Consider the following 114651-nt stretch of genomic DNA (forward strand, 5'->3'; position numbering starts at 1 on the left):
CGCCGTCCTGCTCTACGTCGCGGCGGGTGCCGCCGGCCTCCCGATCTTCTCCGGCGGCGCGGCCGGCCTCGCGGTGCTCACCGGCCCGACCGCCGGCTACCTCGTGGGGTTCCCGCTCGCAGCCGGGCTGTGCGGTGCGATCGTCGAGCGCCTCCCCCGCCGTTCGCTCGTGAGCGCCGTCGCGATCTTCTGCGCCGGGCTGGCCAGCTCGGCGATCTTCATCCACACCTGCGGCATGGCCGGCCTGGTGCTGCGCGCCGACCTCACCTGGGGGCAGGCGTGGGACGTCGACAAGATCTTCTGGCTCGGCGACGTGCTCAAGAACGTCGCGATGGCACTCGTCGCCACGGCCGTGCACCGTGCGTTCCCCGACATGCTCGCGCGGCCCGTGGCCGCGGGTGCCGCACGGCAGCGCGAGGGCACGCCCGCCGCGTGAGCGACATCCGCCTGGAGCAGGTCACCGTCTCGGTCCCCACGCACGACGGCGACCGGCAGATCCTCGGCGAGACCTCGCTGCACCTGACCGAACGACGCGTCGCGCTCGTCGGGCCGAACGGCTCCGGCAAGTCGACCCTCGCGCGCCTGCTGAACGGCCTCGTCCCGGCGACGACCGGACGGGTCGTGGTGGACGGGCTCGACGTCGCCCGCCAGGGCCGCGAGGTACGCCGTCGCGTCGGCTTCGTCTTCACCGACCCGGCCGCGCAGCTCGTCATGCCGACGGCTCGCGAGGACGTCGCGCTGTCGCTGCGGCGTACGCACCGGGACAGGGCGCAGCGCCTCGCGGCGGCCGACCGGGTGCTGGCCGACTTCGGGCTCGACGGCTTCGGCGACCGCAGCGTGCACGGGCTGTCCGGCGGGGAGGGACAGCTCCTCGCGCTCGCCGGCGTGCTCGCGACCGAGCCGTCGGTCGTGGTGGCCGACGAGCCGACGACGCTCCTCGACCTCGCCAACAGCCGCCGGATCGGCGACCTGCTGCTCTCGCTGCCGCAGCAGGTCGTCGTCGTCACCCACGACCTCGAGCTCGCCGCACGCTGCGACCGCGTCCTGCTGGTGCGCGCAGGCCGGGTCGAGCGCGACGGCGAGCCCGCCGAGGTGGTCGAGCACTACCGGGCCCACGCGTGAGCGCGCAGCTGCTCGGTCTCCACCAGCCGGGCACCACGCTGCTGCACCGGCTGGCCGCCGGCGCCAAGCTGGTCGGGCTGGTGGTGGCGAGCCTGGTGGTGGTCGCGGTCCGCGGGCCGGTCTCGGCGCTCGGGTTCCTCGCCCTCGCCGTGGCCCTGCTCGTCTGGTCGGGCGCCCGCCTGGGCCTGACCCTGCGGGCGATGCGCTGGCTGCTGCTGACCGCCGCGATCCTCGGCGCCTGGACGGTGTGGCAGGACGGGTGGCCGCGCGCCGTCGAGGTCGTGGGCGACCTGGTCGCGCTCATCCTGCTCGCGACGACGCTGACGGTGACCACGCCGGTCGACGAGGTGATGGACGCCGTCGCACGCGGGCTGCGGCCGCTGCGACGGGTCGGGGTCGACCCCGAGGCCGTCGCGCTCGCGTTCTCGCTCATGCTGCGCGCGATCCCGTCGACGATCACGCTGGCCGAGGAGTCGCGCGACGCCGCCGTCGCCCGGGGGCTCGAGCGGTCGCCGCGGGCCCGGCTGATCCCCTTCGTGGTGCGCGTCGTCGCGCGGGCCCGGGACACCGGCGACGCGCTGCATGCGCGGGGGATCGGCGACTGAGCGTGTTGTGTCGCTGGAGTCACCGGATATCCGGTGACCGCCCTGCTTCGAGGTAGAGATCTCTACCTCGAAGCACGGATCTCGGGTGCGCAGCCGCCACCCGGAAGGGCGCGCGGACCGCCCTCGGGACCGCGGCCGACACCTCACCAGCCGGGTGGGCGCCTGTCCGCCCACGGGGACGCCTGCTCGACCTGCGCGGCGAGACCCAGCAGGAGCTCCTCCTCCGCCGGCCGGGCGGCGAGCATGACGCCCACCGGCAGCCCGTCGTCGGTCCAGTGGAGCGGCAGCGACACGGCCGGCATGCCGGTGACGTTCCACGCGCTGGTCCAGGGGGTGAACGCCTTCTGCGCGGCGAAGTCGCGGGCTGGGTCCGCGTCGTCGCGCAGCGCGCCGACCGGGGCAGGCGGGGCGGCCAGTGTCGGGGTCAGCACGATGTCGTACGCCGCAAGTGCCGTGAGCGCGGCGGCTGCGTGCTGGCGCAGCCGTCCGATCGCCAGCCCGAGCTCCGGTCCGCTGACGGCGTGGCCGAGCCCGCCGAGCCACCGGGTCAGCGGCCGCAGGCGGTCCTCACGACCGGGCGGTGCGGGCGACAGCGCGGTGGGGACGGCCCAGCAGGTCTCGAAGTCCGCGACGGCCTCCGGCGGGATCGGGACGGGGACGTCCTCGACGTCGTGGCCGAGGGAGGCGAGCAGGACCGAGGCGTCCTCCCACGCAGCGACGCTCGCCGGGTGCACCTCGACGTCGGCGATGACCGGGGTGACGAAGCGCGCGACGCGGAGCCGGCCGGGCTCGCGGTCGCAGGCGTCGAGGAAGGTGCCGGACGGAGGGGGTGCCCAGTACGGGTCGCCGACCCGGCGCCCGGCGAGGACGTCGAGGAGCGCGGCGGCGTCGCGGACCGTACGAGCGAGGGTGCCCGCCGTCGCGAGGCCGACGGGGTCGCCGTACGTCGGTGCTCCGCTGACGCGCCCCCGGGTCGGCTTGAGGCCCACGAGCCCGCAGCAGGAGGCGGGGATCCGGATCGAGCCGCCCCCGTCGGAGCCGGGCGCGACCGGGAGCAGGCCCGCGGCCACTGCGGCACCGGCTCCGCCCGACGACCCGCCGGCCGTACGGCTGCGGTCCCACGGCGTCACGGCGGGCGGCGCCACGTCGGGCTCGGTGTAGCAGGGCGAGCCGAACTCCGGGGTGTTGGTCTTGCCCAGGCTCGGCATGCCGGCGGCCTCGACCGACAGCACGAGCGCGTCGGACTGCTCGGGGACGAAGTCGTCGTAGGCCGCGGAGCCGAAGGTGGTCCGTACGCCCGCGGTGGGGTGCAGGTCCTTGATGCCGGTCGGGACGCCCCACAGCGGACCTGCGTCCGTGGGGCGTCCCGACTCGGTGAGGGCACGCGCGTGCTCGCGCGCCCGGTCGTGCGTGGTGGTGATGAAGGCGCCGACGTCGTCGGCACGGCCGGCGTAGTGCTCGACCAGGTCGAGCGGCGACACCTCGCCGCGGCGTACGGCGTCGCCCTGCTCGAGCGCGGTCAGGTCGTGGAGCACGTCACCGACCGTAGCCCCACCGCCGGTCGAGCGTGCTGCGGATCAGGCCGCGACCTCGACCTGGTGCGCGACGAGGGCGTCGAGGGCACCGAGGAACCGGCGCACGGCGGCCTCGTCCTCCAGCGGGTCGCCGTCCACGGCGGGCTCGTCGACCACGATGTCCTCGACCACGACGGCCCCCGCGATGGTGGCCGAGTGGCGGGCGTGCTCGTGGGACCACTTGCCGCCGTACGGCGTGGGCGTGGCGCCGATGGCTGCGAAGGGCTTGCCGACGATGGCGCCCTGTCCGTAGGGCCGCGAGAGCCAGTCGATCGCGTTGTTGAGCACGGCCGGCATGGTGCCGTTGTACTCGGGCGTCACGGCGAGGACACGGTCAGCCTGCGCGACGGCCTCGCGCAGCGCGACGGCGCTGGCGGGCGCCTCGGGGCCGTCGATCTCCTCGTTGTAGAACGGGACCTCGGTGAGGCCGGGGACGACGTCGACGACGACGCCCTCGGGGGCGTTGTCGCGGAGGTGCTCGGCGATGCGGCGGTTGAGGGAGCCCTCGCGGAACGAGCCGAGGAGGACAGCGACGCGGGTGTGGTGAGTGGTCATGACGGTCGAAACGGACCGCGGTCCGCTTCTATTCCGGTGGATCGGAACTTTCTTCCGCCTACTCTTGGCCGCGTGACCCACCTGCTGCCGCTCGCGGACGATCCCGCGCCGGAGCGGGCCGACGCGGCGCGCAACAGACAGGCGATCCTCGCAGCGGCCCTGCACCTCGTGGAGACCCGGGGGGTCGCGTGCGTGACGATGGACACGGTCGCGTCCGAGGCGGGCGTCGGCAAGGGCACGCTCTTCCGCCGCTTCGAGAGCCGCGAGGGCCTGATGGCCGCCGTGCTCAACGAGTCCGAGACCGCGTGGCAGGCGAGCGTGATCTCCGGTCCCCCGCCGCTCGGGCCCGGCGCCCCCGCGATGGAGCGCCTGCACGCCTTCGGCCACTCACGGCTGCGCGCCAACCTCGTCCACGCCGACCTCATCGCCGCGGCCGGGGCGCCCGGCACCCGGTCGGTCGCGGCACTGTCGTTCGCCAACATGCACGTGCGCTACCTGCTCGGCGAGCTCGGCGTGACCGGCGACCTGCTGATGCTCGCGACGGCAGTGCTGGCGCCGCTGGAGATGATCGTGCTCGAGCAGCAGGTCAACCGCGAGCAGATCTCGCTCGAGCGCATCGAGGCGGGCTGGGACGACCTCGTGCGCCGCATCGTCGGCTGCTAGCGCGCCCCGGCGACCGCCACGAAGCCGCCGATCGCCCAGAGGGCGGCTCCCACCACGAGCGCCGCGAGCGGGACCCACCACGTGCTGCGCCGGCGTACCCACCGCACGACGACCACCACCAGCGCCGCCACGTAGACCACCCAGGGCGACACGGCCGCGATGCCGAGGCCGACGGTGATCTGCTCGCTGCTGCACTGCACGCTGCCGATGCAGCCGTCGGACGCCATGCCGAAGAACAGGCCGAAGATGGACGCGAACGGCACCAGCAGCGCGAGCGCGAGCATCTCGACCACGGTGACCGTGCGGTCCGCGGTGCGGGAGCGGTCGTACGCCTCGGGCTGGCTCACCGGCACAACCTAGACGAGTCAGCGCTGGTGGCGCCGCAGGCCGAACGTCAGGCCGTCGACGAGGGCGCCCCACGACGCCTCGATCACGTTGGCGCCGACCCCGACCGTCACCCACGACGACTCGCCGTCGGTGGTCTCGATCAGCACGCGCGTGATCGCGTCGGTCCCGTGGCCCTGGTCGAGGATGCGGACCTTGTAGTCGATCAGCTCGAACTTCGCGACCTCCGGGAACGCCTGCCCGATCGCCTCGCGCAGCGCCGCGTCGAGGGCGTTGACCGGGCCGTTGCCCTCGCCGGTGACGACGTAGCGCACCCCCTCCGCGCGCAGCTTGACCGTGGCCTCGGAGATCGCCTCGCCGTCCGGACGGGTCTCGGTGATGACGCGCCACGACTCGACGTCGAAGTACGCCGGGCGCGCGCCCTCGACCTCCTCGGCGAGCAGCAGCTCGAAGGACGCGTCCGCCGCCTCGAAGGTGTGCCCCCGCTGCTCCATCGCCTTGACGCGGTCGGTCACCCGGGTGACGAGCTCGCGGTCGGCGCTCAGGTCGTAGCCGAGCTCCCTGCCCTTGAGCTCGATCGACGCGCGCCCGGCCATGTCGGAGACCAGCAGGCGCATGTCGTTGCCGACACCGACGGGGTCCATGTGCTGGTAGAGGTCGGGGTCGACCTTGATGGCGCTGGCGTGCAGCCCCGCCTTGTGCGCGAAGGCCGACGTGCCGACGTACGGCTGGCGCGAGGCCGGCGGGACGTTGGTGACCTCGGCGACGGCGTGGGCGATCCGGGTGGCCTCCCGCAGCAGCCCCTGCGGCAGGACGGTGCGGTCCAGCTTGAGCTCGAGGTTGGCGACCACCGTGACGAGGTCGGCGTTGCCGGTCCGCTCGCCGTAGCCGTTGATGCAGCCCTGCACGTGCGTCGCGCCGGCCGCGACCGCGGCCAGCGAGTTCGCGACGGCGCACCCGCTGTCGTTGTGGGCGTGGATGCCGACGCGGGCGCCGGTCGTGTCGATGACGTCGAGGACGACCTCGGAGACCCAGTCGGGGAGCATGCCGCCGTTGGTGTCACAGAGCGCGACGACCTCGGCGCCGGCCTCCGCGGCGGTGCGCAGGACCTCCAGGGCGTACGCCCGGTTGGCCCGGTAGCCGTCGAAGAAGTGCTCCGCGTCGAGGAAGACGGTCTGCCCCTCCTCGCGCAGGTGCGTGACGGTGTCGCGGACCATCGCGAGGTTCTCCTCGAGCGTGGTCCGCAGCGCGAGCTCGACGTGCCGGTCGTGCGACTTCGCGACGAGCGTGACGACCCCGGCGCCGGAGTCGCGGAGCGCGCCGACCAGCGGGTCGTCCGCGGCGCGTACGCCCGCGCGCCGCGTGCTGCCGAAGGCCGCGAGCCTCGCGTGCCGGAGCTCGAGCTCCTGCGACGCGCGGCGGAAGAACTCGGTGTCCTTGGGGTTCGAGCCCGGCCAGCCGCCCTCGATGTAGCCCACGCCCAGGCCGTCCAGCTGCCGCGCGATGGTCAGCTTGTCGGCGACCGAGAGGTTCAGCCCTTCCTGCTGGGCGCCGTCGCGAAGGGTGGTGTCGTAGACGTGGAACGAGCCGTGCAGGTCCATCGGAGCGGTCCCTCGGTCGGTGCGGACATGAAAAAACCTCCTGGGGTGCAGGAGGTCGGCGCGGCGGGGAGTCCCGTCGCGCTAGGCAATGATGATCGTGACGATCGTGCTGGTGCTCACGGGAGCATCGTGCCACCGGTCCCCGCGGCGTGAGACGTACGTCTCGGGATCTGGTCCCTCCGGCCGATGAGCGCTCGCCGCCCGCCCCCTAGGCTCGCCTCCCATGCGGTGGTGGCAGCGGGAGTCGGCACGTCAGGGACTGGCGGGGATCGGGGTCGTGGTCGGGCTCTTCCTCCCCGGTGAGCCCCTCCTGGTCTACCTCGGCGCGTGGGGGCTCTACGGGCTCATCTACCTCGCGCTGACCTGGCTCAGCGTGCGGGTGGGCGGCCGGTCGGGGTTAGTCGCGATGTCGCGGCAGTCGAGGCGGCTCAGCCGCGCCGAGCGGTGGGTGGCGACCTCGCCGGAGAAGTTCGCGCAGACCGCGGCGGTGATCGCGCTGGTCGCTGTGATCCTGGTGATGCCCCGGGCCGACGAGCAGGGCGCCGCCGAGGCGTACGTCCTCGCCGTGTGCCTCGTCGGGGTCGTGGCCTCCTGGCTGATGCTGCAGGTCGGGTTCCTGATGACCTACGTCGGCATCGACAGCGAGGTGCGCGGGCTGGCGTTCCCTGCGCAGCCGGACCCCGGGGTCGTCGACTACCTCTACTTCACGGTGTCCGTGGGGACGACCTTCGGCACGACGGACGTCGAGGTCCGCAGCACCGAGATCCGGCGGCAGGTGCTCGCGCACGGCGTGCTCGCGTTCGTGTTCAACACGCTCGTGCTGACCGTGGCGATCACGTTCACGACGAACTACCTGGGCTGAGCACCCGCCTGCCGGGTCCGGCGGTGTCCTAGGCGGTGCCGTCGGGCTCCTCGTCGAGCACCTCGGAGTCGAGCAGGACGGTGTCGTCGGCGTCGGGGTCCTCGACGACGTGGACGGCCGCCTCCTCGGCTCCGGCGGCGGCACCGTCGATGCCGACGTCCTGGGCGACGAGGTCCTTCTCGGTGTCGGTCCGTACGCCCTCGTCCTCGGCGACGAGGCGACCGGCGCGGTCACCGTCGGCCTCGGTCTGGTCGAGCTCGGCCTGCACGGCCTCGCCGTCGGAGGAGTCCTCGGCGACCAGCGGGGCGAGGTCGCCGCGCTCGGCCTCGGCCTCGGCGACGTCGTACGGGTCGGGCTCTGGGACCTCCTGCTCGACCCGCTGGTCGAGCGACTCCCCCATGCTCTCCTCGAGCGGCGTGTTGCCGTATCCCTGCGCGGCCGACCACTTCTCCGGCGGCGAGTAGCCCTCGTCGAGCGGCTCCGCGAGCCCGCGGTCGTCGACGAGGCTGTCGCCCTCGCCCTGCGGCTGGTTCTCGTCGTCGACGCTGTAGCCGTGGTAGCTCTCGTTGTCGGTCGGGTCACCCGTGATGTCGACGGCGGGGTCCGTCCCGATCTCGGTCTCGACGTCCGGCTGCTCGGAAGTCATGGTGCCTCCTCGTGGTGTGCGTGAGCCCCTGTTGTACCCACTCATGCGCCCGGCACGCCGTGACGTACGCCGCGGCTAAATACGGCTCAGAGCCAGCCCGGCAGCCGCACGTCGGAGAAGGGGGCGTTCTCGTACGGCGCCCAGTCCGTCCCCTGCGCCGACGCGGCTGCGCCGAGGCCGGTGCCCGTCGCGGCGACCAGGAGGGTGACGAGCAGCCACGGGACGCCGCGCCGGGCGAGCGGATCGGCGACGCGGCGGATCGGCGAGCGCAGGCGTTCGGAGCCCGGTCCCCACCAGAGACCGAGGGCGAAGAAGGCGCCGACCAGCCCGAGCGAGGTGACCATCGAGACCGAGGCGGCGAAGCAGAGCAGGGCGATCGCGGCACCGATGCCGAGGCTCCACATCAGGAGCAGGAGCGTGCCGCCGAGCCCCGCGACGACGTGCCAGGGGGCGGCCAGCAGCAGCTGGACGCCGTCGTACCACTTGGCCCCGCGCCGCTGACGTCGGCTGCCGGCCGACGCCGCGGCCAGGGACCCGCTGCGCAGCAGCCACACGGCGATGAACACCACGGCGAGCGTCAGGTAGGGCGCGAACGCGACCCCGCCGGCCACCACGCCGCCCAGCGCGAGGAGCGAGACGCCACGGCGCAGGCGCTCCCCTGCGGGCACGTTCTCGCGGGCGGGCGCGCCGTACTCGGGCGAGACCCACTCGGTCGAGCCGTCGGGCAGGACGCGCGTCTGCCGGTGCGGGACGGTGGTCGCCCCGTCCTCACCGAAGCGGTCGTCGACGAAGCGGTCCTCGACGAAGCGGTCGTCGTGGAGGTCCTGCGTCTCGGACGCCCAGTCCGACGACCAGTGGACGGGCTCGTGGAACGGTTCCTCGAGCAGGCCGGCCCCGGTGACGGGCTGCGCCTCGACCTCGGTCGGAGCGTGCAGTGCCTGCTGGGCGACCGCGACGTAGGGCAGGGTCACGGGCGCGGCGGTCGTACGCGCCGCGCGTGCGGTCAGCGGCTGGCCCGGGACGTGGTCCACGGAGGCCAGCGCGTCGATCCAGTCGCGGACCTCGTCCAGAGAGGGCCGGTCGGCGGCGGCCGGCGCGAGCGCCTCCTCGACCAGGTCCCGCAGCATCGGGTCGAGCCCGGTCAGGTCGTGCTCGCCGCGCCGGACGCGGTCCATGATCGCCACCGACGGGCCGCGCCCGAACGGCGCGCGGCCGGTGCCGGCGTACGCCACCGTGGCCGCCCACGCGTGCACGTCGGAGGCCGCCGTGGCGTCCTCGCCGTGGAGGATCTCGGGGGCGAGGTAGCCCGGCGTGCCGAGCAGCCAGCCGTTCATCGTGATCCGCGAATCATCAGCGACCCGTGCCAGCCCGAAGTCGATGAGGATCGGCGTACGTCCCTCCATGATGACGTTCGACGGCTTGATGTCGCGGTGCAGGACGCCGACCGCGTGGACGGCGTCGAGCGCCTCGGCGAGGCAGTCGGCGAACCACAGCAGGTCGTCGCCCTCCAGCGCGCCCTCCTCCTGGACGTGGTCGTGCAGCGACAGGCCGGGGACGTAGCGCGTGGCGACGTAGGGGATCTCGCCCCAGGGGTCCGCGTCGACGATCTCGGCGATGCGGCGGCTGCGGACGCGGGTGAGCGAGCCGACCTCGCGCGCGAGGCGGCGGCGGGCCTCGTCGTCGCCGACGACGTGGGGACGCAGCACCTTGATCGCGACGGGCCGCTCCCCCGGCTTCTGGCCGAGGTGCACGACACCCATGCCGCCCTCGCCCAGCCGCGCGCGGAGGGCGTAGCCGCCGACGGTCAGGCCGGGCGGCGGCGCTTGCGGGGACGTCGTCACGTCCTGAGGATACGGGCGGGCGGGACCGATCGGCCCGATCCACGAGCGTGCCGCGGTGTCGGACCCGTGCGTCACGATGGGCTCGTGGACGACGTACGGCGGCGGCTGGCGACCGAGCGCGAGGTGGCGCGCGAGCGGCTGGCGAGCCTGACCGGCGACCACGAGTCGATCGTCGCGGCGTCGCTCGACACCAACGCCGACGACGAGCACGACCCCGAGGGCGCCACGATCGCGTTCGAGCGCTCGCAGATCGGCGCACTCGTGCGCCAGGTGCAGCACCACCTCGCCGAGATCGACGCCGCGGAGGCGAGGGTCGGCGCGGGCACCTATGGCACGTGCGAGCGCTGTGGCGCGCCCGTCGGCACAGCTCGGCTCGACGCGCTGCCGGCAGCGCGGTGGTGCATCTCGTGCGCGTCGCGCCGGGATTGCGGCGCGTGAGCTGGGCGCTCAGCGCCCACGCCGAAACCCAGGCCGATCTTGACGCTCCACCACGGGCGGCTGTCGAATCCCTCGCGTATAATCGAACACATGATCGAGACGCTGGAACGGGACGCAGCGGAGGTCGACGACGACCTCTCCGCTGCCGGCCTGCTCGCGCTCGCTCGGTCCCGCAAAGCTGCCGAGGATCGTGCGGCGGCTGACCTGCTGGACGTTGCCGCCCGGTGGGCGGACCTCCACCCGCCGGAGTCGATCCACTCCGCCGCGTCGTTCGCCGTGCCGGGCTGTGAGCACGAGGAACCCATCGCCGGTCCGGGCACGCCTTTGGTCGCGGAGTTCTGCATCGCTGAGCTCGGTGCGGTGCTGGGCATCTCGACGACCGCGGCGAAGCGGCTCGTCGGACACGCCCTCGAGCTGCGCCACCGACTCCCACGGCTGTGGACTGGGGTGCAGTCGGGTGCCGTGCCGGCGTGGCGGGCCCGGTCGGTCGCCGAGACGACGATCCACTCCTCACCTCCGTTGACGGTCGAGGCCGCAGCCTTCGTCGACTCACAGGTCGCCGCGGCCGCCGGCCGGATCGGTCCCGCGCAGCTGGACCGCTTGGTTGCGGAGGCGATCAAGCGGTACGACCTCGCCGACGCTGATCCCGCCGACGACCCGGAGGACGGGTGGCAGCACGTGGACCCCCGCCACGCCACCCTCCACGGCGAGGACGTCCACTACGCCGGCACGATGAGGTTCGAGGCCGAGCTCGACATCGCAGACGCCCTCGACCTCGACCGCGCACTGGCCCATGGCGCCGCGACGATGAAGGCATTGGGCTCGGAGGCGTCTCTTGACGTCCGCCGCTCCGCTGCACTCGGAGACCTCGCCCGCACCCAGACCGCCCTCGACCTGTTCACGCAAAGTGGTCGAGCAGCCCGCGCCACAGATGAAGGTGGTCGAGTAGCCCGCGAGGCGGTACACGAAGGCGGTCGGGTAGCCCGCGAGGCGGTACACGAAGGCGGTCGAGTAGCCCGCGAGGAACGAGCGGGCGTATCGAGACCCCACCTTCCACCAGAAGGCGGTCGAGTAGCCCGTGAGGAACGAGCAGGCGTATCGAGACCCCACCTCCCGCACTCCCGCGAGGTCGTCCTGCACGCCCACTTCAACGTGGGCGACACCGTGCTGGACGCGACCGGTCGCCTCGAGGAAGGCCAGCGCCTGATCCTGCTAGACCACGTCAAGGATTGGTGCACCGACACCCATAACAAGGTCACCATCCGTCCCGTCATCGACCTGAACGCCGAGCTCTCGACGCCGGCCTACGAACCCACCACCCGGATCCGCGAGGCCTTGATCCTCCGCAACAAGACGTGCGTGTTCCCGTGGTGCACGAGATCCGCCCGCCGCTGCGACCTCGACCACGTCATCCCCCACGACGCCGGCGGACCCACCTCCACGTCCAACCTCGCACCGCTGTGCCGCACCCACCACCGGCTCAAGACCCACAGCTCCTGGCACTACGAGACCACCGCGCCCGGGACGTACGAGTGGACCTCACCCCACGGCCACCGCTTCCGCCGCGACCCCACCGGCACCCAACCGATCGGCGACGACCCACCCGACGTCCCGCGACCCCGCCGACGATGACCACGCCCCACACCCCGCCCGTCACCACGAGGGCGGGGCCACAGGCACGCTCAGCGGCCGAGCCGACCACCCGCCCCGAAGGACCTCCGGATCCCCGGGTCGCGCACCAGGTCGGCCGCGGCGCTCGGGAAGAGCGGGAGTCGTTCCCGCCGATCGTCCACGGGCCGCCAGACGACAGGGACCTCGCTCCCATCGCTCTCGATGAGCGACGCGCCCTCCAGCGCCGGGGCGGGGTCGAGCCGGCCGAGGTGGACGAAGACGACCTCGTGGCCCAGTGTGCCGTCGATGTGGAAGATGTTCTCGACGGCCGCCACGAAGGACAGGTGCCGGATGGCGGCACCGAGCTCTTCGTGCACCTCCCGCACGATCGCGTCGCGGTGGGTCTCCCCCAGCTCCACACCACCTCCGATGAGGCGGTGGTAGCCGGTCGGGTGCTCCTGCGTCGGGGGGTTCACGCTGACGGCATGCGTGGTGAAGTCCTCGTTGGGCGCGATCAGCATCGCCTTGACCCGGATCACGGATCGGTCGATCGGGGCCATGGGTGCATGCTGGCAGAACGGCGTGCCGCCGGGGCAGGGTCGGCGGCCACCACCTGACCCCCTCGGCCATCCGGCCGATCCACGGCGGCGCCCGTGCGCACTACCGTGCACGCGTGCTCACCTATGCCCGGTCGCTGGTCCGGTCCGTGTGGCGCCTGCCCGCGCCCGCGGACGCACGGCCGCCGGGGAGCCTCGACCTGGCGCTCGTCGCGGCCGCGGGAGTGCTGGGCGTGGTCGAGGCGACCGTGCTGCGCCCGGAGATGGACCACCGCGTGCTCACGCTGGTGAGCTTCCTGTTCTGGTTGCCGTCGCTGCTCGTGCGCCGCACCATCCCCGTGGCGACGGTGGTCGTGTTCGCCGTGGTGATGTGCGTGGCGACGGTCCTCGCCGGTGGCGCGACGGACGACCTCAACACGGCGGTGGTCGCGCTGCTCATCCCCTACTCGCTGACCCGGTGGGCGCGGGGTGACGCGATGGTCGGCGGCCTCTCCCTCTTCCTGCTGGTGGCGGGGATCTCGCTGGTGTCCCAGCCCCTCGCGACGGCCGACCGCGTCGGAGGCACGGCGGTCGTTGTAGCCGCGGCGGCCGTGGGCGCCGTGCTGCGCACCCGGTCGATGCTGCGCTCGCGCCAGCTCGACGACGTACGCCGAGCGGAGCGCGAGAGCCTGGCCCGCGACCTCCACGACACGGTCGCCCACCACCTGACGGCCATCGCGATCACGGCCCAGGCCGGCCTGGCCGTCGCGGACTCCCGGCCGGGCGCGGCGAGGGACGCCCTGCGACGCATCGACGAGGAGGCCACCCGCACCCTGGCCGAGACCCGCACGGTGGTGCGGATGCTGCGTGCGGAGGACGACGTCCCGGACCGCCCGCTGGCCGACCTCGCCGACCTCGCGGAGCCGCAGGCCGGCGGACCCGTCGTGGACCTCGCCCTCGACGCCGACCTCGCGACACTGGCACCCACCACGGCCGCGGCGATCCACCGCATCGCCCAGGAGGCCGTCGCCAACGCCCGACGACACGCGGCCGACGCCACCGAGGTGCGCGTGCACGTGACGGCGACGGGCGAGGAGGTCGAGCTCACCGTGACCGACGACGGCGCCCCCGGCGTCCAGTCCCCAAGCGGCTTCGGCATCCTCGGCATGACCGAACGCGCAGCCCTGCTCGGTGGCACCCTCGAGGCAGGGCCCCGCGCGGACCGTGGCTGGCGCGTGCGCGCCGTGCTGCCGAGGGAGGAGTCGCGATGACCCTGCGGGTGCTGGTGGCTGACGACCAGGAGATCGTGCGCACCGGCCTCGCGATGATCCTCGGAGCGCAGGACGGGATCGAGGTCGTGGCGACCGCCGTGGACGGGCAGGACGCGGTCGAGCAGGCCCGGGCGATCCGTCCTGACGTGTGCCTCCTCGACATCCGCATGCCCCGTCTCAACGGCATCGAGGCGACCAGGATCCTCGCCGGCCCCGAGGTGCCGGACCCGATGGCCGTCGTCGTGGTGACGACCTTCGACCTCGACGAGTACGTCTACGGTGCTCTCCTCGCGGGCGCGAAGGGCTTCCTGCTGAAGGACTGCGGACCCGAGCTCCTTGCCCACGCCGTACGCGCCGCTGCGGACGGCGGGTCGCTCATCGCACCGAGCGTGACCACCCGCCTGCTGCAGGGGTTCGCCGGTCGCGACCGGCCGGCCGAGCCGCTGTCGCCCCTGACCGAGCGCGAGGAGCAGGTCCTCCTCGCCGTGGCCCGTGGGCTCACCAACCACGAGGTCGCCGCCGAGCTCTACATCTCGCTGAGCACGGTCAAGACGCACCTCGGCGCGCTGATGACCAAGCTCGCCGTCCGCAACCGCGTCGAGCTCGCCCTGTGGGCCTATCAGACCCGACGCCTGGACTGACCGCGTCGCACCAGCCACTCCGCGACGACGAGGTTGAGCACCCACGCGAAGCCCATCCCCGCGGCCTTGAGGCCGCCGCCCGGCTGGTCGACGACCACCACCATCGGGCCGAGCACCAGGGCCTGCGTGCCGGCGCCCTGCGCGACGGCGTACGCCCGCGCCATCCAGCGCTGGTGGGCGCGTACGTCGCCGCGCCGGATAGCGACGACCCCGCGCACCAGGCCGAGGACCATCAGCCCGCCGAAGAGCAGCCGCAGCACCATCAGCGCCGCGTTGTCGTGCTCAGGCAACGGGTACGCCACCGTCATCCAGAGCCCGCTCGTCGCGGCCGCGAGCCCGGCGGGCACGAGGACGCGACCGCTCCGGCGGTGCCAGCCCGGGCGGCGACGGCGGAACGACGGCATGAGCTGGAAGGCGCCGAGGATGCAGTACGTCGTGGCACCGACCACGTGCACGACGACGGGCAGCGGCGAGTCGAAGAAGCGCTGGCTGGCGGCGTCGGGCTCACCGGCGGCCAGGTCCGCGACCCGGAGCGCGCCGGCGAGGACCGGGACGAAGGTGAGGGCGAGCAGGCTCGCGGGGATCCACCACTCCCGGCGCGAACGGGTGCCGGTGGTCGGTCGGAGGGCCGTCGTCGTCATGACCACGAGCCTCGTGGTCGGCGACGTGCCACGGATCGGCCCGCGGGCCGGACCGGGTCAGCCGATCGGCCGACCCGAGGCGCGGGCGGCGTCGCGCCCAGCCGCCTCCAGGGCGGCGATGAGGGTGCGTGCGTCGTGCGGGCCGACGTGCCGCGTCTCGCCGACGAAGAAGGTCGGCGTGCCGCGTACGCCGCTCTCCTCCGCGGACGCCACGTCGTGCTGGATGTGGCGCGAGAGGTCCTCGTCCTCGAGGTCGCGCAGGAACTGCTCGACGTCGAGGTCGAGCTCCGCGGCGTAGCCGACGAGGTCCTCCAGCTCCAGCTCGTCCTGGTGGGCGAAGAGGGTCGCGTGCATCTCCCAGAAGCGGTCCTGCTTGCCGGCGGCCTCCGCCGCGACCGCCGCGAGCTCGGCGTGCGGGTGGACGGTGAGCGGCAGGTGGCGGGTGACGTAGCGCAAGCGGTCGCCGAAGTAGGCGCGCAGCTCGTCGCCGACGCCGCTGACGCGCGCGCAGAACGGGCACTCGTAGTCGAGGTACTCGACGAGGGTCAGCGGTGCGTCGACGGGGCCGACGACGTGGTCGCGGGCGGGATCCACCGGCGGGGTGAGCAGGGTGGGCAGGGCGGCGTCGCGCTGGCCGAGGAAGCGTGCGGCGAACCGGAACGCCAGCCAGCCGGCGAGGCTGGCGAGGACGGCGGAGACGAGGACGCCGACCCTGGCCTCGTCCTGGAGTCGCGAGGACTCGAAGGCGAGGCTGATGATGAGCAGCGAGACGGTGAAGCCGATGCCGGACAGGGCGCCGCCCGCGAGCGTGTGGCCCATGCCGACGCCCTGCGGGAGCCGGCCCCAGCCCAGCCGTACGCTCGCGAACGCGCCGAGGAAGATGCCCAGCGCCTTGCCGACGACGAGGCCCAGGACGATGCCCCACATCAGTGCGGAGCCGAACGCGTCGGCCAGGACGCCGTCGCGCAGGTCGACCCCGGCGTTGGCGAGCGCGAAGACCGGCACGACGACGCTGCTGGTCGGGGTGTGCAGGGCCTCCTGGAGGCGCTCGTTGACGGAGATCGCGCGCGTCAGGGACCGGCGCGCAGCGCGCTGGACGCCGGGCATCGGCGACTGGCGGAACGCCCGGAACTGGGTGGCAGCGGCCTCGACGTCCGCGCGACGGGGGTCGAGCGCCGGCACCAGCAGGCCGCTCACCATGCCGGCGATGGAGGCGTGCACGCCCGACTCCAGCGTCGCGATCCACAGCACGAGGACGACCAGGACGTAGGGCGCCGCCTGCCAGACCCCGGCCCGGTCGAGCACCACCAGCACGACGAGGCACAGCGCAGCGACGGCGAGGGCCCCGAGCGAGAGGCCGTCGGAGTAGACGATGCCGATGACGCTCACCGCGACGATGTCGTCGATGACGGTGAGGGTCAGCAGGAAGATCCGCAGCTGGGTGGACACCGCGGGGCCGACGAGCGCCATCACGCCGAGCAGGAAGGCGGTGTCGGTCCCGATCACCGCACCCCAGCCGGCCGCCTCCGGCCCCGACGGGTTCAGCGCGAGGAAGATCGCAGCCGGCACCAGCATCCCGGTGATGCCGGCCACCAGCGGCACGACCACCCGGCTGCGGTCGGTGAGCTCGCCGATCGCGAACTCCTTGCGGACCTCGAGCCCGATCACGAAGAAGAACACGACCATCAGGCCGTCGTTGATCCAGTGGTGCAGGTCCATGGTGAGCCCACCGCTGCCGAAGCGGATCGAGAGCTCGGTGTGCCACAGGTCGACGTAGGACTGCGACCACGGCGAGTTCGCCCAGACGAGCGCGACCAGGGCCGCCACGACGAGCATCCCGGCCGACATCGACTCGGTGCGCATGAAGTCGCGCAGGGAGCGCGAGTGCTGCGCCTCGAACGCCTGCGACCCGTCGCAGGAGGACTGCTCGCTCACACGACCCGGTGCATCCAGCCGAAGGTGTCCTCGGCACGGCCGAACTGCATGCCGACGAGGGCCTCGCGGATCCGCATGGTCAGCTCGGTGCTGGCGGGGGCCGGGGTGACGCCGCTCGGCGAGCGCAGCTCCCCGACTGGCGTGACGACTGCGGCCGTGCCGCACGCGAAGACCTCGGTGATGTCGCCGGACGCGACCCCGTCGCGCCACTCGTCGATGGAGAACTTGCGCTCCTCCACGGCGTGACCGAGCTTGCCGGCCAGCTCGATGATCGAGGCGCGGGTGATGCCCTCGAGGATCGTGCCGGTCTCCGGCGTGACGATGCTGCCGTCGCGGCGCACGAAGAAGAGGTTCATGCCGCCGAGCTCCTCGATGTAGCGGAACTCCTGGTCGTCGAGGAAGACGACCTGGTCGCAGCCCTTCTCGATGGCCTCGCGCTGGGCGGCGAGCGACGCGGCGTAGTTGCCGCCGGTCTTCGCCGCGCCCATCCCCCCGCGCCCGGCGCGGGTGAAGGACTCCGAGAGCCACAGGTTCACCGGCTTCACGCCGCCCTTGAAGTACGCCCCGGCGGGGGACGCGATGACCATGAAGGTCACGTGCTGGGCCGGCCGGACGCCGAGGAAGGTCTCCGAGGCGAACATGAACGGTCGCAGGTAGAGCGACTTCTCGCCCTCACCCTGCCCGGCAGCGTTGTCGGGGACCCACCGCTGGTCGGCCTCGACGAGCGCGTCGACGCAGGCCACGAAGTCCTCGACCGGCAGCTCCGGGAACGCCAGACGCTGCGACGACCGCACCATCCGCGCCGCGTTCTGCTCGGGGCGGAAGGTCCACACCGAGCCGTCCTCGTGGCGGTAGGCCTTCATGCCCTCGAAGGTCTCCTGCGCGTAGTGCAGCACCGCCGTCGCGGGGTCGAGGGTGAGCGGCCCGTAGGGCGTGATGCGGGCCGCGTGCCAGCCCGCGTCGGGCGTCCACTCCACCGTCAGCATGTGGTCGGTGAAGTGGGAGCCGAAGCCGGGGTTCGCGAGGATCTCGGCGAGGCGGGCGTCGTCGACGGGCGTGGGGTTGGCGGTCGTGCTGATCTGCATGGGGTCAACCTATTCCAGCGGCCCACCGGCGGGGTGGGGGCGCTCAGAGACGGGCGGCGATGGCGTCCCCGACCTCGCTCGTACGACGGGTCGTGCCCGGCGCGCGCTCCGCGAGGTCGGCCAGCACGGCCGCCTCGATCGCGGCAGCCGCGTCGGCGTGGCCCAGGTGGTCGAGCAGGAGCGCGCCGGAGAGGATCGCGGCGGTGGGGTCGGCCTTCTGCTGGCCGGCGATGTCGGGGGCCGAGCCGTGGACGGGCTCGAACATGGAGGGGGCCGTCCGGTCCGGGTTCACGTTGCCGGAGGCGGCCAGCCCGATGCCGCCGGTGACGGCGGCGGCGAGGTCGGTGACGATGTCGCCGAAGAGGTTGTCGGTGACGATCACGTCGAAGCGGGCGGGGTCGGTCGCCATGAAGATCATGGCGGCGTCGATGTGCATGTAGTCGCAGGTGACGTCGGGGTGCTCGGCGCCGACGGACTCGAACAGGCGCCACCACAGGGACCCGGCGTTGACGAGCACGTTGGTCTTGTGGACCAGCGTGAGCTTCTTGCGCGGACGCTTCTCGGCGCGCGCGAAGGCGTCGCGGATCACCCGCTCGACGCCGTACGCGGTGTTCACCGACACCTCGGTCGCGATCTCCGCCGGAGTGCCGACCCGCAGGGCGCCGCCGTTGCCCGTGTAGGGGCCCTCGGTGCCCTCGCGGACCACCACGAAGTCGATCTCACCGGGCTCCGCGAGGGGTGAGGCGGAGCCGGGGAAGAGACGCGAGGGGCGCAGGTTGACGTAGTGGTCGAGCTCGAAGCGCAGGCGCAGGAGCAGGCCGCGCTCCAGGATGCCCGGGGGCAGGTTCGGGTCGTTGGGCTTGCCGCCGACGGCCCCCAGCAGGATGGCGTCGTGCCCGCGGACCTCCGCGAGCACGGAGTCGGGCAGCACCTCGCCGGTCGCGAGGTAGCGCTCGGCGCCGAGGTCGTAGCGCGTCGACTCGAACGTCACCGGCGACGCGACCTCGAGGACCTTGAGGGCCTCGGCGGTCACCTCGGGCCCGATGCCGTCGCCGGGGATGACGGCGAGGGTCGGGCTGCCCGTGGGCGCGGCGGCGGTCTGCTGGGTGTCAGGCATGCGGCGAACGTTAGTTGTCGTCCGGCCACTGACCGCCGTTGTCTCGCAGGTCAAGCGCCGTCTGGACGGCCACCGCGACGTTCTCGGCGCTGCGCGGGTTCTCGGGGTCGTGGGCGGCAGGGCCCCAGCTGTCCGGGTAGAGGTCGTACATCGTTCTCACTCCTGGTGGGTCGTGCGTCGGGTGGAGGTGAGTCCGAAGCCACCGACACCGCGGCGGGTGGGGAAGCGAGGGGTACGGGGATCGCCCGGCCCGGCTGCCGGCCGACGAGCGTGCGGATCGCGCAGGAGCTGCGTGGGACCCGCCACGGAGGCGGCGACTTCGGACTCAGAGCCGAGCTCTGAGGGGCGAAAGGCCGGGGGGCGGAACCTCGTCAACGCCGAACACCGCGACGAGGTGGCCTCTCTGTCAGGCCTCGCCGCGGCGATCGATAAGTACGAAGACGCTCCGCATGGTGGTGCGACTGTACGACCGCGCCGCAGGCGTGGGCACCCGGATTCCGAAACGTGTCAGATGGTGAGATGTCGGCCCGCCCACTGGGAATCCCCGTGACGAGTGACAGACTCGGCTGCCTCATGTCTGCTCCCCCGGATCTCCCCGACATCGTCCAGCGCGCGTTCGACGTGTGCCGGCAGGCCGGCTACGTGGCGTTCTGCCGCAACGAGACCGGGCGGCTCCTCGCGACCCTCGCGGCCACGCGCGGCGGCACCATGGCGGAGTTCGGCACCGGGTGCGGCGTCGGGACCGCGTGGCTGCGCTCCGGCGTGCGCAACGGTGCGCGGATCCTGACCGCCGAGCTGGACGAGTCACTCGCGGGCGCCGCGGCGAAGATCTTCACCGACGACGAGAAGGTCGAGGTGCTCGCCGCCGACTGGAGCGTGCTGCGCGAGCACGGGCCGTTCTCGCTGCTCTTCCTCGACTCCGGCAGCCCCTCCGAGGTCGGCGTGGACTCCGTCATCGACCTCGTCGAGCCCGGCGGGATCGTCGTCCTCGACGACTTCGCCCCCTGCGAGTCCTGGCCGCCGATCGCCTACGGGCGCGTCGACACGCTGCGCGAGCAGTGGCTCACCGACGAGCGGTTCACCGCCGTCGAGGTGATGGTGGCCGCGGACGCGTCCACCGTCATCGCCACGCGCCGCTAGGCCCCGCGTGACCAGGCTCGCCGTCGCCGCGCCCAGCCGCGCCGCCGCCGACGCCGCGGGGGACGTCGCCCGCGCCGGCGGCTCCGCGGTCGACGCCGCCATCGCGGCTGCCCTCGTCGCGATGGTCAACGAGGTCGGGCTGGTCTCCCTCAGCTCGGGCGGCTTCGTGGCCGTCCAGCCCGCCTCCGGGCCGGCGTACACCGTCGACGGCTGGATGGACCGCCCCGGCCGCGGGCGTGACGAGGGTGCGCCCCCGGCGCGGACGTGGGACGTCACGACCGAGTACGGCGGCGGCGTCACGATCACGATCGGCCCCGGGTCGGTGGCCACGCACGGCTCGCTGGCGGCCTTCGGCGAGGCGCACGCGCGGGACGGACGACTGCCCTGGCGCGAGCTGCTGGCACCGGCGGTCGACGTGGCGCGTGGTGGCTTCGCCCTGGGGTCGGCCTCGCGGTTCTACCTGCGCTACGTGCACGAGACGGTCTTCGGCTGGGACGACGTCAGCCGGGCAGCGCTCCACGACGCGGAGGGACGGCTGACCGAGGACCGCGTCGTCGTGCCCGACCTCGCCGCGACCCTCGAGCACATCGCCGCGGAGGGCCCGCGCGCGCTCCACCGGGGCGACCTCGCCGAGCTGGTCGTGGGCGACCTGCAGGCGCGCGGGGGGCTGCTGTCCGCCGCCGACCTCGCGGCGTACGAGCCAGTGGTGCGGGCGCCGCTGACCACGCGGGTCGGCCCGTGGAGCCTGGCCACGACGCCGCCGCCGTCCGTGGGCGGGGTCGTCGTCGCCTCGATGCTGCGCCTGCTCGACGACCACCCCCGCGCCAGGTGGGACGCCGACGACGTCGCGCACCTCGTCCGGGTCCAGCGCGCCGTGCTCGGCCACCGGCGCGAGGAGCTCGAGGTCGCGGGCGACCTGGACGAGGCGTCCCGCGCGTGGCTCGACCGGGTCGACGCCGACCACCGCGCGGTCCTCGAGTCGGGCTCGACGGCCCAGGTGTCGGTCACCGACGCGGACGGTGCCGCCTGCTCGATCACCGTGTCCTCGGGCTACGGCGCCGGCATGGTGGCGGCGGGCACCGGGATCTGGCTCAACAACTGCCTCGGCGAGCAGGAGCTCAACCCGCCCGGCCGCCCATCCGCGCCCGGTAGCCGCCTGCTCTCCAACATGGCACCGACGGTGGGCCGCCACGCCGACGGCGCCACCCTCGCGATCGGCTCTCCCGGCGCGGACCGGATCACCACGGCCGTCGTCTCGGCGCTGGCCGGGTTCGTCAGCGGCGGTCTCGACCTGGCGTCCGCCGTGGCGCACCGGCGCGTCCACGTCCACCGCGCCGGGCTACCGGACGAGGACGTCCGCGTGGAGGACGAGCCGTCGATGTACTTCGGTGGGGTCGGCGCCGCCCTCACCGGCGCCGACGGCCACCTCGAGGCGGTCGCCGACCCCCGGCGTGCGGGTGTCGCCGAGGTGGTCTCGTGACGGCTACTCGTAGTAGTTGACGTCGCCGATGAGCACGCCCTCGAACGCCGGGTTCGGCTTGCCGCTCGGGTCGTGCTGGATGCCGATGACCTCGCGCTTGCGGGTGCCGTCGGCGTACGTCATCTCGACGATGCCGGTCGAGACGACCTTGTAGGTGCCGCGCTGGTCGGCGGGGGCGCTGCTCCAGCTCTGGCCCAGCCCGGGCCAGCTGCCGACCGAGAAGCCGCCCTCCACGAACTTCCCCGCGGTGTCCATCGTCAGGTAGTCGGTGTAGGAGGTGCAGCTGATCGCGCAGTAGCCGGACCAGTTCTGGTGGTAGAGGTCGACCCCCAGCCGGGCCCCCTTCTTCGGCAGCGTGAGCGGCTCGAGCTCCAGCTTCTCGTCCTTGTAGGCGGGGTGCTTGAAGGCGAACCCCGCCGAGGTGACCTTGGCCTTCTGCCTACCGATCCTCACCGTGCCGGTGCGGGCGTTGTAGGAGTAGCGCTGGCACTCATTGACCTTCGCGGAGCAACGGGGCTTCTTCCCCTCGGCCCAGCCGGTGTAGGCCCACTTCTTGTCGACGAACCACACGGAGTGGTTGATCCACCCGGCCGAGGACTGGAGGTCGGTGCTCTCCCACCCCCACCAGTACGTGCCGGTGAGCTTCTTGAGGACGGTGGGCTTCGGGGTGACGACGACCTGGGCCTGCGCCGTGGCGGTCGCGGCTGCGGGGTCGGTGACGGTCAGGGTGAGGGTCCGCGCCTTCAGCGGCTTGGGCTTCTTGCCCTTCTTGGTCTTGGGCTGCGTGAGCCGCACCTGGAGGTCGAGGTACTCGGTCGAGCGCTCGCCGACGGGGCCGACGTCGATCGTCGACGTCCGGATGTCGATGCCCTTGCCGCTCGCGGTGAGGCGTACGGCAGACGCGGCGCCGCGCGAGGTGTTGCGGACCTCGAGGCTGAGCCTGGCCCACTTCCCCTTCCGGGCACCCACCACCTTGTCGTCGGCCTCGACCTCGAGGACGGGCTGGAAGGTCTCGACCAGGTCCTCCGGAGGGGCCACGCTCCACACCGTGGACGGGCTGCCACCCGCCACGTTGGCGTAGGCGCACTCGAAGGCGGTGTTGCGCAGCCGTGGGTGGGGCGCCGTCGTGGCACCGACCTGGTTGCCCTGGCCCGATGCGGTGGCCGCCAGTGCCTCACCGTCCGGGAGGAACAACCCGTTGGCCTCGCCCGGGGCGATGCCGATGCCGAAGACCGGCGTGCACGTGCTGCCGCTCCAGGTGCCGAGCACAACCGACACCGTGCCCGCCGGAGTGCCGTTGAGCGTGGCCGTCGTGCTGACCGTCTGCGCGACGACGTCGACCACGACGTCGACGGCCGCGAGCTGCTGGCCCGGCGTCGTGCCCGTCGCGTGCTGGACGTCCGTGAGGCGCACCGTGCGACGGATCACCCCCTCATCGGCGGTGGCCGCCTTGTGCAGCTGGGCTCCGGACGCAGCCCGCTTGCCGCGTACGTCGACGGCGAGGTCGGGCTCGTCGGCGGCGACGGCGGGCGACCCACCCGCCACCATGGCCATCGAGGCCAGCAGGGCCGGCACGGACACGAGCATGCGACGAGCACGCATGGATCTCCCCCCAGTTCTCCACGACACAGGAGCCACGTTTCTACCGCGGCGGCGCCCCACCGGGCATCCGTCGAAAGACTGACCGGGCGGCTGGTTGGATGACCGCCATGGCGCAGACGAAGGCGGACCCGCTCCTGGTGGTCCGTGGCATCACCCGCCGCTTCGGTGACCGCACGATCCTCGACCAGGTCGACCTCGACGTCGCAGCCGGGGAGGCCGTCGGCGTGGTCGGGCCCAACGGCAGCGGCAAGTCGACCCTGCTGCGCTGCATCGTCGGCGCGGACGAGGCCGACGGCGGCGAGGCCACGCTCGACGGCCGGGTGCTGGACGAGCGCCGGCCCGACGTGCGCCGCGACCTCGCCGTCGTGATGGACGACATCGACTTCTTCCCCGACCTCTCCGTCGTCGAGCACCTCGACCTCGTCGCCCGCGCGCACGCCCAGCCCGACGCCGAGGAGGTCGTCAACGACGTCCTCGACGAGGTCGGCCTGATGGAGGTGTCGGGCCAGCTGCCGTCGACGCTCTCGTCGGGCCAGCGGCGGCGGCTCGCGCTCGCCAGCGCCTTCGTACGCCCGCGCACGCTGCTCGTCCTCGACGAGCCGGAGGCGCGGCTCGACGTCGACGGCGTGCGCTGGCTGGGCGAGAAGCTCCTGTCCGAGAAGGCCGCCGGGCGCGCCGTGCTGCTCGTCAGCCACGACCCCGGGCTCGTCGAGCAGGTCTGCGACCGGGTCGTGCGCCTCGGCGGTGGTGACGGCGCCGATGCAGGCTGAGGTCCCGTCCGCCCGCGAGGTGCGGGGCGAGATCCGTGACTGGCGCCGGGGCCGGGCCGAGCTGAGGTGGGGCGAGGCGATCTCCGACGCCTACGTCGCGCTCTTCTGCGTCGTCATGGTCGGCGCGATGGGTGGCAACGTCGTGCTGAGCCTGCGCCGCCTCGCCGACGACACCTGTCTGGCCACCTGCTCCGAGGTGCGCTCGGCGGCGCCGTGGCTGGCCGCCCTCGCCGTCGCGCTGCTGGCGCTCGGCGTGGCCCGGCTGCTGGGTCCGGTCTTCAGCCCGCCGGCCGCCAACGCCTGGCTGCTCAGCACCCCCGTCGACCGCGGCGGGCTGCTGCGACCCGGCTGGGTCCGTACGTCGGCGGTCGCGGTCGTCGGGACCGCCGTCCTGCTGCTCGCGCCCGCGGTCCTCGGCGGCTTCTCGTGGCACGAGGCGGCGGTGTTCCTGGCCGTGGGCAGCGCCACCGCGCTGGCCTGCGTCGGCGTCGCGGCACTGTCACAGGTGCGCGAGCACCCGGCCGGACGCTGGCTCACCTGGCTCGTCACCCTCGCCCTGTGGCTCGGACTCGGCCTGGCGGCCACGCACCGGCTCGGGACCGTGCCCGGCGTGCCGCCCGCGGCAGGCCTCGCGGTCACGGCGCTGGTCGTCGCGGCCGCGGCGGTCCTCGTGTGGCGCACGTCGGTCGCCGTCGGCGACGTGCCGCGGCGGGTGCTGGCCTACACCGAGCACCTCTCCCCCAGCCTGTCCGGTGCCCTGTCGTCGGTGGACCTGGGCCTGATGTACGACGTGCTGCTGGCCCGGCGCTGGGGCCGCGGGGCGCGCGTGCGCAGCCGCACCGGCGGCCCGCTCGGCTGGTCGGCGCTCGTCCACCGCGACCTGCGCCGCGCCCTGCGCGCACCCCAGCCGTACGTCCTGCTCGCCGGCCTCGTGCTCGTGCCGTACGCCGCGGCGGAGGCCGACGCCGGCCGGGCGGTCGTGCTCGCGACCACCCTCACCGGGCTGCTGGGCGGCCCGGCCCTCTGCGCCGGGCTGCGGGTCGTCGTCCGCAGCCGGAGCCTGGCGCGGATGATGCCGCTGCGCCGGCGGTCGCTGCTGCTGGCGCACCTCGTCGTGCCGGGGACGGCGCTGATGGCGTTCGCGCTCGCCACGACGCCGACGCTGGTCGCGTCCGTCCCCGGCAGCGCCGTCAACCTCGCCATCGCGTGCGGGCTGTCGTCGATCGCCGCGACCGTGCGCTGGGTGACCGGGAAGCCGCCGAACTACGCCGCGCCGATGGTCAGCACCCCGGCCGGGGGCGTGCCGACGGGCGTGTTCTCCAGCGCGGCGCGTGGCTTCGACGTGTGGGCGTTCACGGCGCTGCCGCTGATGTTCGGCACGGGTGGGATGTACGTCTCGACGCTCGTCAGCATCGGGGTGATCGCCTACCTCGTGTCGGACGAGGCCGGGTAGCCCAGCCGCTGGCTCACCGCTGGTCGGGGCGCAGCACGTCGACGGTGAACCACGGCAGCATGAGCTGCGTGAGCGGACCGATCGCGAGGGCGTACGCCACGGTGCCGATGCCGAGCACGCCACCGAGCAGCAGGCCGATGACGACGACCGCGACCTCGAGGCCGGTGCGGACCAGCCGCAGCGACAGGCCGGTGCGACGCGCCAGGCCGGTCATCAGCCCGTCGCGGGGGCCGCGGCCGAGCTGCGCGCCGATGTAGAGCGCGCTCGCGAGCCCGCAGAGGACGACGCCGCCGACCATGAGGCCGACGCGGGCGGCGATCGCGTCCGGGCGCCCGAGCACGGCGAGGGTGGCGTCGGCGGAGAGGCCGACCACGAGTGCGTTGCTGATCGTCCCGAGGCCGGGCATCTCCCGCAGCGGGATCCACAGCACCAGCACGACGAAGCTGAAGAGCACGACCGCCTGCCCCAGCGTCATCGGCACGTGCCGGATGAAACCGGAGTGCAGCACGTCCCACGGCGCGAGGCCGAGCGCGCCGCGCACCATCATCGCGAGCGAGACGCCGTAGAGGAACAGGCCGACGTAGAGCTGCGGCAGGCGGCGGGCGAGCCGGCCCGCGCGCAGCTGGGCGATGGGACCGAGCTCGACGAGGACGCCGCGCGGGGCCGTGTGGTCCAGGGAGTGCTGTGGAGAGGTGGTGCTCATGACCTCAGCATGGCGCTGATTGGCCTTGTCCGACATAGCCAATCGTGGAACAGTGGCCTGCATGAGCCGCGTGATCAGTGCCAGCCGCATAGCCAGTCTGGTCGGCGACTTCCCCCGCTCCCCCGCCTACCTCGGCCTGGCCGAGAGCCTGCGCGTGCTCATCGGGGACGGCCGGGTCGGCATCGACGTGCGACTGCCGAGCGAGCGCGACCTGACCGGCGCGCTCGACGTGTCCCGCACCACGGTCACACGGGCGTACGAGGTGCTGCGGGAGTCGGGCTACGCCGAGGCGCGGCGCGGGTCGGGCACGTTCACCACGGTCCCCGGGGGGGAGCGCCGCGCGCACGACCGCGCGGTCATGCCCAGCGCAGGCGGCCAGGACGTCATCGACCTCAACTGCGCCGCACACTCCGCGCCGCCCGGGCTCGTCGAGTCCTACCAGCGCGCGACCGAGCAGCTGCCCGCCTACCTCAGCGGTCCGGGCTACTTCCCCCTCGGCGTCCCCGCCCTGCAGGCGCGCATCGCCGCGGCGTACGAGGCGCGGGGCCTGCCCACCGTCCCCGAGCAGGTGATGGTCACCGCCGGCGCGCTCGCGGCCGCATCGGTGGTGGCGCAGGCGTTCACGGCGCCGGGCGAGCGCGTCGTCGTCGAGTCGCCGACCTACCCCAACGCCACCCAGGCCGTCCGCCACGCGGGCGCCCGGCTGGTCGCGGCGGCGGTCGACCCCGAGGGCTGGGACCTCGACGCGCTGGCGGCGACGCTGCGGCAGACGTCGCCGCGGCTGGCGTACCTCATCCCCGATTTCCAGAACCCGACCGGGCACCTCATGTCCGACGCCCAGCGCGAGGAGCTGGCCTCGTCCCTGGCCCGCACCCGGACGACCGTGGTCGCGGACGAGGCGCACCAGGCGCTGGCCCTGCGGCCCGGGCTCGCCGGCGCCATGCCGCGACCGCTGGCGGCGTACGCCCCGGACGCGATCACCATCGGCAGCGCGAGCAAGTCCTTCTGGGGCGGTCTGCGGCTCGGGTGGGTACGCGCGCCCCTCGCGGACATGGACCGCCTCGTCCACGCGCGCATCGGCCTCGACCTCGGCGCCCCCGTCTTCGAGCAGATCGTCCTCGCCGACCTCCTGGACCGTGCCGACGACGTGCTCGCCGTCCACCGCGAGCGGCTGGTGACCGGCCGGGACGCGCTCGTCGCGGCGATGCGCGAGCACCTCCCGTCGTGGCGGTTCCGCGTGCCCGACGGCGGCCTCGCGCTGTGGTGCGAGCTCCCCGAGGCACTGGGCACCGCGACGACCGTCGAGGCCGAGCGACGCGGCGTCGTGGTCGCGCCCGGCCCGCTCTTCGCGGTCGAGGGCGGGCTGGACCGCCACGTCCGGATCCCCTGGACGGCGTCGGTCGACGACCTCACCGAGGCCGTGCGCCGGCTCGCGGCCGCCTGGGAGCACGTGAGCGCCACCCAGCGGCCGACGACCCGTCGCCCCGGGGCGGGCCGGGGCGCCGCCGGCCGGGTGATGGTGGCCTGAGCTACGGTCGGCGTACGGCTCCCGTCAGCTGGAGCGTTCGGCGATCGTCCTCGACGACCACCCGCTTGGCGGGGACCTTCACCGGCTTCGTCCGGACCTTCACCGGCGCCCTGCCGGGCGCCGTGGCCGTCACCAGGACCGAGAGCTTCGCGCCTGCCATGCGTCGGGTGATGCGGATCGCCCGCTTGGTCTGGCCCTTCAGCTTCTTCGACCCGGCGAACCACTGATAGGTGACCTTCACCTGTGTGCTCCACGTGCCCGGGCTGACGCTCAGCGTGGCACCGACCTGTGCCTTGCCCGTGACGCGAGGTGCGTCGACCACCCGCACGGGAGCGGGCGTGGGAGTCGGGGTCGGCGTGGGAGTCGGCGTCGGGGTCGGCGTCGGGGTCGGCGTCGGGGTCGGCGTCGGGGTCGGGGTCGGCGTCGGGGTCGGGGTCGGCGTCGGGGTCGGCGTGGTGCCCACGTCCGCCAGCACGGCGTCCTTCCCGGCGACGACCGACCCGGCGGACACGACCACGTCGGTGGCCGCCGCGAGCGTCGCGACGTCGTCCCAGAACTCCGCCACGTAGGCGTCGTCGTCCTGTGGCGCGAGCTCGATCCGGTAGGTGCCCGACGGCAGGGGGCCGACCCGGTAGGTGCCCGAGCCCCACGCCGTCCGCACCAGGTCGAAGCCGCCGGACGGGGTCCGACGCCAGACCCGGGCGTAGGTGCCCACGTCCTTTCCCCGGACGTCGGTGACCCGGCCGGTGATGGCGGCCCCGACCTCGAGCGTGGCGTCCACACCGAGCCGTTCGGTGCCGGCGGCGAGGGTCACGGAAGCAGCGGAGGAGATCGTCGGGGCGCCCGGGTGGTACTGGTCGGCGTGGTCGCCCTCCTCGTCGAAGAACCCGATGCGGTACGTACCGGCCTTCAGGCCACCGAGGCGGTACCGGCCCTGGGAGTCGGTCGAGGCCCATCGGGTCTCGTTCCACTCCTCGTTCTCGGGATCGAAGGTGAACGCCGCCACCGACACGTCCACCATCGAGGCGCCCGACGACGACACGACGCGACCGCTGATGCCCGCGGAGCGGGACAGCCGGGCGTCCGCCACGATCGGCTCGCCCGTGGATCCGACGACCAGGTCCTCCGCTTCCTCGAGCTCGGCGACGTCGTCGTAGTACTCCGGAGCGACGAGTCCCCGCTCCCGGTCCTCGAACCCCACGCGGTAGGTGCCCTGCGCGAGCCCCCTCACGGCGTACCGACCGGTCGCGTCGGTCTGCACGGTGCGGACCGTGTCCCAGTAGCCCCAGTACGGGTCCTTCCGGTGAACGGTGACCCTGATGCCGGAGAGCCCGGTCCCGTCATCACCGGTCACCCGCCCCGTGAGCGACGGAGAGCGCCGATCCACCACGGTGCCGTCGATCCCGGCGACCGCGCCTCCGGCCAGCAGCACGACGTCGGTCGCGGACTCGACAGTGGCAGCGTCCTTGTAGAAGGCAGGCGAGTAGGCGTCGGTGTCGTCCCACGACCAGTCGTCGAAGCCGACGCGGTAGGTGCCGGGCGGGAGCCCCTCGATCTCGTAGCGCCCACCGCTGTAGGTGCTGTCGGAGGCCGCCTTCTCCCATGATCCCCCGACGTTGCGGTACGCGGTGACCTCGACGTCAGCCGAGGCCCCCTCGCTGTCCAGCACGGTCCCGGCGATCGATCCGGTCCCGACGAGGGAGGCGTCGATGCCCGTGCGCTGCTGACCTTCAGCGAGGTCGATCACCCGCGCACCCGATGCGGAGTAGGCGCCTTCCCAGAACTCCGAGGCCAGGTCAGGCCAGGAGCCCTGCGGGTCGAACTTCACCCGGTAGCGGCCCGCGGGAAGACCCGGGACGCTGTACCCGCCAGCAGCGTTGGTGCGGGCCCAGGCCTGCTCGGACCACGAGCCTGCTGTCGGGTCCAGCAGCTGCACCCTCACGGTCACGCCGCTCTCGGGCGCGCCGGTCGGGCCGGTGACGGTGCCGCGCACCGCGGCACCCATTCCCAGCTGCGCGTCCTTGCCCGAAACGGTCTGTCCAGTCGTCACGACGACGAGCGTCGCCTGCGACTGGTGGACCCGGTCGTCCCAGTACTCCGCGGCGTGGACGCCGGACGGGTCCGAGAACGCCAGCCGGTACGTCCCCGGGGCCAGGCCCGCCACGTCGTAGCGACCCGAGGCATCGGTCGAACCGGTGAAGCTCGGGCCGTACTCATCCGGGTCCTGCGCGACGAACGTCGCAGCCACCCGGATGTCGCGCAGGGCGGCACCGCTGGGCCCTGTCACGGTGCCCGTGATGTGCGCGCGGTCGGTCAGGACGGCGTCGATGCCGCTCACGTCCGCCGCCCCGAGCACGACGTCCTGCGCCGCCTGCACGCTCGCTGCGTCGTCGTAGAACTCCGGTTCGTAGCGCTCGGAGTGGAACCCGATCCGGTAGGTGCCAGCGGCCAGGTCGGGCAGGCTGTAGGCGCCAGACGCACGGGTCCGTGCCGACCCCGCCCATGACCACGCTCCGTCGCGCATCCGGTAGGCGGTGACCGTCACATCGTCCGCGGGGGCGCCACCTTCGCCTGTCACGACTCCCCGGATGGCCGGCGCGGCCGTCCGCGCCCAGTCGACTCCTGGACTCGTCTGCTCCTTGGCAAGCACGATGTCCGTTGCGTCCTCGACCGTCGTCGCCTGGGGCCAGTAGCGCGTGGTGCTGGACGACCGGTCGTAGAAGCGCACGCGGTAGGTCCCGGCGCGCAGCTGGTCGAGACGGTAGCCGCCCGTGGCATCGGTCCCGACGCTCGACACGTCGCGCCACTCCCCCTGGGCGTTGCGGCGCATCGCCGCCACGGACACCCCGGCCAGGCCGGCCTCGCCCTGCGAGACCCGTCCCGTGATGACCGAGGGCCGGTGCAGCTCGGCGTCCTTGCCGGTGACCACCGCACCGGCCGAGACCTCGAACGTCGAGGCGGAGTCGAGCGACTCCTTGTCGTCCCAGTACTCCTGGAGCAGCCCGCTGTCCCAGGCCGGGTAGAACTGCAACGTGTAGGTGCCCGCGGGGAGGCCGACCAGCTCGTACCTCCCGTCGCTGGTCGACCTGGAGCCCAGGCTCGACCAGGTGTTCCGTGCTGTACGTCGGTACGGCGTCACCGTGCCCTCGACCGGCTGCCCGTCCGCGGAGCGGATGGAGCCTCTGATGGTGGAGCCGGCCGCGAGGGCGGCGTCGATCCCGGTGCGCGTGCTGTTGGGCGCGAGCACGATGTCGGTGGCGTCCTCGACGTCGAGCGCGTCGTCCCAGTACTCCTCGACCATGGTGCCGAGCGGGTTCATGAAGCGCACACGGTAGGTGCCGGAGGTCAGCCCCTTGAGGTCATAGGTGCCGTCGGGCCCCGTCCAGGCGGACGCAGCCTGCAGCCAGTTGCCCGACGCCGGGTTGCGGACAGTGGCCCAGACCAGGATCCCGGAGCGTGGCACGCCCGCATGCGTGACGGTGCCACGGATGTGCGACCCGGGGGCCACCGTCATGTCTCGTCCCGAGACGGTGACCCCAGCACTGACGGGGACGTCGTCGGCGAGCTCGACGAGCGGCTGGTCGCGGAAGAACTCAGGGGCGTTGACCCCGTTCAGGTCCTGCACACCGATCCTGTAGATGCCGACCGGCAACCCGGTCACGGCATAGGTGCCGCCGGCCTGGGTGGTCGTCGCCTTCGCGTAGTACCAGGCCGATCCGTCCCCGCTGCGCCGGTAGACGGTCACCTGCGCGTTGGCCACGCCCGCCTGGGCCGTCGTCACCACCTTGCCCGTGATGCTCGACCCCTTGGCCAGCGTCGCCCCGATGCCCGAGAGCGTCGTCCCGGCTTGCACCGTCACGACCTCGGCGTCGTCGGAGGTGGTCGCGTCCTCCCAGTACTCCTCGAGGTGCTCCGAGCTGTCGCTGGGGCTGAAACGGACCTTGTACTCCCCTGCCGGGACGTCCTCGACGGCGTACGCGCCCGTGGAGTCCGTGGACGCATAGAGGTAGGGGCCGCCGTTGTCGGCACCGAAGACCGACACGGACGTGCCCGGGGCCGGAGCGCCGTTCGCGAGGGTGACGATCCCAGTGACCCGACCGGTGGTCGGCGTCGGCTCAGCCGCCGCCGGTGCGCCTGCCAGGAGCAGCAGCCCCACGGCCCCTGCCGACCATCTGACGGCACGCGACTCTTCGTGCATGGCGCGGCTCCTTCACCCCACAACGCCGGCGCTCTGCACGGACTGGCAGCAGGCTAGGGATCCGCACGCTCCCGCGGCACCGTTTTCACAGACCGGTGTCGGCGAAAGAAGCCGCGCCCCGTGATGGTGGCCTGGGCGAGCCCCTCATCCTTTCGTCACCACGTCATCCCTTGGGACCCCCGGCGCACCGTTCGCCGTCCGTCGCGTCAGGGGAACCCTTACGTTCCACGGCGTGGGGTTGCCGTTCGGGCGGCCCGCAACACCCGAGGAGAACCATGAAGAAGCGTCACATCGCAGGAGCGGTCGCCGCAGCCGCGCTGTTCACGACGGTCGGTGGCGTGGGGGCCACCGCCGCCGACCTGATCGGTGGCAAGGACATCGCCGGCGACGCGATCGCCAGCCGCCACATCGCCGACGGCACGATCAGGATGAAGGACATCTCCGACGGCGCCCAGGGCAAGCTCCAGGGGACCGCCGGCCCGCAGGGACCTGCCGGCGCCAAGGGCGAGAAGGGCGACAAGGGTGCCCAGGGCCCCCAGGGCGAGCAGGGCGAGAGCGGCGTGCTCGGCGCCTACTACGCCGTCGCGTTCTACAACGCCGGCGACACCAACGCGGGCGCGATCGCCACCGTCGCCTGCAAGGCGACCACCGACGTCGCGATCTCCGGCGGCGTGCAGGTGCTGGGCATCGAGCCGGGCGCCAACACCCGCAACACGCCCGTCTCGTCGTCGTTCCCCGGCCGCATGGACTGGACGACCTCGGCCCCGCGGCCGGACCGCCTCGACGGCTGGATCGTGCAGTTCGGCGGCAACGCCGGCGAGGTGCAGGACAGGTCCCCGCTGAAGACGAAGATCTGGGCGCTCTGCGTGCCCGGCGCGTCGATCCCGGTCGAGCAGACCTACGCGCAGGTCAGCTGACGCCTGCAGCGAGCGCACGACGGCCCCGGAGCATCGCTCCGGGGCCGCCGTCGTGTCCGGCCGAGATCAGGACAGGTCGACCGCGCGCACGGCCACGGCCTGCATCGCGACCTCGATCTCGCCGAGGGTGTCGGCGGGGATCGCCGAGTCGACGCTGAGTGCGACGAGCGCGGCACCGCCCTTGTCCTGGCGCGAGACCTGCATCCCGGCGATGTTCACCTCGGCGTCGCCGAGGATCCCGCCGATGGTGCCGACCATGCCCGGACGGTCCTCGTAGGTGAGGAACGCGAGGTGGGTGGTGGGCTCGATGTCGACGTCGAAGCCGTTGACCTCGACGAGCCGCTCCTTCTGCCCGATGCCGATCAACGTCCCGCTGGCCGACACCTGGGTGCCGTCCGCGAGCGTCCCGCGCAGGGTGATCAGGTTGCGGTGGTCGGGGCTCTCGGCCTCGGTCACGAGGCGTACCTCGGTGCCGCGCTCGGCCGCGAGGAGCGGCGCGTTGACGTAGGAGACCTGCTCCTCGACGATGTCGGCGAACACGCCCTTGAGCGCGGCCAGCTCGAGCACCTTGACGTCGTGCTCGGTGATCTCGCCGCGGACCTCGACGTCGAGCTGCTGGGCGACCTCGCCGGCGAGGGCGGTGAAGACCCGGCCGAGCTTCTCCGTCAGCGGGATGCCGGGGCGTACGTCCTCGGCGATGACGCCGCCCTGGACGTTGACCGCGTCGGGGACGAGCTCGCCGCTGAGGGCGAGGCGGACCGAGCGGGCGACGGCGATGCCCGCCTTCTCCTGCGCCTCGTCGGTGGAGGCGCCGAGGTGCGGGGTGGCGACGACGTTCTCGAGCTCGAAGAGCGGGCTGTCGGTGCAGGGCTCGCTGGCGAAGACGTCGAGGCCGGCCGCGGCGATCTGACCGGTCTTGAGCGCGTCGTAGAGGGCGGCCTCGTCGACGATGCCGCCGCGCGCGGCGTTGACCAGGACCAGGCTCTGCTTGGCGGCGGCGAGCTGGTCGGCGCCGATGAGCCCGACCGTCTCGGGCGTCTTGGGCAGGTGCACGCTCATGAAGTCGGACTCCGCGAGCAGGGTGTCGAGGTCGACGAGGCGTACGCCCATCTGCGCGGCGCGCCCGGCCTGGACGTAGGGGTCGTAGGCGATGACCTTCATGCCGAACGCGCTGAGGCGCTGGGCGACGAGGACGCCGATGCGGCCGAGGCCGACGATGCCGACGGTCTTCTCGTAGAGCTCGATGCCGGTGTACTTCGAGCGCTTCCACTCGCCGTTGCGCAGTGCGGCGTGGGCGGGGCTGATGTGGCGCGCCGCGGCGAGCATCAGCGCGACGGCGAGCTCGGCGGCGCTGACGATGTTGGAGGTCGGCGCGTTGACGACCATCACGCCGGCCTGGGTGGCGGCCTTGACGTCGACGTTGTCCAGGCCGACCCCGGCGCGGGCGACGACCTTGAGGCGATCGGCGGCTGCGAGCGCCTCCGCGTCGACCTTGGTCGCGGAGCGGACCAGGATCGCGTCCACGCCGACGATCGCGGGGAGCAGCTCGGCGCGGTCGGCGCCGTTGGAGTGCCGAATCTCGAAGTCCGGCCCGAGCGCCTCGATCGTGGCGGGGCTGAGCTCTTCGGCGATGAGTACGACAGGCTTCGACGGTGCGTTCACAGCGGGGTCCTCGGGTGATCATGGGATGTGCGGGGACTGCACGACGCTGTGCTCCGCCCACACTACCCGCGACGCGGGCGGGCGTCCCAGCGCCCCAGCATCCGGACGGCAGCCGGGCGTCGTACCCCACCCCTACGATCCACATATGGGCGCGATGGACGACGCGGAGCAGCTCGAGCCGGCCACGGTCGAGGACTGGAGCCGGTGGCTGCGCGAGCACCAGGACCAGCCGGGCGGCGTGTGGCTGGTGAGCCCGCGCAGGGCCGCGGAGCGGGCGTTCTCCTACGAGGACGCCGTGGTCGAGGCGCTGCGCTTCGGCTGGGTCGACTCGACGGTCAGGCCGGTCGACGACCGGCGCTCGATGCAGTGGTTCGCCCCGCGTCGCCGCGGCAGCATGTGGACCCGCATCAACAAGGGCCGGGTGGCCCGGCTCGAGGAGGCGGGGCTGATGGAGCCGGCCGGTCTCGCCGCCGTGGCCGTCGCCAAGGAGACGGGCATGTGGACGCTGATGGACGACGTCGAGGACTGCGTCGTGCCCGACGACCTCGCCGCCGCGTTCGACCGCTTCCCCGGCGCCCGCGAGCACTGGGACTCCTGGTCCGCGTCGGCGCAGAAGCTGATCCTCACCTGGATCGTGCTCGCCAAGCGTCCCGAGACCCGCGCGACCCGGGTGGGGACGACGGCCGAGATGGCAGCGCGGGGCGAGAAGTCCCGCTAGACCCGGGCCGCCAGGACCGCCGTGCCGCTCTGGCTGTCAGATGGCGCAGCCGTCGGGTCCGCAGGCCTCGCCCGTGTCCCCGGTCGCGAGGACCTGGATCGCCGGGCGCGACTCCGACCACGCCCGCTCGAACACCTGCGTGAACACCTCGGTGGGCTGGGCGCCGGAGACGCCGTACTTCTCGTCGACGACGAAGAACGGCACGCCGCTCGCGCCGTAGGCCTGCGCCTGCGCGACGTCGGCGTGGACGTCCTCGGTGAACTCGGTCCCGGCCAGCACCTCGTCGAGGCGGGTCGCGTCGAGCCCCTCGGCGAGACCGACCTCGCGCAGCACCTCGGGGTCGGCGACGTTGCGGGCGTCGGTGAAGTACGCCCGGAGCAGCGCCTCCTTCACCCGGCCCTGCAGCGCGTTCCCGCCCTGCTCGTGGGCGAGGTGGATGACGCGGTGCGCGTCGACGGTGTTGAGGTGGAGCGTCTCGGCGAGGCGGTAGACCAGCCCCTCCTCGGCCGCCACGGCCTCGACCCGGTCCTGCATCTGCTGCGCGCCCGCGGGCGACTGGCCGTACTTGCGGGCGAGCATCGCCGCGGTCCCCTCCGTGGGCACGGCGGGGGCGCCGGGGTCGAGCTGGTAGGAGCGCCAGTGCACCTCCACCTCGTCGGCGTGCTCGAACGCGGCCAGCGCGTTCTCGATGCGACGCTTGCCGATGTAGCACCAGGGGCAGACGACGTCGGACCAGATCTCGATCTTCACGACCGGCCCAACACCGGTCCCGACCCGCCTGTTCCCGGCCTCAGGACTCCTGGCGCCGGACGGTGCCGCGGCGCAGGGCGTACCCCAGGACGAGACCGATGAGCAGGGCGACCAGGACGCCGAGGTTGGCGAAGGCCCAGGCGCCGTCGCGGCCGCCGAGGCCGAGCGGGCCGAGGAGGTAGCCCTGCCAGTTGTTCCACGAGGCGTCGTCGGAGAACGAGTTGATCACCAGCCCCCAGCCGACGAGCGAGGCGAGCACCATGGTGCCGATGGCGGCCCAGTCCCACGCGCCGTAGCGGCCGCGGCCGTCGAACAGGGCGTCCTCGTCGTAGTCGCGCCTGCGCAGCGCGAGGTCCGCGATCATGATCCCGGCCCACGCGGCCAGCGGCACGCCGAGCGTGATCAGGAAGCTCTGGAACGGGTTGATGAAGTTCTCGGCGACGAAGACGACGTAGATGGTGCCGAGGGTCAGCAGCACGCCGTCGACCGCGGCCGCCTGCGGGCGCTTCAGCCTCACCCCGAGCGAGAGCAGCGTGAGGCCCGAGGAGTAGATGCCGAGCACCGCGCCGCTGACCAGTGACAGGATCGCGGCCAGCAGGAACGGGACGAGGAACCACGTCGGCAGCAGCGTGGCGAGGGTGCCGATCGGGTCGGCCGCCACCCCGTCGAGGATCTCGGTGGACGAGCCGGCCAGCGCGAGGCCGAAGAGCACCAGGACGACGGGGGCCAGGGCGCCGCCGAAGGTGTTCCACGCGACGATGGAGGGCCCGGGCGCGGTGCGCTTCTGGTAGCGCGACCAGTCCGCGGCGATGTTGATCCAGCCGAGGCCGAACCCGGTCATCACCATCACCAGCGCGCCGATCACCGACTGCGTCGAGCCGGCCGGGATGGCCTGCACCGCCGTCCAGTCGACGTCGTCGAGGGTGAGGGCCATGTAGAGCACCGTGACGATGCCGGTGACCCACGTCAGCAACGACTGCATCCGCATGATGATGTGGTAGCCCGCGACGCTGGCGGACACGATCAGCGCGGCCACCACGACGGCGGCGACGACCTTGGTGCCGGTGCCGCCACCCCATCCGAGACGGGTGAAGACCGTCGACGTCGCGAGCACGGCCAGGATGGCGAGGAACGTCTCCCAGCCGATCGACACCAGCCACGAGATCACGCCGGGCACCTTCTGGCCCTGCACGCCGAACGCCGCGCGGCTGAGGATCATCGTCGGTGCGGACCCGCGCTTGCCGGCGATGGCGATGATCCCGCAGAGCAGGAACGACACCACGATGCCGACGACCGAGACGAGCACGGCCTGCCAGAACGAGATCCCGAAGTAGAGGACGAACGAGGCGTAGCTCAGCCCGAAGACCGACACGTTGGCCGCGAACCACGGCCAGAACAGGTCGCGCGGACGGGCGGTGCGCTCGGACTCCTCGATGATCTCGATGCCGGTGGTCTCGACGCCGAGGCGGCGCGTCTGCTCGAGGCCCGGGGCGGGGGCCGCAGTGTCACTCATGTCCGCATCGTCGCGCACCGGTGCCGTCCGGGCCAGCACCGCCCCGTCCGGAGGAGGGCGTCAGGTGAACAGCGCCTGGCCGACGTGCTCGCCCGGCCCGACGCCGGGAGGGACGGCGAAGAGCGCCGAGCCGGTGAACTTGAGGTACTCCACAAGGGCGTCGCTCTTCGACATCGCCAGCTGCACCGGCACGAAGTGCGTCGCGGGGTCGCGGACGTACGCGATGAAGAACAGGCCGGCGTCGAGGCCGCCCAGCGCGTCGGACCCGTCGACGAAGTTGTAGCCGCGGCGCAGCATCCGGACGCCGCCGTGCTGGCCGGGGTGCACGACGCGGACGTGCGCGTCCACCGGGATCACCGGCTGGTCGTTGCTGCCGGGCATGTCGAAGTCGGGCGCCGTGTGCTCCTCGCCGCCCGACAGCGGCGCGCCCGCGCCCTTCGTGCGTCCGACGAACATCTCCTGGTCGCCCAGCGGCTGGCGGTCCCAGACCTCGATGGTCATGTTGATCCGCCGGGCGACGAGGTAGGAGCCGCCCGCGAGCCAGTCGGCCCGCGGGTCGTCGCCGCTGCCGACCCACACGTGCTCGTCGAGGGCGGCGGACTCCTCCGCCTTGACGTTGGCCGTGCCGTCCTTGAAGCCGAACAGGTTGCGCGGGGTGGACTGGGACGTCGAGGTGGTCGAGGTGCGCCCGAAGCCGAGCTGGGACCACCGCACCGCCACCGTCCCGAAGCCGATGCGCGCGAGGTTGCGGATGGCGTGGACGGCGACCTGCGGGTCGTCGGCGCACGCCTGCACGCACAGGTCGCCACCGGACCGCGCCGGGTCAAGGACGTCGCCCGGGAAGTGCGGCAGGTCGCGCAGCGCCTCCGGCTGGCGGTCCGCGATGGCGAACCGGTCCCGGCCGTCGGCGTCGCGGAACAGCGACGGGCCGAAGCCGAACGTGACGGTCAGCCCGCTGGCGGGCAGGTCGAGCGCCTCCCCCGTGTCGTCGGGCGGCAGGCGTACGTCGCCACCGACCGCGCCGTCGCCGGCCGGCTCCCCCGCGGTCATCTGCTCCGAGGCGAGCGTCCAGCGCTGCAGCAGGGAGACCAGCTCCTCGCGGTCGTCGGTCAGGACGTCGAACGCGGCGAAGTGGAGCCGGTCCTGGGCCGGCGTGACGATGCCGGCCTGGTGCGCACCGCGGAAGGCGTACGCCGCCTGCCGCACGTCGCCCGCGGTCGCGGCGCCGTCCGGCCCGGCGTGCGCGGTCCCCCGGCCGACGGCGAAGGCGCCGGCCACGCCGGCGGCCGCGACCCCCCCGCCCAGCAGGCCGCGCCTGCTGAACCGGGAGGTCGGCGCCGGGGCGGGCTGCTCGCTCAGGACAGCACCGCCGCGGTCAGCCGCGACAGCGGCTCGGAGAGGGCGTTCACGGCGTTGGAGAGCTCCTTGACCTGCGCGGGCGTCAGCTGGTCGTAGGTGACGAAGCCGTCGCCCTCGCGCTGCGCGTCGAGCAGGTCCTGCAGCTCCTCGAACCGGGAGGTCAGCTGGTCGGCGAGGTCGGCGTCCTTCTCCTCCACGATCGGCTGCACGCCCTCCCAGGCGACCTTCGCCCCGTCGACGTTGGCCTGGAAGTCCCACAGGTCGGTGCGCGACCAGTACTCCTCCTCGCCGGTGACCTTGCCCGTCGCGACCTCCTCGAGGAGCCCGCGCGAGCCGTTGGCGATGGCGTCGACGGTGTAGGTGAGGTCCTGCACGCGGGAGTCGAGCTCCTCGGTGTTGGCGAGCAGGTCGTCGGCGTAGGTCGCGCGCTCGTCGTCGCCGAGCGGCGTGTAGTCCTGGGCGCGCTGCGGCCAGAGGTCCTTCTCGATGCGGTGCCAGCCGGTCCACTCCTGGCCGGGCTCGAGGTCGGCCTCCCGCGCGTCCATCATCGGGTCGAGGTCTCCGAACGACTCCGCGACGGTCTCGATGCGCTCCCAGTGGGTGCGGGCGACCGGGTAGAGCGCGCGAGCCGCGTCGTCCTCGCCGGCCTTGTAGCGCTCGACGAAGTCCCGGGTCTTCTCCAGCAGCTGGGCCGACTGGTCCTCGACGTAGGCCGCGTAGTTGGCCTCCGCCTGGTCGACCAGCTCCTGCTCGTCGGCGGAGACGTCGCCGCCCTCGTCGGACTCCGTCACGGTGAAGTCGCCCCGGATGCCCTCACCGGTCATGCCGGGCTTGCAGGCCGTGACGTACGTGCCCGCGGGGGCGTTGACGGTGAGGGCACGGGAGATGCTGGGTCCGATGTTCTCGACCTCGGCCACGATCCGCAGGCCGTCCTCACCGAGCAGGTAGAACTCGGTGACCTGGTCGCCGGAGTTGGTCACGTCGAAGGTCAGCGTGCCGGCGGGGGCCTCGGTCGCCGACAGCGTGCAGGCGTCGGCGGACGAGTCGACGGTCAGGGCGCGCGGGTCGGCCGCGTCGCCGGAGCCGCCGGACGGGGCGGTGTCGGCGTTCTGCGTGCAGGCCGCGAGCAGCGGCAGGGCGACCGCGACGGCCACGAGGGTCTTGCGCATGGGGCGTGTGTGCTTCCTTCTCAGGCGGCCGCACGCGACGGTGCGGCCGGGGTGGTGGTGCGTCGGCGGGCGCCGCGCAGGAAGAGGGCCATGACCGGCACCACGTAGAGCAGCCAGGCGGCGGCCTCCAGCGTGGTGGTGGCGGGCGAGAAGTTGAAGACGCCCTTGAGCAGGGCGCCGTACCAGGTGTTCATGTCGACGGTCGCGGAGACGTCGAAGGCGAGGTCGTCGAGGCCCGGCAGGAAGCGGGCCTCCTGCAGGTCGTGCACGCCGTAGGCGAGGACGCCCGCGGCCACGACGATGAGGAACGCACCGGTCCACGTGAAGAAGCGCGAGAGGTTGATCGAGATCGCCCCGCGGTAGATCAGGTAGCCGAGCGCGACGGCGGTGAGGATGCCGAGCCCCGCACCGAGCAGCGGCTCCCACGTCGGGACCGCGCTGCCCGCGGCCTCGCGCGTGCCGGCCTGGGTGGCGGCCCAGAGGAACAGCGCGGTCTCGAGGCCCTCGCGGCCGACGGCGAGGACGGCGACGACCACCAGCGACCACCGGCTGCCCTCGGCCGCCTCGTCGATCCGGCCGCGCAGCTCCCCGCTGAGACCGCGCGCCGCGCGCGCCATCCAGAAGATCATCCACGTGACGAAGCCGACCGCGACGATCGACAGGCTGCCGCCGATCAGCTCCTGGGCCTCGAAGGTCAGGCCGCGGGGGCCGAAGGTCAGCAGGGCGCCGAACGCCAGGCTGACCGCGACCGCGAGCGCGACGCCCGCCCAGATCCGCGGGAGCAGGTGGCGTCGCTCCGTCTTGACGAGGTAGGCGACCAGGATGCTCACGACGAGCGCGGCCTCGAGGCCCTCGCGCAGACCGATCAGGTAGTTCCCCAGCACAGCCGAGCAGACTACACCTAAGGTCAGGCTTACCTAATACTTTGGGTCGACAGGTGGTCAGGACCTCAGCAGCACCTCGCCGTGCAGCACCGAGAACCAGCCGTCGGGGTGCTCTGCCCACGCGCGCCAGGCGGTGGCCACGTCGGCGAGCTCCTCGGGGGTGGCGCGCTGCTCCTCGACGAGCTGGCGCGCCAGGGCGGTGTCGGTGAGCCGGTCGGCCCAGAGGCTGCCCCACCAGGCCCGGTCCTCCGGGGTGGCGAAGCACCACGTCGCCGAGCCGGCCGTCACGTCGTGGGCACCGGCGGCGTGCGCCCAGGCGAGCAGCAGCCGGCCGGCGTGGGGCTCTCCCCCGTTGGCGCGGGCGGCGGCGTCGTAGAGCTCGAGCCAGCGGTCGAGCCCCGCGCTGGCGGGGTGCCACGAGAAGTGGCCGTAGTCGCTGTCGCGCGCCGCGACGAGTCCGCCCGGGCGCGTCACCCGCAGCATCTCGCGCAGCGCTCCCACCGGGTCGGCGACGTGCTGGAGCACCTGGTGGGCGTGGACGACGTCGAACGGGCCCCCCAGCCCCTCGAGGTCGAGCGCGTGGACGTCCCCCACCAGCACCGTCGCGTTGACGATCCCCTGCCGCTCCAGCTCGGCGCGGGTCAGCGCGGCGGCCTCCTCGGTGATCTCGAGCGCGACGACCTCGCCGACGAGGCGGGCCAGGTCGGCGGTGATCGTGCCGGGACCCGAGCCGACGTCGAGCAGGCGCTGCCCGGCGTCGAGGTGGGGCAGGAGGTACGCCGCGGAGTTGGCGGCCGTACGCCACCGGTGCGAACGCAGCACGGCCTCGGCGTGCCCGTGGGTGTAGGTGTTCAGGGGCATGCCGAGGCCGTCACTGCCTGGCGCGAGGTCGGTCCGCCGTCAGCGGGCGGACGTGCCCTCGGTGTAGTCGGAGTCGTGCGACTTCACCCAGGCCATGAGCTTGCGCAGCTCGCGGCCGGTCTGCTCGATCGGGTGCGACTCGCTCTTCTTGCGGAACTCGGTGAACTCCGGCGAGCCGTTGTCCATGTCGGTGATGAACCGCTCGGCGAACGCGCCGTTCTTGATGTCGGCCAGCACGTCCTCCATGTTCTTCTTCACGTCGGGGGTGATGACCCGCGGCCCGGAGACGTAGTCGCCGAACTCGGCGGTGTCGGACACCGACCACCGCTGCTTGGCGATGCCGCCCTCGTACATGAGGTCGACGATGAGCTTCAGCTCGTGGAGGCACTCGAAGTAGGCGACCTCGGGCTGGTAGCCGGCCTCGGTCAGGACCTCGAAGCCGTACATGACCAGCTGCGAGGCGCCTCCGCACAGGACGGCCTGCTCGCCGAACAGGTCGGTCTCGGTCTCCTCGGTGAAGGTGGTCTTGATGCCGCCGGCGCGCAGGCCGCCGATCGCCTTGGCGTAGGAGAGGGCGAGGTCCCAGGCCTTGCCGGACTCGTCCTTCTCGACCGCGACGAGCACGGGGACGCCGCGACCGTCGACGTACTCGCGACGCACCAGGTGGCCGGGACCCTTGGGGGCGACCATGAAGACGTCGACGCCCTCGGGCGGGGTGATGTAGCCGAAGCGGATGTTGAAGCCGTGGCCGAAGACGAGGGTGTCGCCGGGCGTGAGCGCGGGCTCGATCTCCTCGGCGTACAGCGTGCGCTGGTGCTGGTCGGGGGCGAGGATCACGATCAGGTCGGACTCCTCCGCGGCCTCGCGGGGGGTGAGGACGCGCAGGCCTTCTGCCTCGGCCTTGTCACGGCTCTTCGAGCCGGGCTGCAGCCCGATCCGGACGTCGACGCCGGAGTCGCGCAGGGACAGCGCGTGGGCGTGGCCCTGGCTGCCGTAGCCGATCACCGCGACGTTCTTGCCCTGGATCAGGCTCAGGTCGGCGTCGTCGTCGTAGAACATCTCAGCCACTGGGGGCTCTCCTTCATGGGTTGGTGTGTCACTCGGTGATCGAGTAGCCGCGAGGAACGAGCGGCGTATCGAGATCTGGGTCAGGTGGCGATGGCGGAGGCGGGGGCGGGCACGGCGACGGGACGCTGCGGGCGCTCGCTGATCGAGCGGGAGCCACGACCGATCGCCACCATGCCGGATTGCACGAGCTCGCGGACGCCGAACGGCTCGAGGACCTTGAGCAGGTCGCCGAGCTTCGCGGCATTGCCGACCGCCTGGATCGTCACGGCGTCGGGTGCGACGTCGACGACCTTGGCGCGGAACAGCTGCACGGCATCGAGCACCGCGCCGCGGGTGGTGGCGTCCGCACGGACCTTGACCAGGAGCAGCTCGCGGTTGACCGAGCCGGGGCCGTCGAGCTCGACGATCTTGATCACCTCGACGAGCTTGTTGAGCTGCTTGGTGACCTGCTCGAGCGGCGACTTCTCGACGTCGACGACGATCGTCATCCGCGAGACCTCGGGGTGCTCGGTCGGGCCGACCGCGAGGCTGTCGATGTTGAACCCGCGACGGGAGAACAGGCTCGCGATCCGGGCGAGGACGCCGGGCTTGTTCTCGACCAGGACGCTCAGGGTGTGCTTGCCGCTCTCGTTCATGCCCGGACCTCCCAGTCGTCCTGCACGTCGTCGAACTGGGGGGCCAGGTCGCGCGCGTACTTGATGTCGTCGTTGCTGGCGCCGGCGGCCACCATCGGCCAGACCATCGCGTCGCGGTGCACCCGGAAGTCGACCACCACGGGCTGGTCGTCGATGGCCATGGCCTTCTCGATGGTCGCATCCACCTCGTCGGGCGACTCGCAGGCGAGGCCGACGCAGCCGTAGGCGTCGGCGAGCTTGACGAAGTCGGGGATCCGCTTGGAGTGGAGGTCGGTGTTGGAGTAGCGCTCGTTGTAGAACAGCGTCTGCCACTGGCGCACCATGCCGAGCGACTCGTTGTTGATGATCGCGACCTTGATCGGGATGTCGTTGATGGCGCAGGTGGCGAGCTCCTGGTTGGTCATCTGGAAGCAGCCGTCGCCGTCGATGGCCCACACGGTGGTGTCGGGCATCCCGACCTTGGCGCCCATCGCCGCGGGCACGGAGAACCCCATCGTGCCCAGGCCGCCCGAGTTGATCCACGTGTTGGGCTGCTCGTACTCGACGAACTGGGCCGCCCACATCTGGTGCTGCCCGACCCCGGAGACGTAGATCGAGTCGGAGCCGGCGATCGCCGAGAGCCGCTCGAGGACGTACTGCGGGGCGAGCGAGCCGTCGGTCGGCGCGTCGTAGCCGAGGGCGTATGTCTTCTTCACGCCCGCGAGGAACGCGACCCACGCCTCGTAGTCGCCGTCGGCGCCCTCGGCCTGGAGCACCGCGACAAGCTGGGCGATGACCTCCTTGCAGTCCCCCACGATCGGGACGTCCACGTGACGGTTCTTGCCGATCTCGGCGGGGTCGATGTCGGCGTGGACGACCAGCGCGTGGGGGGCGAACGAGTCGAGGTTGCCGGTGACCCGGTCGTCGAAGCGCGCGCCCAGGCTGATGATCAGGTCGCTCTTCTGCAGGCCGGCGACGGCGGCGACGGTGCCGTGCATGCCCGGCATGCCGAGGTGCTGCGGGTTGCTGTCGGGGAAGGCGCCGCGGGCCATCAGGGTGGTCACGACGGGGATGCCGGTGAGCGCGGCGAGCTGGGCCAGCTCGCGGTGGGCGCGGGCGCGGATCACGCCGCCGCCGACGTAGAGCACCGGCCGCCTCGCCTCGCGGATGAGGCGGACGGCCTCCTTGATCTGCTTGGCGTGGGGCGTGGTCACCGGGCGGTAGCCCGGCAGGTGCAGCTCGCTCGGCCACGCGAAGGTCGTCTGCGCCTGCAGCGCGGACTTCGCGATGTCGACGAGCACCGGGCCAGGGCGGCCGGTCGAGGCGATGTGGAAGGCCTCGGCGATCGTGTGCGGGATGTCGGCGGGGTCGGTGACGAGGAAGTTGTGCTTGGTGACCGGCATCGTGATGCCGCGGATGTCGGCCTCCTGGAAGGCGTCCGTGCCGATCATCGAGGCGCCGACCTGACCGGTCACGGCCACCATCGGCACCGAGTCCATGTGCGCGTCGGCGAGCGGGGTCACGAGGTTGGTCGCACCCGGCCCGGAGGTCGCCATGCACACGCCCACGCGGCCCGTCGCGGCGGCGTACCCCTGCGCCGCGTGGCCGGCACCCTGCTCGTGGCGGACCAGGATGTGCCGGATCCGCGTGGAGTCCATCAGGGGGTCGTACGCCGGCAGGATGGCGCCGCCGGGGATGCCGAAGATGTCGGTGACGCCGGCCGCTTCCAGAGAGGTCACGAGGCTCTGCGCGCCCGTCACCGATCCGCTGCCCTGTCCGCCCTGCTCCGTCATGATCTGCCCGTCTTCTTCCGGTCTCGTCGTGCCATGCCCAACAAAAAACCCCTCGGCCCGGTGGGCGACGAGGGGTGACGCGCGTGCGTTCGGCCGGGTGGCCTCAGCTCACGCGTCGCGTGCGTACAAGAATCTCGGTGCGCATGCGACAACCGTCGTCGCCGGGGCTGTCCGGCGTCAAGCAAGTGTGACAGTCGTCCCACGATGTGGAATGTCAGTCTCGGGATGTGACATCGCGACCGTCCGGAGCCGCGGCCTCGACGAGGTGTGCGGATTCGGGCCGACCGACCCGGGCATCCGTGGAATCATCGCTCGCCATGCCGACCCCTCCTGACGCCCTGCACCGCCCCATCATCGTGGCGGGCGTGCCCGGCGCCTCCCTCGAGTCGATGCGCGCCTCACTGCTGACCGCTCCCGGCGCGTGGGACGCCACCGACGTGCACCCGCGGGACCACGACGCCCTCCTCGCGCGCCAGGCGGAGCTGCTGGACGACCCGACCTCGGCCCTGCGCCGCGGCGACGCCGGCCCCCGGGCCGTCATCGCGGACGGGGCGGCGGTCGACCTCGCTGCGCTGCCGCCGGACGCCCTGCTCGTCCTGCTCCACGAGGAGCCCGAGCGGCTCGCGCGCGAGGCCGCCGACACCGACACCGACCCCGCCGCCGTCCTGGCCGCGTGGGAGCGGACGACCGCGACCGCCCTGGAGGTGATCGCGCAGCTGCCCGAGGGGCGCGCCCGCGTCGTGGACGCAAGTGACCTGATCGCCGAGCCGGAGGACGCCGCCCAGCGTCTCTTCGAGTTCCTGGGGCTCGGCTGGCACGTCGCCTCCTCGGCCCCCTGGCGTGAGCTCGCAGCCGCTCGCTCGGCAACCGCCCCGGACGCCGCCCCGGGCGCCGCCGCGGGCGAGCCGGACGAGCGCGTGGCGGCCCTCGACGGGCTGGCGGCGCAGGCGCGGGCCCTGTCCCAGCCGACCGCGCCCAGCCTCGCGCCGACCAGCCAGCCGGGCAGCCTCACCGCGCACGACGACGGCCTCGGCGAGCTCCTGCAGTCGATGGGCAGCTCGCTGATGGTGTCGACCTACCAGTCCGACCGGGTGCTGCTGCTGCGGCACGACCAGGGCCGGCTGGGCGTGCACCTGCGCGCGTTCGACCGTCCGATGGGGATCGCCCTGCACCCGTCGGGCTTCGCGCTGGGCGTGCGCTCGGAGGTGCTCGACTACCGCAACTTCGCCGCCCTCGCGCCGACCCTGGAGCCGGCCGGCTCGCATGATGCCTGCTTCCTGCCGCGCAACTCCCACGTCACCGGCGACATCGCCGTCCACGACCTCGCCTTCGGCTCCGACGGGCTGTGGGTCGTCGCCACCCAGTTCAGCTGCCTGGCCACCCTCGACACGGACCACAGCTTCGTCCCGCAGTGGCGCCCGCCGTTCATCAGCGCACTCGCACCGGAGGATCGCTGCCACCTCAACGGCGTGGCCCTCGTCGACGGCGTCCCCCGTTACGTCACCGCCCTCGGCGTGAGTGACGAGGCCGGCGGCTGGCGCGCCGACAAGGCGTCGGGCGGCGTGGTCATGGAGGTGCCCTCGGGCCAGGTCGTCGTGGAGGGGTTGTCGATGCCGCACTCCCCGCGCTGGCACGACGGTCGCCTGTGGGTGCTGGAGTCGGGTCGCGGGCGGCTGCTCACGTGCGATCCCGCGACCGGCGAGACGACCACCGTGGCGGAGGTCCCCGGGTTCACCCGCGGCCTGTCCTTCCACGGCGGCATCGCCTTCGTGGCCACCTCGCAGGTGCGCGAGACCGCGACATTCGGCGGACTCCCGATCAGCAGGCTCCCCCGGCGCGAGTGCGGCGTGTGGGCCATCGACACGACCACGGGACGGGTGCTGGCATCGGTCCGCTTCGAGGACCGGATCCAGGAGATCTTCGACGTCGCCGTCCTCCCCGGCGTCCGCTTCCCCGACGTGGCCGAGCCCGGCAGCGAGCTCGTGCGCACCTCGTGGTTCGTGCCCGGTCCGTAGGCGCCGCCCTCCCACCTAGGGGTGGCACTCGGTAAAGAAAATGCCAACTGCCTGAGGTCGTCCGCGCATGCGCCTAGGTTCCGAGACGTCACCATCAACCCGAAGCAAGGAGAACGAACGTGGGGGCTCGTCAGCGTCAGAAGCTGCTCAAGCGCAGGAAGGCCGTGGCTCGCGCCGCGCGCAGCAACACCACCGGTACCCGCACCGTCGCGGTCACCGGCAGCGTCATCACCGCCGCAGCCGCTGCGCTCGGCGCAGCAGCACCGGCGCACGCCGCGCCCGTCACCGTCACGCCGAGCCTGGTCGCCGACCTGGTCGCGGGGGACAACGACGCCGACATCAGCAACGTCACCGAGATGGGCGGCGTGCTGTTCTTCACCGCCGACAAGCCCGGTGGCGGCCAGGAGCTGTGGCGGAGCAACGGCACCGCCGCCGGCACGCAGATGATCACGAACTTCAGCGGGTACGGGGCCAGCCCGGGCAACCTCACCGCCGTGGGCGGCACGCTCTTCTTCACGGCCTACAGCGGCGGCAACGGCCGCGAGCTCTGGAAGACCGACGGCACCACGGCCGGCACGTCGCTGGTCAAGGACATCCGTCCCGGCTACAGCAGCAGCGTGTCCTACAACGCGCGCCTCACCGCCGTCGGCAACACGCTCTTCTTCGCCGCCGACGACGGGACCACCGGCACCGAGCTCTGGAAGACCGACGGCACCTCGGCCGGCACCACCCTCGTCAAGGACATCAACCCCGGCGGCGGTTCGCTCAACAACGGCGGCACCTCAGTCGCCATCGGCGGATCCCTCTTCTTCGCCGCCAACGACGGGACCAACGGCACCGAGCTCTGGAAGAGCGACGGCACCTCGGCCGGCACCACCCTCGTCAAGGACGTCATGCCGGGCTCGGGCAGCGGTCTGAGCACCTACTCCTCGGGCAACACGATGATCGCCGCCGGCGGCGCGGTCTACTTCGCCGGCAACGACGGCGCCACCGGGCGCGAGCTGTGGCGCTCGGACGGCACGACGGCCGGCACCGCCCTGGTGAAGGACGTGTGGCCCGGCGCCAGCAGCGGCTTCACCGGCTCCTACTACGGGCAGACCCAGCTCGTGGAGGCCGGCGGCTCGGTCTACTTCAGCGGTCGTACGCCGGAGTTCGGCACGGAGCTGTGGAAGACCAACGGCACCACCGCGGGCACCGTCCAGGTGGCCGACATCAACCCCGGCGAGCGCAGCAGCAACCCGTCCGAGATCACCGCCCTGGGCAGCTCCGTCGTCTTCGCAGCCGCCGACCGCGTGCACGGTCGCGAGCTGTGGAAGACCGAGGGCACCGGCGCCTCCCTGATCGCCGACACCGCCCCGGGCACGTTCTCGTCGCAGCCCTACAACCTCACCGCCGTCGGCGGCACCCTGTTCTACGGCGCCACCAACGGCGTCCACGGGTGGGAGCTGTGGCGCACCGACGGCACGGCGGCCAACACCGCGATGGCCGGCGACATCAACCCGGGCGTGGGCGACAGCTACCCCTCGCAGATGACCAACGTGGGTGGCACGCTCTTCTTCACCGCGGAGACCGACGCCCTCGGCACCGAGCTGTGGAAGGCCACCGTCGCCCCGGTCGCCACCCCGGCCCCGGCGCCGGCGCCCGCCGCCGACACCGCCGTCTCCGACGGGGTGGTGAAGGTCAAGAAGGCCCAGAAGCAGGGCAAGAAGGTCAAGGTCGTCGTCGCCGCCTCCGCCGGCGAGGCCGTCACCGCCACGGCGAAGGGCACCATCAAGCTCGCCGGGTCGAAGAAGGCGATCAAGCTCACCGCGAAGAAGGCCACCACCAGCGGCTCCGGCAAGATCGCCAAGCTCACGCTCAAGGCCAGCAAGAAGGACAACGCCGCGATCCTCGCTGCGGTCAACAAGTACCGCAACGCGTCGAAGAAGATGCAGAAGGACCGCCTGGTCAAGGCCAAGGTCACCGTGACGATGACCGACGCCGCGGGCAACAAGCTCGTCAAGAAGGTCACGGTCAAGCTCGTCTGATCGTCCCTGCACCGCGCTGCGGCCGGGTGGAGCACTGCTCCGCCCGGCCGTCGTGCGTCTCCGGACCGGCTGCGCGTCAGGGGCGCCCGGAGCGGGTGCAGACGCAGTGCCGGTTGCCGTCGGCGTCCTCGAGGACCCAGTACGAGGGCGCGGCGCGGTCGCTCACGAGACGACCACCGGCGGCGAGCGCGGCCTGCACGCGTCGCTCGCCCTCGTCCTCGGGGACCCAGACGTCGAAGTGCCAGCGCTGCTCGTGGCCCTGCTCGGGCAGGGCCGGGTCGTCCGGGCTCGGTTCGCCCGGCTCCTGGAACCACAGGCCGGGGACCTGCCCGCTGGGGTCGACGGGCTCGCCGTCCGTGTCCACCTCACCGCCGAAGAGCGCGGCGTAGAACGGCGCCACGCGCTCGCCGGCCGCGGTGTCCAGTCCCGGCTCGAGCTCGGTCAGTCCGGAGGTGTCCGCCTCGACGCCCGCCTCCGCCGCGCAGCCGCTGATGCGTCGGGCGAGGTCGACGTCGCGGCTGGTGACGCCACCGACGTCGTGGCTGGACAGGGTGACGATCACCTCCGGGTAGGTCAGCGAGACGTCGGGGTGGTGGTCGGCCTCCTCGGCCGCCGCGCCGATGCGGTCCACCAGCGCGAGGCCGGTGGCGAAGTCGCCGGTGCGGAAACGGGCACGGATGCCGGTGCGCAGCAGTCGCCAGTCGTTGAGACCGTCCGTCTCGCGTACCTGCTGGGCGGAGAGCTCCTGCTTCGGGTCAGCCATGCGCTCGACCCTGCCACGCCCCACCGACCGCGGCCACCCTCACGCCGCCCTCAGGCCAGCGTCTGCGTGATCTCGCGCGTGTCGCCGTCGACGACGACGCGCGCCAGCGCCCCGTTGACCAGCGGGAGGTGCGGTGGCACGTGCCCGATCTCGAGGTCCCACACGATCGGCAGGTCGAGGCGACCGAGGGCGTCGAGCACGGCGCCCCGCTGGGTCAGGTCGGCGTGGTCCGGCGCGCCGGTGCTGCCGACCAGGACCGCCGCCGCCCGGTCGAACCACCCCGCGAGCCGCATCCCGTGCAGGTAGCGACAGATGTCGATCGCGCCGTCCTCGCAGGCCTCGACGTAGACGACCGTGGGCTCCTCGAAGCCCTCCGCCCACCCGCGGACGTCGCCGTACGGCGTCCCGGCGAGGTGGGCGATCGTCTCGATGCAGCCGCCGACGAGGCGCCCGGTGACGTCGAGGCTGCCGCCTCCCTCGAGGTCCCAGCGGCTGCTGCCGACGTGCTTCCACTCCGTCGCGCGGGTGTCCTCCTCGAAGCGCCACCAGTCCGCCACCAACCCGGAGTCGCGCTGCACGAACGGACCCTCGCCACCGACGAGGTCGAGCCAGTGGAGCAGCCCGTCCGGGACGGCGTACGGCGTGTCCGCGAGGTTGTCGCCGTGGACGGTCGCCCAGCCGAGGCGGGTCGTGATCGGCACGAGCACGGTCGAGAGGTCGGAGAAGCCGACCAGCCAGGTGGGCTCTGCGGCGGCCAGTGCGTCCCAGTCGAGGAGGTCGACCAGGTCGATCGCCGTCTCCCCGCCCCACGGCGGCACCACGCAGCGGATGTCGGGGTCGGTCAGCATCCGGGTCAGCTCGGCCGCCCGCTCGGCGGCCGGAGCCGAGGTGAGGCCCGTGCCGTCCATGCACTCCCCCACCACCACGTCGTACCCGCGCCCGCGCAGCCACTCGGCGCTGAACTCGATCCGCTCGGCGCCGGCCCCCACGACTCCTGCGGACGGCGACGTCACGCCGATCGTGTCGCCCGGTCGGAGGGGCCGTGGGAAGCGGAGGCGCGGGTTCATCCGACGATTCTGACAGTGTGTGTCCATGGGTTTCGGCAGGGGTTTCGGCGGCGTCGTGCAACAGGCCATCCACGCAGGGACGGGGGTCCCGCGCCTCTGGGCCGCGGCGACGCGTGCCGGGCTCGGCCCGACCGGCGCCGTGGAGGTGCTCCGGGTCTCGCAGGCGGCACTGCAGGCGGCGGCGACGCACGGGCGGGGCGTGCCGGGCCGGACGAACGCCCTGCGCCACTTCATGTGGCAGGCGACGTTGACGGCGAAGTTCGGGCTCGACGCGGCCCGCTCCATCGCCGACGCGCAGGAGGCGGGGTCGCCGAACCGACGCGACTCACGGGTCGACGCGCACAACAACGCCGCGGGCCAGGCGTACGGCTCCGAGCACGCCGCGGAGCTCGCCGCCCTGTCCCCGTCCGAGGCGATGACGAGCCTGGTGCCGGTCGCCCTGGCGAAGTGGGAGTCCGACGAGCTGATCTGGGTCAGACCTCACTGACCGCCAGGAGGCGGCGTACGGCGTCGCGCAGGGTGCCTGCCTGCTTCTCGGCCGTGAACGCCGCGTCGGTGGCGAGCCGGCCCAGGAAGCCGTCCAGCACGACGAGCACCCACGACGTCAGGTCGTGGGCGGGGAGGTCGGTGCGGACCTCGCCGGCCTCCTGCGCACGGACGATCCACGGCTCGAGCCCGTCCTGGAGCACGCGGGTGTCCTCGTCGAGCGCCGCATCGACCTCCGGCTCCCCCACCACCGCGCCCACGGCGCGCACGAAGCCGGGCATCCGCGGGTCGGCCATCTGGGCCGACGTGTGGTCGAGGTAGGCCTCGACCACCGCGATCGGCGACCCGTCAGCCGGGCACGCCGCGAACCACGCGCGGGTCTCGTCGGTGCCGAGGGCCAGGATGGCGAGGAGCAGCGACTGCTTCGTCGGGAAGTAGTGGAAGAAGGTGCCGGACCCGATGCCCGCCCGCCGGCAGATGGCGGCCGTCGACGTGCCGGCGTACCCGGACTCGGCGAAGCAGGTCAGGGCGGCATCGATGATGAGCAGCCGCCTGGCGCGGTGCTTCTCGGGGTCGACGGTGCGGGCCACGGCTTCTCGTTCCCTTTAGTGGAGTACGTGCTCTAGTATTGCACGCATGGCGGAGACCGAACGCTGGCACCTGGCGCTGGACGACCACGAGCACGTCGTGGAGGTCACGCGCGGGGCGCTGGTCCGCGAGGCCGTGTGGAGCCGTGACGGGAGCGAGGTCGGGCGGAAGAAGACCTCCGACGAGACGATCGTGATCGCCCCCGAGGGCGCCGGCGGTGCCGTACGGCTGAAGTTCCCGATGGCGGGGCCCGCCCGACGGGTGACGTTGCACGGGTCCGAGGCCGAGGCGCACACCGGGCTGGGCGGCTCCGACCTCGAGCCGGAGGCCGGGTCGAGGGCGGCGGCGCGGGCCGAGTGGATCGGGCGGCACCCGCACCTGCACACCGTGCGCCAGACGGCGATCGCGGCGGCCGGCGTGGGTGTGCCGATCCTGCTCGTCTGGCTCCTGACGCTCGTCCCGTGGCCGAGCGTCGACCTCCCGTCGATCCCCTGGCCCGACCTGCCGGCCATCCCCTGGCCCGACGTCGACCTGCCGTCGATCCCGTGGCCCGACCTGCCCGACCTGCCCGACCTGCCGGGGTGGGTCGACGACGTGCGGAAGTGGGCCATCCCGATCCTCATCGCGTTCTTCGTCGCCCGTGGCGAGGTGAAGCGGCGCAGGAAGGCGGAGGAGAAGGAGGCGGAGTAGGTCTCGATACGCTCGTGCCTCGCTACTCGACCACCTATGAGGACCAGGCCGTGAGGCGCTCGCGGTCGTGCTCGCCGTGCGGCCAGACGGCCCGGACCACCCCCGCGGCGGCCAGCGCCTTGCGGCAGCCCGGGCACGGCGGGTCGGTGATGTAGGCCGTGGCTCCCTTGGTGTCGCGGGTGGCGAAGAGGAGCGCGTTGACCTCGGCGTGGATGGCGATGCAGAAGCCCGGGGTGCCGGGGCGGTCGTAGTCGCCGAGCCCGGGGACGGCGTCGTACCCCAGCTGCCCGCGTGGGCAGGCACCCATCAGGCAGTCGTCCTCGCCGGGCGCGGCGCCGTTGTAGCCGGTGGCGATGATGCGGTGGTCGATGGTGAGGACGGCGCCGACACGGCGTCGCGTGCACTTGGCGCGGGCGGCCACGGCGGTGGCGATGCCGAGGAAGTAGTCGTCCCATCCCGGGACCGCGGTGCCGGGATGCTCGAGGTCGGTGCTCACGGGAGCACAGACTGCCCGATCTCCTGCGGGTTGTAGGCGACTTCCCAGCGGAACCCGTCGGGGTCGGCGAAGTAGCCCGAGTAGCCGCCCCACTCGCGCTCGCTCGCCTCGCCGATCTCGCTGGCACCCGCCGCCCGGGCCTGCTGTAGCACGGTGTCGACACCCTGGGTGGTGGCGAGGTTGTGCGACAGCGTGACCGGGGGGACACCGCCACGCACGGGCGCATGGCCGACCTCGGCGACGAAGCCCGACTCGACCCAGAGGCTCAGGACCAGCTTCTCCGCGACGCGGAACATGATCACCTCGCCGGGGACGTCGACCTCCGGCTCCCAGCCCAGCCCGTCGACGTAGAACCGCCGGGTGGCGTCGAGGTCGGACACGACGAGGGTGATGAAGCTGACGCGCTGGTCCATGCTCGGTCCTTACTTCTCTGTCTTCTCGGTCTTCTCGGGCGGGCGGGCAGCGAGGCGTACGCGCTGGCGGCCCATGGCGTCGAAGTTGCGGTCGTCGAGCCAGGCGTCGAGTGCCGCGCGGACGCGTGGCCACTCCTGGTCGGTGATCGAGAACCAGTCGGTGTCGCGGTTGCGGCCCTTGTAGACGACCGCGTTGCGGAACCGGCCCTCCCAGATGAAGCCGAGGCGGATGGCAGCGCGGCGCGAGGCGGCGTTGAGGCTGTCGCACTTCCACTCGAACCGGCGGTAGCCGAGCTCGTCGAAGACGTGCCGCATGAGCAGCGCCTGGACCTCGGTGGCGGCGCGGCTGCGCTGCAGCTGGCGGCCGTAGGCGATCCCGCCGACCTCGATCGAGCCCATCGCGGGATCGATGCGCATCAAGGAGCAGAACCCGGCGGCCCGCCCGGTCTCGACCGGCACGATCGCGTACATCACCTGGGCGGGGTCCGCGCTGCCGTGCTCGACGATGGCGGCCATCTCGTCCCGGTCACGGGGGCGCTCCCAGAAGAGGTAGGTCCACAGGGCGTCGTCGTCCTCGCCGCACACCGACGCGACGAGGTCGTCGACGTGCTGCGGCCCGATCGGCTCGAGGCGCACCCCCGCACCCGACAGGACGGTCGTGCGGTCGGGCCGGGCGGCCGGCGTCCAGTCGACGGCGCGTCCGATGCGCTGTCCGTGCGCGTTGGTGCGCGGTTCGGTGGGGTTCTGGCTCATCGCAGGTCACCCAGCACCGTCGCGACGGCGGCGAGGCCGCGCTCGACCTCGTCGAAGGACGTCGACAGCGGCGACAGCCCGATCCGCAGGCCGCCGGGGTCGCGGTAGTCGGGGATGACGTCGCGCTCCCAGAGCCGGGCGGTGACCTCCCGCATCCGGTCGTGGTGGAGGGTCACGTGGCCGCCCCGCCGGGCGGGATCGCGCGGCGAGGCCACGGTCACGTCGGGGAGCGTGGCGTCGGCGACCTCGAGGGCGTACGAGGTCAGCGCGACGGACTTCTCGCGGACGGCCTCGATGCCGGCCTCCTCGACGAGCTCGAGCATGGCCCGCATGGCGACCATGCCGAGGATCGGTGGGGTGCCGGAGATGAAGCGGCGGATCCCTGCGGCGGGCCGGTAGCCCGGTCCCATCAGGAACGGGTCGGCGTGGCCCATCCAGCCCTGGATCGGCTGGGTGAGGTCGTCGTGCAGGCGGGCGGCGACGTAGCCGAAGGCGGGCGACCCGGGCCCCCCGTTGAGGTACTTGTAGGTGCAGCCGACCGCGAGGTCGACGTCCCACTCGTCGAGCAGGACCGGCACCGCGCCTGCGGAGTGGCAGAGGTCCCACAGGACGAGCGCGCCGGCGTCGTGGGCGATGCGGGTGAGCTCGGGCGCGTCGGCGAGCCAGGCGGACCGGTAGGCCACGTGGTTGAGGACCACCAGGGCGGTGCGCTCCCCCACGACCTCGCGGAGCTGGTCGGCGCTCACCCCGGCCGAGGTGTCGACCTCGATCCAGCGCAGGGTGAGCCCGCGCTCGGCGGCGATGCCCTCGGCGACGTATCGGTCGGTCGGGAAGTTGTCGGTGTCGATGACGATCTCGGTGCGACCCGGCTCCGTGCGGGCGACGTGGTCGACGGCCGCCCGCATGAGCTTGTAGAGCCACACGGTCGTCGAGTCGCCGATCGCCGTCTGGCCGGCCGCTGCGCCGAGCGTGATCCGACCGAGGTCGTCGCCGAGGGTGGTGGGCAGGTCCATCCACTGCTCGTCCCAGCCGCGGATCAGCCGGCCTCCCCAGTCCTGCCGGACGAAGTCGGCCAACCGCTCGGCGGTCGCGGCCACCGGCCGCCCGAGCGAGTTGCCGTCGAAGTAGACGAGGTCTGTCTCGGCGCCGACGAAGCGGTCACGGAAGGCCGCGAGCGGGTCGGACGCGTCGAACTCGGTGGAGGTGCTCACGCCCCGCAACCTATCCGTCAGTAGCAGACCGCCCCGTGGGCGGCACTCTGGACGACCTTGCGGTACTTGCCGAGCACGCCGCGGGTGTACTTCGGCGGGAGCGGCTCCCAGCCCTCGGCGCGTGCCGCGAGCTCGGCTTCGTCGACGTGGACGTCGAGCGTCATGTTGCCCACGTCGAGGGTGATCCGGTCGCCGTCGCGCAGGAACGCGATCGGTCCGCCGTCGCTCGCCTCGGGGGCGATGTGGCCGACGCAGAGCCCGGTCGTGCCGCCGGAGAAGCGGCCGTCGGTGATCAGCAGGACGTCCTTGCCGAGCCCGGCGCCCTTGATGGCGCCGGTGATGGCGAGCATCTCGCGCATGCCCGGGCCGCCCTTGGGGCCCTCGTAGCGGATCACGACCACGTCGCCGGCCTGGATCGCACCCTCGGCGAGCGCGTCGAGCGCCTTGCGCTCGCCGTCGAAGACCCGCGCGGTCCCGGTGAAGGTCGAGTCGTCGAAGCCCGCGCTCTTGACCACGGCCCCGTCTGGGGCGAGCGAGCCCTTGAGGATGGTCAGGCCGCCCGTGGCGTGGATCGGCTTGTCGAGCTCGCGCAGGATCACGCCGTCGAGCGGCTTGGGGTCGAGCTCGGCGAGGTTCTCCGCCATCGTCTTGCCGGTGCAGGTGAGGACGTCGCCGTGCAGGTGGCCCGCGTCGAGCAGCGCCTTGAGGAGCACCGGGATGCCGCCGACGCGGTCGAAGTCGGTCCACACGAACTTGCCGAACGGCTTCATGTCCGCGAGGTGAGGGACCTTCTTGCCGATCCGGGTGAAGTCGTCGAGCGTCAGCTCGACCTCCGCCTCGCGCGCGATGGCGAGGAGGTGGAGGACGGCGTTGGTCGAGCCGCCGAGGGCCATCGCCATCGCGATGGCGTTCTCGAAGGCCGGGCGCGTCATGATCTGGCGGGCGGTGATGCCCTGGCGGAGCATCTCGACCACGGCCTCGCCGGACTTGTGCGCGAACCCGTCGCGGCGGCGGTCGACGGCCGGCGGGCTCGAGCTGCCCGGCAGCGACATGCCGAGGGCCTCGGCGACGCTGGCCATCGTGTTGGCGGTGTACGCCCCACCGCAGGCGCCTTCTCCGGGACAGATCGCCCGCTCGACCTTGTCGACCTCCTCGCGCGTGATCTTGCCGGCGAGGCAGGCCCCGACGGCCTCGAAGGCGTCGATGATCGTGACGTCGCGGCCGTCGACCTGGCCGGGCATGATGGTGCCGGCGTAGAGGAAGACGCTGGCGAGGTCGAGCCGCGCGGCGGCCATCAGCATGCCGGGCAGCGACTTGTCGCACCCGGCGAGGAGCACCGAGCCGTCGAGGCGCTCGGCCATCATCACGGTCTCGACGGAGTCGGCGATGACCTCGCGGCTGACCAGCGAGAAGTGCATGCCCTCGTGGCCCATCGAGATGCCGTCGGAGACGGAGATGGTGCCGAACTCGAGCGGGTAGCCACCACCGGCGTGCACGCCGTTCTTCACTGCCTTGGCGAGCCGGTCGAGCGACAGGTTGCAGGGGGTGATCTCGTTCCAGCTCGACGCGACGCCGATCTGGGGCTTGGCCCAGTCGTCGTCACCCATCCCCACGGCCCGGAGCATCCCGCGAGCCGCGGTCGCCTGGAGGCCGTCCGTGACGTCGCGGCTGCGGGGCTTGATGTCGGGTCCGTCGGCTGCGTGGGTCATGCCAGCAGGCTAGTGGGCCCCCCTTCTCCCCACGCGCCGCGTCTCATCCGCCGCCACTCCTCGCGGACCTCGTCGCGCCACTCCATCTCGGCGACGAGCTGGTGGAGCGCGGGGTGGTCGTCCGGGACGCCCCACCGCGTCCGCTCGAAGTCCTTCCACCGCTGCGAGGTGCGGTAGCCGATCCCCGGGTCCTTCGCCCGCCGCGACCGCTTCTCCTGCTCGAGAGCGTGCGCCGAGGTCCACGTCCTCATGGCGCGCGGGAGCCACCACCCCGTGACCCGCAGGTCCGTGTGGGCGGGATACCTGCGTCCGCCGCGGTCGCGCGCCCCGTCGTCGCGCATCCCCTCGACCACCTCACCGCTCGCACCGTCGCGCACGGTGACCTCGAGACCAGCCAGGTCCAGCAGCAGCTGCATCATCGAGACCCGCGGGCTCGTACGACCCGTCTCCCACCGGGCGACGGCCGACTGGGACACGTCGAGGAGCTCCGCGAGCCCACGCTGCGACAGGTCCAGGATCCGACGGATCCGCCTGACCAGCCCGGGTACCCCACCCGGGAACGGGCCCATCGCCCACCACTCCTTCTCGGCCTCGGTCCACGGCAGCACGTCCCAGGCCGACCCACCGTCGTCCTCACCGCCCCGCACCCCGCCCCGTTGCTCCGCCATCGCGCGTACCTCCCGTGCATCCGTCGCCCCGGCGCCCAGGTCGAGCGCTCGTACGGCTACTCCACGGACACGCACCGACACCCGCCGCTCCTCCTCCACAGCGCTGGCTCCCAGGCACCCGAGCACCCGCCCTGTGGACGTCTGGCGGTCAGATCCAGCCGCGGTGGCTCGCCGGCAGACGGCCCCCCGCCCGCGTGGACCCTTGCCCCTGAGTCGCTCAGAGACTCAACGGCATGAGAGGTGACCGGGCCCGTCCACGGATCGTGAGTCGCCCAGCGACTCAACGGCAAGGGTGGCGACCGGACGCGCCGACGGACCGTGAGTCGCCCAGCGACTCACGGGCAAGGACCCGCATGGTGCCGCGACCCGACCCGACCCGACCCGACCGGACCCGGCGCGACCTAGAGCTTGGCGGCCCGGACGACGAGCACGTCGGGGAGGTCCTTGTGGATCTCGCGCCACGACGCGCCCTCGTCGGGTGAGGCCCAGACGCCACCGTTGCGGCCACCGAAGTAGAGGCCCGGGACCTCGTGGTCGTCGACGCACATCGCGTCGCGCATCACGGCGGTGAAGTAGCCGTCCGGCAGCGCGCCCTCGCCGAGTGCCTCCCACGACTCGCCGGCGTCGGTGGTGCGGTAGACCCGCGCCTTGCCGTCGACGGGCCAGCGGGCCTCGGCCCCGGTGATCGGGAAGCTGTACGCCGTGTCGGCGCGGTGGGGGTGCGCGACCATGGCGAACCCGAACTCGGTGGGCAGGCCCGGGGCGATGTCCTGCCATGACGCGCCGCCGTCGTCGGAGCGGTAGACGCCGCCGTGGTTCTGCAGGTAGAGCCGGTCGGGGTCGACGGGGTCGCGGGCGACCTTGTGGACGCACTGGCCGAACTCGGGGTAGTTGCGCTCGCCGGGGAAGAACTCGGCCTTCACGCCCTGGTTCGACGGCGACCACGTCGCGCCGCCGTCGGCGGTGACGTACACCCCGCCGGTCGACAGTGCCGCGAGGACGCGTTGCCCGTCGCGCGGGTCCGGGAGGATCGTGTGGAAGGCCTGGCCACCGAAGCCCGCGTTCCACTCCTCGCGGTGGGGGTGGTCCCAGAGCCCGCGGACCAGCGAGAAGGTCTCGCCGCGGTCGGTGGAGCGGAAGACGGCGCCCGGCTCGGTGCCCGCCCACACCACCTCGTCCTCGAAGCCCGGCTGCAGCTGCCACACCCGCGCCAGCGTGGCGCCGGTGTCCTCGGGGAAGCGGGCGGCGCCGTTGGGGGTCTCGTCCCAGCTCGCTCCCAGGTCGTCCGAACGCCACACCTGCGGGCCGAGCCAGCTCGACGAGGCTCCGGCGAGGAGCCGCGGCGCACCGCCCCGCTGGTCGACCATGACGGAGTAGACCTCCTCCATCGGGAAGTGCGGACCGGTCCACTCCCAGGCCGTGCGGGCCTCGTCGGACGTCCCGATCCAGAGTCCCTTGCGGGTCCCGACCATGAGCAGCGTGCGCGACATCGAGCTCTCCTTCTCCCTCAGCGACGTGATGGGTGGTGATCCCTGTTGATCACTGCATCGTGCGGTTGCGGAAGGTCCTGAGCGCCAGCGGCGCGACCACCGCCGTGATCCCCACCGTCCAGAGGATCGTGAACAGGACCGGGTGATGCATCGGCAGGTGCGCGTCGGGGGAGGCCGGACCGGTGTTGCCCCAGAGCTCGCGGACCGCCTGGACCAGCGCGGAGATCGGGTTCCACTCGGCGATCGCGCGCAGGACCGTGCCCATCCGCTCGGACGGCGCGAACGCGTTGGACAGGAAGGTCAGCGGGAAGATCGTCGTGAACATGACGCCGTTGACGGCCTCCACCGACCGCATGGCCGACCCGACGAGGATCCCGACCCAGATCATCGCGAAACCCCAGAGCAGCAGCAGGCCGTACGCCGCCAGTGCCTCGAGCACGGAACCGCGGATCCGCCAGCCGACCACGAGGCCGGTCAGCGACATCACGACGATGCCGATGAAGGAGTGCGTGATGCTCGACATGCTGCGACCGACGAGGATCGCCGCCGGGTTGATCGGCAGCGACCTGAACCGGTCGACGATGCCCTTGTCGATGTCCGCCGTCAGCCCGACGGCGACGATGAACGCGGCGAATGCGATCGTCTGGCCCATGATCCCGCCGAGCAGCCACTCGCGGTAGCCGGCGGGCGCGCCCACGGAGATGGCGCCGCCGAAGACGAACGCGAAGAGCAGCACGAACATCACCGGCTGGATGGTGACGTCGAGCAGCATCTCCGGCATCCGCTTGATGTGGATGAGGTTGCGCCGGAAGATCGTGACCGACTGGTGCCACAGCGACGTGTGGCGGATCGCGGGGCGTTCCAGCGTGCCGTGCTCCGGGCGGCTCATGCGCGCACCTCCTCGCCCTCGTTCGCAGCGCCTCCCGTGGCGTCCTCGACCTCCTCGGCGCGGTGGCCGGTCAGGTTGAGGAACACGTCGTCGAGACTCGGCCTCTGCAGGCCGAGGTCGTCGATCTCGATCCCGCTGCCGTCGAAGACCGAGGCGATCCGGGTCACGTCGGACAGGCCGTCGGCGGGTGCCGTGATCCGGCGCGCGGCCTCCTCGACGTGCGCCTCCAGCCCGGCGCCGCGGACGCGCTCCACGGCGGCAGCCAGGTCGTCGGCCCGGGAGACCGTCACGACCAGGGCCGCCTTGCCGGAGGCGTCCTTGAGCTCGAGCGGCGTCCCCTGGGCGATGACCGTGCCCCGATCGATCACGACGATGTCGTCGGCGAGCTGGTCGGCCTCCTCGAGGTACTGCGTGGTGAGCAGCAGGGTCGTGCCGTCCTCGACCAGGTCGCGCAGGACGTCCCACAGCTCGACGCGGCTGCGCGGGTCGAGGCCGGTGGTCGGCTCGTCGAGGAACAGCACGGGTGGGGTGGCGACCAGGCTGACCGCGAGGTCGAGGCGGCGACGCATGCCGCCGGAGTACGTCTTGACGACCCGGTCCGCGGCGCCGGCCAGCGAGAACCGCTCCAGCAGCTCGGTGCCCACCCGGTCGATGGTGCGCTTGTCGAGGCCGTAGAGGCTGCCGATCAGCCAGAGGTTCTCGCGTCCGGTGAGCAGCTCGTCGACCGTGGCCGACTGCCCGGTGAGACCCATCGAACGGCGTACGGCAGCGGGGTCGGTCAGCACGTCGTGCCCCGCGACCCGGGCCGTGCCACGGGTCGGGCGGGTGAGCGTCGTCATCATCCGCACGGTCGTCGTCTTGCCGGCGCCGTTGGGCCCGAGCAGGCCCAGCACCGTCCCCCGCGGGACGGCGAAGCTGACGTCGTCGACCGCCAGCGTCTCGCCGAACTCCTTGACCAGTCCCTCTGCCTCGATCGCGTGATCGTGTCCCACCGGCGCCGCCCTCCGTGACTATTCCGATTAGGAACACTACTCTCGGACCACGATGAGTCAAGACGTCCCGGTGACCGGCTACGCGATCCTCGGCCTGCTCACCTTCGGCGACGAGCTGACGGGCTACGAGGTCAAGCAGCGTGCCGACGTCACGCTCCGCTTCTACTGGGTGTCGCCCGCGATGAGCCAGGTCTACACCGAGCTGCGACGCCTCACCGAGCGCGGCCTGGTGCGCGCCGACGCCCGGCCGGACGGCGGGCGCGAGGTGACGACGTACGCCATCACGGACGCGGGCCAGGCCGCGCTGCGCGCGTGGATGGACGGCACCCCCGCGGGCTTCCCCGTCCTCAAGCACACCGTGCTGCTCCGCCTGCTGATCGGGCACGCCACCGAGCCGTCCCGGACGCGCGAGATGCTGCAGGACTACCTCGACGAGCTCGACCGGGCGAGCGCGGACCTCGAGGAGGTACGGCACGCACTGCGCGGCGCGGACCGACCGGGAGAGCCATTCCGGTTCCCGTCGCTCGTGGCGGACTGGGGACTGGACTACTTCGCCGCCGAGGGCCGCCACGCCCGGCGTGCGCTGGCCAGCCTCGAGGACGAGCCGACGGCCTGAATAGGGTGCTCCGGTGACCACCCGACGGAGCCGCGCCCTCCTCGGCCCCGTCGGCCTGATCCTCGTCGGCGTGCTGTCGGTCCAGTTCGGGGCGGCCATCGCCAAGAGCCTCTTCGGCGAGATCTCGCCGACGGCGATGGTGTGGCTGCGGCTCCTCACCAGCGCGGTCGTCCTCGTCGCGCTGGCGCGGCCCCGGTTCACCGGACGGTCACGCCAGGACTGGCTGGTCGTGCTCGGCTTCGGCGCGAGCCTCGCGACGATGAACTGGGCGATCTACCAGTCGTTCGCACGCCTCCCGCTCGGCATCGCGGTCACGATCGAGTTCATCGGACCGCTCACGCTCGCCGTGCTGGGCTCCCGGCGCGCGCGCGACGTCGCGTGGGTCCTGCTCGCGGGGGTCGGGGTGGTGCTGCTGGGGTTCCAGCGGACGGGACTGGACCTCGTCGGTGTGCTGTACGCCCTGCTCGCCGGCGCGGCCTGGGCGGCGTACATCCTGCTCAGCGCCAGCACCGGGAGGAGGTGGGCCGGTTTCGACGGCCTCGCCGTGGCCAGCCTCGTCGGCGCGGCCGCGATGACCCTCCCGGCGCTGCTCAGCGCCGGCGGCGACCTCTGGGACGGCCGGGTGCTCGTGATCGGCGCCCTGGTCGGCGTGCTCAGCTCGGTCATCCCCTACAGCTGCGAGCTCGTCGCGCTGCGGACCCTGCGCCCGGCCGTGTTCGGGATCCTCATGAGCCTGGAGCCGGCGGCCGCAGCCCTTGCGGCGATCGTCGTGCTGCAGGAGCACCTCTCGGTGGTGCAGTGGGCCGCCATCGCGTGCGTCATCGCGGCCTCGATCGGGGCGACGCGGTCGGGGGCCGCCCCGGGCGAGCACCCGAAGGATCATTCGGCCGCACCGGGCACACTGGCCACATGAGATCCCGGTTGGTCCTCGGTTCGCTGGCACTCACGCTCGGTGCCGCGACCGGGTGCGCGAGCAACACGCCGGCACCGCTGCCGCGGACCACCCAGCCGACCGACCTGCCCAGCCAGCCCACGCCGAGCGACTCCCCCACCGACCAGTCCGGGGAGTCCGACGAGTCCGGCGAGCAGCAGGGCCGCGACCGCGCGCCCCGGGCCGAGGGCACCCTCGTCGACCTGCTCGAGGTCCCGTGGGGAGTCGACTTCCTCCCCGACGGCGCGGCCGTGGTCACCGAACGCATCTCCGGACGCGTCCTGCAGGTCTCGGCCGAGGGCCGGCTCAGTCGCCTCGGCGCCATCTCCTCGACGGTCCCGCAGGGCGAGGCAGGACTCCTCGGGGTCGCCGTGTCACCCGACTTCGAGACCGACCGCACCCTGTTCTTCTACGTCACGACCTCGCAGGACAACCGGGTGGTGAAGGCCGAGCTCGACGGCGACGGCCTCGGCGAGACGTCGGTCGTGCTCGACGGCATCCCCGCGGGCTTCATCCACGACGGCGGGCGGATCGCGTTCGGTCCCGACGGCCACCTCTACGTCACCACCGGCGAGACGGGCGACCCCGAGCTCGCGCAGGACCCCGACAGCCTCGCCGGCAAGATCCTGCGCATCACCACCGACGGCGACCCCGCGCCCGGCAACCCCGACCCGGCGTCCCCCGTCTGGTCCCTCGGCCACCGCAACGTCCAGGGGCTCGCGTGGGACGACGAGGGGCGGCTGTGGGCCTCGGAGTTCGGCGACTCGGAGTGGGACGAGCTCAACCTGGTCGAGAAGGGCGGCAACTACGGCTGGCCCGAGGTCGAGGGCACCGGCGGCGGGTCGGACTTCATCGACCCGCAGCTGGTCTGGCCCGTCGACCAAGCCAGCCCGAGCGGGCTGGCGTACGCCGACGGCCGGCTGTGGATGGCCGGCCTGCGGGGCCAGCGCCTGTGGCGGATCGACGTCTCGGCCGCGGGCGAGGCGTCGAGGCCGACCGCCTTCTTCACCGAGGACTACGGGCGGCTGCGCACCGTCGCCACGGCACCCGACGGGATGCTGTGGGTGACGACGTCCAACAAGGACGGCCGCGGGAACCCGACCCCGGCGGACGACCGGATCATCCGGATCAGGCCCTGACCCGAGCGCCGCTCGGGCGTACGACCGCCCGGCGTGCGGCGCGACGCAGGGTCGTGAGGATCGCCGGACCCAGGACGACGATCGCGACCCCGGTGGTGATCGCCCGTCCGGTGTCCCACCCGCCGGTCGAGGTGAGGAGCGTGTAGACGAGGAAGCGGTGCGCGTTCTCGAGCACCGGCGCGCCCGCGACGTACGCCAGTGAGCCCTCGTGGCCGGGCACCAGGATGCCGAGCGTGAACGGCCACGAGCTGAGGTTCATCAGCAGGCCGTAGAGGTAGGACGCCACGACCGCGTACGCCGTGAGCATCGCGATCTCGGCGCGGCCGCCGACGCGCCGCGGCAGCAGCCCGGCGAACATCCCGACCCACGCCGCGCAGATCATCTGGAACGGCAGCCACGGACCGACCCCGGCCGTCAGCAGCGCGGAGGCGAACAGCGACGTGCAGCCGAGCGCGAAGCCGAACGCGGCGCCGAAGACCCGGCCGCCGAGGATGAGCAGGAAGAAGACCAGCTCGATCCCGGCCGTCCCGGCACCGAGCCCGCGCATGACGGCGTTGATCGCGGAGAGCACGCCGAGGACGGCCAGGACCCGCGATTCCATCCCTCCCTCGCCCATCTCGGCGAGCACGACGACCATCACCAGCGGGAGGAGCGCGAGGAAGATGAACGGTGGGTCGACGCGCTGGCCGGGCTCGGCCGCGAGGAGCAGCGGCCAGCACAGCATCATCAGCGCGACGACGGAGGCGATGGCCAGCACGGCCGCCGTACGGGGTCGGATGGGCAGCGCGACGCCCGGCTCCGGACGGGTCTCGACCGCACTCAAGCCTCGACCCTCTCGAGGGCGCCGGCCACTTCCTCGACCACCAGCCACGGGGCGCCGAGCACCTTGGTGACCTGGGGTGCGAACGACGGCGACTCGGCGAGCACCCGCCGGGACGGGCCGCTCGAGACGACCTCGCCCTCTGCCATCACCACGACCTCGTCCGCGACGTGCGCGGCGAACTCGACGTCATGGGTCGCGACCAGGACGGCGTGGTCGTGCGCCGCGAGGTCGCCGACGATGCGGGCCAGCTCGGCCTTGCCCGCGTAGTCGAGACCGCGTGTGGGCTCGTCGAGCAGCACGACCGGCGGGCGCGCGGTGAGCACGATCGCCAGCACCAGCGCGAGGCGCTGCCCCTCGGACAGGTCGCGGGGGTGGGCCGCGTCCTCGATCCCGGGCGCCAGCCGGTCGAGCAGTCGACGGCAGGTGCCGGGCTGCGCGTCGGCGCCGGTGTCGGCGGCGGCGCACTCCTCGGCGACCGTCTCGAGGTAGAGCAGGTCGGCGGCGGTCTGCGGGACCAGCCCGACGCGGGTACGCCGCCGCGCCGGCGGGAGGTCGGCGGGGTCCTCCCCGCCCACGTCGACCGAGCCGGATCGACGCCTGCCCGAGCCCTGCAGCGCCCAGATCAGGCTCGACTTCCCCGAGCCGTTGCGGCCCATCAGCACCGTCACCCGTCCCGCGGACAGCGTGAGGTCGAGGTCGCGGACAGCGACGTGCGCACCGTGCGTCACCGTGACGCCGCGCGCGACGGCCAGTGGGGCGAGGGGGCGCTCGGGCGCCGGTCCGGGAGCGGTGAGCGTCGGGAGCGTACGCGCGGCGCGGCGGGCGTCGCGCACGGTCAGCGGCAGCGGGGACCAGCCCGCCAGGCGCCCGAGCTCGACGAGCGGTGGGGCGACCGGTGAGTCGGCGAGCACGACCTGCGGGGCGTCGACGCGGATGCCGCCGTCGCCGGTGACGACGCAGATGCGGTCGGCGAAGGGCACCACCCGCTCCAGGCGGTGCTCGGCGAGCAGGACGGTCAGGCCGAGGTCGTGGACGAGGCGGGTGATGGTCGCCAGGACGTCCTCGGCGGCCGTCGGGTCGAGGGCCGACGTCGGCTCGTCCAGGACGAGGACCCGGGGGTGCGTGGTGAGCACGGCGCCGATCGCGACACGCTGCTGCTGGCCGCCGGAGAGGGTACGCAGGTCCCGGGCCCGCAGGTCGGCGATGCCGAGCAGGTCGAGGGTCTCCTCGACCCGGCGCCGCATCGTCTCCGGCGCGGTCCCGAGCTGCTCCATGCCGTAGGCGAGCTCCTCCTCGACCGTGTCGGCGACGAACCCGGCCAGCGGGTCCTGGCCCACGTAGCCCACGAGGTGGGCGCGCTCGCGCGGAGGCTGGTCGACGATGCTGCGGCCGTCGAGCAGGACGTCGCCGGTGAGCTCGCCGCCGGTGAAGCGCGGCACGAGGCCGGTGATGATGCCGAGGAGGGTCGACTTCCCGACGCCGGTGCGTCCCGAGACGAGCACCAGCTCCCCCTCGTCCAGGGTGAGGTCGACCCCGCGCAGCACCTCGTGCTCGGCGTAGCGGAAGCCGACGTCGCGCAGCTCGATCACGCGGTCACCTCCCGGTGGACGACGGAGCTGGCCGGCACGGGTGTCGCGATCGCGGGCAGGGCGCCCAGGAGTCCGACGGCGAGGGCGAGGGGCGTGAGGTAGGGCGCGACGTCCACCCCGGGGTACGCGACGACGTACTGGCTGCGGCCGACGTACCAGCCCAGGACCGCGACGACGACCCCGACGCCCACGGTGAACAGCTCCGCGCCCCGCCACGGGTCCGGCCGGTAGCGGGTGCGCTGCACGCGCCGCCCGGCGCTCACCAGACCCAGGACGGCGACGACCACGGACGCGCCGAGCATCGGCAGCGCGAGCACCTGCGGCGCCGTCGGGTCGAGCCAGGCGTAGGTCCCGACGCAGATCCCGGTGAGGGCGGCCAGCAGCAACCCGCCGGTCACCCACCGCTCGCGGACGCTCGCCCCGCCGGCGCGGCCGTAGCCGCGGGTGTCCATCCCCGCCGCGAGCGCGAGCGAGCGCTCCAGCGCGTCCTCGAGGACCGGCACGAGGAAGCGGCGCAGGCGACCCACCCCCGAGGTGGCGCCCCCGCGCAGGGCCTGCGCGGCACGGACCCGCCGGGCGCTGTCGGCGAGCTGGGGGAAGATCGTCACGGCCACGACGAGCGCGGTGCCGATCTCGTAGAGCGCCGGCGGCACGGAGGCGAGCAGCCGCTTCGGGTTCGCGAGCGAGTTCGCGGCGCCGACGCAGAGGATGATCGCGGCGAGCCGGAGCCCGTCGTAGAGGCCCGCGAGCAGCGCCTGGCTCGTGATCGGACCGAGAAGGCGCACGCCGGCCGCCCAGTCCGGCAGCGGGACCTCCGGGAGCGGCACCAGCACGTCACCGATCTCCTGGCCGCCGAAGACGATCCGGAACACGACCCGCAGCACCACGGTCAGGGCCGCGAGCAGGGCGTACAGCCGGAACGAGCGGCCGAACGGGTGTCCGGACCGGCGCGCCATGACGACCACCGTCGCCGACCCCATGACCAGGAGCAGCAGCAGCGGGTTCGTCGTCAGGGACGCTGCCGTCGCGAGCCCGATCGCCCAGGCCCACCAGGCGATCGGGTGCAGGTCACGCGGCAGGACGGCACCGGGCACGCGGGTCAGGCTCCTCGCCGTCGCCGGGAGACGAGCACGCTGACCGCGATCGCCAGCGCGACCAGGACCGCGACCGTCACCGCGGTCGGGATGCGGCCCGGCTGGTCGGTCGGCTGCGCGGCCTCGGAGGAGGCGCTTGCCGTTGAGTCTGCGGGAGACTCAGCTCCGGTCGCGGGGGTCGGCGAGGGGTAGCTCGACGGTGAGTCGCCAGGAGACTCAGGGTCCCCGGCGCCGGCCTTGTCGCGCTTCGTGTCGTCCTTCTCCGACCCGCCGTCTGCACCTGAGTCTGCAGGAGACTCAGAGGCAAGGGGCGACTCGGAGGGGCTGCTCGACGAGTCCGACGGGCTCGCGGACGGGCTCGAGGACGGGCTGGCGGACGGCGACGGGGTGGCGGTCGAGCCGGACGTGCCGCCCGACTTCCCGCCGTTGCCACCGTCTCCGCCGCCGTTCTTGCCACCGTTCTTCCCGCCGCCCGGGGTGGGCGACGAGCTGCTGGTCGGCGTGCTGGACGAGGGGGCGGAGGTCGGCGACGGTGCCGTCGGGCTCGCGGTGGGCGTGCTGGCCTGCACCGGCGGGGCGACGCTCGGCGGTACGGCACCGCTGCTGCCGCGGTCCTGCTGCCACGCCCAGCCGACGGACCCGCCGGCCGGGACGGTGAGGGCACCGACGCCGTAGCTCGAGTACGTCCACGAGGCGCGCGAGCCGTCGGACCACCACAGCCCCCAGTAGTTGTCCGCCGGGGCGCAGTCGCCGGCGGGCTTGCCCTGCACCCCGCAGACGTAGCCGGGCTGCCGGGACGACGGCGACATCGCCACCCCGACCGAGGAGAAGATGGTCGTGGCGCTCCTGCCACCGCCGTCGGCCGCGCAATAGGTCTCGACGGGGCCGCCGAGCTCGCGGAAGTCGACGACCACGCTCACCCCGCCCCCGGACGTGCAGGTCGCGGCAGACGCCGCGGGCGCGCCCGCGACGCCCCCACCCACCAGGCCCGCGGCCAGGAGGGTGAGGGAGGTGATGACCCGCCGAGCCCGGGCACCCATCGAGGTCACTTCCGACGGATCCAGAACTTCGTGGTGACCGGGTCGGCACCGGCGGCGGTCTGGGTGGCGACCACCCGGACCCGCTTGGTGCCGAGCACGGCGCGGGCAGGCTTGGTCAGCTCGAGGCGCACCTTCGCGGTGGCGCCGGGCGCGACCGAGTAGGCCGACTTCGCGACGACGAGGACCTTCTTCTTCTTGCCCTTGCCGAGCGCGACCTTGCCGTCCGTGCGGACCTTGACCTTGCCCGTGCAGGCGACAGCGCCCTCGCAGGCGACCTCGACCTTGAAGACGCCCTTCTTGCCGACCTTGACCACCTTGGCGACGGTCAGGTCGCCCACGGCCGGCACCGCCGGGGCGGCGGGGGCGGGGGCGACGGTGGCAGCCGTGGTCGCGGTCGCCGAGCCGGCGAGCGTGGTGACCTTGAAGGTCTGCGCCGCGGCACCGGCCGGCAGCGTGAAGGTGACCGGGACGGTCGAGCCGGTGCCGGTGACCTGCTTGGACTGCGTGCCGAGGCTGACGCACGCGGCCTCGCCCGCGCCGAGACCGGCGACCGTGACGGTGACGGTGGACTTCTCCACCGCCGTGGCCGGCGCCGAGATCGTGACGTCGCCGCCGGCGGGCAGGTGCGCGAGCGCCGGGAGCGCCTGGGCGGTGGCGCGACGCGCCAGCTCACGGATCGGCACCGAGATCGAGCCCGCGGTCCGTGCGGCCGTCAGGTCGGCGGGCTTGTACGCCACCGCACCGTTGTCGGCGGACAGCGTCGAGGCGCACGGCGCCAGGTCCGCGACCTGGATGGAGCGGAGCCACGTGGCCGCCTTCGTCGCGGCGGCGTCGTGGCCGGCCTCGCCGAGCGCCCAGCCGGCCAGGCCGACGGTGTTGGAGTTGACCCCGAGGACACCCGCGCTGAACGAGCCGTCGGCGGCCTGCTGGGCCTTCAGCCAGCTCGCGGCGAGGTAGGCGGCGCCCCGCGCGGCGACCGGCGCGTCCGGGGTCTCGAGGATGTTGATGACGGCCAGCGCGGTCGTGTCGACCTCACCCGTCGCGCCGTCGGCACAGCCCTGGTCGGGCGCGTCCTTGTCGGGGTCGAGGGAGGCCCGGAAGGAGCCGTCGTCGCACTGCTGCTGGAGCAGGAAGGACATGACCTCGTCGGCGAGGTCGGACTCCTGGCCCGCGAGGGCGCGCGCGGCCCACGACTGGCTGATGACGTTGAGCGAGTCGGTGGGCTCACCGGTCGTGAAGTCCGTCTCGTCGACGTTCTGCACGCGGCCGGCGCTGGGGCCCAAGAGCGCGACGTTGTCCTCGACGAGCTCCTGGAGGTCCGGGCCGGCGAAGTCGGCGAGGTCCTTGCCGGCGACCTGGGCCAGGACGATCGCCTTGGCGGCCGAGCCGGTGTAGATCGTGGGCGCGAAGGGCTGGTACCAGTCGGTCACGACGGGCGCGACGGCGTCCGCGACCTGGCGGACCGCGGTCGCCGGGCCGCCGACGGCGTCGAGGCCGAAGGCGATGTCCGCGGAGAGGCCCAGGTCGTCGAAGCCGTACTCGTCGTTGCGCAGGATCCCGTCGGTCAACTGTGCCTTCAGCCAGGTGCTGCCGGCGGCGACGGAGCGGTCGCCGGCCGTCTGCGCGGCGTACGTCGGGGCGGCGACGGCGAGCGTGGAGGCGGCGACCGCGAGGGCCGCGAGCCCGGAGGTGAGCTTCATGGTTCCTTCCTCGCTGCGACAGCGAGGGCGGCGGCGTCGACCGTCAGCCCGCTGCATTCCTCGACAGCGATGGTGATCAAGACGCGTCGAGGCAGGTGTTCCGGCTTGCACGGGAGGTCCCGTGCCCACGGTTGCGGGTCAGCGCCGGATTCGGACCGGCTTTCCCCAGCTCGGGCGTGTGTGGTGCCGACCCGGGCGGGTGCGGCAGCCGAAGCGTAACCCCGGCCCGTCCCGGGACGCACGTCGGCCCGACGCCCTCCGCGAGGGAGAACGCCGGGCCGATGCGGGTGGTGCGGGTGGGTCAGTTGCGCACGCGGAGCGAGGTGCGGGCCTCGTCGTCCGAGGTCTTCACCAGGCCGACCCGGCGCTGGTTGCCCGCGGGCAGCTGCAGCTTGCGGACGATCTTGTCGCCGGTCTTCTTGCCCTTGACGCGGACGAAGTCGCCCTTGACCTGCAGGCAGGCGCTCTCGCTGGGCGCGAGGCCGAAGACGCGGAACTGCACGCGCTCGCCGGCACGGGCCTGCTTGCGGACCGAGACGATCCGCAGCTGGTCCTTGCTGGCGGGGGCGAACTGGAGGCCCAGGATCGCCTGCGAGGTCGCGCGACGCCACTCGTCACGCGCCCCGGCCGGGATGCCGGCGGTCTTCGCGTCGCCCATCGTCCGGTCCTTGCGGTACGCCACGGCGCCGGTGTCCTTGGTCAGCGCGGTGCGGCACTTGTACTTGTCGACGGGCTGGTTCTTGCGGACCCACAGCGCGGCCTTCTGCGCGCCCTCGCGGTTCTGCAGGAGACCGAGCGCGTAGCCGCCGAGCGCGGTCGTGTTGGTGTTGATCTGCGCACCGGTGCCCGAGCTGCGGAAGGCGCCGCTCTTGCGCTGGCGGGCCGCCAGCCACGTGCCGGCCTTGGCGAGCGCGGCCTGGACGCCCTGGCTCTTGTCACCCGACTCGACGAGGTTGATCACGGCGAGGGCCGTGGCGTCCGCGTCGGCCTCGCTGCCTGCGACGCCCTCGGCGCACGCTTGGCTCGGCACGTCCGCCTTGTCGAACTTCAGCCGGAAGTAGCCCGAGGTGCACTGCTGCTTGAGCAGGAAGTCGCGGGCGGCGCCGGCCTCGGCCGAGTTGGCGAGCGTCAGGGCACGCACGGCGTACGACTGGCCGACCACGTTGGCGAAGTTGCCGGACTCCGACTTGTCGAAGATGCGGCCCGCGATCGCCGCGGCCTGCGGCTCGGCTGCCGGGTCCTTCGGCACGTCGGCGGTGCGCTCCTCCAGACGGGTGACGAGGTTGATCCCGCCATAGCTCGTCGGGTTCTTCTTCGCGGTGCGCGCGAAGGACGCGGCCTTGGCGAGGGCGCCGGCGTACGACTCCTTCGTCCCGTCACCGACGTAGTCGGCGATGCGCGGCTCGAGGGCGTTGTTGATCGCCGTGACGGTCGCGCCCTGCCCGCTGACGGTCGAGATCGCCATGCCGGCGTCGATCGTGAGGCCGAAGTCCGGCCCGGACGTGCCGACCAAAAGGCCGTTGGTGAGCTCTCCACCGAGCCACTGGGCGGCGATGGTGGAGGGGGTGCTGTCGGTGTTGACCGCCGCACGGGCGGACTTCAGCGCCGCCGACGGGTCGGCCGACGCAGGCGCGGCCACGAGGACCCCGGCTGCGAGCGCGGCGGTCGACAGGGCGACCGCGGCACCTCGGATGGGCTTGAGGGACTGGTGCATGACTTCCTTCCCGCTCGCCGAGGACCCCACGACGGCACGCAGCCGCCACGCCTCGAGAGTGCGAGCGTTGGTTGGTGATGTGACCGGTGTGACTCGCCAGCACCCTAACAAGTTGTCTAGACCGCGAACTTTCTCAGGCGAGCTTCTCCAGGATGAGCTCGCGCACCCGCCCTGCGTCGGCCTGGCCGCGCATCTCCTTCATGACCGCACCGATGAGCGCGCCGGCCGCGGCGACCTTGCCGTCGCGGATCTTCTCGGCGACGTCGGGGTTGGCGGCGATGGCGTTGTCGACGGCGGCGCCGAGGGCACCGTCGTCGGAGACGACCGCGAGACCGCGCTTCTCGACGACCTCGTCGGGGGTGCCCTCGCCGGCGAGCACGCCCTCGAACACCTGACGGGCCAGCTTGTCGTTGACGGTCTTGTCGTCGACCAGGGCCTGGATCCGAGCCACGTCGGCGGGGGTGATCGGGAGGTCCGCGAGGTCGACGCCGTCCTCGTTGCTGCGCCGCGCCAGCTCGCCGAGCCACCACTTGCGGGCCGCCTGCGGCGTCGTGCCCGCGGCGATGGTCTCCTCGACCAGTCCGAGCGCGCCGGCACCGACGGTGTCGCGCATCTCGAGGTCGCTGAAGCCCCACTCGGCCTGCAGCCGGGCGCGGCGGGCCGTCGGGTTCTCCGGCAGTGTCCCGCGCAGCTCCTCGACCCACTCGCGGCTCGGCGCGACGGGCACGAGGTCGGGCTCGGGGAAGTAGCGGTAGTCCTCGGCGTCGGACTTCTCGCGGCCGCTGGTCGTGATGCCGGTGTCCTCGTGCCAGTGGCGGGTCTCCTGGAGGATGGAGCCACCGCCGCTGAGGATCGCCGCGTGCCGCTGCATCTCGAAGCGCACCGCGCGCTCCACCGAGCGGAACGAGTTGACGTTCTTGGTCTCGGTGCGGGTGCCGAGGACGCCGCTGCCCTTCGGCGAGAGCGAGAGGTTGACGTCGGCGCGCAGGTTGCCCTGGTCCATCCGCGCCTCCGAGACGCCGAGGGCCACGATCAGCTCACGCAGCTGCGAGACGTACGCCTTGGCGACCTCGGGTGCCCGCTCCCCCGCTCCGAGGATCGGGCGGGTGACGATCTCGATGAGCGGGATGCCGGCGCGGTTGTAGTCGACCAGCGAGTGGTCGGCGCCGTGGATGCGTCCGGTGGCGCCGCCGACGTGCAGCGACTTGCCGGTGTCCTCCTCCATGTGGGCGCGCTCGATCTCCACCCTGAACGTCTCGTCGCCGCCCCCCTCGGTGGGCACCGTGACGTCCATCCAGCCGTCGAACGCGATCGGCTCGTCGTACTGCGAGGTCTGGAAGTTCTTCGGCATGTCCGGGTAGAAGTAGTTCTTCCGGGCGAAGCGGCACCACTCGGCGATCTCGCAGTTGAGCGCGAGGCCGATCCGGATCGCCGACTCGACGGCCTTGCCGTTGACGACCGGCATCGCCCCCGGGAGCCCCAGGCAGGTCGGGCAGGTGCCGGCGTTGGGCTCGCCGCCGAAGACGGCCGGGCAGCCGCAGAACATCTTCGACGCGGTGTTGAGCTCGACGTGCACCTCGAGGCCGAGGGCGGGGTCGTACGCCGCCAGCACGTCGTCGAACGGCATGAGCGCGGCGGTGGTCGATGCGGTCATCGGGCCGGTCCTTCCAGTGCGGGGGCCTTGTCGAGGAGGGGGGCGCCCCACTGCTCGAGGTGGAGTGCCTCGAGCGCGGCGCCGACCCGGTAGACCCGGTCGTCGGCGAGCGCCGGCGCGAGGACCTGGAACCCGCTGGGCAGGCCGTCCTCGTCGGCGAGGCCGTTGGGGACCGAGATGCCGGGCACGCCGGCGAGGTTCGCCGGGATGGTGGCGAGGTCGTTGAGGTACATCGCCATCGGGTCGTCGAGCTTCTCGCCCAGCCTGAACGCCGTGGTCGGCGCCGTGGGCGACACCAGGACGTCGACGTCGCCGAACGCGGCGTCGAAGTCGCGGCTGATGAGCGTGCGGATCTTCTGGGCCTGGCCGTAGTAGGCGTCGTAGTAGCCCGACGAGAGGGCGTACGTGCCCAGGATGATGCGGCGCTTCACCTCGTCGCCGAAGCCGGCGTCGCGCGTGGCCCGCATGACGTCCTCGGCGCTCGGGTCGCCCTCGGGCGTCACCCGCAGGCCGTAGCGCATCGCGTCGAACTTCGCGAGGTTGCTCGACGCCTCGGCCGGGAGGATCAGGTAGTAGGCGGCGAGGGCGTGCACGAACGACGGGCAGGACACCTCGACGACCTCGGCGCCGGCCTTGACCAGCAGCTCGACGGACTCGTCGAAGCGCGCCATCACGCCCGGCTGCCACCCCTCGCCCGCGAGCTCGGTGACGACGCCGACCTTCACGCCGCTCATGTCGCCGGCCGAGCCGGCCCGCGCGGCGTCGGTGAACGAGGGCCAGTCCTGCTGGATCGACGTGGAGTCGCGCGGGTCGTGCCCGCCGATCACGTCGTGCAGCATCGCGGCGTCGAGCACCGTGCGGGTCACGGGGCCGGCCTGGTCGAGGCTGTTGGCCAGGGCGACCAGGCCGTAGCGCGAGACGCCGCCGTAGGTCGGCTTGACGCCGACCGTGCCGGTCACCGCGCCGGGCTGGCGGATCGAGCCGCCGGTGTCGGTGCCGATGGCCAGGGGCGCCTCGAACGCCGCGACCGCGGCCGCGGAGCCGCCGCCGGAGCCGCCGGGGATCCGGTCGAGGTCCCACGGGTTGTGGGTCGGGCCGTAGGCGGAGTGCTCGGTGGAGGAGCCCATCGCGAACTCGTCCATGTTGGTCTTGCCGAGGATCGGCAGACCGGCCGCGCGCAGGCGGGTCACGACGGTCGCGTCGTAGGGCGGCACCCAGCCCTCGAGGATCCGCGACCCGCAGGTCGTCGGCAGGCCGCGGGTGGCGAGCACGTCCTTGACGGCGACGGGTACGCCGTCGAGCGGGCCGCGTGCCTCACCGCGCGCGCGGCGGGCGTCGGACTCCGCGGCCTCGGCGAGCGCGCCGTCGCGGTCGACGTGGAGGAAGGCGTGGACGTCGGTGTCGACGTCGTCGATGCGGTCGAGGTGGGCCTCGGTCAGCGCCACGGAGGTCGTCGCGCCGGACGCGAGGTCCTCGGCCAGCGTGGCCGCGGTGCGGCGGGTCAGGTCGCTCATCAGGCCTCCTCGCCCAGGATCCGAGGCACCGAGAAGCGCTGCTCCTCCACGGCGGGTGCGCCGGACAGCGCCTCCTCGGCGGTCAGGCCGGGCACGACGACGTCCTCGCGGAACACGTTGGTCAGCGGGATCGCGTGCGACGTGGGGGGCACGTCGTCGCCGGCCACGCCGTTGATGGAGGCGACGGACTCGAGGATCACGCTCAGCTGCGGTGCGAGGTGGTCGAGCTCGGCGTCGGAGAGGTCGATGCGGGCGAGCGTGGCGAGGTGCGCCACCTCGTCCCGGGAGATCTCAGGCATGCCGCAATCCTAGGTCCACGCCACGCTCGCTCCGGCGGCCGGTCGGGACGGACGTCCCGATCGTCCTGACCGGTCGGGATCGACGTCCCGTGCCCCGGGATGCGCCCCGGCCGGAACGTCGACCCCATGAGGATCTGGCGGGCCGGGACGGCCATCGTGGGGGCGCTGCTGGTCGTGGGCGCGACGGGGTGCGGGGTGGCCGGGCAGCGGCCGGTGGCGGGCACGAGCACGGCGCTGCCGTCCGGCTCCGGGTCCGCGGCGTCGGTGGCGTCCGGGGCGTCCGGGGCGTCCGCGGTGTCCGAGGCGTCCGGGGACGAGGCCGGGCTGCCCGGGCGCCGGGGCAGCGAGGACTGGCGGATCTCGCGGCCGGCGCTGCGCGGCGAGCTCGCGGCGTACTCCACCCGGGCGAGCGGCCTGCCCGGGGCGCGCGTCGGCCTCAAGGTGTCGACCACCGAGGGCGGCTGGGAGGCGTCCGCCTACCGGATCGGGTCCTACCCGGGCGGGACCGGGGCGTTCGTCTGGGAGTCCGGCTTCCGCGTCGGGCGCCAGCAGTCGGCGCCGGTCTTCAGCCCGTACGAGACCCGCACGGTCGTCGCGCCGTGGGAGCGGGACCTCACCGTCGACACGGCCACGTGGGAGCCGGGCTTCTACGTCTTCCGCCTGCGCACCGACACCGGCTGGGAGACGCAGGTCCCCTACGTCGTGACGTCGCCGTCGGCGGAGGGCACGGTCGCGCTGGTGGCGCCGGTGACGACGTGGCAGGCCTACAACCAGTGGGGTGGCTACAGCCTGTACGCCGGCGCGAACGGCGACAGCCAGAGCCACGCGGTGAGCTTCGACCGGCCCTACAACGGCGCGACGGGTGCCAACGACTACCGCACGGCGGCGCTGCCGATCGTGGTGCGCGCCGAGGCGACCGGGGTCCCGCTGTCGTACTTCACCAACATCGACCTGCACACCACCCCGGGCGCGCTCGACGGCGCCCGCGGCTACGTCTCGATGGGGCACGACGAGTACTGGACGCCCACCATGCGCCAGGTCGTCCTCGACGCCCGCGACGCCGGCACCAACCTGGCCTTCCTCGGCGCCAACACCATGTACTGGCGGATCCGCCTGGAGCCGCGGCCCACCGGCCACGCCCGCGTGGTCGTCGGCTACCGGCACGACGCCCACCTCGACCCGCTGTACGCGCAGGGCTCGCCCGAGACGACCGCGCTGTTCCGCGAGCCGCCCGCCCCGCGGCCCGAGCACGACCTCGTCGGGATGCAGTACGAGTGCTACCCGGTCGACACCGACTACGTGGTCACCACCCCGGACTGGTGGGGCTTCCGCGGCACCGGCGTCCGCCGGGGCGACCACGTCCACGGCCTTGTCGGCCCGGAGGCCGACCGGGTCTACCCCGACGCGCGGCTCCCCCGCCCCCTGCAGGTCCTCGCGCACTCGCCGTACAGCTGCCGCGGCGTCACCACCACGTCGCAGTCGGTCTACTACTCGACACCGTCGGGGGCCGGCGTGTTCTCCGCAGGGACGCTGCGCTGGGGCTGCGCGATGGTGGACCGGTGCGAGCGCCCGCTGGGCGAGGAGACGCGCGCCTTCACGCGCACGGTCACCACCACGGTGGTCGAGGGATTCGGCCGCGGACCGGTCGGGAGGAGGCACCCGGCGCGCGACAACGTCGCCGACTTCGACCTCTCCCCGGTCAACACGGTCCCGGCGAGTTGAGGCAGCGCGGCAGACGACGGAGGAGGGGTTCGGCCATGATGAGCGGCATGGGTCTCCGACGACTGCGTGCCGCCGGCGCGGTCGTCGTCGCCTCGGTGGTGCTCGTCGCTGCGGCCTGCACGGCCGACGAGCCACCCGAGGACCCGGACGACTCGCCCCGGTCCGCATCGCTGCGCGTCGAGACCGTCTCGGGCGCCGACCGCCTCGACGAGCGCGCCCGCGTCGATCTCGAGGGCGAGGTGGGCGAGGTGCTCTCGCAGTACCTCGTGGATGCGTTCCTCGGCGACTTCCCCCGCCAGCGGTTCGTGCAGTCCTTCGCGTCGTTCACCAGCGGTGCCGCGGAGGACGCGACCCGCGACATCGACTGGCTCACGGCGGCCACCGTGCAGGACGCCACCTCCGTGCGCGCCACGGAGCTCGAGGCCAGGCTGAGCTTCCTCACCCTGGGCCGCACCGTCCACGGCGGCACCGCGCACGTGCACTTCGCGTTCGAGGCGGCGATGCCGGACGGCTCCACCCGGCCCCTCGTGCTCGACGGCAGCTTCCTGCTCGAGGCCGACGACGGCGGCTTCACGATCTTCGGCTACGAGGTGAGCTTCGACAACGGGGACGGCGAGCAGGTCGAGGTCGACAGCGGGACGGGGGCCGCGTCGTGAGCGCGCTGCGGACGCTGGTCGTACGCCTCGCGCTGCTCGCCGCGGTCGCGCTCGTCGTGCCGACCTCCGCGGTGCAGCCGACGACGATCAGCCTCACCACGACCGGCACCGTCCGCTCGGTCGACGTCGACGACGACGTGCTGTGGGTGCTCGCGCTGGGGTCCGAGGCCGGCCCCGGCCAGGACGTCACGCAGGGCCTCACCGACGCCATCCAGCTGATCGGCGTACGTCCCGGGACGGGCCGGGCCGCCGCGATCGGCCTCCCGCGCGACCTCTGGGTCGAGGACCGCGGCACCAAGCTCAACGCCGTCCTCGCCGACGCCGGTCCCGACGCGGTCGCCGACGAGGTCCGGCAGCTGGTCGGGATCGCCCCCGACCTCGTCCTCGTGACCGGCACCGAGGGCTTCGTGTCGATGATGGGCGACCTCGGTCCCGTCGAGGTCGACTCCCCGACAGGGTTCACCACCGACGACGGCACCGTCACGATCCGCCCAGGCAACAACACGCTCGACGCACGACAGGCGCTGTCCTTCGCGACCACGCGCGACGAGCTGCTCGGGCGCAGCGACTTCGAGCGCGTCGCCAACCACCAGCGGCTGCTCCTCGCCGCCCTGGCCCGGTTGCGGGCGGCCCACGACGAGGTGGGCTTCCTCGAGCGCATCACCGTCTCGGCCCTCGGGGGCCTCGACACCGACCTCACCCCGACGGCGGCCTTCCGGGTCCTCGCAGCGCTCACGCTGGTCGACCCCGGCCGGACCGACGGCTGCATCGTCCGCGGCACCTTCGGCGAGGAGTTCGGCGCCGCGGTGGTCTATCCCGACGCGGCCCAGGCCCGGGCCGTGGGGGCGGACGCCGAGCCGGACGCGCGCCTGCAGGGCGGGTGCCGCGACGGCTCCTGAGCGCGTACGCCGGGCGGTCAGCCGAGACCGGCCTCGCGCGCCTTGACGATGGCCTGCGCCCGGTGGGCGACCTGGAGCTTGGTGAAGATGTTGCTCGCGTGGTTGCGCACGGTCTTGATCGACAGGTCCAGCTGGCGGGCGATCTCCCCGTTCTCCTTGCCCTCCGCGATCAGGCCCAGCACCACGCGCTCGCGGTCGGTGAGGTCGGGGAAGACGTCGGCCGCCGGACGGGCGCGAGCCCCGGCGAAGTAGGTCATCACCCGGTCGGCGATCCCCGGCCCGAAGATGACCTCTCCGGCCCCGACGGCCTGGACGGCCCGGGTGATCTCGGCGCGGCGCGCCCCCTTCAGGAGGTAGCCCCGCGCGCCCGCCCGCACGGCCGCGAACACCGACTCCTCGTCCTCCATCATCGTCAGGACGAGCACCCCGATGTGCGGCGAGGAGCTGACGATCCGGGCCGTGGCGTCGATGCCGTTGAGCCGCGGCATGTGGAGGTCCATCAGGACCACGTCGGGCTGCAGGTCGAGCGCCATCGCGACGGCCAGCGCCCCGTCGGCGGCGGTCCCCACCACCTCGACCGCCGGCGTGGCGGCGAGCAACGCCTCGATCCCGTGCCGGAACTCCTCGTGGTCGTCGGCGACCAGCACCCGGTGCGGCTCCATGGTGACCCTCTCCCTCCTGCTCCCCGTCGGGGCGCCTCACACGTCGTCGAGGGGCAGCCGCGCCCGGACCACGGTGCCGCCCTCGGCGCCCGGGCCGACCTCGATCTCGCCACCGAGCTCCTCGGCCCGCTCCCTCATCGAGGACAGGCCTACACCCGCGCGGCGGTCCGGAGCCAGCCCCGTGCCCGTGTCGCTGACCTCGATCCGCAGGTCGGAGGCGTCGCGGCTGAGCCGGACCACGCAGCGGTCGGCGCCGCTGTGCTTCTGCGCGTTGTTCACCGCCTCCACCACGATCCGGTAGGCGGCGACCTCCACCGCGGCCGGCAGGGGCTCGAGGTCGTCGGCGGCCTCGACCACCCACGGCACCCGGAGGGGGGCTCCCGGCGAGCCGTGCTCCGCGGCGCGGTGGCGCAGCGCCGACACGAGGCCGAGCTGGTCGAGCGCCGGTGGACGCAGGCCCTCGACGAGCCGGCGCACCTCGCCGATGTCCTCGCGCGCCTGGTCCGACAGCCGCGCCACCAGGTCGGCCGCCCGGCCGGGGTCGTCGTGGACGAGGTCGCTGGCCGCCTCGAGCCGCATCGCGAGCGCGGCGAGCGAGGGCCCGAGCCCGTCGTGGAGGTCGCGGCGCAACCGGCGACGCTCCTCCTCCCGCGCGGCCACGATCCGCTGGCGGGAGACCTGGAGCTCGCGGTTGGCGCTCACGGCCTGGACCAGCGCGCCGACCTGGGTGCCGACGTCCTCGAGCAGGCGCCGGTCACCGGGACCGAACGGGTCGTGGCCCGCGTCGACCTCGACCCGCAGGTGCCCGATGGTGGTGCCGCCGACGGTGAGGTCGACGGTGAGCGGCGTGCCGTACGCCTGCCCGGTGGAGGCGGCGATGGGCTCCGAGGTGCCCGTCCCGAGCACGTCGACCGCGGCGTACGACAGGTGCAGGCGCCGGGCGAGGAGGTCGAGCATCTCGCGGAGGGCGTCCTCGGGCGCGGTCACCGCGTCGAGGCGGCGCAGGTCGGAGACCACCCGGTCGGGGAACTCCCGGTCGCCGTAGACCAGGCGCCGCACGAGGCGCTGCACGACGACCGCCAGCGGGAGCAGGAGCAGGGCGATGAGGCCGCCGGCCAGCATCGACCCGACCGAGATGTCGACCGCCGCGTCGACGGCGCGGACGAGGGCGACGAACAGTGCGCCGACGACGACGAGGACGAGCGCCTGCACGAGCCAGCGGCGCACCCGCGGCTCGATCTCGCCGAGCCGGTAGTGGGCGGCGGCCACGCCGAGGCACGCGAGCGCGACGGCGGCCGACCCGGCGTCGAGGACGTACGGGCTGAGCGGCGCCTGACCGGTGACCAGCAGCGGCACCTGGCCGAGGAGCACCCAGGCCCCCAGGCCGGCGGCCAGGCCGAGCAGGACGAGCCGGGAGGCGAGGACGTCGTCCCGCGTCGCGGCGCGTGCGTGGGCGCGCGTCGCGAGCAGGAGGGCGGCGGGGACGGTGGCCCACAGGGCGGGCACGGCGACCGTCGCGAGCACCTGGGCGCGCTCCACGGCGCTCGTGCCGCCGAGCCGGGCGGCCAGCCAGGAGGCGTACCCGAGCAGCGGGACGCCCGCCACGGCGGGGAGCAGGAGCGCGCGGCGGGGCGTGGGGACGAGCGAGGCGACGCACACCAGGAGGGCGACGAGCCCCAGCGTGGCGAGGACCTCGCCCCCGAGGTGCGGCCACGTGCCGCGGGGACCGGCGAGGTCGATCGCCGAGGTGCCGAACGGTGCCGAGGTGGCGATCGCCGGGAGGAGGGCCGCGGCGGCGAGGAACGCGCGAGACGACAGCGCCCCCGGGCGGCGCCAGAACACGGCCGACCCCGCGGCGAGCAGCAGGGCCGCGAGGAAGGGCACGTGGGGTTGGGCGAGCACGGCGTCGCGGACGGGGTAGCGGACCAGGGTCACGTCGATCTGCTGGATGAGCCCGACACCGGCGACCTCGCCCGCGCGGCCCACCTCGTAGCGCACGCGCTGCCCGACCTCGGCGTCGATCGAGCCGTCGGCGACCCGCTCCTCGGGTGAGCGTCCGTCGATGGAGATCACCTCGTCGCCGGCCTCGAGCGCCGAGACACCGAACACGCGGGCCACCCGGAGCGGCTCGCTCCAGCGCGCGTCGCCGGTCGGCACGACGCTGGTCGACAGGCTCGTCCCGTCGGAGGGGCCGGACAGGAGGAGGGCGGCCAGCACCCACGTCACGGGCAGCACCCAGGCGGCCGCGACGACGGCGAGCCTGCCGGTGCGCGACATAGGGGCATCGTGCACCGGCCGGCCGGCCCGCGGTAGTGGGCGCGCCCGGAGCACACCCACCGCGTCACCGGCGGATCAGTGACGCACCGGGCGGGTCAGCAGCTCGAGCGCCGCTCGGCCGCCTTGCAGGTGTCGTTGCCGCCCCGACCGCGCACGATGTCGAAGCCCTTGCCGCCGTCGAGCCGGTCGGGCTGCCGGGACCCGGTGAGCACGTCGGCGCCCCCGCGGCCGGAGATCACGGCGCGGAAGTCGGGGTGCGCGCTGAGGACCTCGGACTCGTTGCTGCCCTTGAAGATCGACAGGGTGTTGGCCGGCAGCTGCACGTCGCTGAAGCCGGTGATCTTGCCCTCGAACGTCGCCGGCACGAGGTCGCGGATGGTCGTCCTCCGGAGCTGGTCGACGCGCAGGGTCGGCTTGAGGGCCGGGTTGGGGAACGGCTGCAGGCGCAACCGGTCCTGGCCACCGTTGCCCTTGACGACGAAGCCGGACTCCCCGGGGATCGGGAAGGTGACGGTGTCGATGCCGCTGCCGCCGCGGATGGTCTGGCGGAACGTCGAGGTGGACGCGAGGGTGTCGCCACCGCTGCTCCCGACGAGCAGGTCGGAGCCCGCCGTGCCGCTCAGCGTGTCGTCACCCGCGTCGCCGTAGAGACGGTCGTTGCCCACGGTGTCCCCGGTCGCGTCCGCCACCAGGGTGTCGTCGCCGCCGCGGCCGAAGATCGTGTCGTCGCCGCTGCGGGCGTAGATGGCGTCGGTCTTGTTGGTGCCCTTGACCGTGTCGCCGAAGGCGGTGCCGACGAGTCGGATGCCGCCGTCGTAGCCGGTCACGGTGTCGTTGCCCTCGGCCGCGACCGGCATCGTGGGGGCGGCCTGGAAGTCGACCACGACCGGGGCCGGGGCGTTGACGTAGGTGACGCCGTCGAGCACGACCCCGGTGCCCTCGGTGGCCGGGCGCGGGTCGTAGCCGAGGTCGATCGTGTCGTCCCCGGCGCCGCCGGAGATCGTGTCGCCCCTCTTCACCACGCGACCGAAGCGGTCGATGCGGACGAGGTCGGTCTCGCCGTACAGCCGGTCGTTGCCGTCGCCGCCGAGGATGGCGTCGGCTCCGTCGCCCCCGCAGATGACGTCGTTGCCGCCCAGCCCCCGGATCGTGTCGTTGCCGCCGCGACCGACGATGACGTCGCGACGCGGGGTGCCGTTGATCGCGTTGCCCTTCTCGGTGCCGACGATCGTGGCCTTGAGGCCGCCACAGGTCGGGGCAGCGGCCTGTGCGAGCGGGGCGATGGCGAGCGGGGCGGCGAGCCCGGCCGCGGCGACCAGGGCGGGGACGAGTGATCGGACGAGACGCATGCTGACTCCCAGGGATTAGTCGTTCAGGGCCTCCTACCGCATCCTGCGTCGGTCAAACCCGTCTCCGCCACCCCCCGGGTGGGCCGGGCGCTAGGCGCGAAGCCCGTCGGGGCCCTTCTCGAGCAGCCGCGTGAACTGCTCCTCGTCGAGGACCGGGACGCCGAGCTGCTCGGCCTTGTCGGCCTTCGAGCCGGCGTTCTCGCCGGCCACGACGTAGTCGGTGTTCTTGGAGACCGACCCGGACGCCTTGCCGCCGCGGCTGATGATCGCCTCCTTGACCGAGTCGCGGGTGTAGCCCTGGAGCGAGCCGGTCGCGACGACGGTGATCCCCTCGAGGGTGCGGGGGATCGACTCGTCGCGCTCGTCGGCGAGGTTGACCCCGTCGCGGGTCCACTTGTCGAGGATCGCGCCGTGCCACGCCGCGTCGGGCCCCTCGATCCACTCCTTGACGGAGGCGGCGATGGTCGGCCCGACCCCGTCCACCGCTGCCAGCTCTGCCTCGGTGGCGCTGCGGATGGCCTCCCACGAGCCGAGCTCGGTGGCCAGCGCCCGCGCCGCGGTCGGGCCCACGTGGCGGATGGACAGCGCGACCAGCACCCGCCACAGCGGCACCGCGGTCTTGCGCTCCTGCAGGTGGGCCAGCAGGCGTACGCCGTTGGCGCTCAGCTGCGGTCCCTCCTCCCCCTTCTTCGGGGCCCGGGTGAAGAGCGGCGCCGTGAGCAGCGCGGCCTCGTCGAGGTTGAAGAGGTCGCCCTCGTTGGTGATCGCGCCCGCCTCGAGCAGCGCGACCGCGGCCTCGTAGCCGAGGCCCTCGATGTCGAAGGCGCCGCGCCCGGCGACGTGGAAGACGCGCTCGCGCACCTGCGCCGGGCACGTCTCGTGGTTGGGGCAGCGGAGGTCCTTGTCCCCCTCCTTCTGCTGGGCGAGCGGGGTGCCGCAGGCCGGGCACTCGGTGGGCATCACCCACTCCTCGAGCCCCTCGGGCCGCAGCGCGAGCACCGGGCCCAGGATCTCGGGGATCACGTCGCCGGCCTTGCGGAGGATGACGGTGTCGCCCGGGCGGACGTCCTTGCGCCTGACCTCGTGGGCGTTGTGGAGCGTCGCGTTCTCCACGGTCGACCCGGCGACCTTCGTCGGCTCCATCACGCCGTAGGGGGTCACCCGCCCCGTGCGACCGACGTTGACCTCGATCGACCTGAGGAGCGTGTTGACCTCCTCGGGCGGGTACTTCCAGGCGATGGCCCAGCGCGGGGCGCGGCTCGTCGACCCGAGCCGGCGCTGAAGCGACACGTCGTCGACCTTCACGACGACGCCGTCGATCTCGTAGCCCACGATGGTGTGGCGGTGCTCGCCGACATCCGCGATGCGGGCCTCGACGTCGGCCAGCGTCGCGACCACGCGGACCTCCTCGGACGTCGGGAGGCCCCAGGCGCGCAGGGCGTCGTAGGCCCCGCTCTGGGTCTGCGGCTCGAAGCCCTCGCGCGCGCCGATGCCGTGGCAGACCATGCCGAGGTCGCGCGTCGCGGTGATCCGCGGGTCCTTCTGCCGCAGCGACCCGGCGGCCGCGTTGCGGGGGTTGGCGAACATCGGCTTGCCGGCCTCGACCATCGCGGCGTTGAGGCGCTCGAAGGCCTCGGACGGCAGGAAGACCTCGCCGCGGACCTCCACCAGGTCCGGCACCGGGTGCTCGTCGGTCCCGGCCAGGCGGTGCGGCACCGACGCGATCGTCTTGACGTTGGGCGTCACGTCCTCGCCCGTACGCCCGTCGCCGCGCGTCAGCGCCCGGACCAGGCGGCCCTGCTCGTAGAGCAGGTTGATCGCCAGGCCGTCGACCTTGAGCTCGCACAGCAGCGCCGGCGCCTCGATGCCCTCGCGCAGGATCCGGGAGTACCACGACGAGAGCTCGTCGGGCGTGAAGGCGTTGTCGAGGCTCTCCATGCGCTGGAGGTGGTCGACCGCGGTGAAGTCCGTCGACACCGCTCCCCCGACCCGCTGCGTCGGCGAGTCGGGCGTACGCAGCTCGGGGAACTGCTCCTCGAGGCCCTCGAGCTCGCGCATCCGGACGTCGAAGTCGGCGTCCGACAGCGTCGGTGTGTCGAGCACGTAGTAGCGCCACCGTGCGTCCTCGACCTGCTCGCTCAGCTCGCGGTGGCGCTCGCGCGCCTCGGCGGGGGCGGACGCGACGGCGGGCTCGAGCTCATCATCAGCGGTCGTGCTCATGGGGACAGTCTGCCGCGCCCTACCGACACCGTCGGCACGAGCCACGCGCGGGCGGCGGCCCGCTGGTCTGGACCGGGATGAAACGCATTTGTTCCATCCGCATCGCGGGCCTAGGCTGCGAAGGTCAGAACGAAACCGTTTCGTTTCATCGCCACCGAGGAGCCGTCGTGACCCCGTCCGAGACCGGCGTCCGCCCCCGCGTGGAGGGCGAGCGCGAGCAGGAGATCCTCGGCGCCACCCTCGACGTGCTGGCCGAGCTCGGCTACGACCTGCTCACCATGGACGCCGTCGCGGCCCGGGCGAAGGCGTCGAAGGCCACGCTCTACCGGAGGTGGCGCGGCAAGCCCGAGCTCGTCGTCGCCGCCGTCAGGCACCACCACGCCACCACCGCCACCGTGCCCGACACCGGCACGCTGCGCGGCGACCTCGTCGCGGCCTACTGCGGCAGCGGGGGCATCGACGACCCGCAGGCGCAGGCCGTGCTGGCCGCCGTGGTGACCGCGATGGGACGCGACCCCGAGTTCGCCGAGGTCTACCGTCGTGACTTCATCGGCCCCAAGATCGCCGCCTCGCGGACGATCTACGAACGCGCGCGGGAGCGGGGCGAGGTCCACCCCGACGTCGACCTCGCGATCCTCGCGCCCTCCCTCGCCGGGATCGTCCTCCACCGGGCGTTCCTGCTCGGCGAGCCCGTCACGCCCGCGTTGGTCGGCAGGGTCCTCGACGAGGTCATCCTGCCCGCCGCCCTCCACGGGCCCCACCACCCCACGACCGGCACCACCACCTCGAAGGAAACCCCATGACCGACCTCGCTCCGGCCGCCGAAGAGGTGACCCCCGAGCAGCACAAGCGCCTGCGCTGGGCGCTCGTGCTCATCTCCCTCGCGCAGCTGATGGTGGTGCTCGACAGCACCATCGCCAACATCGCCCTCCCCTACATCGGCACCGACCTCGGCATCGACCAGGCGAACCTGCAGTGGATCGTCACCGGCTACGCCCTCACGTTCGGCGGCTTCCTGCTGCTCGGCGGCCGGCTGGCCGACCTGATGGGCCGCCGCCGCATCTTCATCGTCGGCGTGCTGCTCTTCGCCGTCGCCTCCCTCGTCGGCGGCGCCGCGCAGAACGAGGCGATGCTCCTCGGCGCCCGGGCCTTCCAGGGCCTCGGCGCCGCCCTCGCCTCCCCCGCCGCGCTCGCGCTGATCGCCACGACCTTCCCCGCCGGCCGCGAGCGCAACCGCGCCTTCGCTGTGTACGCCGCCATGGCGGGCGTCGGTGCGGCCGTCGGCCTGGTCCTCGGCGGCTGGCTGACCGGCCTCGACGACCCGCTCGGCATCGCCGGCTGGCGCTACACCTTCCTCATCGTGGTCCCGATCGGCCTCGTGGCCGCCTTCCTGGCCCCGCGCTTCTTCGACGAGTCCGAGCGCCACACCGGCGAGCTCGACGTCCCGGGCGCCGTCACCGGCACGGCCGGTCTGCTCGCCATCGTGTTCGGCCTGAGCCGCGCCGGCGAGGAGGCCTACGGCTGGGACGCGCCGAGCACGATCCTCAGCCTCGCGCTGGGTGTCGCCCTGCTCGCCCTGTTCGCGGTCATCGAGACCCGCGTGCAGCACCCGCTGCTGCCGTTCCGCATCTTCGCCAGCCGCAACCGCGCGGTCGCCTTCGCGGTCATGATGATCGTCCCGGCCGCGATGTTCGCGATGTTCTTCTTCCTCTCGCTGTTCATCCAGGTGGTCGTCGGCTACTCGCCGCTCCACACCGGCTTCGCGTTCCTGCCGTTCTCGGTCGCGATGATCATCTCGGCGACCACGGCGTCCCGCCTGATCAGCAGCGTCGACCCGCGCTTCCTGTCCGGGGTCGGCACCATCCTCTCCGCGATCGCGCTGTTCGGCTTCAGCCGGCTCGACGTGCCCCAGGGCGCGGGCGGCATCATCGAGGCGATCACCACCGGCCACCTCGGCGACGGGGTCAACTACTGGACCCACGTCCTGCCGTTCATCGTCCTGATGGCCTTCGGCATGGGGCTCAACTTCGTGCCGCTGACGCTGGTCGCCGTCCACCGGCTCCGCGCCGAGGACTCCGGCATCGGCTCGGGCGTGCTCAACACCATGCAGCAGGTCGGCGGCGCGCTCGGCCTCGCCGCCCTCAGCACCGTCGCGCTCCACTTCACCACCAACCGCGTGGAGGAGGTCGCCCCGCAGATCGGCGCCGCGGCCAAGGGGCAGCTCACCCCCGACCAGGTCGGCCAGTTCGCCTACCTGTCCGGCTTCTCCGAAGGTGCCACGCACGCCTTCCTGGTGGGCTCGATCATGATGCTGGCCGCGTCCGCCATCATCTGGCTGTTCCTCGACGTCAAGCACGAGGAGCTGGCCACCGACGACGCTCCGGAGGGTGTCGGCGTCCACTGACCCCGACAACCCCGCGTGCGCTGTAACGCCGGGTCCGTGGCTGTACCCACCCCGATGCATCGGGGTGGGTACAGCACGTGACCCGGCGTTACAGCGTTCGGGGCACCATGGGGACGCGCCCTGCCATCCGCCTCCGCCCGCCGCTCCGAAGGACCCGCGTGACCGACCCGCTCCTGACGCCGTACGACTCCGCCGCCGCTGCCTCCCACGGGGGGCTCCGCTCCGTCGTCCTCGTCCTCCACGGCGGCAAGCCGCGCTCCCAGCAGGTCGTGGGCGGGCGCAGCGCCTCGCTGCGCCGCGCGGCGTGGCTCGCCCGCGCGGTCGCGCCGCGGCTCGGCGAGGCCGGTGCGGGCGTCCGGCTGCTGCGCTACCGCGAGCGCGGCTGGAACGGCGGCACCGACCGCACCGACGACGCCCGCTGGGCGCTCGACCTGGTCCGCGCCGAGCACGGTGACGTCCCCGTCGTGCTGCTCGGCCACTCCATGGGCGCGCGCGTCGCGGTGCACGTCGCCGACCACCCGTCGGTCCGCGGGGTCGTCGGCCTCGCGCCGTGGTGGTCGGGCCAGGACCCGGTCCACACCCTGGCCGGACGCACCCTCCGGGCCGCCCACGGCCGGCGCGACCGGATCACGTCGTTCCGCGAGACGACGGCGTACGTCGCGCGCGCCGCCGCGGTCGCCGACAGCGCCCGGCTGCGCGACATGGGCGCGCTGGGGCACTACATGCTCACCGGTGCGTCCGCCTGGCACTCGGTCGCGACCGAGTCCGTGCTCGAGGTGCTCGGGGACGCCTCCGACCGGCCCGGCCGGTCCGGCCACGCGGGGACGGACGGCCGGACCGGCGGCTGAGCTCAGGTCGCCGGGAGACCGGCGAGCCGGGCGTCGATCAGGCCCGGGAGCGGCTGGGTCGCCCGGCGCTCGTCGGTGCCGTCCTCGCCGCACGTCGCGCTGAGCGCGGTGTAGGCGAACTGCTGCACGAGCCGGGCCTGGGCGAGCGCCGTCCTCTCGGTGTAGCCGCGACCGGTCATCGCGATGGTGACCTGACGGTTCGTGCCCAGGCCGACCGAGAACGTGAGGGTGCCGAAGGACGCGCCGTCGTGCCCCTGCACCCAGCCCGGTCCGGACGCGCAGGGGCTGGGCAGCCGGTAGCTGCCGAGCCCGTAGGGGAGGCCGCCCCCGTCGCTCAACGGCTCCTGCATGGTGCGGACGAGGCGCTTCGGGATCAGCTTCCCGGTCTCGAGCGCCTTGCGGAACCGGTTGAGGTCCCGGGCGGTGGAGACCAGGGCGCCGGCGGAGGAGAAGAGCGACGGCTCGAACGCACCGAGGTCGAGGGTGCCGCTGCCCGGGTAGCGGGCGTACTCGTGCAGGTCGGGGCGCGGCGCGTCCTTGCGGACCGCGAACGCGCTGTCGGTCATGCCGGCCGGGCGCAGCACGCGGTCGCGGACCAGGGCGCGGACCTTCGTGCCCGTGGCGCGCTCCAGCATCTGCCCGACCACGACGTAGTTGGTGTTGCTGTAGGCGAAGCCCCCCGGCTCGCTCCCCGGCAGGCCCTGAGCGGCGGCGATGATCCGCCGGTCGGTCCACCGCGTCGAGACGGCGTCGACGAGGTCCTGGCCGGTGACGGCGGACCCGAGCACCGCGAGCAGGTAGTCCGGCATCCCGCTCGTGTGGCTGAGGAGCTGGCGCAGCGTCACCGACTCCCGTCCCGGCCACAGCGCGGGGTCGACGTCGCCGATCGTCGTGTCGAGGGTCCACCGTCCGCGCTCGACCTGCTGCAGCCCCAGGACCGCGACCAGCTGCTTGGTGACGCTCGCGGCGCGGAACGTGCTGCCCGGCTCCACCCTGCGCCCGGGGTCGCGCCGTGCCTGCCCGACGTCGAAGGACCAGGTGCGGCCGCCGCGCCGGACCTCGGCGGTGACCGCGACGGCCCGGCCCTCCGTACGCAGCCGCTGGACGAGTCGCTCCAGCTTGCGCTCCGGCATCTCCGACGTGCGTGGGGCCTTCGGCGCGGCGGCGGTCGCGGCAGGAGACGTTGTCGCGCCTGCGGACGGCGCGGCGGCGAGCGGCGCGGCGAGCAGCGCGACCGCCGCAGCCGCGGCCGGGATCGCGCGGCGGCGGGGCGATGCGCTGCGCGGTGCCCGGTGCATCGGGTGGACGATCTGGTGGACGGGCGGGCGGTCGGTCATGGGGTGGCCTTCCTCACGGTGGACGTCGCCCTGTGCCTATCAGGGGCTACGAAAGGATGAAGGCGTCAGGGACGTCAGAGGTTGCGGGCCGTCGTCGCCGAGAGCCGCACGGCCTGCGACGCCCACGCCGGGCTCGCCCCCGCGAGACCGCAGGTGGGGGTGACCGCGAGGTGCTCCCCCACGGCCTCCGGGTCGAGCCCGAGCATGTCGAGCCAGCGCTGGACGCGTTCGGTCAGGCGGGCGTCCGAGGGCGCGGTGGCCGGGTCCGTGGACGGCACCACGCCCAGCGCGGCGGACCGGCCCGACTCCAGCACCTCGGCGAACGTGTCGAGGTCGCCCGGACCGAGCACGTCGAGGTCGGCGGACAGTCCGGCGACGCCGGTGCCCGCCACGAGGGACCACGGCGTCCCCGGGGCGCAGGAGTGGACCCACGCCTCTCCCCCGGCATCGACGACCGCCTCCACGACCCACTCGAGGTGGGCCGAGGCCTCGGGAAGGTCGACGCTGCGGTGGCGTCCGTACCCGCTGGCGGTCGGCACCTGGCCGGCCACGACCGCCCCGAGCGCCGGCTCGTCGACCTGCACGATCCACCGGTCGACGCCGCGGACCCGGCGCCGGAGGTCGGCCAGGTGGACGCGTACGCCCTCCGCGAGCGCCTGCGCCAGCTCGCGTCGCGCTCCGTGGTCGCTGAGCACCTTGTCGCCGCGCGGCTTCTCGACCGTCGCCGCGAGGGTCCACGGCCCGGCGACCTGCGTCTTGAACGCCCCGGCGTAGTCCTGGGCGTGCTCCTCGACGGTGTCGAGGTCCTGCGCCAGCAGGGAGCGGGCGCGCCGGTGGTCGACCCCGCTGGTGTCGGTGAGCCGCCACCCGGCGGGCTGCAGGTCCGCTGCCAGTCCCTCGACGACCGCGAGCCCGCGGCCCGTCATCGCGGCGGCGACGCCACGGCCCGGGACCTCCGGCACGTGCGGGAGGTCGGGCAGCTCGCCCAGCACGAAGCGTACGGCCTCGGCGTGGTCCGCGTCTGTGGTGCCGGGCATCGACCCGACACCGGTGGCGCGCGTCATGCAGTGACCTCGGTCCGGGCCGCGACGGGCCGGGTCGCCGCGATGGTCGCGGAGCCGACGACGCGGGTGCCGTCGTAGATCACCGCCGCCTGGCCGGGCGCGATGCCCTCGGCCGGCTCGAGCAGGTCGATCTCGACGTCGTCGCCGCTGACCGTGACGACGGCCCGGTGCTCGGCACCGTGGGCGCGCAGCTGCACCGTGCCCTCGACGCGCTCGGGGACGGTGCCGCACCAGCGCGGCCGGATTCCGCTGACGTGGTCGACGGCGAGGCGCTCGCGCGGGCCGACGGTGACGGTGCCGGTGACCGGCTCGATGTCGAGCACGAAGCGCGGCTTGCCGTCGGCGGCCGGGACGCCGAGGCGCAGCCCCCGTCGCTGGCCGATCGTGAAGCCGTAGGTGCCGCTGTGCGAGCCGACCGTCTCCCCCGTCGTCGAGTCCACGATGTCGCCGCCGTGGTTGGGGGCCCGGTCGCCGAGCTTCTCGCGCAGCCAGCCGGCGTTGTCGCCGTCGGCGACGAAGCAGATGTCGTGGGAGTCGGGCTTGTCGGCCACGAGCAGCCCGCGCGCCTCGGCCTCGCGACGCACGGACGGCTTGTCGGTGTCGCCGAGGGGGAAGAGGGAGTGACGCAGCTGCTGCTGGTCGAGCACGCCGAGCACGTAGGACTGGTCCTTGCCGTGGTCGACGGCGCGGTGCATCTCGACGAGCCCGTCGGCCCCGGTCCGCAGCTGGGCGTAGTGCCCGGTCGCGACGGCGTCGAAGCCCAGCGCGAGCGCCCGGTCGAGCACCGCGGCGAACTTGATCTTCTCGTTGCAGCGCAGGCACGGGTTCGGGGTGCGTCCGGCGGCGTACTCGTCCATGAAGTCCTCCACGACGTCCTCGTGGAAGCGCTCGGACAGGTCCCAGACGTAGAACGGGATGCCGATGACGTCGGCCGCACGCCGCGCGTCGTTGCTGTCCTCGATCGTGCAGCAGCCACGCGCGCCGGAGCGGTACGACGCCGGGTTGCGGCTGAGCGCGAGGTGCACGCCGGTCACCTCGTGCCCGGCCTCGACGGCGCGGGCGGCGGCGACGGCGGAGTCCACCCCGCCCGACATGGCGGCGACGACCCGCATCAGCGCGCCCTGGCTGCTCGAGCCCGCTCGACGACCGGGCCGATCGCCTCGACGAGGCGGTCGACGTCCGCGGGCGTGGTGGTGTGGCCGAGCGAGAACCGCAGGGAGTGGCGGGCCTGGTCGTCGTCGCACCCCATGGCGAGCAGGACGTGGGACGGCTGCGGGACGCCGGCCGAGCAGGCGGAGCCGGTCGAGCACTCGATGCCCCGCGCGTCGAGCAGCATCAGCAGGGAGTCGCCCTCGCAGCCGGGGAAGCCGAGGTGGGCGTTGCCGGGCAGCCGCAGCGGGCCCGCCGGGGCGCCGTGCAGGTGGGCGTCGGGGACCACCTCGACGACGCGGCGCACCAGGTCGTCGCGCAGGGCGGCGACGCGCACGGCGTGCTCCTCCTGCGTCTTCACCGACTCCTCCACGGCCGCCGCGAGCCCCGCGATGGCCGGCACGTCGAGGGTGCCGCTGCGGATGTCGCGCTCCTGGCCGCCGCCGTGCACGAGCGCGCTCACGGCGAGGTCGCGGCGCACGACCAGCGCACCCACGCCGTACGGCCCGCCGACCTTGTGACCGGTGAAGGTCAGGGCGTCGACGCCCGAGGCGGCGAAGTCGACCGGCACCTGGCCGAGCGCCTGCACGGCGTCGGTGTGCGCCGGGATGCCGTGCTCGGCGGCGAGCGCGACGACCTCGGCGATCGGCTGCAGCGAGCCCACCTCGTTGTTCGCCCACATGACCGAGACCAGCGCGACCGAGCCGGGGTCCCTGGTCACCGACTCCCTGAGGGCCTCGAGGTCGAGCACGCCCTCGGACGAGACGGGGAGCAGCTCGACGTCGGCGCCGTCGCTCTCCGCCAGCCAGTGCAGTGGGTCGAGCACCGCGTGGTGCTCGATGGCGGTCGACAGGATGCGGGTGCGACGGGGGTCCTGCGCGCGGCGGGCCCAGAAGATCCCCTTGAGCGCGAGGTTGTCCGACTCCGTGCCGCCCGAGGTGAAGACGACGTCGCCGGGACGGGCGCCGATCATCCCCGCGATCGTCTCGCGGGACTCCTCCACGACCCGGCGCGCGCCGCGACCGGAGGCGTGCAGCGAGCTCGCGTTGCCGACCCCGCCGAGCTGGCGGGTCATCGCCTCGACGGCCGCCGGCAGCATGGGCGTGGTCGCGGCGTGGTCGAGGTAGACGAGCGGCTGGGTCATGACCTGCCAAGCGTACGCGGGTGACCTGCACCGATCCGCGCCGCGGGCCACTCAGCCCATCAGCGCCAGCCACGGGTGGTCGGCGCGCTCGCGGCGTACGGCCTCGCGCAGCCAGTCCTGCTCGCGGGCCCCGAGGAGCGGCCAGGCGACGGCCAGGTCGGCGGCGTCCTTGGTCCGGTCGAGCCGGGCCTTGTGCTGCAGGACCAGCTCGGGACGCATGTAGCGGATGCCGTCGTCCGCGACCCACGTCACGTCGGCGAGCGGTGCCACGTGGTCGGGGTCGCGACGCGACACCCACAGCCCGTCCCGGTCCTCGGAGAGCAGGCAGTCGAGGAACCACGGCGCCCGCGCGTGGTCGCGCAGCCACACCTGCCCCGAGCCCTCGTGCGGCTCCGGGAAGTCGTCGGTGACGGGGCGGAGCGCACCGGCCCCCGCGCTCCAGAGGTGGTGCCGGTCCCCCACCATCGCCCGGAACGCCGGCAGGTCGCGACGCCAGATCACCGCGTCGATGTCGTCGTGGGGGCGCTCCTGCCCGGTGAACGCGTCGATCGCCCAGCCGCCGACGACCCACCACTCGTGGGCGTACCCGGCCATGAAGTCCGCCAGTCCGGCCGGGTCCAGCGCCTGCCACTCGCCGTACAACCGGCGGAACGCGACCTCCTCCGCCTCGTCCGCCTCGGACGGCTCCCAGTGCATCCGGTCAGGCTAGCGTCGCGACCGAGCACCGTGGGCCGAGCGGCTCGCCGGAGCGCTCCGCCTCCCCCGCACCTTCGGCTGAGGCAGGATCGCGGTCATGGACTTCCAGGAGATGCAGGCTCGCGCGCGCTCCGTGCGGTCGAGGTACGCCGAGGTCGAGGCAGCGGACTACGGCCGGTCGTGGACCACCGAGGAGATCATGCTCGGCTTCCTCGGCGACGTCGGCGACCTCGCCAAGCTGGTCCAGGGCAAGGCGGGCGTACGCCCGCGCGACGACCTCGACGAGGCGCTGGCCCACGAGCTCGCCGACTGCCTCTGGTCGGTCCTAACGCTCGCCGACGTCTATGGCGTGGACCTCGCCGGCGCGTTCACCTCCACGATGGACGAGCTGGACCAAGCGCTGACCGCGGACTGATCCGAGGGCTGCACGACCCCCTCCACAGGCGGGTTCCACGGACCGAGCGAGTGTCGGTGGGCTCTGGTTGAGTAGGTCCATGGAGAGCACCACCACCCACCTCGAGGCGCGGGCCGTCGGCCTGCACGACCTCGCCGAGGGTGCCCTGCTCGCCGAGGCCACCGAGGTCGAGGCGGTGCTGCGGGAGGCGGAGGTGCACAAGCTCCGCATCGCCTACCAGTGGGCCGTCGCGCACCCCGCACTCGACTCGTGCCACACCCCGGCCGGACCGGCCCTGCCCACCGCGCTGACCGAGCCGGAGACCCTCGGCGGTGCGGGCACTCCCGCAGTGGCAGCGTTCACCCCCGAGCCGCTCGGGGTCGCCCTCGGCTGCCCCACCGCGGCGGCGTCCTCGCTGCTGGCCGACAGCCTCGACCTGCACCACCGGCTCCCACTGCTGTGGGACCAGACCCGCGCCCAGCTCGTGCCCGCGTGGAAGGCACGGCGCGTCGCCGCCCGCACCCGACACCTGCCCGCCGAGGCGGCCGCATGGGTGGACCGGCAGGTCGTCGGGCGCGTCTCGTCCCTCTCGGCCCCCGCCCTGGACCGGCTCGTCGCCCATGCCGCTGCTCGCTGCGACGGCGACGCCGCGGCCGACCGCGAAGCCGCGGCACGTGCCGGCTGGGACGTGAGGCTGGTCCACCCCGATCCGCACCGCTACGCCGGCACCTCCGAGCTGCACGCCGTCGGCGACACGCTCGACCTCACCCGGTTCCACGACGTCGTCTGCGCAGAGGCCGAGGCTCTCGCTGCGCTGGGCGACACCGACGACCTCGGACCGCGCAAGGCGAAGGCCCTCGGCGTGATCGCCGACGCTCAGGCGCGCCTCGACCTGATGACCCTCGAGGCAGGGTCCGACCCAGACGCCTGCGACGCGGACGCCCACGAGCTGGCCCGCCGCGAGGCTCTCGGTCGACGCGACGCGAAGGTCCGGCTCTACCTCCACGCCTCCCTCGCCGACGTCCTCGTCCCCGCTGGCCCCTCGGGTCGGGCGGGGACCGTGGAGACCCTCGGACCCGTCACGCTCGACGTGATCCGCGAGTGGGCCGGCAGGTCCCGGGTCACCATCCAGCCCGTCGTCCACGTCACCTCGGAGGACCGCTGGTCCGTCGACCGCCACGACGCACCGCCTCGGATGGCCGACCAGGTCCGGCTCCGTGACGAGACCTGCGTCTTCCCGTGGTGCGGGCGAGCATCACGCCAGTGCGACCTCGACCACACCGACCCCTACCGCGACCCGGACGACGGCGGCCCACCGGGCCAGACGTCGGCCGACCGGCTCGCCCCACTGTGTCGACGACACCACCGGGCGAAGACCACCGGCTCCTGGACCTACGAACGCACCAGCCCCGGCACCTACCTCTGGACCGGCCCGTCCGGGCTCGGCGTGCTCGTCACCCCGCGCGGCACCGTCGCCGTCCCGTCCTGAGACCTCTCACGACTCGCGTTCGACGCGGACGGTCAGCCGCGCTTGCGCCTCCTGAGCATCCACGCCACGACCGCCACGAGCGCGAGCAGGACCACGAGCTCGAGGCCGCCGATGTCCGATGCCGGGACGGCTCAGCCTCCGGCAGCCGACCCGCAGCGCCCTAGATGTACCCGGCCATCAGGTTGGTAGCAGTCTGCTGATCGGGGGCTTGCCCTCGAGTGCGCTGTGGCGGCGTTGAGTGTTGTAGTACTCGAGCCAGGGCGCAAGTGCCTCGGTGCGCTGGTCGTTGCTGGTGAAAATCTGGCGGTAGGCCCACTCGGTGGCCAGGGTGCGGTTGAGTCGTTCGACCTTGCCGTTCTGCCAGGGGCAGTGAGGGCTGATGAACTTCTGCCGGATCTGGTGCGCTGCGCAGACCTCGCGCAGCGACCACTTGTAGGCCCAGGCGTTGTCGGTCATCAGCCGCTCTATGCGGGTGATGCCGTGAGCGGCGAAGTAGTCGATGGCGCGTTCGAGGAACCCGGCGCACGTGGCGCCCTTCTCATCAGGCAGCACCTCGCTGTAGGCCAACCGGGAGTGGTCGTCGACGAGAGAATGGACGAAGTCGAAGCCCGGACCGTTGACCCGGTCGCGTGGGATCTGTCGTCCGTGGACCCGCCAGCCGCCACCGTCGGGGATCCGGCCGAGCTTCTTGACGTCCATGTGAACCAGCTCTCCCGGCTTGTCGCGTTCGTAGCGCACCGCGGTCTGTTTTGAGGACCGGATCACCTCACCGGTCATCGGGTCGAGCTCGCGTAGGTAGGGCACCTGGTGGCGGCGCAGGATCCGCGACACCGTCCGGGCCGGCACGCCGACCTTCGGACCGAGGGTGTCCGGTCCTTCACGGTGCTTGGCACGAGCAGCCACCACCGCGGCCTCGGCTTCGGGGCTGGTCTTGGCCGGCATCGTGTGCGGTCGCGAGGACCGGTCGTGCAGACCCGCCAGCCCTTCGTCGTCGTAGCGGTCGATCCACTTCTTGACGCACTTGCGAGAGACACCCATCGCGGACGCGATGTGCGCCTTGGGCATGCCACCTCGGTGGCGTTCAACGATCAGCAACCGGCCATGGAAGGTCAGCCGGGCATTACCGTGGGACACGAGAACCTCCGGTTGGGAGTGGGCCTTAGACAAGCCACATCCCACTCGGAGGTTCTCGCTCGTTCAACCAGGCTCGCTGCTACCAACGTCCTGGCCGGGTACACCTAGAGCAGGACGAGGTCGTCGCGGTGGATGACCTCACGCTCGTACGCCGCCCCGAGGGCGGCCTTGAGCTCACTGGTCGAGCGGCCGAGGAGGGCGGGCAGCTCGTCGGCGTCGAAGTTCACGAGGCCTCGCGCGACCACGGAGCCGTCGGGGTCCAGCAGGTCGACGGCGTCACCGGCGACGAAGGTGCCGCCGACAGCCGTCACGCCCGCCGCGAGCAGCGAGGCGCGGCGCTCGACGACCGCGCGCACGGCACCCGCGTCGAGGGTCAGCGTCCCCTGACCGGAGGTGGCGTGGGCGAGCCACAGCAGCCGGGTCGGCCGGCGCTTGCCGGTCGCCTTGAAGAGGGTGCCGACCTCGGCACCCGAGAGGGCGGCGGCGGCCTGCTCGGCGGAGGTGAGCACGACGTGGATGCCGGCGCCGGTCGCGATCCGGGCGGCGTCCACCTTGGTGGTCATGCCGCCGGTGCCGACGCCCGAGGCGCCGGCCGCGCCGATCGTCACCGTCGCGAGGTCGGCCTCGGAGCGGACCACGGGCACGAGGCTCGAGCCCGGTCGTGACGGCGGGCCGTCGTAGAGCCCGTCGACGTCGGAGAGCAGGACGAGCAGGTCGGCGTGCACGAGGTGGGCGACGAGCGCGGCGAGCCGGTCGTTGTCACCGAAGCGGATCTCGGAGGTGGCGACGGTGTCGTTCTCGTTGACGATCGGGACCACGCCGAGCTCGAGGAGCTTGGCGAAGGTCTGGTGCGCGTTGCGGTAGTGCGCGCGGCGGGTGACGTCGTCGACGGTGAGGAGCACCTGCCCGGTCACGATGCCGTGCCGGGCGAACTCCTCCTGGTAGCGGTGCGCGAGCAGGCCCTGGCCGACCGAGGCGGCCGCCTGCTGGGCAGCCAGTCCGCGCGGGCGGGCGCGGAGGCCGAGCGGGGCCAGCCCGGCGGCGATCGCGCCGGACGACACGAGGACCACCTCGGCCCCCGCCCCGCGTGCGGCGGCGAGCACCTCGACGAGCTGGCGTACGCGCGCGGGGTCGATGCCGCCGGCGGCGGTCGTCAGCGACGACGAGCCGACCTTGACGACGATGCGCCGAGCCGCGCGCACCAGCCCCGCGCGGTCGCTCACTCCTCGCCGTCCCAGTCGGGGTCGTCCTTGCTCCCGATCTCGTAGGCCATCGGGCCGACACCGGAGCTGCCCGTGCTGCGCGACCGCGTCTTCTTGGACTTGCCCTCGTCGAGGCGGCGGGCCACGTCGGCGCGTGCCTCCTCCTCGGCCTTGGACTCCATGCCCTCCGCGATGTCGCGGCGGCGACCGCGGGCCGGGCGCTCCTCGCGGAGCCGCTCGTCCTCACCGCGGCGACCGAGCATCTCCGCGCCGGCCTCGATGCTCGGCTTGAAGTCGAAGACGACCGAGTTGCTCTCGGGACCGATGACCACGGTGTCGCCCTCCTGGGCGCCCATCCTGGCCAGCCTGAGCTCGACGCCGAGACGGTTGAGGCGGTCGGCCAGGAAGCCCACGGCCTCCTCGTTGCTGAAGTCGGTCTGGCGCACCCACCGCTCGGGCTTGGTGCCGCGCACCCGCCAGACACGCTGTCCCGAGTCCGACGACGGGTCGTCGGTCTCGACGACCTCGAAGTCGTCGCCGCCGTCCACCGCCCGCGGGCGCAGCACGATCCGCTCGGCCACGACCTCGGGAGTCGCCTCGCGGGCGGCGACCACGATCTCGGCCATCGCGAACGTCAGCTCGCGCAGCCCGGCGCCGGAGGCGGCGCTGACCTCGAAGACACGCAGCCCACGGCCACGGAGCTCCTCGACGACCATGTCGGCGATGTCCTGACCGTCGGGCACGTCGACCTTGTTGAGCGCGACCAGCCGCGGCCGGTCCTCCAGCCCGCCGTAGCGCGTCAGCTCGCCCTCGATGACGTCCAGGTCGTCCAGCGGGTTGCGGCCCGGCTCGATCGACGCCGTGTCGACGACGTGGACCAGCGCGGCACAGCGCTCGATGTGGCGCAGGAAGTCGTGGCCGAGGCCGCGTCCCTCGGCGGCACCCTCGATCAGGCCGGGCACGTCGGCGACCACGAAGGTGGTCTCACCGGCGGTCACCACGCCGAGGTTGGGGATGAGGGTGGTGAACGGGTAGTCGGCGATCTTGGGCCGGGCCCGGGACATCGCGGCGATGAGCGAGGACTTCCCGGCGCTCGGGAAGCCGACCAGGCCGATGTCGGCGACGACCTTCAGCTCGAGGCGTACGACCAGCTCGTCGCCGGGCTCCCCCAGCAGCGCGAAGCCGGGAGCCTTGCGCTTCGACGAGGCCAGCGCGGCGTTGCCGAGGCCGCCTCGACCGCCCGCCGCGACGACGAGGGTCGTGCCGTGCCCGACGAGGTCGGCCAGCACGGTGCCGTCGGCGTCCTTGACGAGGGTGCCGTCCGGGACGGGCAGCACGAGGTCCTTGCCGTTGCCGCCGTTCTTGTGGTCGCCGGCGCCCTGGCCGCCGTTGTCGGCCTTGCGCTTGGGGCTGTGGTGGTAGTCGACGAGCGTGGTGACGCTCGTGTCCACCTGCAGGATGATCGAGCCGCCCTGGCCGCCGTTGCCGCCGTCGGGGCCGCCGAGCGGCTTGAACTTCTCGCGCTTGACCGAGGCCACGCCGTTGCCGCCCCGTCCGGCCGCGAGGTGCAGCGTGACCTGGTCGACGAAGGTGGGGATGGCCATGGGGTTCCTATCGGTGGTGGTGCAAAGACGAAGGGCGCCCCCAGACAGGGACGCCCTTCGCAGAGAGGTTCAGTGTCGCGGTGACGTCACTCGCCGGGGACGATGTTGACGACCTTGCGACCGCGGCGGGTGCCGAACTCGACGGCGCCGGCCTGGAGGGCGAACAGCGTGTCGTCGCCGCCACGACCCACACCGGTGCCCGGGTGGAAGTGGGTGCCGCGCTGGCGCACGATGATCTCGCCGGCGCCGACGACCTGGCCGCCGAAGCGCTTCACGCCGAGGCGCTGCGCGTTGGAGTCACGACCGTTCTTGGTGCTCGCAGCACCCTTCTTGTGAGCCATGGTTCAGTCCTTCGGGAATGAGTGGTCGTCCTCGAGCGAGAGCTCAGAGGGAGATGTCGGTGACCTTGACCTGGGTGTACTTCTGGCGGTGGCCCTGGCGCTTCTTGTAGCCGGTCTTGTTCTTGTACTTCTGGATGATGATCTTCGGGCCCTTGGTGCGCCCGGTGACCTCGACGGTCACGCTGGCCTTGTCGAGGCCCGTCGCGGTGACCTTGTCGCCGTCGACGACCATCACCACGGGAAGGGTCATGGTGTCACCGGTGGCGGCCATCGCGTCGATCTCGATGACGTCGCCGACGGCAACCTTCTGCTGCTTGCTGCCACTGCGCACGACTGCGTACACGGCGAGTCACTCTCCTCAGAACTACAGGTGATGAAAACTGGTGGGACTGCGCACGACACCGCCTGGAACTCGGGCGAGGTACGCCGCGTGGCGGGCGCGCAGAATCGGTGTGTCGAACACCGAGGGTCAAGAGTACGGGATCGGGTGGCGACCGGGCAAAACGACGTCCTGCCGCCCGCGTCACGCCGCTCCCGCGACTCCAGACACCTCAGCGCTTGCGCGAGCCCTTCTTCTTGATCGGGACGTGCTCGACGCTCGGGGCGTCCGCCGCGGCTTCGTCAGCGGCACCGGCCGGAGCCTCTGCCGCCGCCTCCTCGGCGAGGGGCGTGCCGACGCCGGGCTCGACGTCGACCGTGCCCGGCTCGACCACGCCGGACACCGGGACCCTGCCCGCGCCCGACGTCGCGGGGACCGCGGGCGGGCCCGCGGGACGGCTGGCGGAGCGGCGGCGCGTACGCGTCACGACGCGCGGCTTCTCCGGCTCGGTGGGCGCCTCGACGGGGGTCTCGGCAGCCGGCTCGACGGGGGTCTCGACGGGGGTCTCGGCAGCCGGCTCGGTCGGCTCCGGCTGGGCCTCCGGATGGGAGTCGAGCTGGGCCTCGACCTGCGGGGCGTCGGCGGCCGTGTCGGCGGCCGTGTCGGCGGGCGCCTCGGAAGCCTCGGAGGCCTCGGAGGCCTGCTCGCCGTCGGTCGGCTCGGCGGGCTTGTGCGCCATCGCTGCGACGTCCTTCGGGGACGGGGCGTGCTGCGGCTCGGCCGGCTTGCTGTCGTTGCCGTTGCCGTTGCCGTTGCCGTTGCCGTTGTCGTCGCCGTTCGACGAGCCGCGACGGCCTCGGCGGCGGCTGCCGCGCTTGCCGTCGCCGGAGTCGTCGGAGGACTTGGCGTGCGGGTCGACCGGCTGGTCCTTGATGACGACCCCGCGCCCGTGGCAGTGCTCGCAGTTCTCGCTGAACGACTCGAGCAGGCCCGTGCCGATGCGCTTGCGCGTCATCTGGACCAGGCCGAGCGAGGTGACCTCGGCGACCTGGTGGCGCGTGCGGTCGCGACCCAGGCACTCGACGAGGCGGCGGACCACCAGGTCGCGGTTGGACTCCAGGACCATGTCGATGAAGTCGACGACGATGATGCCGCCGATGTCGCGCAGCCGCAGCTGGCGCACGATCTCCTCGGCCGCCTCGAGGTTGTTCTTGGTGACGGTCTCCTCGAGGTTGCCGCCGGAGCCGGTGAACTTGCCGGTGTTGACGTCGACGACGGTCATCGCCTCGGTGCGGTCGATGACGAGCGAGCCGCCGGAGGGCAGCCAGACCTTGCGGTCGAGGCCCTTGTGGATCTGCTCGTCGATCCGGTAGGTCGAGAACACGTCACCGGCGCCGTTGCGCTCGTACTTCTCGACACGCTCGGCCAGGTCGGGGGCGACCGACTCGACGTAGCCGTGGACGGTGTCCCACGCGTCGTCGCCCTCGATGACGAGCTTGGAGAAGTCCTCGGTGAAGAGGTCGCGGACCACCTTGAGGGTGAGGTCGGGCTCCCCGTAGAGCAGCTGCGGGCCGGAACCCTTGTGGGTGGCCTTCTTCTCGATGTCCTCCCAGCGGGCCTTGAGGCGCTCGACGTCACGCGTCAGCTCCTCCTCGCTGGCCCCCTCGGCGGCCGTACGCACGATGACGCCGGCGGTGTCGGGGACGATCTCCTTGAGGAGCGTCTTCAGGCGGTTGCGCTCGGTGTCGGGCAGCTTGCGCGAGATGCCCGAGGTCGTGCCGTCCGGGACGTAGACGAGGAAGCGGCCGGCCAGGCTGACCTGGCTGGTGAGGCGGGCGCCCTTGTGGCCGATCGGGTCCTTGGTGACCTGCACCAGGATCATCTGACCGCTGGAGAGGACCGACTCGATCTTGCGGGGCTGGCCCTCCTTGTGGCCGAGCGAGGCCCAGTTGACCTCGCCGGCGTAGAGGACGGCGTTGCGGCCCTTGCCGATGTCGATGAAGGCGGCCTCCATGGACGGGAGCACGTTCTGCACCCGGCCGAGGTAGACGTTGCCGATCAGGGAGGTCTGCGACTCGCGGGCGACATAGTGCTCGACGAGCACCTTGTCCTCGAGCACGCCGATCTGGATGAGGTCCTCGCGCTGGCGGATGACCATCACGCGCTCGACCGACTCGCGGCGGGCGAGGAACTCGGCCTCGCTGACGATCGGGGCGCGACGGCGCCCGGCCTCGCGACCCTCGCGGCGCCGCTGCTTCTTGGCCTCGAGCCGGGTCGAGCCGGAGACCGCGGTGATCTGGTCCTCGGCCGAGCGGCTCTTGCGGACGCGCGTGACGGTGTTGGGGTCGTCGTCGTCCGAGCCAGCGTCGTCCCCGGCACGGCGACGGCGGCGACGACGGCGGGACGAGCCGTCCCCGTTGCCGTCGGGGCTGTCGGGTCCGGAGCCGTTGTCGTCCGCACCGGACGCCTCGGCGGTCTCGCCTGCGTCGCCGGACTGGTCGTCGGAGCCCTCGCCGGACTCCGGGCCCGCGTCGGAGGAGCCGTCGGAGCCCTTGCGGCGGCGTCGGCCGCCGCGGCGGCGACGGCGGCGGGCGGGGCCGCCCTCACCGTCGGCGTCGTCGGACGTGGACTCGGCGTCGTCGGTGGAGTCGGCGTCGGTGGTCTCGCCGGCCTCGGTGGTCTCGGTGGTCTCGGCGTCGTCGCCGGTGGCCTCCGTGACCGCGTCGGCAGCGAGCTGCTCGGCGGTCTGGTCCTCGGTCTCGTCCTCCGCCTCGTCCTCGGTCTCGAGGACCGGTTCCGGCGCGACGGCCTTCCTGGTCCGGCGGCCGGGCGTCTTCTCGGCGGTCTTCTTGGCGGCGGTCTTCTTCGCCGCGGCCTTCCTCGCCGGCTTCGCCGGGGCCTCGTCCTCGGCGGCGGGCGCGTCGACGGCGGCGGCCGCCTCGGGCACCTCGGGCACCTCGACGGGGACCGGGGCGGGCTTCTTGCGGGAGCGGCGGGTGGTGGTGGTCACGACCGGGGCCTGGAACAGCACCGCGTGACCGGTGGCCGCGTCCTCACCCGACGCCTCGGCGTCGGTCGCGGGCTCCGTCGTCGGCTCCGTCGTCGCCTCGACGGACGGCTCGGCTGCGGCGGCCTTCCTGGTGGTCTTCTTCGCCGCGCTCTTGCGGGCGGCGGTCTTGCGCGCCGGCTTCGCGGGGGCCGCGTCGGCAGCAACCTCGGCGGAGGGGGCGTCGGCGTCGGGAACCTCGGCGTCGGCCGGCGCTGCGGTCTTCTTGGCGGCCGCCCGCTTCGCGGGGGCCTTCTTCGCCGCGCTCTTGCGAGCGGCGGCCTTCTTGGCGGGCGCAGGCGCCTCGTCGGCCGGGCCGCCCGCAGGGGCGTCGACGGACGCGGAGGCGGAGTCGCCGGCGGCGGGCTCCGTCGCGGCGGCCGTCTTCCTGGCCGGGGCCTTGCGCGTGCGCCGGGTCACGGTCGTGACCTGCGGGGCGGCGGGGGCGTCTGCCGTCCCGCCCGTCTCCGTGCTGGTCTCCGTGCGGTCGGGCTGGTCCTCATCGAGCATGTGACGCTCCTCGGGCACCGTCGCGGTGCCGATACGGCGTCCACCGTTCTCGGTCGGCGATCCCGGGGACGCAAAGCTTCAGTGGCGGCGACACCCTCCGCGTGTGTGCGTCTCCCTGCGGCTGTCGGTCACCCGCCGCGGTCGCCGGGCCGTCGCAGTCGCTGTCACCGACTCCTGTGGCCGCGTCGCGGTCCGGTGACGTCCACCCACCGGGGGTGCCGACCGTCACCCCAGCGAACAGGGAGCGGACGGCGAGAACGTCGTCGGCTCGACGTGGTCCCGACGGTCGTCGGGGACGTCGAACGTGGCGAGTATCGCACAGACCCGGTCGCGGCGCCCTATGCCCGGGCGGCCAGCGGGTCGCCGACCTCGCCGGAGCCGAGCAGCGGCCCCTGGGCGAGGCGGGTCATCAGGGGCGCCGGTCCGGCGGCGAGCCCGGCGACGGCCTCGAGCCCGCGCAGCACGTCGTCGGGGCGTACGGCGGGGGTGCCGTGGCGCAGCACGACGTCGAGGGTCGTACGGCCCTCGCCGGCCGGCAGCACGTGGAGGGCGACCACGGCGCCGCGCGCGTCGAACTCCCGCATGCCCTTCTTCGTCATCCGCTCCACGAGCGCCTCGTCGGCAGCGAGGAAGCGGGCGACCGCGTCGGTGGTCGCGGCGTGGTCGGCGTCGACCTCGATGTGCCAGCGGCTGCCCTCGAGCAGGTCGGAGAGGGACCCGCCGGGCGACTCGACGACCTCGAGGACGTCGAGGCCGGGGGGCAGCGCCTCGTCGAGCATGGCGTGCACGTCGGTCGGGACGACGACCTCGGCCAGGGCGAGCTCGAGGTACTCCGCCTCGCTGGCCGAGCCGGTGGGTGCGGCGCCGGCGTAGGAGATCCGCGGGTGCGGGTTGAAGCCCGAGGAGTACGCCATCGGCACGCGGGCGCGGAACACCGCGCGCTCGAACGCACGACTGAAGTCGCGGTGGCTGGTGAAGCGCAGTCGACCGCGCTTGGCGTAGCGCACGCGGAGGCGCTGGACGGGCGGGGCCTGCTGCTCGGGCTGCTGCTGGGGCACGGCTGTCAAGGATAGTCAGGGGACGGGTTAGCCTGCGGGCCGGGCATCACCGAGGACGCACGAACAGACGGGGGTCGTACGAGTGCGCACAGAGACCGTCCGCGCCGAGGCGCGGGCACGACGCGGCACCCTGCGTGCCCACGTCCTCCTGGCCGTGGCGCTGGCGGTGATCGCCATCGGCCTCGTGGTGCGCGCCGGGGAGAGCATGCCGATGAGCGCCGTCGACGAGCACATGCACCTCGACACTCACGTGCGCGTGCACGAGGGTGGCTACCCCCACCGCGGGTCCCTGATGACGATGGACGTCGTGCGCGAGTGGGCCTGCGGGGTCGGGCACGAGGCCGGCGCCGCCATGGCCCCCTGCGACCACCCCGACCTGGGCCCCAACTCGCTGCCCTCGGGCATCTACACGACGGGCTACATCCACTACCCCACCTACTTCGTGGTCGGTGAGGCCTACCGCGCCGTCGAGGACGCGGTCGCCGACCCCGACTCGTGGGTCGACACCTACCGCCGCTACGCCGCCCTGGTCACCATCGCCGGACTGCTGGTCTGCCTGCTCGCGGGTCGCTCCCTCGGCTTCCGCGGCGCCGCGCTCCTCGCCGCCACGCTCGGCCCCTCGGCCGCGGCCGGCATCCTGCTCTTCGGCACGATCGCCAACCCGCAGGCCGCGGCGGTCCTGGTCGGGGCGCTGATCGCCTGGAGCGGCATCCGCTGGATGCAGACCGGACGCGGCTTCTGGTGGCTCGCCGCCGCCACGGCCCTCGCCTCGGGTGTCGCGGTCACCCACTCGCTGCCGGCCGGCGCGTTCATCCTCGCCATCCTCGGCGCGGTCGTCCTGCGCCGGTTCGGGTGGCGGGTGACCGGACCCTGGGACCCCCGCTGGTGGCAGGCCGCGGTCCTCGGTGCCGTGGTCGTGCTGCCGGTGCTCGTCTTCGGCTGGTGGATCTCCTCGCACGCCACCATCACCAACGACGAGCTCTACGCCTTCGTCGCGCTCGACTCGTGGCAGACCGTGGTCGCGGGGGCCGCCGAGGAGCTCGTGAACATCCACAGCCCGTGGTACGTCACCGGCTCGCTGGGCATCGGCGTCGACGGGACGTTCTTCCAGCGCCTGCTGCGCGCCGGAAGCGGAGGCCTGCCGATGTGGCAGACCATCGCCGTGTACGCCGTCCTGGCCGTCTGCACGGCCCGGTTCGGCGCGCACGTGCTCGGCCGCCGCCACGCCGGGTCCGAGGCGGGGCCCGGCTCCCCCCGCACCTTCTCCCCCACGGCCCTCCTCACCGCGTGCACCCTCGTCGGCGTGATGGTCTACCCGGTGCTGCTGCGCGTCAGCAACGCCCTCAACGTCGGCTTCGACTTCCCCGTGGTCGCGCGCTACTCGATCGGCTTCGCCCCCCTCATGGTGTGGCTGGTGCTCCTGCTCGTGCGCGGTCGCCCGGTGGTGGTCGTGTCCCTGGCCGCCCTGGCCGCCGCCACCCCGCTCGCCGTCGGCCTGGCGATCTGGTGACCCCCTCCCGCAGCCGGGTCGCGGACGGGGCGGCACTGGCCACGTCGGTCGTGCTGCTGCTCGTCGTCCTGGTGACGTTGTGGCGCGAGGCCGGCGCCGGCCAGCCGTTCTCCGCCGTCGACGAGCACGCCCACGCCGACACGCAGGTCCGCGTGCACCACGGCGAGTTCCCCCGCCGCGGCGACCTGCTGACCCAGGAGGTCGTCGACGCGTGGGTGTGCCGCCTGGGCCACCAGACCGTGGCGTGGGAGATGGCGTGCGGGTCGCCCGAGGCGGTGCCGGAGAACGTGCCGACCGGCAAGTACACCGCCGGCTACATCCACTACCCCACCTACTTCCTCGGCGGGGAGGTGTTCCGGGCGGTGGCCGACCGCGTCGTGCCCGACGAGCCCCCCGTCGACACCTACCGACGCTACGCCGCGCTGATGATGTTCCTCGGCGCCCTGGCCTGCCTGCTCCTGGCCCGCCGCGTCGGGCTGAGGGGCGCGTCGCTGGTCGCCGCCACCTTCGCCCCGGTGGCCGGCACCCCGATCCTCGTCTTCGGCACCATGGAGAACCCGACGGCGCTCGCGCCGCTGTGCGGCGCCCTCATCGCGGGCGCCGGGATCCACTGGGTGCTGACCGGTCGGGGGTTCTGGTGGCTGGCCGCGGCCTCGGTCGTCGGTGCCGCGACCGCCGTCACGTCCTCCCTCCCCACCGGCGTCCTCGTCCTGGCCTGCCTCGGTGCCCTGCTGCGTCGAGGCCGCGGGACGCCGTACGAGGGGGGCTGGTCACCCCGGTGGTGGCACGTCGGGGTGCTCGGCGCGATCCTGGTCGCCCCCGTGGTGGCGTTCGGCGCGTGGACGAGCGCCCGGGCGCTGGTCGACAACGAGACGCTCTACTCCGGCTACGGCTTCCAGTCGTGGACCGACGTCCTGGTGGGCGTGGTCTTCGAGCTCGTCACCCCGCACGTGCCGTGGGCCAGCGACGGCAACCTCACCAGCCCGGACCCCGACCTCGTCCAGCGCCTGCTGATGGCCGTGCTCAACGGGACCCCGTTCCTCATGGTGGTCCTCGTCGGCGGTGCGCTCGCGCTCGGCGCCATGGGCGCCTTCCGGTCGGGCCCCACCTCCCCGCTCCCGCTCCTCGCCGGCGCGTGCATCCTCGGCATGGTCCTCTACCCGCCGCTGCTGCGGCTCTCGAACGCCGTCAACGTCGGCATCGACCACCCGGTCGTCTCCCGCTACTCCATCTCGCTGCTGCCGCTGCTGGTGTGGGTGGCCCTGCTGCAGGTGCGCGAGCACCGGGCGTACGGTCGGGTGCTGGCCGTGGTCGCGGCGGGCACGGTCGTCGCCGTCTGTGCGGGTGCATGGTGAGGCGCCCGTCGTCTTGGGGCGCACCGGGGCCCGCGACTAGGTTGGTGCGTCGCACGCACTCAGGAAGGTGAGTCCACACATGCAGCCCACTCGACAGGTCGCCCTCGGCCAGCCCACGGTCGGCGAGGAGGAGATCGAGGCCCTCCGCGAGGTGTTCGCGAGCGGCTGGCTCTCCGGAGCCGGACCCACGTGCGTGGCGTTCGAGAAGGAGTTCGCCGCGACCGTCGGCGCGGCCCACGGCCTCGCGACGTCCAACTGCGGCTCGTCGCTGCACCTCGCGCTCCAGGTGCTGGGCGCCGGTCCCGGCGACGAGGTGATCGTCGCCGACTACACCTTCCCCGCGACCGGTCACTCGGTGATGTGGACCGGCGCCACGCCGCGCTTCGCCGACGTGCGCCCCGACATCGGCACCATCGACGTGGAGGCGGCGGCCGCGCTCGTCAACGAGCGCACCGTGGGCATCATCGCGGTCGACGTCGTCGGCCAGCCCGCCGACTACGACGAGCTGGCAGCCCTGGCGCAGCGCCACGGCCTCTGGCTGCTGGAGGACGCCGCCTGCTCGGCCGGCGCCACCTACAAGGGCCGCCCCGCCGGCAGCCTGGCCGACATGGCGGCGTTCAGCTTCCACGGCCGCAAGGGCATCACCGCCGGCGAGGGTGGCGCCCTCGTCAGCGACGACGCCGAGCGGATGGACCTCGCCCGCAAGCTCCACACCTACGGCATCGCCCCCGCCGTCAGCCGCGAGGGGGCAGCCTCGCTCGCCGTGCCGTCGTTCGACATGGCCGGCTACAACTACCGGATGTCCGACGTGCAGGCGGCCATGATGCGCGTCCAGCTCACGCGCCTGCCCCACCTCGTCGCGGCCCGCACCGCTGCCGCCGACGGCTACGCCGAGCGCCTGGCGGACGTCGACGGCATCGACCTGCCGGTGGTCCTCGAGGACCGCACCCACCCGTGGCAGTCCTACCTCGTCACGACCCACGACTCCGTCGACCGCGACGCCGTCGTCGTGGCGCTGCGCGAGCGCGGCGTCGGCAGCAACTTCGGCACGTACGCCTCCCACGTCCAGCCGGTCTACGGGACGCGGGACGACTGCCCCGTGTCGGCGCGCCTGTTCACCTCGCAGTTCGCGCTGCCGATGCACGCCAACCTGGTGGCCGACGACCTCGACCACGTCGCGGAGCAGCTGCGCGCGGTCCTCGCCGACCCCGCCGTCCGCTCATGAGCAACCGCATCCACCCCACGGCCGTCGTCGGCCCCGAGGTCACGCTCGGCGAGGACAACGTGATCGGGCCCTACTGCGTCCTGCAGGGCCGGGTCACCCTCGGCGACGGCAACTACCTCGCCTCCCACGTCGTGATCGGCGGGGCGGCGGAGGTCCGCGGGCACGACATGACCGCGTCGTGGGAGGAGCCGTTCGACGGCAACCCCGTCCTGGTCGGCTCCCGCAACGTCTTCAAGGAGATGGTCACCGTGAGCGGCGGCTGGGCCCACGAGACGTCGGTGGGTGACGACGGCTTCTTCATGACCAAGGCCCACGTCAACCACGACGGGCGCATCGGCGACGAGGTGACCCTCTCGGCGATGGTCGTCACCGCCGGCCACGTCACCGTCGGCGACGGTGCCAACCTCGGACTGGGCACGGTCGTGCACCAGCGGCTCACCGTCGGCGACGGGGCGATGATCGGCATGCAGTCGGCCGTCACGCGCGAGCTGCCTCCCTTCGTCGTCAGCATGGGCGTGCCCGCCCGTGCCGCGCGGCTCAACACCTACCGGCTCGACCGGCTCGGTGTCGCGACCGACCAGCACGAGCCGCTCGCCGCGGTCGTCCTGCACGGCTCGCACGACACGTCCGCGCTCCAGCACCCGCTGCGGGCGCCCGTCGAGGCGTGGCTCGCCCGCCTCTCCGCCCACTGACCCGACCAGCACGCACCGGCACCAGCAAGCACCAGCACCGAAAGGCACCCCATGTCCGCCGACTCCCTCCCCTTCATCCCGCCCGCCAAGCCGATCGTCGGCGACGACGAGCGCGCAGCCGTGGACCGCGTGATGCGCTCCGGCATGATCGCGCAGGGACCCGAGGTCGCCGCGTTCGAGCAGGAGTTCGGCGCCGCGGTCACCGGTGGGCGTACGGCCGTGGCGGTGAACTCCGGCACCTCGGCCCTGCACCTGGGCCTGCTGGCCGCGGGCATCGGCCCCGGCGACGAGGTCATCGTCCCGTCCTTCACCTTCGCCGCCACGGCCAACTCGGTCGCCCTGACCGGCGCCACCCCCGTCTTCGCCGACGTCGAGCCCGACCACTTCTGCCTCGACGCCGACAGCGTCCGCGCCGCGGTCACCGAGCGGACGGCGGCGATCATGCCGGTCCACCTCTACGGCCACCCGGCCGACGTGGACGCGCTGCAGGCCGTGGCCGACGAGCACGGCCTGCGCCTGTTCGAGGACGCGGCCCAGGCCCACCTCGCCACGTGGAAGGGCGCCCAGGTCGGCACCTTCGGCGACTTCGCGATGTTCAGCCTCTACCCCACCAAGAACATGACCTCCGGCGAGGGCGGCATGGTCTCCTGCGCCACCGAGGAGATCGCCCGGATGGTGCGCCTCCTGCGCAACCAGGGCATGGAGCGCCAGTACGCCAACGAGGTCGTCGGCTTCAACGCGCGGATGACCGACATCCACGCCGCGATCGGCCGCGTGCAGCTGACGAAGGTCGAGGGCTGGACCAAGGTCCGCCAGGACAACGCGGCCTACCTCGACGCCCACCTCGAGGGCGTCGTCGTGCCTACCGTCGCCGAGTCCGCGACGCACGTCTACCACCAGTACACGATCAAGGTCGACGGCGCCGAGCGCGACCGCATCGTCGCGGCCATGCGCGAGGAGCACCAGGTCGGCTCGGGTGTCTACTACCCGATCCCCAACCACCAGCTCGCGTCGCTGACGAAGTACGCCGACGGCCTCGAGCTGCCGGTCACCCAGCAGGTGGCGCGCGAGGTCATCTCGCTGCCCGTCCACCCCTCGCTGGGCGAGGGCGACCTCGAGCGCATCGTGACCGCCGTCAACGCCACGGTCCGCGCGGGCGCCTGACCCCACCTCGGCACGAGCCGCACCGGCCGGTGTCCCCCTTGGGGGGCGCCGGCCGGTCCTCGTCCCGGGCCCGCCTCAGCCCGGTTCGCGCAGCTCGTAGACGTACTGCGTGCCGCCGTACCAGCGGAAGGGACGCAGCGGCTTCACGCAGGGTCCGGTGATCTCCAGGGTCGAGACCACGTAGCCGACGTCGAGGTCGCTCTCGGCGAGCCAGCACGCGCGGGTGTGCACCACGATCACGTCGGGTGCGGCCTCCTCGACCCAGGGCGCGTCACGCTCGCCGTCGAAGGCGACGTAGAGATAGCTGGCACCACGGTTCCAGACGTCCTCGTACTCGTGGTCGGGATCGATGTTCTCCCACTCCGACACGATCGGACCCGTCACCTGGTTGCCGGTGAGCGTCGGTGCGCCGTTGGCGACCAGGAGCGCGTTGGCGGCCATCGAGTTGGCCGCGATGAGCGTGCCGTCGGCTTCCGCGCGCGCGACCAGGGACCGCACGCTGTTGGCGGCGGGACTGCTGCGGAGCTCGCCGACGCCCCGCACGATCGGGTTCGCGTCGATGCCCGCCGCGAGGCAGACCGCGAGGGCCAGCCCGACCGGCCAGGCGCGCAGCGGCCAGCGGGTGACGGCGTACGCGATCGCCGACACCGCCAGGACCGCGAGCCACACCTGCCACGTGGTGAGGTCGGGCAGTGCCTTGCGGGCGTCGGAGGCGCCGTAGGCGGTCGCGACCCCCGTCGTCACGGCTGCAGCGACCGCGAGCCGCGACGAGCTGCCGCTCAGGCGCGACACGAGCAGGACCAGCAGCAGCGTCGCCGGGAACCCGACGGTCTGCGCGGCCCGCACGGGGAGCACCGAGCTCAGGAGCGGGATGTGCTCACCGACGGGCCCCCAGTCGAACATCGCCCAGGCGCTCCACAGCGCGGTGAACGCCGCCAGCGTGGCGATGGCGCCGCGCTGGGCCGTGGTCGAGGCCGCCCACGCCCGGCGCCACACCACGACCGCCCAGAGGGCGCACACCAGGAACCCCGACGAGATCTCGCTCTGGTTGAGCAGCGTGGGGGCGGCGCCGTCCTCCATCTCGAACAGGGCCGGTCCGCCGAAGAGCTGGGCGGGTGTCTGCGCGGCCCCCGTGACCCGGCGCAGGCCGGGGTAGACGGTGTTGAGCTCGGCCGACAGCGAGGCGGCGTTCTCCAGCAGGGTGCCGGCCAGCACCGCGACCGAGACGAGCGCCCCCGCGCCGACCGTGAGCAGCGCCTGACGGCGGGTGGCCCGGTCGGCGACGAGGTAGACGCCGGTGGCGATCACCAACGGCACCCCCAGGGTGAGCGACCACGGCACGTAGTAGGTCACCAGCCGGGCCAGCAGGATGCCTGCGAGACCGGCCTGCAGCAGGGCCGTCACCCGTCTGCCGGCGACCATCCGGTCGCGCGCCAGCCACAGCACGTAGCTGCCCGCCGCGGCGAACGCCATGATCCGCACCGGCATGAACGACCACCACAGCGAGGCCGGGGCCAGGAAGACGAGCACCAGGCCCAGCCACGACATCGGTCGGGAGGCGCCCATCCGCCGCAGCAGCGGGGGCAGGGCCAGCACCAGCAGGAGCCACGGCCACGCCCGGAACGCGGAGAACAGCATCTCGTCGGGCAGCCACGGTCCGAGGCGGAGCAGGTTGCCCTCGTGGAACAGCACCGACTCGACGACCTGGCCCGACGAGATCTGGTAGATCAGGTCGGGGTCCTGGGAGAGCGACGGGGCGGTCGAGGACCCGTGGGCCAGCACCGACAGGTCGATGGGAGCCTGCGTGAGCCACTCGTCGCTGCGGATGGGGAGCGACGTGCCCCACTGGTCGGCTCCCTGGCCGGTGCCCTCCACGGAGAGCAGCCCGAGGGAGGACGTGGACAGGCCGGCGAGGCTGATCACCGCGTAGGCCAGCAGCGGGAGCAGCACCTCGAGCCGGTCGGGCCACCCGCCGAAGAGGCGCGACGACCGCCACGACGGGACGTCTGCAGGAGGCCTCTCGGCGCTGGTCCGGTCGTCGGCTGGCTCCCCGTCGGGGACCGTCCGCTCCGGCAACGTGGTGTTGATGACGGCCTCCCCGCGTGTCGAGCCAAGCGGCGGTCAGGCTACTCCACGCCGTCGGACCGCCGGATTGGGAGGTGGCGCTCGCCGATCGTTATGGTGGACCGGTTTGTACGCGCTCTCGAACGGGGTCCTACGTGCGCATCGTCGTGGTGAACAACTTCTACCCGCCGCGGGTGGGGGGCAGCGCTCACCTCAGTGACGCCCTCGCGCGCGGCTACGCCGCCCGCGGCCACGAGGTGCTCGTGGTGACGGCGGCCTACCAGGACGCGCCGGCCGAGGAGTGGCGCGACGGCGTACGGGTCGTGCGGTTCCCCGCCTTCGTCCTCCCCGAGAGCCGGCTGGCGGTGTCGTTCGACATCTCCTTCGCCACGCGTCCCTCGCTGCGCCGCAGCCTCGCGCGGCTGCTCGACGACTTCAAGCCCGACGTGATCCACCAGCACGGCCAGTTCATGGACCTGACGTGGGCCACCGGCGCGTACGCCCGTCGGCGCGGGATCCCGGTGCTGCTGAGCATCCACACCCGCCTCGAGAACCCCGCCGCGGCCTACCGCCACGCCTTCCGGTTCCTCGACGCCTCCCTCGTGGCGCCGCGCCTGCGCCGGTTCCGTCCCTCGCTCGTGGTGATGGACTCCTACATGGAGGACTACATCAAGGAGCGCTACCGCGGCCGCTACCGCGACCTCGTCGCCATCCCCGTCGGCGTCGACCCCGACTGGGTCCGTTCCGGCGACGCCGCCCGCGGACGCGAGCTCGCCGGCGTCGGCCCGGACGCGCCGATCATCCTCTCGGTCGGGCACGTCATCCCCGTGCGCGACCGGCTCGGCCTCGTCGAGGCGCTGCCCGCCGTGCTGGCCGAGCACCCGGACGCCCGGCTCGTCGTGGTCGGCCGCGTCTACTACGACCTGTTCCAGAAGCGGGCCGAGGAGCTCGGCGTGAGCCACGCCGTGACGAGCCTCGGCGCGGTGCCCAAGCCCGACGTGCCGCACCTGCTGGCCGCGGCGGCCGTGGAGAGCCACGAGCAGGGCATCGGCCTCGGCACGGCGACCCTCGAGTCGATGGCGGCCGGCACGCCCGTCGTCGCCTGGGGACGCATCGACAACTTCCCCGGCGTCCCGATGGTCGACGGCGAGGACATCTTCATGTGCGAGCCGGGCGACGTCGCCGGGCTCGCCCAGCGCCTCGTCCGTGCGCTGGACGACCCGGAGGCGACCCGCGCCGTCGGCGACCGCTCGCGCGCCATCGTCGACGAGCACTTCGCCCTCGACCGCGTGCTCGACCGCCACCTCGAGGTGCTCGACGACCTCGTGACGCACGCCGCGCCGCAGACCATCCGCTGACGGCACCGGACCACCCCGGACCCACCCCAGACCACCCGAGCACCACACGATCCACGAGGAGATCCATCAGATGAGCACGAAGGAAACCGTCTTCTTCACCGGCGGCGCCGGCTTCATC

The 114651-nt window shown here is 73.1% G+C and carries 101 protein-coding genes (2 of these 101 cut by a window edge); 38 read left to right on the plus strand and 63 right to left on the minus strand.

Features of this window, described 5'->3' with window-relative positions; translation table 11 throughout:
- The 3 genes in view from F4692_RS00565 to F4692_RS00575 are tightly spaced (each overlapping or abutting the next) and all read left to right on the plus strand, a layout consistent with a single transcriptional unit that may run on beyond the window.
- Positions 1-436: the 3' portion of a biotin transporter BioY gene (locus F4692_RS00565; RefSeq protein WP_179617717.1), read on the plus strand. The gene continues 176 nt to the left of window position 1, outside the view; only the last 436 of its 612 coding nucleotides appear in the window; the start codon falls outside the window, past its left edge; its stop codon occupies positions 434-436.
- Positions 433-1122 carry an energy-coupling factor ABC transporter ATP-binding protein gene (locus F4692_RS00570; protein WP_179617718.1) on the plus strand — a complete coding sequence of 230 codons (690 nt, stop codon included), beginning with the start codon at positions 433-435 and terminating at the stop codon, positions 1120-1122. Before F4692_RS00565 ends, F4692_RS00570 begins: the two co-directional genes overlap by 4 nt.
- On the plus strand, positions 1119-1727 hold the full coding sequence (locus F4692_RS00575; RefSeq protein ID WP_179617719.1) for a CbiQ family ECF transporter T component: 609 nt from the start codon (positions 1119-1121) through the stop codon (positions 1725-1727). The genes F4692_RS00570 and F4692_RS00575 overlap by 4 nt, the downstream gene beginning before the upstream one ends.
- 143 nt (positions 1728-1870) lie before the next feature.
- On the opposite strand, the gene F4692_RS00580 is transcribed toward F4692_RS00575, so the two are convergent.
- Both F4692_RS00580 and F4692_RS00585 read right to left on the minus strand, forming a co-directional pair.
- Positions 1871-3262, minus strand: coding sequence for an amidase (locus tag F4692_RS00580; protein ID WP_179617720.1), 1392 nt, complete (start codon positions 3260-3262; stop codon positions 1871-1873).
- A 42-nt stretch (positions 3263-3304) separates the two neighbouring features.
- Positions 3305-3856 (minus strand): NADPH-dependent FMN reductase, encoded by a 552-nt coding sequence (locus F4692_RS00585; protein ID WP_179617721.1) that lies wholly within the window; start codon positions 3854-3856, stop codon positions 3305-3307.
- A 72-nt stretch (positions 3857-3928) separates the two neighbouring features.
- Between F4692_RS00585 and F4692_RS00590 the strand changes: the two genes are divergently transcribed.
- The gene (locus tag F4692_RS00590; RefSeq protein ID WP_179617722.1) at positions 3929-4519 is read left to right on the plus strand and encodes a TetR/AcrR family transcriptional regulator; all 591 of its coding nucleotides are present in this window, start codon (positions 3929-3931) and stop codon (positions 4517-4519) included.
- Here F4692_RS00590 and F4692_RS00595 read toward each other — a convergent pair.
- Both F4692_RS00595 and cimA read right to left on the minus strand, forming a co-directional pair.
- Positions 4516-4866 carry a hypothetical protein gene (locus F4692_RS00595; protein WP_179617723.1) on the minus strand — a complete coding sequence of 117 codons (351 nt, stop codon included), beginning with the start codon at positions 4864-4866 and terminating at the stop codon, positions 4516-4518. The two genes, F4692_RS00590 and F4692_RS00595, sit on opposite strands and share 4 nt — an antisense overlap.
- Positions 4867-4884: 18 nt before the next feature.
- Complete coding sequence (gene cimA, locus F4692_RS00600; protein WP_179617724.1) at positions 4885-6465, minus strand: citramalate synthase; 1581 nt, start codon at positions 6463-6465, stop codon at positions 4885-4887.
- 223 nt (positions 6466-6688) lie between these two features.
- Here cimA and F4692_RS00605 point away from each other — a divergent pair, with 223 nt between their 5' ends.
- Entirely contained in the window at positions 6689-7327 is a 639-nt protein-coding gene (locus F4692_RS00605; RefSeq protein ID WP_179617725.1) for a DUF1345 domain-containing protein, read from the plus strand.
- 28 nt (positions 7328-7355) lie between these two features.
- Here the strand turns inward: F4692_RS00605 and F4692_RS00610 are convergent, their stop codons facing one another.
- On the minus strand, positions 7356-7973 hold the full coding sequence (locus F4692_RS00610) for a DUF5709 domain-containing protein (RefSeq protein WP_218858115.1): 618 nt from the start codon (positions 7971-7973) through the stop codon (positions 7356-7358).
- Positions 7974-8059: 86 nt separating this feature from the next.
- A complete protein-coding gene (locus F4692_RS00615; protein WP_179617726.1) occupies positions 8060-9814 on the minus strand; it encodes a serine/threonine protein kinase in 1755 nt (584 codons plus the stop codon).
- A gap of 84 nt (positions 9815-9898) precedes the next feature.
- On the opposite strand from F4692_RS00615, the gene F4692_RS00620 reads away from it, so the two are divergent.
- Both F4692_RS00620 and F4692_RS20770 read left to right on the plus strand, forming a co-directional pair.
- Positions 9899-10252: a TraR/DksA family transcriptional regulator gene (locus F4692_RS00620; protein ID WP_308645092.1), complete on the plus strand. Its 354-nt coding sequence runs from the start codon at positions 9899-9901 to the stop codon at positions 10250-10252.
- Positions 10253-10342: 90 nt separating this feature from the next.
- Positions 10343-11884: an HNH endonuclease signature motif containing protein gene (locus F4692_RS20770; RefSeq protein ID WP_257029413.1), complete on the plus strand. Its 1542-nt coding sequence runs from the start codon at positions 10343-10345 to the stop codon at positions 11882-11884.
- Positions 11885-11934: 50 nt separating this feature from the next.
- Here F4692_RS20770 and F4692_RS00630 read toward each other — a convergent pair whose 3' ends face one another.
- On the minus strand, positions 11935-12423 hold the full coding sequence (locus F4692_RS00630; protein ID WP_179617728.1) for an NUDIX domain-containing protein: 489 nt from the start codon (positions 12421-12423) through the stop codon (positions 11935-11937).
- 113 nt (positions 12424-12536) lie between these two features.
- Between F4692_RS00630 and F4692_RS21665 the strand changes: the two genes are divergently transcribed.
- The gene (locus F4692_RS21665; protein WP_179617729.1) at positions 12537-13670 is read left to right on the plus strand and encodes a sensor histidine kinase; all 1134 of its coding nucleotides are present in this window, start codon (positions 12537-12539) and stop codon (positions 13668-13670) included.
- A complete protein-coding gene (locus F4692_RS00640; protein WP_179617730.1) occupies positions 13667-14311 on the plus strand; it encodes a response regulator in 645 nt (214 codons plus the stop codon). The genes F4692_RS21665 and F4692_RS00640 overlap by 4 nt, the downstream gene beginning before the upstream one ends.
- On the opposite strand, the gene F4692_RS00645 is transcribed toward F4692_RS00640, so the two are convergent.
- The 5 genes from F4692_RS00645 to F4692_RS00665 are packed head-to-tail and all read right to left on the minus strand — an operon-like array spanning position 14290 to position 19240.
- Positions 14290-14952 carry a DUF2306 domain-containing protein gene (locus tag F4692_RS00645; RefSeq protein WP_179617731.1) on the minus strand — a complete coding sequence of 221 codons (663 nt, stop codon included), beginning with the start codon at positions 14950-14952 and terminating at the stop codon, positions 14290-14292. The two genes, F4692_RS00640 and F4692_RS00645, sit on opposite strands and share 22 nt — an antisense overlap.
- A 57-nt stretch (positions 14953-15009) precedes the next feature.
- Positions 15010-16887: a Na+/H+ antiporter NhaA gene (nhaA, locus tag F4692_RS00650; protein ID WP_308645093.1), complete on the minus strand. Its 1878-nt coding sequence runs from the start codon at positions 16885-16887 to the stop codon at positions 15010-15012.
- Positions 16884-17972 carry a branched-chain amino acid aminotransferase gene (locus F4692_RS00655; protein WP_179617732.1) on the minus strand — a complete coding sequence of 363 codons (1089 nt, stop codon included), beginning with the start codon at positions 17970-17972 and terminating at the stop codon, positions 16884-16886. Before F4692_RS00655 ends, nhaA begins: the two co-directional genes overlap by 4 nt.
- A gap of 43 nt (positions 17973-18015) precedes the next feature.
- The gene (locus tag F4692_RS00660; RefSeq protein ID WP_179617733.1) at positions 18016-19089 is read right to left on the minus strand and encodes a 3-isopropylmalate dehydrogenase; all 1074 of its coding nucleotides are present in this window, start codon (positions 19087-19089) and stop codon (positions 18016-18018) included.
- A 10-nt stretch (positions 19090-19099) separates the two neighbouring features.
- Complete coding sequence (locus F4692_RS00665) at positions 19100-19240, minus strand: hypothetical protein (RefSeq protein ID WP_179617734.1); 141 nt, start codon at positions 19238-19240, stop codon at positions 19100-19102.
- Positions 19241-19662: 422 nt separating this feature from the next.
- Between F4692_RS00665 and F4692_RS00670 the strand changes: the two genes are divergently transcribed.
- The gene (locus tag F4692_RS00670) at positions 19663-20229 is read left to right on the plus strand and encodes an O-methyltransferase (protein WP_179617735.1); all 567 of its coding nucleotides are present in this window, start codon (positions 19663-19665) and stop codon (positions 20227-20229) included.
- Positions 20230-20236: 7 nt separating this feature from the next.
- A complete protein-coding gene (locus tag F4692_RS00675) occupies positions 20237-21709 on the plus strand; it encodes a gamma-glutamyltransferase (RefSeq protein WP_179617736.1) in 1473 nt (490 codons plus the stop codon).
- A 3-nt stretch (positions 21710-21712) separates the two neighbouring features.
- On the opposite strand, the gene F4692_RS00680 is transcribed toward F4692_RS00675, so the two are convergent.
- Complete coding sequence (locus tag F4692_RS00680) at positions 21713-23311, minus strand: hypothetical protein (protein WP_179617737.1); 1599 nt, start codon at positions 23309-23311, stop codon at positions 21713-21715.
- A 98-nt stretch (positions 23312-23409) separates the two neighbouring features.
- Between F4692_RS00680 and F4692_RS00685 the strand changes: the two genes are divergently transcribed.
- Both F4692_RS00685 and F4692_RS00690 read left to right on the plus strand, forming a co-directional pair.
- The gene (locus F4692_RS00685) at positions 23410-24081 is read left to right on the plus strand and encodes an ABC transporter ATP-binding protein (RefSeq protein ID WP_374757286.1); all 672 of its coding nucleotides are present in this window, start codon (positions 23410-23412) and stop codon (positions 24079-24081) included.
- Entirely contained in the window at positions 24071-25534 is a 1464-nt protein-coding gene (locus tag F4692_RS00690; RefSeq protein WP_179617739.1) for a DUF6297 family protein, read from the plus strand. The genes F4692_RS00685 and F4692_RS00690 overlap by 11 nt, the downstream gene beginning before the upstream one ends.
- Before the next feature lie 13 nt (positions 25535-25547).
- On the opposite strand, the gene yczE is transcribed toward F4692_RS00690, so the two are convergent.
- Positions 25548-26237, minus strand: a complete 690-nt coding sequence (gene yczE, locus F4692_RS00695; RefSeq protein ID WP_179617740.1) for a membrane protein YczE — start codon at positions 26235-26237, stop codon at positions 25548-25550.
- 61 nt (positions 26238-26298) lie between these two features.
- Between yczE and yczR the strand changes: the two genes are divergently transcribed.
- Positions 26299-27765 (plus strand): MocR-like transcription factor YczR, encoded by a 1467-nt coding sequence (gene yczR / locus F4692_RS00700; protein WP_179617741.1) that lies wholly within the window; start codon positions 26299-26301, stop codon positions 27763-27765.
- Between the two features lies 1 nt (position 27766).
- Here yczR and F4692_RS00705 read toward each other — a convergent pair whose 3' ends face one another.
- Positions 27767-31963, minus strand: coding sequence for a carboxypeptidase-like regulatory domain-containing protein (locus F4692_RS00705; protein ID WP_179617742.1), 4197 nt, complete (start codon positions 31961-31963; stop codon positions 27767-27769).
- 275 nt (positions 31964-32238) lie between these two features.
- Here F4692_RS00705 and F4692_RS00710 point away from each other — a divergent pair, with 275 nt between their 5' ends.
- Positions 32239-32880, plus strand: a complete 642-nt coding sequence (locus F4692_RS00710) for a collagen-like protein (RefSeq protein ID WP_179617743.1) — start codon at positions 32239-32241, stop codon at positions 32878-32880.
- Positions 32881-32946: 66 nt separating this feature from the next.
- Here the strand turns inward: F4692_RS00710 and serA are convergent, their stop codons facing one another.
- Positions 32947-34542: a phosphoglycerate dehydrogenase gene (serA, locus tag F4692_RS00715; RefSeq protein ID WP_179617744.1), complete on the minus strand. Its 1596-nt coding sequence runs from the start codon at positions 34540-34542 to the stop codon at positions 32947-32949.
- A 145-nt stretch (positions 34543-34687) separates the two neighbouring features.
- On the opposite strand from serA, the gene F4692_RS00720 reads away from it, so the two are divergent.
- Positions 34688-35260, plus strand: a complete 573-nt coding sequence (locus F4692_RS00720; RefSeq protein WP_179617745.1) for a YdeI/OmpD-associated family protein — start codon at positions 34688-34690, stop codon at positions 35258-35260.
- A gap of 36 nt (positions 35261-35296) precedes the next feature.
- Here the strand turns inward: F4692_RS00720 and F4692_RS00725 are convergent, their stop codons facing one another.
- From F4692_RS00725 to F4692_RS00765, 9 genes are all read right to left on the minus strand, one after another.
- Positions 35297-36010: a DsbA family oxidoreductase gene (locus F4692_RS00725; protein ID WP_179617746.1), complete on the minus strand. Its 714-nt coding sequence runs from the start codon at positions 36008-36010 to the stop codon at positions 35297-35299.
- Between the two features lie 40 nt (positions 36011-36050).
- Entirely contained in the window at positions 36051-37523 is a 1473-nt protein-coding gene (locus tag F4692_RS00730; protein WP_179617747.1) for a purine-cytosine permease family protein, read from the minus strand.
- 60 nt (positions 37524-37583) lie between these two features.
- Entirely contained in the window at positions 37584-38882 is a 1299-nt protein-coding gene (gene efeB, locus F4692_RS00735) for an iron uptake transporter deferrochelatase/peroxidase subunit (protein ID WP_179618950.1), read from the minus strand.
- Positions 38879-40051 carry an iron uptake system protein EfeO gene (gene efeO / locus F4692_RS00740; RefSeq protein WP_179617748.1) on the minus strand — a complete coding sequence of 391 codons (1173 nt, stop codon included), beginning with the start codon at positions 40049-40051 and terminating at the stop codon, positions 38879-38881. Before efeO ends, efeB begins: the two co-directional genes overlap by 4 nt.
- A gap of 20 nt (positions 40052-40071) precedes the next feature.
- On the minus strand, positions 40072-40935 hold the full coding sequence (efeU, locus tag F4692_RS00745) for an iron uptake transporter permease EfeU (RefSeq protein WP_179617749.1): 864 nt from the start codon (positions 40933-40935) through the stop codon (positions 40072-40074).
- Between the two features lie 57 nt (positions 40936-40992).
- Complete coding sequence (locus F4692_RS00750) at positions 40993-41796, minus strand: class I SAM-dependent methyltransferase (RefSeq protein ID WP_179617750.1); 804 nt, start codon at positions 41794-41796, stop codon at positions 40993-40995.
- 39 nt (positions 41797-41835) lie between these two features.
- The gene (gene ilvC / locus F4692_RS00755) at positions 41836-42864 is read right to left on the minus strand and encodes a ketol-acid reductoisomerase (RefSeq protein ID WP_308645094.1); all 1029 of its coding nucleotides are present in this window, start codon (positions 42862-42864) and stop codon (positions 41836-41838) included.
- Between the two features lie 80 nt (positions 42865-42944).
- The gene (ilvN, locus tag F4692_RS00760; RefSeq protein WP_179617751.1) at positions 42945-43499 is read right to left on the minus strand and encodes an acetolactate synthase small subunit; all 555 of its coding nucleotides are present in this window, start codon (positions 43497-43499) and stop codon (positions 42945-42947) included.
- Positions 43496-45271, minus strand: coding sequence for an acetolactate synthase large subunit (locus F4692_RS00765; RefSeq protein ID WP_179617752.1), 1776 nt, complete (start codon positions 45269-45271; stop codon positions 43496-43498). The genes ilvN and F4692_RS00765 overlap by 4 nt, the downstream gene beginning before the upstream one ends.
- Before the next feature lie 317 nt (positions 45272-45588).
- Between F4692_RS00765 and F4692_RS20635 the strand changes: the two genes are divergently transcribed.
- Complete coding sequence (locus tag F4692_RS20635; RefSeq protein ID WP_257029416.1) at positions 45589-47286, plus strand: TIGR03032 family protein; 1698 nt, start codon at positions 45589-45591, stop codon at positions 47284-47286.
- 119 nt (positions 47287-47405) lie between these two features.
- Positions 47406-49313, plus strand: a complete 1908-nt coding sequence (locus F4692_RS00775) for an ELWxxDGT repeat protein (RefSeq protein WP_179617753.1) — start codon at positions 47406-47408, stop codon at positions 49311-49313.
- A 76-nt stretch (positions 49314-49389) separates the two neighbouring features.
- Here F4692_RS00775 and F4692_RS00780 read toward each other — a convergent pair whose 3' ends face one another.
- Both F4692_RS00780 and F4692_RS00785 read right to left on the minus strand, forming a co-directional pair.
- Positions 49390-50076, minus strand: a complete 687-nt coding sequence (locus F4692_RS00780) for a 4a-hydroxytetrahydrobiopterin dehydratase (protein WP_179617754.1) — start codon at positions 50074-50076, stop codon at positions 49390-49392.
- A 50-nt stretch (positions 50077-50126) separates the two neighbouring features.
- Complete coding sequence (locus F4692_RS00785) at positions 50127-51143, minus strand: S66 family peptidase (protein WP_179617755.1); 1017 nt, start codon at positions 51141-51143, stop codon at positions 50127-50129.
- Positions 51144-51168: 25 nt separating this feature from the next.
- On the opposite strand from F4692_RS00785, the gene F4692_RS00790 reads away from it, so the two are divergent.
- Complete coding sequence (locus tag F4692_RS00790) at positions 51169-51630, plus strand: DUF6973 domain-containing protein (protein WP_179617756.1); 462 nt, start codon at positions 51169-51171, stop codon at positions 51628-51630.
- On the opposite strand, the gene F4692_RS00795 is transcribed toward F4692_RS00790, so the two are convergent.
- On the minus strand, positions 51617-52219 hold the full coding sequence (locus F4692_RS00795; protein WP_179617757.1) for a TetR/AcrR family transcriptional regulator: 603 nt from the start codon (positions 52217-52219) through the stop codon (positions 51617-51619). The two genes, F4692_RS00790 and F4692_RS00795, sit on opposite strands and share 14 nt — an antisense overlap.
- Positions 52220-52265: 46 nt before the next feature.
- On the opposite strand from F4692_RS00795, the gene F4692_RS00800 reads away from it, so the two are divergent.
- Positions 52266-52907, plus strand: a complete 642-nt coding sequence (locus tag F4692_RS00800) for a hypothetical protein (RefSeq protein WP_179617758.1) — start codon at positions 52266-52268, stop codon at positions 52905-52907.
- Between the two features lie 34 nt (positions 52908-52941).
- Here the strand turns inward: F4692_RS00800 and F4692_RS00805 are convergent, their stop codons facing one another.
- The 9 genes from F4692_RS00805 to F4692_RS00845 all read right to left on the minus strand — a co-directional run bounded on the left by F4692_RS00805 (position 52942) and on the right by F4692_RS00845 (position 61528).
- Positions 52942-53403, minus strand: a complete 462-nt coding sequence (locus F4692_RS00805) for a deoxycytidylate deaminase (RefSeq protein ID WP_179617759.1) — start codon at positions 53401-53403, stop codon at positions 52942-52944.
- A complete protein-coding gene (locus F4692_RS00810) occupies positions 53400-53816 on the minus strand; it encodes a VOC family protein (protein ID WP_179617760.1) in 417 nt (138 codons plus the stop codon). Before F4692_RS00810 ends, F4692_RS00805 begins: the two co-directional genes overlap by 4 nt.
- A gap of 9 nt (positions 53817-53825) precedes the next feature.
- On the minus strand, positions 53826-54569 hold the full coding sequence (locus F4692_RS00815; RefSeq protein ID WP_179617761.1) for a GNAT family N-acetyltransferase: 744 nt from the start codon (positions 54567-54569) through the stop codon (positions 53826-53828).
- A complete protein-coding gene (locus F4692_RS00820; RefSeq protein ID WP_308645095.1) occupies positions 54566-55780 on the minus strand; it encodes a kynureninase in 1215 nt (404 codons plus the stop codon). The genes F4692_RS00815 and F4692_RS00820 overlap by 4 nt, the downstream gene beginning before the upstream one ends.
- 17 nt (positions 55781-55797) lie before the next feature.
- Positions 55798-57489: a dihydroxy-acid dehydratase gene (gene ilvD / locus F4692_RS00825; protein WP_179617762.1), complete on the minus strand. Its 1692-nt coding sequence runs from the start codon at positions 57487-57489 to the stop codon at positions 55798-55800.
- Positions 57486-58157: a helix-turn-helix domain-containing protein gene (locus F4692_RS00830; RefSeq protein ID WP_179617763.1), complete on the minus strand. Its 672-nt coding sequence runs from the start codon at positions 58155-58157 to the stop codon at positions 57486-57488. Before F4692_RS00830 ends, ilvD begins: the two co-directional genes overlap by 4 nt.
- A gap of 401 nt (positions 58158-58558) precedes the next feature.
- Positions 58559-59647: a WD40/YVTN/BNR-like repeat-containing protein gene (locus F4692_RS00835; RefSeq protein ID WP_179617764.1), complete on the minus strand. Its 1089-nt coding sequence runs from the start codon at positions 59645-59647 to the stop codon at positions 58559-58561.
- Between the two features lie 49 nt (positions 59648-59696).
- The gene (locus F4692_RS00840) at positions 59697-60536 is read right to left on the minus strand and encodes an ABC transporter permease (protein ID WP_179617765.1); all 840 of its coding nucleotides are present in this window, start codon (positions 60534-60536) and stop codon (positions 59697-59699) included.
- Complete coding sequence (locus F4692_RS00845; protein ID WP_179617766.1) at positions 60533-61528, minus strand: ATP-binding cassette domain-containing protein; 996 nt, start codon at positions 61526-61528, stop codon at positions 60533-60535. The genes F4692_RS00840 and F4692_RS00845 overlap by 4 nt, the downstream gene beginning before the upstream one ends.
- Before the next feature lie 52 nt (positions 61529-61580).
- Here F4692_RS00845 and F4692_RS00850 point away from each other — a divergent pair, with 52 nt between their 5' ends.
- The 3 genes from F4692_RS00850 to F4692_RS00860 are packed head-to-tail and all read left to right on the plus strand — an operon-like array spanning position 61581 to position 64214.
- Positions 61581-62144, plus strand: coding sequence for a PadR family transcriptional regulator (locus F4692_RS00850; RefSeq protein WP_179617767.1), 564 nt, complete (start codon positions 61581-61583; stop codon positions 62142-62144).
- Between the two features lie 13 nt (positions 62145-62157).
- Positions 62158-63057 (plus strand): EamA family transporter, encoded by a 900-nt coding sequence (locus F4692_RS00855; protein WP_179617768.1) that lies wholly within the window; start codon positions 62158-62160, stop codon positions 63055-63057.
- The gene (locus F4692_RS00860; RefSeq protein WP_179617769.1) at positions 63054-64214 is read left to right on the plus strand and encodes a PQQ-dependent sugar dehydrogenase; all 1161 of its coding nucleotides are present in this window, start codon (positions 63054-63056) and stop codon (positions 64212-64214) included. Before F4692_RS00855 ends, F4692_RS00860 begins: the two co-directional genes overlap by 4 nt.
- Here the strand turns inward: F4692_RS00860 and F4692_RS00865 are convergent.
- The 9 genes from F4692_RS00865 to gatC all read right to left on the minus strand — a co-directional run bounded on the left by F4692_RS00865 (position 64204) and on the right by gatC (position 75641).
- Complete coding sequence (locus F4692_RS00865; protein WP_257029418.1) at positions 64204-65037, minus strand: ECF transporter S component; 834 nt, start codon at positions 65035-65037, stop codon at positions 64204-64206. The genes F4692_RS00860 and F4692_RS00865 overlap by 11 nt on opposite strands.
- Positions 65034-66626, minus strand: coding sequence for an ABC transporter ATP-binding protein (locus tag F4692_RS00870; protein ID WP_179617770.1), 1593 nt, complete (start codon positions 66624-66626; stop codon positions 65034-65036). Before F4692_RS00870 ends, F4692_RS00865 begins: the two co-directional genes overlap by 4 nt.
- A complete protein-coding gene (locus F4692_RS00875; RefSeq protein WP_179617771.1) occupies positions 66623-67720 on the minus strand; it encodes an energy-coupling factor transporter transmembrane component T in 1098 nt (365 codons plus the stop codon). Before F4692_RS00875 ends, F4692_RS00870 begins: the two co-directional genes overlap by 4 nt.
- A 5-nt stretch (positions 67721-67725) precedes the next feature.
- On the minus strand, positions 67726-68760 hold the full coding sequence (locus F4692_RS00880; protein WP_179617772.1) for a hypothetical protein: 1035 nt from the start codon (positions 68758-68760) through the stop codon (positions 67726-67728).
- 5 nt (positions 68761-68765) lie between these two features.
- Positions 68766-70460, minus strand: coding sequence for a prenyltransferase/squalene oxidase repeat-containing protein (locus F4692_RS00885; RefSeq protein ID WP_179617773.1), 1695 nt, complete (start codon positions 70458-70460; stop codon positions 68766-68768).
- 301 nt (positions 70461-70761) lie between these two features.
- Positions 70762-72174, minus strand: a complete 1413-nt coding sequence (locus tag F4692_RS00890; RefSeq protein ID WP_179617774.1) for a prenyltransferase/squalene oxidase repeat-containing protein — start codon at positions 72172-72174, stop codon at positions 70762-70764.
- A 133-nt stretch (positions 72175-72307) separates the two neighbouring features.
- Complete coding sequence (gene gatB / locus F4692_RS00895) at positions 72308-73828, minus strand: Asp-tRNA(Asn)/Glu-tRNA(Gln) amidotransferase subunit GatB (RefSeq protein WP_179617775.1); 1521 nt, start codon at positions 73826-73828, stop codon at positions 72308-72310.
- Positions 73825-75342 (minus strand): Asp-tRNA(Asn)/Glu-tRNA(Gln) amidotransferase subunit GatA, encoded by a 1518-nt coding sequence (gene gatA / locus F4692_RS00900; protein WP_179617776.1) that lies wholly within the window; start codon positions 75340-75342, stop codon positions 73825-73827. The genes gatB and gatA overlap by 4 nt, the downstream gene beginning before the upstream one ends.
- Positions 75342-75641 (minus strand): Asp-tRNA(Asn)/Glu-tRNA(Gln) amidotransferase subunit GatC, encoded by a 300-nt coding sequence (gene gatC, locus F4692_RS00905; protein ID WP_179617777.1) that lies wholly within the window; start codon positions 75639-75641, stop codon positions 75342-75344. The genes gatA and gatC overlap by 1 nt, the downstream gene beginning before the upstream one ends.
- Positions 75642-75767: 126 nt before the next feature.
- On the opposite strand from gatC, the gene F4692_RS00910 reads away from it, so the two are divergent.
- From F4692_RS00910 to F4692_RS00920, 3 genes are read left to right on the plus strand one after another with little or no spacing between them, the layout of a single operon-like run.
- Positions 75768-77363, plus strand: a complete 1596-nt coding sequence (locus F4692_RS00910) for a N,N-dimethylformamidase beta subunit family domain-containing protein (protein WP_179617778.1) — start codon at positions 75768-75770, stop codon at positions 77361-77363.
- A gap of 47 nt (positions 77364-77410) precedes the next feature.
- Complete coding sequence (locus tag F4692_RS00915) at positions 77411-78019, plus strand: hypothetical protein (RefSeq protein WP_179617779.1); 609 nt, start codon at positions 77411-77413, stop codon at positions 78017-78019.
- Positions 78016-78918 (plus strand): LCP family protein, encoded by a 903-nt coding sequence (locus tag F4692_RS00920; RefSeq protein ID WP_179617780.1) that lies wholly within the window; start codon positions 78016-78018, stop codon positions 78916-78918. The genes F4692_RS00915 and F4692_RS00920 overlap by 4 nt, the downstream gene beginning before the upstream one ends.
- A gap of 17 nt (positions 78919-78935) precedes the next feature.
- On the opposite strand, the gene F4692_RS00925 is transcribed toward F4692_RS00920, so the two are convergent.
- From F4692_RS00925 to ligA, 4 genes are all read right to left on the minus strand, one after another.
- Positions 78936-79580 carry a response regulator gene (locus tag F4692_RS00925; protein ID WP_179617781.1) on the minus strand — a complete coding sequence of 215 codons (645 nt, stop codon included), beginning with the start codon at positions 79578-79580 and terminating at the stop codon, positions 78936-78938.
- Positions 79581-79616: 36 nt separating this feature from the next.
- On the minus strand, positions 79617-81857 hold the full coding sequence (locus F4692_RS00930; protein ID WP_179617782.1) for a sensor histidine kinase: 2241 nt from the start codon (positions 81855-81857) through the stop codon (positions 79617-79619).
- Positions 81858-81952: 95 nt separating this feature from the next.
- Positions 81953-83206 carry a calcium-binding protein gene (locus F4692_RS00935; protein ID WP_179617783.1) on the minus strand — a complete coding sequence of 418 codons (1254 nt, stop codon included), beginning with the start codon at positions 83204-83206 and terminating at the stop codon, positions 81953-81955.
- Positions 83207-83296: 90 nt separating this feature from the next.
- A complete protein-coding gene (gene ligA / locus F4692_RS00940; protein ID WP_179617784.1) occupies positions 83297-85426 on the minus strand; it encodes an NAD-dependent DNA ligase LigA in 2130 nt (709 codons plus the stop codon).
- A gap of 167 nt (positions 85427-85593) precedes the next feature.
- Here ligA and F4692_RS00945 point away from each other — a divergent pair, with 167 nt between their 5' ends.
- From F4692_RS00945 to F4692_RS00955, 3 genes are all read left to right on the plus strand, one after another.
- A complete protein-coding gene (locus F4692_RS00945; protein WP_308645096.1) occupies positions 85594-86229 on the plus strand; it encodes a TetR/AcrR family transcriptional regulator in 636 nt (211 codons plus the stop codon).
- On the plus strand, positions 86226-87830 hold the full coding sequence (locus F4692_RS00950; protein ID WP_179617786.1) for an MFS transporter: 1605 nt from the start codon (positions 86226-86228) through the stop codon (positions 87828-87830). Before F4692_RS00945 ends, F4692_RS00950 begins: the two co-directional genes overlap by 4 nt.
- Positions 87831-87988: 158 nt before the next feature.
- Positions 87989-88678 (plus strand): alpha/beta fold hydrolase, encoded by a 690-nt coding sequence (locus tag F4692_RS00955; protein WP_308645097.1) that lies wholly within the window; start codon positions 87989-87991, stop codon positions 88676-88678.
- A 2-nt stretch (positions 88679-88680) separates the two neighbouring features.
- Here the strand turns inward: F4692_RS00955 and F4692_RS00960 are convergent, their stop codons facing one another.
- From F4692_RS00960 to F4692_RS00980, 5 genes are all read right to left on the minus strand, one after another.
- A complete protein-coding gene (locus F4692_RS00960) occupies positions 88681-90015 on the minus strand; it encodes a serine hydrolase domain-containing protein (protein WP_179617788.1) in 1335 nt (444 codons plus the stop codon).
- Positions 90016-90089: 74 nt separating this feature from the next.
- On the minus strand, positions 90090-91079 hold the full coding sequence (locus F4692_RS00965) for a uroporphyrinogen decarboxylase/cobalamine-independent methonine synthase family protein (protein WP_179617789.1): 990 nt from the start codon (positions 91077-91079) through the stop codon (positions 90090-90092).
- Complete coding sequence (mnmA, locus tag F4692_RS00970) at positions 91076-92191, minus strand: tRNA 2-thiouridine(34) synthase MnmA (protein ID WP_179617790.1); 1116 nt, start codon at positions 92189-92191, stop codon at positions 91076-91078. Before mnmA ends, F4692_RS00965 begins: the two co-directional genes overlap by 4 nt.
- Positions 92191-93372 carry a cysteine desulfurase family protein gene (locus F4692_RS00975; protein ID WP_179617791.1) on the minus strand — a complete coding sequence of 394 codons (1182 nt, stop codon included), beginning with the start codon at positions 93370-93372 and terminating at the stop codon, positions 92191-92193. Before F4692_RS00975 ends, mnmA begins: the two co-directional genes overlap by 1 nt.
- Positions 93373-93423: 51 nt before the next feature.
- Entirely contained in the window at positions 93424-94068 is a 645-nt protein-coding gene (locus F4692_RS00980; RefSeq protein ID WP_179617792.1) for a nucleotidyltransferase domain-containing protein, read from the minus strand.
- Positions 94069-94165: 97 nt separating this feature from the next.
- On the opposite strand from F4692_RS00980, the gene F4692_RS00985 reads away from it, so the two are divergent.
- The gene (locus tag F4692_RS00985) at positions 94166-94483 is read left to right on the plus strand and encodes a MazG nucleotide pyrophosphohydrolase domain-containing protein (RefSeq protein ID WP_218858116.1); all 318 of its coding nucleotides are present in this window, start codon (positions 94166-94168) and stop codon (positions 94481-94483) included.
- Positions 94484-94562: 79 nt separating this feature from the next.
- Positions 94563-95951, plus strand: coding sequence for an HNH endonuclease signature motif containing protein (locus F4692_RS00990; RefSeq protein WP_179617793.1), 1389 nt, complete (start codon positions 94563-94565; stop codon positions 95949-95951).
- 177 nt (positions 95952-96128) lie between these two features.
- Here F4692_RS00990 and F4692_RS00995 read toward each other — a convergent pair whose 3' ends face one another.
- From F4692_RS00995 to F4692_RS01025, 7 genes are all read right to left on the minus strand, one after another.
- A complete protein-coding gene (locus tag F4692_RS00995; protein ID WP_179618956.1) occupies positions 96129-97085 on the minus strand; it encodes an IS481 family transposase in 957 nt (318 codons plus the stop codon).
- A gap of 104 nt (positions 97086-97189) precedes the next feature.
- Positions 97190-98308, minus strand: a complete 1119-nt coding sequence (gene proB, locus F4692_RS01000; RefSeq protein ID WP_179617794.1) for a glutamate 5-kinase — start codon at positions 98306-98308, stop codon at positions 97190-97192.
- The gene (gene obgE, locus F4692_RS01005; RefSeq protein ID WP_179617795.1) at positions 98305-99891 is read right to left on the minus strand and encodes a GTPase ObgE; all 1587 of its coding nucleotides are present in this window, start codon (positions 99889-99891) and stop codon (positions 98305-98307) included. The genes proB and obgE overlap by 4 nt, the downstream gene beginning before the upstream one ends.
- 86 nt (positions 99892-99977) lie before the next feature.
- Positions 99978-100232, minus strand: coding sequence for a 50S ribosomal protein L27 (gene rpmA / locus F4692_RS01010; protein ID WP_056602771.1), 255 nt, complete (start codon positions 100230-100232; stop codon positions 99978-99980).
- Between the two features lie 43 nt (positions 100233-100275).
- Positions 100276-100575: a 50S ribosomal protein L21 gene (gene rplU, locus F4692_RS01015; protein WP_121138735.1), complete on the minus strand. Its 300-nt coding sequence runs from the start codon at positions 100573-100575 to the stop codon at positions 100276-100278.
- 208 nt (positions 100576-100783) lie between these two features.
- On the minus strand, positions 100784-104107 hold the full coding sequence (locus tag F4692_RS01020) for an Rne/Rng family ribonuclease (protein WP_179617796.1): 3324 nt from the start codon (positions 104105-104107) through the stop codon (positions 100784-100786).
- Positions 104108-104445: 338 nt separating this feature from the next.
- A complete protein-coding gene (locus F4692_RS01025; RefSeq protein ID WP_179617797.1) occupies positions 104446-105165 on the minus strand; it encodes a TIGR03936 family radical SAM-associated protein in 720 nt (239 codons plus the stop codon).
- An 82-nt stretch (positions 105166-105247) separates the two neighbouring features.
- On the opposite strand from F4692_RS01025, the gene F4692_RS01030 reads away from it, so the two are divergent.
- The 5 genes from F4692_RS01030 to F4692_RS01050 all read left to right on the plus strand — a co-directional run bounded on the left by F4692_RS01030 (position 105248) and on the right by F4692_RS01050 (position 111111).
- On the plus strand, positions 105248-106675 hold the full coding sequence (locus tag F4692_RS01030; RefSeq protein WP_179617798.1) for a hypothetical protein: 1428 nt from the start codon (positions 105248-105250) through the stop codon (positions 106673-106675).
- Complete coding sequence (locus F4692_RS01035; RefSeq protein ID WP_179617799.1) at positions 106672-108030, plus strand: hypothetical protein; 1359 nt, start codon at positions 106672-106674, stop codon at positions 108028-108030. Before F4692_RS01030 ends, F4692_RS01035 begins: the two co-directional genes overlap by 4 nt.
- Before the next feature lie 79 nt (positions 108031-108109).
- Positions 108110-109255, plus strand: coding sequence for a DegT/DnrJ/EryC1/StrS family aminotransferase (locus F4692_RS01040; protein ID WP_179617800.1), 1146 nt, complete (start codon positions 108110-108112; stop codon positions 109253-109255).
- The gene (locus F4692_RS01045; protein WP_179617801.1) at positions 109252-109947 is read left to right on the plus strand and encodes an acyl-ACP--UDP-N-acetylglucosamine O-acyltransferase family protein; all 696 of its coding nucleotides are present in this window, start codon (positions 109252-109254) and stop codon (positions 109945-109947) included. Before F4692_RS01040 ends, F4692_RS01045 begins: the two co-directional genes overlap by 4 nt.
- A gap of 51 nt (positions 109948-109998) precedes the next feature.
- Positions 109999-111111: a DegT/DnrJ/EryC1/StrS family aminotransferase gene (locus F4692_RS01050; RefSeq protein WP_179617802.1), complete on the plus strand. Its 1113-nt coding sequence runs from the start codon at positions 109999-110001 to the stop codon at positions 111109-111111.
- 75 nt (positions 111112-111186) lie between these two features.
- Here the strand turns inward: F4692_RS01050 and F4692_RS01055 are convergent, their stop codons facing one another.
- Positions 111187-113187, minus strand: coding sequence for a DUF7657 domain-containing protein (locus F4692_RS01055; RefSeq protein WP_179617803.1), 2001 nt, complete (start codon positions 113185-113187; stop codon positions 111187-111189).
- A 143-nt stretch (positions 113188-113330) separates the two neighbouring features.
- On the opposite strand from F4692_RS01055, the gene F4692_RS01060 reads away from it, so the two are divergent.
- Complete coding sequence (locus tag F4692_RS01060) at positions 113331-114533, plus strand: glycosyltransferase family 4 protein (protein ID WP_179617804.1); 1203 nt, start codon at positions 113331-113333, stop codon at positions 114531-114533.
- A gap of 70 nt (positions 114534-114603) precedes the next feature.
- Positions 114604-114651 carry the 5' portion of an NAD-dependent epimerase/dehydratase family protein gene (locus F4692_RS01065; protein WP_179617805.1) on the plus strand. 876 nt of this gene lie beyond the right edge of the window, so the window shows 48 of its 924 coding nt (coding positions 1-48); it begins with the start codon at positions 114604-114606; its stop codon lies off the right edge, out of view.

The organism is Nocardioides cavernae, assembly GCF_013410035.1.
Lineage (GTDB): Bacteria > Actinomycetota > Actinomycetes > Propionibacteriales > Nocardioidaceae > Nocardioides > Nocardioides cavernae_A.

Coding starts and splice junctions, on each gene's coding strand:
- F4692_RS00720 (WP_179617745.1), top strand. CDS start 34,688: ATGGGCGCGATGGACGACGCGGAGCAGCTCGAGCCGGCCACGGTCGAG.
- F4692_RS00930 (WP_179617782.1), bottom strand. CDS start 81,857: ATGTCGCGCACCGGCAGGCTCGCCGTCGTCGCGGCCGCCTGGGTGCTG.
- F4692_RS00860 (WP_179617769.1), top strand. CDS start 63,054: ATGAGATCCCGGTTGGTCCTCGGTTCGCTGGCACTCACGCTCGGTGCC.
- F4692_RS00660 (WP_179617733.1), bottom strand. CDS start 19,089: ATGCCTGACACCCAGCAGACCGCCGCCGCGCCCACGGGCAGCCCGACC.
- F4692_RS00880 (WP_179617772.1), bottom strand. CDS start 68,760: ATGGGTGCCCGGGCTCGGCGGGTCATCACCTCCCTCACCCTCCTGGCC.
- F4692_RS00915 (WP_179617779.1), top strand. CDS start 77,411: ATGGGTCTCCGACGACTGCGTGCCGCCGGCGCGGTCGTCGTCGCCTCG.
- F4692_RS01040 (WP_179617800.1), top strand. CDS start 108,110: ATGCAGCCCACTCGACAGGTCGCCCTCGGCCAGCCCACGGTCGGCGAG.
- gatA (WP_179617776.1), bottom strand. CDS start 75,342: ATGAGCGACCTGACCCGCCGCACCGCGGCCACGCTGGCCGAGGACCTC.
- F4692_RS00910 (WP_179617778.1), top strand. CDS start 75,768: ATGAGGATCTGGCGGGCCGGGACGGCCATCGTGGGGGCGCTGCTGGTC.
- F4692_RS00610 (WP_218858115.1), bottom strand. CDS start 7,973: ATGACTTCCGAGCAGCCGGACGTCGAGACCGAGATCGGGACGGACCCC.
- F4692_RS00730 (WP_179617747.1), bottom strand. CDS start 37,523: ATGAGTGACACTGCGGCCCCCGCCCCGGGCCTCGAGCAGACGCGCCGC.
- F4692_RS00850 (WP_179617767.1), top strand. CDS start 61,581: ATGAGTCAAGACGTCCCGGTGACCGGCTACGCGATCCTCGGCCTGCTC.
- F4692_RS00890 (WP_179617774.1), bottom strand. CDS start 72,174: ATGCACCAGTCCCTCAAGCCCATCCGAGGTGCCGCGGTCGCCCTGTCG.
- yczR (WP_179617741.1), top strand. CDS start 26,299: ATGAGCCGCGTGATCAGTGCCAGCCGCATAGCCAGTCTGGTCGGCGAC.
- cimA (WP_179617724.1), bottom strand. CDS start 6,465: ATGGACCTGCACGGCTCGTTCCACGTCTACGACACCACCCTTCGCGAC.
- F4692_RS00975 (WP_179617791.1), bottom strand. CDS start 93,372: ATGACCCAGCCGCTCGTCTACCTCGACCACGCCGCGACCACGCCCATG.
- efeO (WP_179617748.1), bottom strand. CDS start 40,051: ATGCGCAAGACCCTCGTGGCCGTCGCGGTCGCCCTGCCGCTGCTCGCG.
- F4692_RS00885 (WP_179617773.1), bottom strand. CDS start 70,460: ATGAAGCTCACCTCCGGGCTCGCGGCCCTCGCGGTCGCCGCCTCCACG.
- yczE (WP_179617740.1), bottom strand. CDS start 26,237: ATGAGCACCACCTCTCCACAGCACTCCCTGGACCACACGGCCCCGCGC.
- F4692_RS00985 (WP_218858116.1), top strand. CDS start 94,166: ATGGACTTCCAGGAGATGCAGGCTCGCGCGCGCTCCGTGCGGTCGAGG.
- ilvD (WP_179617762.1), bottom strand. CDS start 57,489: ATGACCCACGCAGCCGACGGACCCGACATCAAGCCCCGCAGCCGCGAC.
- F4692_RS20770 (WP_257029413.1), top strand. CDS start 10,343: ATGATCGAGACGCTGGAACGGGACGCAGCGGAGGTCGACGACGACCTC.
- F4692_RS00780 (WP_179617754.1), bottom strand. CDS start 50,076: ATGGCTGACCCGAAGCAGGAGCTCTCCGCCCAGCAGGTACGCGAGACG.
- F4692_RS00680 (WP_179617737.1), bottom strand. CDS start 23,311: ATGCGTGCTCGTCGCATGCTCGTGTCCGTGCCGGCCCTGCTGGCCTCG.
- F4692_RS20635 (WP_257029416.1), top strand. CDS start 45,589: ATGCCGACCCCTCCTGACGCCCTGCACCGCCCCATCATCGTGGCGGGC.
- F4692_RS00960 (WP_179617788.1), bottom strand. CDS start 90,015: ATGACCGACCGCCCGCCCGTCCACCAGATCGTCCACCCGATGCACCGG.
- obgE (WP_179617795.1), bottom strand. CDS start 99,891: ATGGCCATCCCCACCTTCGTCGACCAGGTCACGCTGCACCTCGCGGCC.
- F4692_RS00585 (WP_179617721.1), bottom strand. CDS start 3,856: ATGACCACTCACCACACCCGCGTCGCTGTCCTCCTCGGCTCGTTCCGC.
- F4692_RS00800 (WP_179617758.1), top strand. CDS start 52,266: ATGGCGGAGACCGAACGCTGGCACCTGGCGCTGGACGACCACGAGCAC.
- ilvN (WP_179617751.1), bottom strand. CDS start 43,499: ATGAACGAGAGCGGCAAGCACACCCTGAGCGTCCTGGTCGAGAACAAG.
- F4692_RS00645 (WP_179617731.1), bottom strand. CDS start 14,952: ATGACGACGACGGCCCTCCGACCGACCACCGGCACCCGTTCGCGCCGG.
- F4692_RS00935 (WP_179617783.1), bottom strand. CDS start 83,206: ATGCGTCTCGTCCGATCACTCGTCCCCGCCCTGGTCGCCGCGGCCGGG.
- F4692_RS01020 (WP_179617796.1), bottom strand. CDS start 104,107: ATGCTCGATGAGGACCAGCCCGACCGCACGGAGACCAGCACGGAGACG.
- rpmA (WP_056602771.1), bottom strand. CDS start 100,232: ATGGCTCACAAGAAGGGTGCTGCGAGCACCAAGAACGGTCGTGACTCC.
- gatC (WP_179617777.1), bottom strand. CDS start 75,641: ATGCCTGAGATCTCCCGGGACGAGGTGGCGCACCTCGCCACGCTCGCC.
- F4692_RS00965 (WP_179617789.1), bottom strand. CDS start 91,079: ATGACGCGCGCCACCGGTGTCGGGTCGATGCCCGGCACCACAGACGCG.
- F4692_RS00670 (WP_179617735.1), top strand. CDS start 19,663: ATGTCTGCTCCCCCGGATCTCCCCGACATCGTCCAGCGCGCGTTCGAC.
- F4692_RS00630 (WP_179617728.1), bottom strand. CDS start 12,423: ATGGCCCCGATCGACCGATCCGTGATCCGGGTCAAGGCGATGCTGATC.
- F4692_RS00830 (WP_179617763.1), bottom strand. CDS start 58,157: ATGGCGGAGCAACGGGGCGGGGTGCGGGGCGGTGAGGACGACGGTGGG.
- F4692_RS00950 (WP_179617786.1), top strand. CDS start 86,226: ATGACCGACCTCGCTCCGGCCGCCGAAGAGGTGACCCCCGAGCAGCAC.
- F4692_RS00990 (WP_179617793.1), top strand. CDS start 94,563: ATGGAGAGCACCACCACCCACCTCGAGGCGCGGGCCGTCGGCCTGCAC.
- F4692_RS00750 (WP_179617750.1), bottom strand. CDS start 41,796: ATGCCCCTGAACACCTACACCCACGGGCACGCCGAGGCCGTGCTGCGT.
- F4692_RS00665 (WP_179617734.1), bottom strand. CDS start 19,240: ATGTACGACCTCTACCCGGACAGCTGGGGCCCTGCCGCCCACGACCCC.
- F4692_RS01050 (WP_179617802.1), top strand. CDS start 109,999: ATGTCCGCCGACTCCCTCCCCTTCATCCCGCCCGCCAAGCCGATCGTC.
- mnmA (WP_179617790.1), bottom strand. CDS start 92,191: ATGCGGGTCGTCGCCGCCATGTCGGGCGGGGTGGACTCCGCCGTCGCC.
- ligA (WP_179617784.1), bottom strand. CDS start 85,426: ATGAGCACGACCGCTGATGATGAGCTCGAGCCCGCCGTCGCGTCCGCC.
- F4692_RS00835 (WP_179617764.1), bottom strand. CDS start 59,647: ATGTCGCGCACGCTGCTCATGGTCGGGACCCGCAAGGGACTCTGGATC.
- gatB (WP_179617775.1), bottom strand. CDS start 73,828: ATGACCGCATCGACCACCGCCGCGCTCATGCCGTTCGACGACGTGCTG.
- F4692_RS00710 (WP_179617743.1), top strand. CDS start 32,239: ATGAAGAAGCGTCACATCGCAGGAGCGGTCGCCGCAGCCGCGCTGTTC.
- F4692_RS00790 (WP_179617756.1), top strand. CDS start 51,169: ATGGGTTTCGGCAGGGGTTTCGGCGGCGTCGTGCAACAGGCCATCCAC.
- F4692_RS00690 (WP_179617739.1), top strand. CDS start 24,071: ATGCAGGCTGAGGTCCCGTCCGCCCGCGAGGTGCGGGGCGAGATCCGT.
- F4692_RS00605 (WP_179617725.1), top strand. CDS start 6,689: ATGCGGTGGTGGCAGCGGGAGTCGGCACGTCAGGGACTGGCGGGGATC.
- F4692_RS00765 (WP_179617752.1), bottom strand. CDS start 45,271: ATGACGGAGCAGGGCGGACAGGGCAGCGGATCGGTGACGGGCGCGCAG.
- F4692_RS00655 (WP_179617732.1), bottom strand. CDS start 17,972: ATGCAGATCAGCACGACCGCCAACCCCACGCCCGTCGACGACGCCCGC.
- F4692_RS00785 (WP_179617755.1), bottom strand. CDS start 51,143: ATGAACCCGCGCCTCCGCTTCCCACGGCCCCTCCGACCGGGCGACACG.
- F4692_RS00980 (WP_179617792.1), bottom strand. CDS start 94,068: ATGCACTGGGAGCCGTCCGAGGCGGACGAGGCGGAGGAGGTCGCGTTC.
- F4692_RS00640 (WP_179617730.1), top strand. CDS start 13,667: ATGACCCTGCGGGTGCTGGTGGCTGACGACCAGGAGATCGTGCGCACC.
- F4692_RS00685 (WP_374757286.1), top strand. CDS start 23,410: ATGACCGCCATGGCGCAGACGAAGGCGGACCCGCTCCTGGTGGTCCGT.
- F4692_RS01045 (WP_179617801.1), top strand. CDS start 109,252: ATGAGCAACCGCATCCACCCCACGGCCGTCGTCGGCCCCGAGGTCACG.
- F4692_RS00705 (WP_179617742.1), bottom strand. CDS start 31,963: ATGCACGAAGAGTCGCGTGCCGTCAGATGGTCGGCAGGGGCCGTGGGG.
- F4692_RS00840 (WP_179617765.1), bottom strand. CDS start 60,536: ATGAGCCGCCCGGAGCACGGCACGCTGGAACGCCCCGCGATCCGCCAC.
- F4692_RS00810 (WP_179617760.1), bottom strand. CDS start 53,816: ATGGACCAGCGCGTCAGCTTCATCACCCTCGTCGTGTCCGACCTCGAC.
- F4692_RS00815 (WP_179617761.1), bottom strand. CDS start 54,569: ATGAGCCAGAACCCCACCGAACCGCGCACCAACGCGCACGGACAGCGC.
- F4692_RS00925 (WP_179617781.1), bottom strand. CDS start 79,580: ATGGAGCCGCACCGGGTGCTGGTCGCCGACGACCACGAGGAGTTCCGG.